Below are 113,815 nucleotides of genomic sequence, written 5' to 3'. Positions count from 1 at the left end.
CTGTTGTACCCGACACGGAGTACTCCCCTCTCCCGGATCTGCCGGATCTCATCTTTTCTGTCGGAGGCCGCGGGAACGATGGCCGGGACATCCTCCCGGTGCAGGTAGACCGTCGTGTTCACGATACGGTCCAGCCTGTTTCCCTCAGGATCAGGGGGCAGCTCCATCCCGGTGATCCGGTCGCTCCCATGATAGGTACCGGCCAGCAGGTACGTGAAGCCCGCATGCAGCCCGGCAATCAGGAGGGCTGCCAGCAGGAGGACGACCAGGATTGACATGATCGCCCGCTTCCACCGGAACCGGGCCCGGTTCGTGGTGAGGGCGATGGTGATGGTGGAGAACGAGAAGATCGATATGACGCTTAAGGGTGCCACGAAGGCCTGGCGCAGGATCCCCGAGCTGATGTACAGGTTGTACGCGTCTGCAGGGAGGTGCATCAGGTCCAGGAGCGATATAACCGAGAGCTTGGATGAGCCAAAGAAACTGGGGATCCCCACCACGACAAGCTTGAGCTGCTCCACGAGGCTCAGCGGATTCTGGTACAGCCAGGCCACGAAGAGGATAAAGAGAAAGGGGACAAGGCCGCCCAGCAGCGGGAAGGTATAGGCGACAGGCACCAGGATCTCGCTGTACGACCGGACATCGCCCCGTCCCGGGTCCTGTTCCTGGTCACCAACCGGGTCCATAACGCTCGCGTTGCCGGTATCAGGAGTATGGACCCGGCCGGAGAAAAGATTCTCCACCCCGTCTGTGATCAGCGGCAGGGTGATGAATTCCGTGCCGGTCGAGAATGCGAGGAGCATGGCTCTCGAGGATGCGGCAATGATGTCCCGGTAGTGGAACGTGGTGAAACAGGTGACCAGCAGGGGCATGACAACGAGACCGAGCAGGATGGCGGCAGCGGCGAGGGTGATCAGGAATACCTGGAGATCCAGGAACCCCTCGAAGGTCAGGGTCCCGGCCGTCACGGCCGTGATGACGAAGATGCCGACCGGAAAGGTCCGGGAGATGATGTGCGTCATGCGGTCGAGCGCCCGCAGCAGGGACCGGAGAATGTTCAGGATCGGCCCGTTCCCGTCATCCAGCATCAGGGCAAAGCCCAGGAACAGGCAGAAGAGTACGGTGGCGGGAATGATCCCGTCCGACAGGGACAGGAAGGGATTGGACGGAATGAACTGGTCGATGAGGTTGAGATCGCCTTTCACGGCCAGGTCCTGGGTACTGAAGAACGAGGCCTCCATCCGGGGGGGAAATGCCAGCTGGAACGAGAAATATCCTACTACACAGATCACCCAGAGCAGCAGGAGGATCAGGAACGCCTTGAGGGCGATTGCTTTTGCCGTGTTGCGCTTCAGGCTCCCGATGCCGACAATAAGGGAGAGGGCGACGGAAGGCAGGATCGTGATCTGCCAGATCTTGATGAATGCCTCGCTGAACGGTTTCATGACCGAGCAGAGATCGCCAAAGAACAGCCCGGTGACGATCCCGAGGATGAAACCCACCAGTATCCAGCTCGTGAGGTTCAGTCGGAGCAGTCTCATGGTGGTTTTTTTCTCCCTGGTAACAGGTGCCCGATCGATTGGATCTTCCTGTACCGGAACGACAATAAATGTCGGCAGGAACGGGTACGTTACCGTGCACTCAGTGACCCGGTCCGGCGCCGGTCAGGGGCCGGGTTGTTTACGGGTAACCGGATATTACTTTCATCATTATTTAACAGTACCGGGGGAGACTGGGGTCCGCCCGGGGAATTTCCGGGCCCGGTTATTCTCCTCCGGCATTTACGGCCATCAATGCCCGGAAGGGCAGGGGAGTGTTTGTCCGGTGGTTCTGGTTTTGGGAATTTTCTTACAGGGTGGCTGGTATCCGGAACGCGGGGGGCCGTGGGGGTGCCGGGCCGGCGATCGCGTGCAAGGCCCGGGGACCGGTGCCGGGGCGGACGGGCTTTGGGCTTGCATATATGAGAGGCAGCAGATACCGGGCGATCGCCTGCCATTTGGTTCCGCCATACGTCCAGCTGCTTCAACAAAGATTTTAGGATAAGAGGACCTAATGAGATTTGAGTGAGATTATGTCAACATTTACCGCCGTACTTCACAAAGAAGATGAGATGTATGTGGCAGAATGCCCCGAGGTAGGTACGGTCAGCCAGGGATCTACCGTGGAAGAGGCGGTCAATAACCTGAAAGAAGCGACTGAACTTTACCTGGAAGAGTTTCCATTAACCAAGAAGAAGCGGGCAATCCTCACAACCTTTGAGGTGTCATCGGTTGCCTCATCATAAGCCTGTCTCCGGCGAACTCACGATCAAAATTTTATGCAATGCATTCGGTTTTTCTGTTTCCGGAAGAACGGGAAGTCACGTAAGGCTCTCGAAGATCACTCCTGCCGGGAAGATCGGTACTGTCGTTCCCCTTCATGACGAGCTGAAGCCGGGAACGCTCCGGGGCGTGCTCCGTCTGGCAAAAGTCGATGTCGATGAATTTTACCGGAATCTTTGAGAGAGTGATCATGCACAATTTCCCTATCGTCATCGAAAAAGCGGGAAAGAACTACTCGGCATATTCACCGAATCTCCCTGGTTGTGTCGCGACCGGAAAGACCCGCGAGGAAACAGAAGAGCGGATGCATGAGGCGATAGTGATGCATAAATGTGGACTTATTGACGCCAAACGTTCGGCTATCGTTCGCAGAGCTAAAGTGGCGAAAGGAAATGCGCGAAAAAATAAATGCCAGTGCGGAACTGCAAAAGATCTTCTGACGGATTTTAAAGAAGAGCAGTAGATCTCACAGGATCCGTTTAACTTTTCTCAACCAGACCCTGCTGAAAAATTTTTGAGCACGGGTCGATTGAAAATTTTCGATCGCGAAAACGATCGCGTTTGAAAAATTTCAAACGCGAAAATGATCGCGATGAAAAAAATTTGATCGCGATCATTCCATAAATCCGGAGGATGCTCACGTCTGGCAGACCTTTGTTTCCCGTGGAGATTTTTCACGCTCGTCATCGCGATCATGATCGCGGTTGAAAAATTCTGAATGCGATCGGTTGCATCGATTTGATTTTGCTGAGGGCCGGGGCGTGAGGAATAGTAAATAAAATTTGGTTAACCGGATATGTTTAACGGAAATACACAGTCAACCGTGATTTGAACGAAATTTTTTATTTAGAATTTTAAAAAAATTTCATGTGGTCTTACTTGTGTAATGATATCCATTAGGATAATAAATTTGAATTGTTCCATTATCTTGGAAAAAGGATCCACCGGGGTAATTTGCCTGCCAATCAAGGTTTAACCAATATTCGGTATTACCTTGCGGATCGAGATACATATGATAATTTATTGTCTTGCAGTTATACCGTGAACAAATGTAATTAGCCGCCTTTTGGAGTTCACTTGGTGAGCTGTCCAGATAAACTTCAGCATAGGCGTGGCACTGGCCCGTATCTGGGGGACATGCAGTAACGACTCTGGAGGATCCGCCAATCGATTCTATTACTGCCGCATTTAAGATTGCATAGTCGACGCAATTTCCTTTTAAGCCGTTATTAATTGAGTCACTTGCAGATGTAAAATAATTAAAATCGGGAGGATCGCTGACATATGTCCATTGGTTGTATATTGACTGCCAGACGTCACATATCTGCGCAGTATTATATGTGCCGCTACTGGATTGCTGGATTTGCCGGTTTGCGAAATTCTTCACGGTCGGGGTCAAATAATCAATAGCTCGGGAAATTTGATCTGCTTTTGTACTCGTTGCTTGATTTGTTTGGATTGGAGTAATTGATTGAACTTGATTTAATGAGGGCACCGTTGAAATAGGCGTGGGATTTGGTTGAGTTGATATTTCCGGTTGAACATTCGTGGGAATAATCGTTGGATCGGGTTGTAAAATGGTGATTTGTGACGATTGATTCGTCTGATTTGAGTTTAAACTGCTTCCCGTTCCACCGGGTATTAATGTCACTAATAGAGCCAGCGCGAAGGTTATAATTATGGAGGTACCGATTAATGCAAAAATCCATGAAATAATTCCCCAATTTTGACTTTTTGGATATACCCTTGTTATGGCCCAATATGTTACAAATATAATGACACAAAAAATAGCATACCAGAAAATAAAGATCAAAAATGTTGTTAAATACGGAGAAGATGAACCAATTTCAACGGGTCTCGAAAAGGTTGCAATAAGGGCGATTATGGCTGATAGAATTGATATAACCCAGTGATTAGTTGTTTTTTTAACCATACTTTCATCTCTTTATTGAATCAAATAACATTTTTAGGCGCTGTAGAAATCATTTCTCAGAGAGATGTATTAAGGAATTGCACATAGTGGTATGATCCAAAGAGAATCCCCGAAGAGTTCCTACCCTCCACTCATACACAGATGGGCAATTATCTCACAAATCTTCATCCTGTGGGCTTCATTTGATCCACTTTAGATGCATTGGCCGACGCGGGGGCCGGGCCGGCGATCGCCTAGCAGATAAATCAACGATGGATTCAGAATCTTGGATATTGCCGGGGAGATCGGTTCAATAAATCAACTAACCTGTTTATCATATCCCCGGACAACTGCCCTCTTCTTGACGTGATATATGCGCACAACTGATGCGGCGCCACGATGTCGACAAATTTATCCGGTTTTCTTCCGGTCGGAGAGCCTTTCATCGAGACGATCACGTTCTGGATTTTGGGGCTGCTCCCCCTCTGATAATAATCCTTGAGATAATACCATAGCGCCAGGCTCGCACGCCGGACCTGATGTGTCAGATTATCAGATTTCAATTCGATATCGGAAGCTTTCCAGTTCTTGGTTTCTACAAGGATAATACCGGTCGGGCCTACCACAATATGGTCGATCTGGCAATTCTTGATGTATTCATTTCTCTCCCGCCAGTGAATCGCCTTCTGGAAATAAAGATTCACATCATTTATCACGTGGTATTCATCGGGCAACTGGGAGAGGATATTCATAACATATTCTTCACCGTCAGCTCCAATCAGGAAGGATTCATTATTTTTCAAAAATTCATATGACCGGACGATGTTATTACATTCGTGTGTTATAACGGATGGTTTGTTTTCGATCTGCTTTCTCTTATTATACTGGATATTGTGTAATACCCTGACCTTGCGTGAAAAGGGATGGTGTATGTTGTGGTTCCTGAACGAAACCGCAATCCAGCAATGTATCCTGCATACCGTTTTGGTAACAAAATTGCCTGCGGTATTGACCTTATCATTCAGTTCGTTGATGCCCCGGTCCACTTCCTGGGTGCGCTGTACTATTCCAATCTGTAATTCCTGCTCAAGCTGCGATTCGGAATTACTCAACTCAAGAATTTTTTCATCCTGTTGCCGGGTAATAATAATCCTGGTCTCGACTAGGATCTCTTCGTGATGAGAATGGAGGTGATGCAACTCCTCGAGGGTTGCCGGTTTTTTGCCGTTGATGGGTTTGATCCCGTTCAGCAGGTATTTGGTGCTGCCGGAAATTCTGTGAATGCGGGCCATGGTTCTCCAGATATGATGCTCGATTTTACTTCATTGACAATTCTTACACGTTGTTTTCTTCTTTAACAAGCCTGAAACCGTAACACAGGAAGAACAGACAACCGATCCACAAACATCGCATTTCACCAAATGATTCTTGCCAATCTCTTTTCCGCAGATCTTGCAGGTCTGGATACAGTCATTACACACTTTACCGCCACAGATCCCACATTGTCGGGAGATATGTTCCTCGCAGAATGCCTTTTTGCATGAACTGCAGATCACCGCGTGTTTCTCGCAAAGATGGAGTTTACAGACTTCACATATTCTGCCGTGAGCATTACAAAAAGCTGCTCCGCATTTTTCACAGACTGCTGAATTTTTCTGATGGACTTCAAGGACACCAAGCTTGAAATGGTTGGGGCAGTAGGCGATTGTGTCTTCCAGTTTTTTACCGGAACAAGCCAGAACCTCACGGGAATAGATCGTTCCGAATGCGTTGAAGTGGATCAACCATTTCGGGATATAAACAACTTCTCCGGTGTCAATTGAGATATCTTTCCGGTCCGGGACAAAATCGATACTCCTCATCTCGGGAAACGCCGATCTTGATTCAACAGAATAGGAGATCCGCTGGGAATTTTTATCGATAATGTATTCTAATGCTGTGCGGTTTACATCTCGTTTCGAATAATCAACCGCCAATTTAGTAACACGATAGTCCTGACCAATTGTCACGGTGATCTCACTCAGCGGAGTGTAATCTAGAACCTCATGAAGGATCAGTTTCCTCCGAGTATTCTCCTGTTTTCCTTTTGAGGTGAATGTCTGAGTAAGAGCCTGGGCAAGACCTCCTGCACTTTTTGCAACCGGACTGTTAACAATCTCATTATCCAGAAGGTCGATAACAACGGTTCCCCGGTCATCAAATGTATGTTGTTCTTTTAACGGATCCCGGAAAATTCGCATGAAATGGTATTTATAGCGAATATATGGATGAAATATCAGTTTCACATCAGAGACAATTACTTTTTCTGCATTTATGAGATCGAGATGAGTTGCCTTGAGAAAATCAGTACTTAACGGGAGAGCCTGTTCAATTGTAATTTTCTCTCCTTGTTTCCCTGATCTTCCAACTGATACTGCAAACCATTTTTCCATCACTTCGTCATGTCCGAGAGTCTCGATATTCCTGCACTCGGCAAACTGCGACGCATCCTCACTGAAATCGCTGTACCCTACGAAAATGCCACGCCATTCCGGGCCGAGATCGAGAATCTTCTCTGCAAAATCCCGGACCTGGGAGATTCCGACGGGGCTTGAGAAATTTTTGCATTCTATCGCGATCTTCTCATTCCCCCGGATCGCAATGATATCGATCTCGTTGGTGTACCCTTTAACCACGCCATGCACACGCTGACGTCTTTGGGTAGCATAGCCGTCCGCCTTGTAGATTGATTCAACAACTTCTTCGAGTTTGATCCCCAGTTCATGCCGGTTGATTGCTGGTTGGGATGTGGTACGGGGGACTGATGGGGCAGACTCCACCGGAGATATCTGTACTCCCTTTTCTTCAGGGGTTTGTGTAAATTTAGTGCCGCATTCGGGACAGAACTTTGGTGAGCCCTCAAGTTTGCTTCCGCATTCAGGGCAAAATTTCATAGTGAGGGATTATTGAGTGGGACGAAAAAGGTTGTGATTTTATTTCGCAGGAAGAATTTTTCACGAATACTTATTCGATAATTCCCCGCTTCCGTAATTCAAAATAACATCGTGCACAGGCTTCCACATCAGCACCTGCATTATGGCTGTCAGTGAATTCTTTCTGGAACAACTGAAGATACAGCTCGGGCAGGGTGGGCCATTTGTATCCCCTTCCCGTGGATTTGGGAAGTTTGCACCAGGATATAATTGTCTGGGTTTTCATGGTGCAGAAAGTTTGTTTCTTCGCGAGATTTGTCTCCAGTTTGCATCGCACAAATTCAGTATGTACAATCGGCAGGTCGAAATCAAGATTATGGGCAATGACGGTTGTCGCCTTCTCCACATCGGCGTTGAAGTGCGGGAGCACTGTATGCAATGATGTCCCTTCATGTTTTGCCCGCTCGGTTGTGATCCCATGAATACTGGCAGAGGCCATTGGTACGGTGAAATCCGTTGGATAAATGATATAGCTCTCCTGGTTTTCGCGGTTGCCGTCATTATCGTATAATGACCAGGCCAGCTGGACGACTCTTGGCCACTTTTCGATATCGTTTGTTGCAGAGTATTTGGGGAGGCCGGTGGTTTCTGTATCGAAAAAGAGAAGCATGATTGTCATTCAATGATAATCGTATTTGGTTTTGCCTATAGTGTTTCCAGTACCTGAAATACATTTCAAAATTATTATCTCGCAGAAGCCCAAGGTTCACGTATTCAGGCCCTGAATCAGGTGCTCCCGTGCAACCGATTACCAAGAATATTTTCATAAATACGGCATTTTGCAGTACATTGGGATGGAGACTTCGGAATGGAAGAATCCGGCCCGAATTCTCTCCGGCGAAGGTATTCCGGATGGAACAGGGAAAAGAGATCGGCAGTCTCGCCCGCAGCTTATATCCTGACGGGATTTTTGTAAATGAATTAAGTTCCCGGGCCGCAGCCGAACGGACACAGGATCTTCTCAAAAATCCGAAGACCCGGGTCATCTTCGAAGCAACCTTTCCTGCCGGAAATTACATCGCTAAGGCAGATATCCTCGTCCGGGATGAGGAATCCTGGGAGCTCATAGAAGTAAAATCCAGCGTTGGTGCAAAGGAGGAATTTATCGATGACATGGCATACACCACGCTGGTCGCACAGGCTGCCGGTTTTCAACCATCTGCGATAGGGCTCATGCTCATCGATAAAAATTATCGTTATGGGATGCCCGTCGGGAAACTGTTCGTAAAAATTGATTGTACAGAACAGGTTCTTGAAAAAGTTAAAACATTCAAACCATTTTTTGCATCCATCGATGCCGTGACCAGCACGCCGGAAGAACCTGTACCGGAACTGACGTATAATTGCAAACAATGCGAGGAATTCGGAGAATGCCTTGGAAAGGATATCGAAGCACACATATTTGAAATTCCAGGAATCCAGCAGAAGGCCATTGAAAAACTCCTTGCCTCTGGTATCACCTCTATCCGGGAAATTCCTGATAGTTTTTCCCTGACCGATAATCAGAAACGTGTTGTTGGGTGTGTAAAATCCGGAAAGACGTACATAGATCCTGATCTTCATAAAAAACTGGAAATTATCCGCTGGCCTGCATGTTATCTTGATTTTGAGACGATGATGACGGCGATCCCGCTCTGGCCGGATAGTGCACCGTATGATCAGATCCCGGTCCAGTATTCCCTCCATATCTGCGAGAGTTCCGGAACGATCATCTGCCACCGGGAATATCTTGCAGACCCGCACCGTGACTGTCGCCGTGAACTTGCCGAGCGGCTTATCGGCGACCTTGAAGGTGAAGGATCTATCATCACGTACAGCAGCTTTGAAAAAACCACCATCACAAAACTGAGTAAGACATTTCCCGATCTTTCGGATGATTTGCAATCCCTGATTGACCGTATCGTTGACCTCGAACAGTGCATCAGATGCGTCAACCATCCCGAATTCTGCGGGAGGACGTCCATTAAAATCGTTCTTCCCGTGCTCGTTCCCGGACTTTCCTATGAGGGACTGGAGATTGGAAACGGCGATGCGGCACTCGTGACATTTGCGATGATGGCACAAGGGAAGATGGGTGCAGACGAGATGGAACGGAAACGTGCGGCATTATTGGAATATTGCAAGATGGATACGCTGGCGATGGTCAGATTGCATGAAGTGTTGCAGGGGTTTGTAAGTCGCAGATGATCGGACCGTGGGCGATTGCATGCCAGGCCCGGGGCCCGGTGCCGGGACGGACGGGCCTCATCCGTGTAATTGTACAAAGGGCAGCAAACACCGGGCGATCGCATGGCGTTTGGGAAGAGCCGGCGATCGCTTAAGTAGGAACCGGGAGAACTATAAGGAAAAATTTTGTCCAGAGTATTTCAGTTCCATCAAAATGCCTTTGTAGAGCAAGAGCGATTATGGTACAGGGGCATCTTATGGGAAGCGAAGCAGTATCCCTCAATACGGTTCTGGAATATGTCGATAAGTTCGTTCGAAGAACTTCGTTCTTCTCAAATCTCATCACTTCGTGATTCAATTTATGGAAGACCAGCAATATATCCAGGAGATTATCCAGCGCAGGCTTGTCGATGCAAAACGTTCGGCCGTTGTACGCCGTGCAAAAGAAGCGAAGGATAATGTCCGGAAAAATAAGAGCCGGAGCGGGACGGCAAATGATCTTCTGGCGGATCTGAATGGTTGAACTCATCTGGGATGATAATTCGAAGACCTTTTTGTCTTCTCATATCGTGAGAATCGCACGATAGTTCAGAAAGATCTACCGGAAGTGGTCCCACCAGTATCCTGAACTGAAAGCACAGTTCGCAAAAAAAATTATCCAGTTCGAAGAAGATCCTTTTCATCCTTCCCTGAAAACCCATACACTGAGCGGAGTCCTGAAAGGGCTCTGGTCATTCAGGATCACCTACGAGCACCGTCTTGTCTTTGATTTTACTGATGAAAGCCGGACCAGGGTTGTGCTTATCGATATAGGTTCGCACGAAGAAGTGTATTAGATCAGGTTTCAGCCCATGTGGGGGGGTGTGCCGGGCCGGTGATCGCGAGCCAGGCCCGGGAGCTGGTGCCGGGGCGTACGGGCCTGGGATTTGTACTCGCAAGGGGCAGCAGACACCGGACGATCGCGTAGCGTTTGGCAACCGCCGGCGATCGAGAAGGTTCACCCCTCCCTCCGTCGGAGACACCCTTCATTTTTGAGCTATGCCCATTCCAGCCCATTTCAGCCTCCGTTTACCTTACCCGGTGCCATCTTTCGGTCGTATTCGCCAAAAAATCGGTCGCATGTTTTGCGGGGAGCGCAAAACGGGCTCCGAATGCCGGCAATCGGCCCTCCCGCGTGCCAAAAATCGGCCGCAATAGGCCAATTACAGGTGGAAAAGCCGACCCTGAACGTGCTTCAGCCCGCTATCTGAAGGAAACCCCTGTTTTGGGGGGAGCGGGATTACGTCGGCAATGGGGTTTTCTACGTCAGCTGGATTTTGCATTCTGGGGCACCCCAGCGCCGGTGAGGGAGGCTAGGGCCGGGTTATGGGATTGTTAAATTTGTTTTTTTTAACCGGATCGCATTTGAAAATTTTTTTGTAAGGTTCGAAAAAAAATAATAGCTCTGTAGAAAACATCGTTTCACGTGAAATAATTCCTCCCTCTTGCGCCACTAGTTCCCCCTTGGCGAAGGGGCACATTGTGATGACCCGAGTTGGTAGCAGGTAATATGCCGTCATCGCAATGGAGAAATGCACTAGCGGCAGGGAGGGAGCCTCCGAGAGCGTCAGAAATAATAGAGAGAAGTTCTACAGAGTAAAAATAATATTTGCGATTGTTCGTCTGATTTATTTTATTAATGTAGGGAATTGTACCGAAGAGTTAAGGAAATTTTGTATTTTCATGCAAGTTGGAAATTTTGTAAAATCTTGAATATTTTTTTATGAGTGAAAAATTTCGATTTTTAATTAATTTATTGTCTTTTAGAGTTATAAAGAAATTATTATACACTAAAAAGAGCTTATTTTGGTTATGAGTATTAAAGAAAATTTACTTAAAATTAAAAAAATATATGAAGACAATAAAGATTCAATTTTCCGCGAAATTGTAGTTCCAATTTTAATAATGTTAGCTATACGAATTTTTTTGCTAATTGAATATCCTTTTAAACCAATTTTCGAAGAGATTCCGATAGATTTTCTTGGGGTCGTTATCATCGCAATTGTTCTGAGAATAATTTCGTTGTTCAAAATTCGAGGGCCAATTAAAGAATTATTAAATGTGACAAAAAGTCTTGATAAAAAAATCACGGCACCATTACTAAAGGCAATTGAAAAGGATATCGATGAATTTCAGATCATTTTTAAGGATACATTAAGCGAAAATGGAAAGATACTTTCATTTGAGGAAGTCACAGATTTAACTCATATTTTTTTTGAAATTGGCCGAGGGATTTATCTCGGTACTGATAGTCATATTCCCTCTGAATTTTATAGATATTATCCAACATACCTTGAAGCTCAAGGAAAAAATATAAAAACGCGAGAAGATTCAATTCAAACTGATCTCTCTGATACAAGAATTTTAATTATAAAGGAAAATGATCTTAAAAGCGATTTTTTCTATCATTACGAAGACGTATTAAGATTCATAACTTGGCATCAAGATCACAAAGTTCATTTAAAACTTATTGAACCCGATCAAGCAAATTTGCTTATTGATGATACACCTTTAAAAGACAATATTAAAGATTTTGGTCTTTGGGGAAATTATGGTTTACTGTTTAAACCAGATAAAAATGATGATGATTCTTATGAAAACGTTCAGCTTTTTATGAGGCTTGATTCTGAACCGGACTATAAAAACGCAAAAAAATATTTTCTGGCTTTGAATGAAAAATCAAAGGATATCAATGAAAAATGGATCGCTAATTTCTTTAGAGAACAAAGCCTGAAAACCCAAGTAGCTCTTACCACTGAACATTCGAAAAATCTTTTTGATAACTATAAATTAGCAAGATATTGGAATGAATTCGTTTGTTGCGAAAAGAGATTAAATAAAGAAGGTTCTTTCTTAATAAATCTAATTAATCATTATTTTACTGAATCAGATTATACAATATTTGATGCTGCATTGGGAATTGGATGTGAAAGTATATTCCTTATTAGACATTTTAAAGAAAAAAATATTCGAGTTATATCCAATGAAATTAGTCTCTTGTTACGCTATATCGCAATAGAATCCGCAAAAAAAGATGGTGTAGAACTTGAGGTTTATTCTTGGGATTGGAGAAAATTGAATCAAGAATTCCCGAAAAAATTTGGAACTTTAAAAGTAGATATGGTATTAGTTTTAGGTAATTCGTTATGTCTTCTTCCTAATAAGAATGATATGATTAAAAGCCTTGAGAATTTTAAATCAGTGTTAATTCCGGGTGGATTGTTAGTTATTGATGAACGTAATTTCGTATTTATGCAAAAAGATAAAAAAAATATAGAGAAAGATCCTATTAAAAAATTTAAATATCATGGTGATACGCTCTATTGTGGAACAGATGTTATTGGTGTTCCAACAAAAATTGCGAAAGAACGCATTATTTTCACATATTTTAAAAAAAGAGAATCTCAAAAAGAAAAAAGTATTGAGAATTTAGAGGAGATAGGATCATTAGATATGTATTCTTTCAAAAAAAATGAATTAACTGACTTGTTGAAACAAACCGGCTTTGAACTAATAAATACGTTTAATGATTTTGATAGACCCACAAGCGAAAGATGTGATTTTTATATTCATGTTGCTAGAGCACCCATGTAAATCTCAGAAAAATAATACTCAAGGTAGTTTTGAAGTGCCCTGATATGGATTTCCTGGGGGCTGCCGCTTTTTTCCCGCACCGGGGGTAGAAGTTTTGTTATCCAGCAGCGGGGTCCCGCACTCCGTGCAGAAGTGCATGGGAGTGGATCGTTTGCGTGGGGGATAGGTTGGGGTTTTTTGTGCGGGTGGGTACTTTCCCCTCATTGATTATTTTTCCGGAGGGGGCCTCAATCATAACATTTGATAATTGGCCTACAAACGCCTTCCTCAATACCGCCTGAGTCAGCCGCTCGCACCGCCGGCCCGCCGCCACCACGCTCAGTAACAGCCGCACGCCGGATAGGAGCGGAATGGGGGTGGACGATACTCATGTTAGATAATTAATGTCTGTTATGTAAGACGTTGTTAAAATTCTCGCGGTTTGTATAGTTCACCCGGATAAGGAAGTCGATCGTTTATGTAATGTAGAAATTGCAGATATCTTCGCACATCACTGTAGAATTCGTCGAAATTACCTATGTCCCTGTTTTTAAAGGCATGAACTGCATTCCGTCTCTGTTGAATTTTCAGGATCCATGAGTCCCAATCTTCATCTCCTTTTAGCCAGATACTTTTTTTAAAATATTGTCGCATTTGTTCTAATTGCAAACTATCAGGATTTATCAAATCTCCTTTCTTTTTGATTGCCTCAATATCGTGTTTATAGGACGTGTAATAGACCGACAAAAATAATTTCATCGTTCCCTCGACGAGACTTCCGAGAAGGGCCCAAGCAAGGATTAACTGACCGCTCTCATCATTCGGAGTAGGGTTTGCGATCCAGATTTTCAAACATCTTGATAGCGAAACCTGCTAATCAAGTCGAGATTTGCTTAATAATTGTGCAGCTTCAATAGGAGCCCATCCATGTGCTTGGATCCAGAATTGTCTCAAGCCTTCATTCAGGATTACAATGTTGTTTATTTCTCTGCGCATTCTTTCCTGTTCGGAAATGAGATCACCTTCATTTGATCGAGTTAATACAAGGGCCTGTAATTTTACGGCTAAAGATTTAATCAGCTCAAGAGAATAAAAAAGTAATATGGGCCTATGGATAACTTTGAGACAAGACAGAGAGACGAGTTTTTTTCGTCAGCATTTACTGAATATGATTTCCGAGTCTATCAAAGGTGATTGTCTAGTTTTAGCATCTGGATATTTTTCAGAAGATATGGAATTTTCACCCCCACCACAAGGGTACTCTATTTCAGAGGATAAACTAGCAGAGGAGATTCAAAAAAATAAAAAAATTCAGGAAATTTGGGTTATCGGGGCAAAGGATTCGTCAAAGAAGTTCCATAATTTTTGCAATTATCTCGATATAAAATGGGGAAAAAATGTCCAGAGATTCGAAATAGAAAAGAAAAACTGGCATGCAAAAATTGCAATGAAACTAATAACAAGCCCCGAAAACGGCGAAAAAATTCCGGTTTGTGCAATTATTGGAAGCAGTAATTTAACCCGTCCTGCATATGGAATCGCCAGTGAGAAACCCCGAAAAGAGATCCCCAATTTTTATAATTTTAATCATGAATGTGATGTATTGATTTTTGTAAATGATGGATTCATTCAAAACGATTCTATCAATTCTCTCTCACCATTTTTCCCAGGATTTGAAAAGCAAGCCATTGGATCAATTTATTTTAAGGATATACCAGAGGGAACAAGTGAATTAGACCAACTGAATGACCTTTGGCACAAGATAAAAGAGGGTGTGTTGCTGATAAGAAAGTAATTTAATCATTTTTTTATTTTTTAAGTAGCTCTTTTGACGGGTTAAGATGTGTAATAAGATTTAGATTTGCAGTTTCATCGATCAACGCATCATCGATGGATTCAATGAATGCATCTTTCTTCTGCTTAATTGTCATGCTCACATGACGGAATGGGATACTGTTTTCTTTTCCCCCCTCCCCCCTTCTCCTTATATCCCATAAAATTCCATACAAAAGTATACGATGAAACTCATCCACATCGCCGACACCCACCTGGGCCTCGCTGCATTCTCACGGCTAGACCCGGAGTCCGGGATGAATCTGAGGGAAAAACAAATCTATGAGAATTTCCTCAGGGCGATCAATGACATCATAAACCAGAAACCCGGGCTCCCTCGTCCACGCAGGTGACTACCGCCGGCAAAAATCTCCCGCCCGCGCAATCGTGTCAGGTTATAACCCATCACAATCCCCGGAACATGTCGGGTTATAACCCATCACAACCAAACATTTATGATGGGTTATAACCCTACACAATACTGTGACAACCCTCTTCGAACTGCTCGCGGCACAGAACCCGTGGTGGAGCGGCCGGCCGTTCGATACCGGCAGGGAACGGCAGAAGTACGTATCGACCATCCGGCGTTTCCTCAGGACCGGCGAGATCATCGTGCTCAGCGGGGTCCGGCGCTCGGGAAAGACCACGCTGCTCTACCAGACCATCCGGCTGCTCATCACCAGCCAGAAGGTACCGGCAAAAAATATCCTCTTTGTCACCTGTGACGAGCCGGCAATCGCCGGGCTCAAAAACCCGCTGCTTGAAACCGTGGACACCTACCGCAGGGAGATTGCAGCAAAGGGTACCATCTATCTTGTCTTTGATGAGGTGCAGGCCGTGGAGAACTGGGAGCGCGAGGTCAAATCGCTCTACGACCGAAAACAGGGTAACATCATCCTGTCCGGCTCCTCTTCATACCTCCTGGACCCGCAGCTCTCCACCCTGCTCTCGGGGAGGTACCTTGCCGTACCGGTCTTCCCGCTGGATTTTTCCGAATACCTCCGCTTCCATGACCTCGTCCCCCCAAAAGATGCAGCGTCGCGTGCAGCACGGAAATACGAGATCACGACCCATCTCCGGCAATACCTCCGGGAAGGCGGTTTTCCCATTGTCGTCCTTCAGCAGGATGAACGGACAAAGCAGGATTATCTCAGGGCGTATTACGACAGCATCGTGTACCGCGATATCGTCCGGACGAACGTGGTACGGAACCAGAAAGCGCTTGCCGGGCTCCTCCTGTATCTCTTGACAAACATCGCCTCGCCGTACTCGTACCGGAGGCTGAAGGAGATGCTCGGGACCGACATCGACACGGTCCGGGACTATATCCACTTCGCCGGCCTCGCAAAGATCCTCTTTGAGGTACAGGCATTCGCCTACTCGCTTCCGGCGCAGGCGCGGCAGAACAAGAAGATCTACTGTATCGATAACGGCCTGCGCAACGCGGTCTCGTTCCGGTTCTCTGAAGACGAGGGGAAACTTGCCGAGAACCTCGTCTTTCTGGAACTGATGCGGTCCGGCGCTGCCCCGTATTACTGGAAAGGAACCCGGGAGGTTGATTTTGTCGTACGATCCACCGACAACACGCTCACCGCAATCAATGTCTGTTACAGCGATGCGATCCCGGACCGCGAGTACGAAGGCCTGCGGGAATTTGCCGGGGAATGCAAGGGGAAGATCCATGACCTGCTCGTCCTGACAAAAGATTATGAAGCAAAGGACGGGAAGATCCACTGCATCCCGCTCTGGAAGTGGCTCCTTGACCATGAAAGCCGTTGATCTTTGCAGGTGCAGGACACCGGTCATCATTCCCTGGTGGACAGGGAGACTGTTTTTATTTTCACTCCATCCCCCCTCCTCTTATATTCCTTGAAATTCCATTAAGGATCAACGATGAAACTCATCCACATCGCTGATACTCATCTCGGGCTTGCCGCTTTTTCACGGCTTGATCCCGAGTCCGGCATGAATCTCAGGGAAAAACAAATCTACGAGAATTTCCTTGCTGGTGTGGATATCATAGTAAAACAAAAACCCGACGTCCTCGTCCACGCGGGCGATCTTTTCGACACGGTCAAACCGAAGACGAAAGCCTACACAACAGTTTTGGAAGCACTCGAACGGCTCCACGCAGCCGGCATACCATTAGTAATAATAGCCGGCAACCACAGCATGGTGAAGACACGGTACACGACCTCGCCGTTCGAGGTGCTGACGTACCACAAGTCGCAGATCACAGCAGCATACAAATTCCGGTACGAAAAGATAGAACTCGGCGACACGGTCTTTCACCTGATCCCGAACATGCTCCGCGTGGAGGACTACCGCACAGCATTTGACGAGATCGAACTCTCCTCCTCCTGCAACAACGTCCTCGTGACCCACGGCCTCGCGACACAAATAAAAGACAAACGATTAGCAACAGTCGCGGAGCACGAGCTGGACGGCACGATCCTCTCCGAGAACTTCGATTACATCGCGCTCGGCCACTACCACCGCCAGTGCCAGGTGACGGACAATGCGTGGTACTCGGGCTCCACGGAGTTCCTCACGTACGGCGAGATCGCGGACGAGAAAGGCGGCCTTGTCGTGGACCCGGGCCGGCACGAGATCCGATACCTTGCGCTCCCGAAGACGCCGATGGTGGACCTCGGGACGATCAAATGCCAGGGCGTGCACCCCGGGGATATCACGGAGGAGATCATCGGCCGCGTGACGCAGAAGTGCCTGCCGCAGTACGCTATGGCGCAGGTGACGCTCGACGGGCTCTCGCGGGAGCACGGGAAGGGGATCGATATGAAAGACCTCGCCGGTGTCCGCGAGCAGCTCCTCGACCTGAAGATCCGGGTGAAGTCGGAGGACGAGGACCGGCCGGTCCCGCTCCAGCAGGACATCCGGATGATCGATTACCTGCAGGAGTACGGGGAGTTCATCGGGAAGCAGCAGCTCAGTGCGAAGCAGAAGGAGTTCGTCCTCACCCGGGGGCGGGACGTGCTCCGGTCCGTGATGGACGAGCACCGGGGGACCGCGGAATGATCCCCCAAAGCGGTTTTTCTGAAATGGTAGAAATACGAGGGCTCCCCGCCTCAGGACCTCTCCGGGGATTGAGTGGTTCATCAGAACCACGAAATCGAGAAGAACCATCAGGTTCTTCGAAGCACGGCGGGGCAAGTCCGGTTTCCGGAAAAACTGGTAACGAAACCTCCACGAGAATGTACTGCGATGGACATGGCAGGAGTACAGGTAATACGTTGTTATCGCAATCGGGGGATGCCCACGCAGCGGGGGCAACGCCCCCAAGAGCGTCAATAAAAAACCGTTCCGGAGTGATTGCATGATCCTCGACCGGCTCGTGCTGAAGAACTTCAAGCGGTTCCGGCACGCGGAGATCCGGTTCAAGGACGGCATCACCGGCATCCTCGGGAACAACGGCACGGGCAAGTCGAGCCTCGTGCAGGCGATTTTCTTTGCCCTCTACGGCGTGCAGGCAACCGGGATTTCTGCCGACTACATCGTCTCCTCGTTTGTCGGCCCCCGGGAGAAGTGCGAGGTCCGACTCGACTTCCGGATCGGGGGCGACGAGTACACGATCCTCCGCACGTTCAAAAAAGGGAAGACCGTCTCCCACGACGCCACGTTCCACCACGGGGGAAAACTGGTGGCCACGGGCGTCAGCCAGGTGGAGGAGGAGGTGAAGCGGACGCTCGGGATGGGCCCGGTGGACTTCCGGAACACCATCTACGCAGGGCAGAAAGACCTCCTCACCCTCCTCGAGAACACGCCCGGCAGGCGGAAGGAGTGGTTCCTCAGGGCGCTCGGGATCGATTACCTGAACACCGAGAGCCAGAAATGCCTGAAAGAACAGATCGATGCAAAAGACAGCGAGCTGCGGTCTCTCGAAGGCGAGCTCAAGGCACTGGCCGGGCGGCAGGACGCAGAAGAGTTCGCCGCGCTCCAGGCATCGGTCGCGGAGTTTGGAAAAACCCTGCAGTCCCTCGCGGCGCAGCACGCCGGGGCTTCGGAGAAAAAGAGATTACTCGATGAAGAGCTCCGCGAGCAGGACCGCAAGAAGACCGAGCACACACAGCTCCGCGAGCGGCTTGCATCGGGCGAAAGAGAAGCCCGGGCACTGGCCGGCCAGAAAGTGCAGCTATCGGCAAAGCTCGACAGCCTTGCACAGATGGAGCCGGAGTTCCGCGCTCTGGAGAAGCAGATCGCCCTTATCCCGGAGAAGAAGAAGCAGTTCGAGCTCTTCCGGAAGCAGAAAGCCGAAGCCGACAACCTCAGAACCGAAGAGCGTTTCGCCCTCCAGAAGGCAGCCGAGCTCAAGGCAACCGAAGACAAAGCCCGGGCAAAACTCCTCGGCCTCGACCGGGACGCTATAAAATTACAGTCTCTCATTGCGGAGATCGCAACGACCCTTGCCCTCGGCCCCGGTATCTCCCAAGCTGCTCTCGAACCCGCTGTCGCCGCCTGCGGGGAGAAAATCCAGCACGCGTCCGCCACGCTCTCCGCACGGCAGAACCAGCTGGAAACAGAACACACAAAGATCCTCGCTGATTTCGAGACCATCAAAACCGCCGGCCCCGAGGGCACCTGCCCCCTCTGCCGGCAGAAGCTCGGCACCCATTTCACGGAGATTGAACAGGAGTTCGGAGCGAGGATCCGAAAGATCGATGAAGAGGCAGTGGAAGTCTTTCGGGGAGTGGAGAAGGTCATTGGCGAGAAAAGACGTCTTATGTCCGTGAAGCCGGCGCTTGTCGAAGTCCGCACGCTCGAAGCGAAGCTGAAGCAGCGGCCGGAGGTCGAGGCGGATCTCGCAGGGGTCCGGGAGCAGATCGCCGCCCAGCTCAACGCACAGCAGGCTCTCACAAAAAAGATCGCTGAGCTCGCCTTTGACGGTGCAGCGTTTGCTGCCGCAGAGAAAGAGATCGAGGAACTCGAAAAAACCGAACGGAAGTACAACGACATCCGCCCAAAGCTCGCAGAGGTCACGCACGTAAAAGAGCAGTCAGCAGACCTCGATACCCGGATCCGGGAAAAAACACAAGAACTTGAAAAACTCAGGAGCGGGATCGCCGAATCGCCTTATGACGAGAAGAAGGGCACCGCCCTCGAACAGAAGCGGCGTGAGATCGAAACCGCTCTCCGCTCGACAGACACCGAGTCCGCCCGGACCGCCGAACGCCTCCGGCACACGGAAGAGAAGATCGCACAGTACAAAAAAGCCGAGACCGAGATCGCCGGCCTGAAGAGGCAGGGAGACGCACTTAACGAAGAACTCGGACTGCTGAAACTGACCCGGGCGCTCATCGCCGAGTACGTCGTCTACCTTATGCAGGTGGTCCGGAGCCGTCTCGAGGGCGAGGTGAGCCGGATCATCAGCGAGATCACCGGCGGGCGGTACGAGCAGGTGCTCCTTGACGAGGACTTCAACCTCCTCGTCCGCGACGTGGACAACGACTACGCGATCGACCGGTTCAGTGGCGGCGAGCAGGACGATATCGCGGTCGCACTCCGGATCGCGCTCTCCCGCTACCTTGCCGAGCTCCACCAGGTGCACGAGAGCACGTTTTTGATCTTCGACGAGATCTTCGGGAGCCAGGACGAGGAGCGGAGGAACAACCTCCTCACCGCCCTCCGGACGCAGGAGTCCCGCTTCCCCCAGATCCTCCTCATCTCCCATATCGCTGAGATGCAGGGCGAGTTTGCGAACACCCTCGTGATCGAGATGGGGACCGACCAGTCGAGCCGGGTGAGGGAGGTGGCGTGATGGGGTTTAGGGGCAGCCATGCTTTCCGGACCGGAGAACACGAGAATCCTGATAATCCCCCGGGAACTCAAAAAAAGAGCAGGGATTTGTGAAACGACGTTTCTCCCGGGAAACTGATTAAAAAAATATGAAATCCGGAACACGGGAAAAAAGACCAAAATTCTCCGTTACTCACCAGGACGAGTCGATGATAAAGCTTGTGAGAGAGACCGACCATAAAACACTGGCCGTCTGGGCAATTGATTGTGCCGGGCGTGTCCTGCCCTCCTTTGAGGAAAAATATCCGGATGACCCCCGTCCCCGGAACGCCATCGAAGCATGCCGGGCATGGATAAATACAGGGGTCTTTAAAATGGCTGACATACGGGGGGCTGCGCTTGCAGCCCATGCTGCTGCCCGTGAAGTGGGTGAAGATACTGCCGCCCGCTCTGCTGCCCGTGCCGCAGGCCAGGAGGTGGCAACTGCACATGTTCCCACTCATTCTCTTGGTGCTGCAAATTATGCCTTACAGGCTGTCTGGAGATCCACAGAACCCTCTGAAGCCGACGCGACCGTAGCCAGAGAGCGGGACTGGCAATACCACCACCTGCTCGTACTGCGAGAAAGATCAGCTTCGGAGAAAAAAGGGTAAAAGAATTTTTCACAAAAAAAGTAAGATTTTGTCAGTCTCGCAGAGCGGGACGAAAAACGTGAAATGGATCCTTCCCGCTTCAGCTTCCATGCCCCATGCTCATTTTCCCCACGCGCCCCCACGCCCTTATATCCCATTACATGCCAAACCAGTATTCAACGGATGAATGACGAATACTCCGGTGCAGTGAAGGAAGCGGCCGGCCGGATCCGGGCCACCATCCCGGCAGACCTCGTGGAGAAGTTCTCGAAGACGAGCGGGATCACACCTGCGGATTTCATCCCCTGCACATCAGCCCCGTGCGGCGAGGTCTGCGCCGTGGACGGATCCAATGTCACACTCCTGGAGTCCGGCAGCATGGCGCTGGCCGTGGTCCGGGCAGTCCAGACCACGTTTGACGGCATGGAGCGGGTGCGGCGCTCGGTCACCCCTATGACCTTTGCCCTGATCGGGCCGGAAGAGGAGAACCAGGATTTTCCCCTCCTCTATGCCGACTGCTTCGGCCAGCCTCCGGGAAAACCGCTCACAAACGAGGACATCACCCGGGCTGCCGGCATCCTCCGGGACACGCTCGAGTACTGGGTGACGGAGACGATGGCAAACGAACTCGGGACCGGCGCCCTCCTCCTCCGGGACGGCCCCCTGCGGGTCTCGCACGAGAGCCACAACCCGGTCCTCACTCGCATCGCGCTCGCATGCAGGGACAGGGAGATCGGCCTTGCCGGCATCAGCAAACGATCGGCCGCAACGTGGGGAGGCGGCCACCCGCTCCTCCCCTCGGTCTTCGGACTTGCGAAGGCTCACGGGATCAAAGCCCCGTGGTGGTGCAGGATCGATCCCGCCATCCTCGACCATGCCGCGTTCCCGCAGTGGCAGCACGGCGAGATGTACGTGGCCTGCCTCCACCATCGCTCGAAAGGGCCGCTCAAGATCGAGCTCCCCCGGGGCACAACGAACGCGGGCGGGATCATGGACCGGCTCGCCGGCTGTTCCGCGGACGGGAGGATCCCCGGTTACCCGTACCCACTCTTCGATGCCCACCGCACCGTCGCCCTCACGGAAGAGATCGCGGCGCAGCTGAAGGGCGACCTGCTCGGCCGGCTCGCGGAGGCCGGCATCGATCGGCAGACCTATGAGATCCTGTTCGGAGATTACCATGATGAATTTGCGCGATACTGAAACCACCGACGCATCGAAGTACCGGCTCATCGGCAGGAGCGTGCTATTCTACCGCTTCATCGCCCCCCACAGCGAGACCCTCTACATCGGCGACATCAAGAAGATCGTCGACACAACAAAAGGCTCAACCTTCTTTGCCAAGATCACCGACCTCTCGCACGATTCCAACTTCGCCGACCCGAAGTGGGACACCCGGGCCTATGCCGAGCAGTTCTACGGCCTCGGCGAGGACGTCTTCATCACGGTCGATGCCGTACCCCTCGGTTTTGTCGACAGGGAAGGAAAATTCCACAAGCCGCGCACCATCCCCTCCAAGTTCTCCACCGTGGAAGACCCGACCGCCGAGGACTTCCGCTTCCTCACCGAGCAGATGGGCGAGATCGAGGTCGGGCTCATGCGGAGCGGCCAGGACGTGATCAGGGACGTCCCGGTCCGGATCCCGGCCCGCGTCCTCCCCCAGCACATGGGCATCTTCGCGACGACCGGCATGGGCAAGTCCAACTTCATGAAGACCTTCTGCGCCTCCTGCATGAAGGAGCAGAAGTTCGGCCTCCTGATCGTGGACCCGCACGGCGAGTACGTGAGCGGGGGCAAGTCCTCCACCGGCGAGCCCACGAAAGGGCTCGTCCACTACACGAACGGCAGGGACGGCCTTGCGATCTTCACGATCCGGGGCGAGGCGGACCGGAAGAAGTACGCGATGAACCGGCTCTGGCTCGAGTACGACGACTTCCGCCTCTCCGACCTCTCCATCCTCTACGAGCTCACCTCCGCACAGTACGACATCATCGAGGCATTTTCACGGGTAGGCGGAAAGGAGGTCATACAGTTCTTCGAGACCGTCGACCCCGAGATCTTCCCGGTCAAGGACCCGGCAGCCGCCGGGATCAGGGAGGGGAGCCTTGCGTACCAGATCCGGAACTCGATGGCAGGCCCGGTCCGGGTGATCCAGCGGCACATCGAGAACCTGGTCAATGGCAACAAGGCCTTCTTCCGCGAGCAGGGCTCGTCGGTGCAGGAGATCATCAGCAGCCTCCACGCCAACCGCGTTGTCCTCATCGACATCCCGGACATGGGAGAGCGAAGCGAGCTTTTCGTCTTGTCGGTCATCACACGCATGATCATGGAGAAGCACCGCTCCGAGGCCCGGGGCTACGGGATCGATGAGAAGCAGGAGTCCTCCCACCAGGTGCTGATCACGATCGAGGAGGCGCAAAGGGTCCTCTCCGCGGGGGGGGCCTCCACCCAGATGTTCCGCGAGTGCGCGATGGAGGGGAGAAAATTCGGCGTCGGCCTCTGCGTGATCACCCAGCAGCCGAAGAACGTGGACCCCAAGGTGCTCGCCCAGATCAACACCTTCATCGTCATGGGCCTCGGCGACCGGGGCGACCGCGAGATCCTCATGGGCAGCGCCAAGCAGGACCTGAGCAAAATGGAGATCGAGATCCAGACCCTCGACCGGGGCGAGGCGATCATCTCCACGATCGGCATCCCCTTCCCGGTCAGCACCCGCATCCACCGGTACGAGGACTACATCGCCGGCCTCAATAAGGAGAAGAAGCCATCCATCAGGGACGGGCTTCAGGCAGGGTTCTGAAAAATCTTACACCTGCCACTTCTTCGAAATCTTTTACACCACCATCGTCCCATAGCAGATGGTATGAAACTCCCTGTCCTTGTCCTTGTCGCGCTCCTCGTTGCCGGGTGCTGGTGTGCCGGGTGCACGTCTGCATCCACGCATGCCCCGGCAAAGACACCAACAGAACCTCCTCTGGGCCCGGTGATGACAACACCGGCCGTACCGGTCTTCACCACGCCGGTAATTGGCGGTCATGCGGAAGTGGGGATCACCGTTATGCGTGAAACGGAATCCCCCAACAGCACGAGCCGTCCGGCACCGGTTATTACCGGTAACCCGTAAGCTCCCATCCGCTGCCCGGAGTGAGTGGAAAGTGACTGCAAAAAAGTGCCCGGCGCACTGACCGCCGCGGACCCGTTTTTCCCTTCTTCGCGATCCTTTCACCACCCGGCCACCGGCATATCGCTTCCGGACGGATCGGCGGGCACGGCTGGTAATTAACAGGCATGGAAGCCCTGGTACCGGCCATCGCGGCCCAAAAAAGGATGAAAAAGGTTAGTGTTTGGTAAATGGGTTGAAGACGTTCTCGTAGATCATGTCGCTGCCGGTGTTGTGCAGGCGTTCGCGCTCCGTTTTCTCCTCGACATATGCCATGAGCGGGAGTTCCATGTTGACACCGGGCACGTGGCCGAACATCTTCTCGAGTTCGACCTGCTGGGCGTGCATGAAGAGCGTGTTCGGGATCTCTGCCGGGCAGACTTCCTCGCACTGGCCGCAGTTCACGCAGGAGTCCGCGATATGGGCGTACCGGATCAGGTGGAACATGAAGTTGACCGGCAGCTCGCCGGGTGGGACATACGCCGGGTTCCTGGTCGTGCAGTCCACGCAGTAGCAGATCGGGCACTGGTCGATACACTGGTAGCACTTGATGCAGCGGGAAGTCTCGGCCATAATCTTCTTGAGCCGGTCCCTGCCTTCCCCGAGTCCCTCGAAGTCCTTCTTGCGCCACTTGTCGCCGAGCTTGAACATCGCGCCCTCGACCTTTCCGCGGATATCGAGGCCCTTCGGGTTTGCCGGCTCGGTGGCCAGGATGCCCTTCTTGATTGCGCCGTCCATGAGGTTTGCACCCTTCTCAGAGCAGACCTCGACAAAGGTCGCCTTGCCGGCCCTGGGGCCGATAACGCCCCAGTTCCCGCAGGCAAGGTCTGCCTGCCGGGGGACCTTCATCTTGCAGCGGCGGCAGTTTGTCCTGCGGCCGTAGCCGGCCTCTTCGAGTTCATCGATGGAGATACCCTTGTGGCCTCCCTCGTACTCGATGATGAACTGGCCCTTGTCGATCTCTTCCTTGTGCACCTTCTCGGGATCGACCGCAAACTTGTCGGCGATCATCTTCCGGGCGAGCACCGGGCTGACCGATCCTCCGCAGTTGACACCGATCATAATGATGTTGTCGAGGTTGATCTGCTTGCGCTTGGCCAGTTCGTAGAACGCCATCGCGTCACAGCCCTTGACCGTGACACCGATCTTCATGTCCCTGGCCCCGTCAAGGTATTTCTTGATAAGCTTCGGGATAAGCAACGTCCCGCAGTGGAGCGATCCGGCAGTGCTGGCAAGGTCCTTGGGGTCGGTGATCAGGACCGGCTTGGCATCATAGAGGTCCACGCCCCTGGTTACCACGAGGACTGCATCGACCGCCTTGGACTCGAGCGCATACTTCCACAGGCTGGTAACGGCACCGCCGAGTTCCGCCTTCTTCTGGATTTCGGCGTCGTTGGTCCACGCATAGAGCATATCGCCTTTCTTGGTCATGGTACTCAGGCCTCCTTGATCTTCTCAACCTTGACAGCACAGTGCTTGAGCTCCGGCATCTTGGAGAGCGGGTCGAGCGCCGTGTTGGTGAGGTTGTTTGCACCATTGGCGAAGTGCATCGGCATGTACAGCACTTTCGGGGCCACATCGTCAGACACCCGTGCAACGGCGATGGATTCGCCACGGCGGCTTGTCACCTTGATCTTCTCGTGCTGCCTGATGCCAAGCTCCTTTGCGTCCTGTGTGTTGATCTGGACGTAGTTTTCGGGTACCTCGTAGTGCAGCACTGCGCAGCGGTCCGTCTGGGTCCTCGTGTGGTAGTGGAAGATACAACGCCCGGTCATGAGCGTGTACGGGTACTCCGCGTCCGCTACTTCCGCCGGCGGTTTGTATTCGAGGCCGAACATGGTGCCAAGACCGTCAGCAGCCGCGAACTTCTCCTTGTGCAGGATAGGTGTTCCCGGGTGCTCGATAGTCGGGCAGGGCCAGTGGATCGCCTCGGGCTTCTCGATCTTCTCGTAGGTCACACCGAACTGTCCGGGAGTTACCGCACGCATGTCGTCCCAGACATCCTTCGCTGTCTTCCAGTCAAAGCCCTTGAGGTCCATCTTCTTTGCGAGCATAGCGATGATCTCCCAGTCGTATTTTGACTCGCCGGGACCGTCGACAGCTTTCCTTACACGGTTGACACGCCGCTCGCCGCTGGTGAAGGTGCCGTCCTTCTCGGCAAAGCAGGTACCGGGCAGGACCACATCGGCATATTCGCAGCTCTCGTTCCAGTAGATATCCTGCATAACGAGGAAATCGAGTTTGTCGAACGATGCCCTGACGTGGTTGGAGTCGGGATAGGAGACGACCGGGTTCAGGCCAAGGACGTACATCGCCTTGATCGGGTCGCCGCACTGGTTGATCTGTTCGGTCAGGGTCACCCCATACCAGTCAGGCAGGGAACCTTCCTTCAGGAACCAGAGTTTCTCCATCTTTGCACGGTTCTCGGGGACGGCGACAGCCTGGTAACCGGAGAAGACGTTCGGGTACGCGCCCATATCACAGGCGCCCTGCACGTTGTTCTGGCCACGGAGCGGGTTGACACCGACACCCGGGCGTCCGATGTTGCCGGTGAGCAGCGCAAGGTTGCCCATCGAACGGACATTGTCGGTACCGGTGGTCAACTCGGTGATGCCGAGGCAGTAGATGATGACCGCGTTCTTTGCATTCGCATACTCGCGGGCAAACGCCTTGACCTTCTCGAGCGGGACACCGTGGATCTTCTCGGCATCGGCATACTTCTCGACGGTCTTCTTGAGGTCCTCAAAGCCCTTGGTACGCTTCGCGATGAACTCCTTGTCCTCGAGGCCTTCCTTGATGATCCAGTACATCATCGAGTTGGCGAGCGCAATGTGGGTCGAGGGGTTGAACCGGATCCATTCATCGGCAATCCGCGCCGTTGCACTCAACCGCGGGTCAACGACAACGATCTTGATCCCCTTCTTCTTGGCCTGCATGACGCGGCGCCCGGCAAGCGGGTGGGCCTCGACGGCATTCGAACCCCACATGACGATCAGGTCGGAGTTCAGGACATCCTCGAACGGGTTGGTGGCTGCACCGGACCCGAAAGAGAGGGAAAGACCGGCAACCGACGGCCCGTGGCAGATACGCGCACAGTTGTCGACGTTGTTGGTCTTGAAGGCACACCGTGCCCACTTCTGAAAGGCGTAGCAGTCCTCGTTGACGGTACGGCACGAGGTCTGGAAACCGAGGGCCCTGGGGCCGAACTTGTCGGAGATCTCCTTAAACTTTTTCGTAATCAGGTCAATGGCTTCGTCCCACGAGGCTTCCTCGAACTTGTCGCCCTTCTTGATCAGGGGTTTGGTCAGCCGGCCCGGCTTCTGGACCGATTCCCAGCAGGTCGCACCCTTGGGGCAGAGCTTGCCTTCGTTGATCGGGGACCGCTTGTACGGTTCGACGCCAACGAGCTCATTCCCCTTGGACACGAGGTTCAGGCCACAGCCCACCCCGCAATAGGGACACGTCGTCGCTGTATACTTCAATGGTGTAATTTCTTCACTCATTCATGATCACCAACTCACGCCTGAAACCCATTATAAAACAGGTTTCAATAACCAGTTTGTTAACAGAATATGGTTATAGCCTGTAGTTTGCATAAATCCCATATAAGGGTTTTGAAATTTTCACAAAAAATGGTGAACAGAAGTGGGTTTATAAATTCAAACGGTAATGTATTGAGTGTTACGTTCGTGGCAAATAAAGACAAGAAACAGGTAACGAACTGCCAAACCTGAATGAGAGGCGAACATCAGCTTGAAAAAACGCCGCATACCTCCGTTGTTTTCCGCCCTTTTGCAGACAACGCTCACGTTATGTGACGGGGTTCTGTTTGATGAGTGCGGGGCCTGTCCGCACTGCGGCGGGGAACTTTCCGGGTATGATGTCAAAAAAAAGCAGTTTGCCATTGTTATGGAAGGAGAACAGAAGAAGGTAGTCTATGTACTGGTGAAGCGTTTCCTCTGTCACGGGTGCGGGCAGGTCTCTCTTGCCAACCAGCCTTTTTACCCGGACACCCGGATCGGGTCTCCGGTTGTGGATCTCTGTGTGACACTCGGCGAGACCATGCCGTACTCCCGGGTTTCTTCCTGCCTTGCAGAGATGGGAATTGTTGTGGACCGCTGGAGTGCGCGCAACTATATACGAGACAACCACCGTTCGGTTCCCTCAGTAGACATGTTCGGTATCAGGGTCCCCCTGTCAATTGGTTCCCTGTCTACCCTTGCAATGGGAATATCCGGGGGAGGCAGGATTGATGGACCAGCATTGCTCGCTGCATGCAATTATCCGGCCATCACTCAGCTGTCCCGGACACGGCCTGCCGGTGAGAGCGGAACCGGGATATAACTGCACGCAGTTACCAATCGTAAAAAGTTTATCAGATGTAATGCCAACGGTGTATAATGACAAAAGGACACCATGATTATTCTCCTGAAGCTCTCGCCGCCAGCATGAATATCCCTGGTGTCAGCCCGGAACTGAGGGACCGGGTACAGCAGTGCGTGGCCTTTCATACCTACCCGGCCCCGGGCGTCCTCATCGGGGCATTCATGGTGGACTATGCGCTGGAGCTGCTCGGTGCAAACCCGGAGCAGAAGCTCTACGCGGTCTGCGAGACGCCCAAGTGCCTTCCCGATGCGGTCCAGGTGATTGCCCGGTGCACGACCGGCAACCAGCGGCTGCGCGTTGTACCGATCGGGAAGTTCGCGATCACCCTCAACGGGGTTTCTGACCAGAAAACGACCGATGCGATACGGGTCTACGTGGACCTGGAGAAACTCAAAAAATTCCCCACCATCGATACCTGGTATGCAAACAGTCCTGCCTACGACAAGGCAACGATGAAAGGCGCCCTGCAGGACGAGATCTTCAGGGCGGGACGGGCGATCCTGTCCTTTGAGCGGGTGCAGGTGGGTGTCAGGTCCAAACGGAAATGGAAATCGGTCACCTGTCCCTCCTGCGGCGAGACCGTCCCCGATTACATGATCGAAGGGGATCACTGCGGTGCCTGCGGCTCGATGAAATATTATAAGCGGTTGTCCTGATAACGGATCGGGAGATGCAAAACCATCTTTTTTAACATCGCGGTTCTTCTCCGGGCCGGAGAGAGCCTGCGCATGTTTCTCATGCTGATAACAGGACGCAACACCGTTGCCCGGAAGAACGGGTAACCCATACAACGGGGTGCAGACCGGGTTACGTGACCCGGGTCAGCGCGCCGGTGGCAAGATCGTAATAGAGCCCGTGGACTGCCACCCGTTTCTCAGCGAGCGCCTTTTTGAGGAGCGGGTAGCTATGCAGGTGCTCGATCTGGAGCCGGACGTTCTCCTGCTCGATGAGGCGGTACCGCTCCTCCTTCTCAGGTACGGTCTCCGGGACGGAAATTTTCTTATCAACCCGCGACTGTGCCTCGCGGGCATTGTTCAGCCAGAGCGGGATGTAGGCATCGTTGCTCTCCTGGTCAAGGGCACGGATGGCTCCGCAGTTCGAGTGCCCGCAGATGACCACGTCATTCACTTTAAGGTGGACAACGGCATATTCCAGCACGGTGGCAAAGTTCCAGTCATGGATCGGCACGATGTTGCCGATGTTGCGCTGGATGAAGAGTTCACCGGCCCGGGCCTGCGTGATATGCCCGGACTGGAGCCGTGAGTCCGAACAGGCGATCCAGAGCGTACTCGGGTGCTGGCTCCCCGCCAGTTCCTTGTAATAGTCAATGTTCGGGGTAAAATCCGTCTTCTGAAACCTCAGGTTACCGAGTAAGAGATTATCGATCATGCCACAAACCTCTAACGTACATATACCGGTTTCGAGCCAGTTTATGAGTATACTGATACTGGCAGGAAAAGAGAAAGAATGTTTCGGAATGATGCCATGCAGGGCTGCGTGATCGTCCGAGACGCCGGGAACCGGGCACACAGGATCCGGCAGCTGTTCATGAATAGGTCTGCCGGGCTGCATTTCTCTGGATATTCAATCAGTTTCAACCCAATTACAGGATAATGGATAGAACCTGAAACAGAGAGATTGATCGATTTTTATCAAGCATAACCAGTTGTCCTGTCGCAGTTTCTCGCGTGGTCCGTATATTACGGCGCGAAAAGTTTCAGAGCGAAACCCTGTCCGGTGAGCAGGAGAGGTTGATCCTTTGCTGATGCATTCCATGCTACGGCATACAGGAGGAGCAGGGCATTGTCCAGTGACACCTCGAAACGGGTAGTGTATTTGCCTTCCGGTAGCAGGGACTTCGCCAGAAGACCGGCATCCGGTGCGGAAAAATCAATGAACTGGTCCGGTTGATCCAATGAGTCTTCAAGCAGCAGTCCCTGTTCCCGGATAATAGAAAACGCCGTTACAAGAAGCGGCCAGGGGTTTGTGTACTCCAGCTCTGCCATTGCCGCCTCAGCCACGCGTGCCGCTTCCCGGTAATCTCCCTCGGCAAACCGGGCAAACCCCACAGCCGCATAATGTGCTGCTTCAGGACTCACATCGGCCATCTGTTCACGGACGGTTTCGCAGTAGGTTTTGAGCGGTTCTTCAAGGGCTTTCCCCGCCCCCCTGCCGGACTCCGGAGCAGCGCCGAACCGGAATTTCAGCCGCACGAGCAGTATCGTAAGGCTCGCTGCATACAGCAGTTCGAGAATAATATTGACCGCAAAATCCGAGGGCAAGACAAAGAAGAGAAAGGAATAGATCGGCGTTGTCAGCGCAACAATATCTTTCTGGGGCCGTATCCACGCCAGGTACGCCAGAATGAAGGATCCTATGACACAACCGGCGGCATAATACCGGACATCGACGCTGCTTCCCCTACCGGAAAAAAACAGGGCAAGCAATGCACCGCCAAAGGAGAATACCGGTACTGCCAGCTCCAGGAGCAGGACCATGGAACCGGTTATCCGGAAAGTTTGGGAATTTTTTTTACCTGACATCTGCATCATCATCTCCGGTGTAAATTCTGGTATCTTGTTACAGGAAGATCTCAAAAATCCCGATACGGGTACTCAACATCAGGTCTTGGATTTTTTTACTTTCCTGATGGACACGCAGTTGATTACCGGCTCGCCGACAAGGATGTACCGGCGGATTACCTGTCCGAGCACCTCAACGATATCGTTCACTTTCACGTCCTCTTCCGGGCTGGTGAACATCTTGACCGATATTGCACCGGACCGGTCTGCGACGAGGTACTGGGGGCGGTTCAGGAACTGAAAATACACCCGTTCCACAACGCCCTCAATCCGCACCGGTTTCCCGACCATGTTCTCGTTGATCAGCCTGACCCGCACCGTCTTTGCCTCGGCTTCATACTGGGGAGCAATATCCGCATACTGGCTCCGGCTCATGTAATTGAGCGCAATAGGGATGACCAGCAGCATGAACAGACAGGGGATAAGCCAGATGAGCTGCGACCTCACCTCGGGACTGATCACAGATGCACCAAGTAAAAGAATGGTAAAGATCACAAACACCACGATGGTGATAGTGGAGACCCTCACTTCGATATTTCCGATCTTCATCAGAACAATTGTTTGCCGTTTATCTACTTCAGTCCTGCGATTGCGTTGCGGGATGCCGTAAAGTGAGGGTAACCGGGCGATGCCACAATAGCAAGTATAAAAAACGAAATCCGTGTTTATCCGGATGAGATGAACGCGGGCCGCAGGGCTGAAAGGTGAGGCGACGACAGACGGGACTGCGTTAAACAACCCCTGCTGTTGCGGTTACGGATACCCTGAGACGGGTATCCTCCGTTTATCATAAAAAAATATGATTGTAGTGGAACATTACTTCAGCGCTGCAATCTCTTTCCGGAATGCGACCCAGTACAGGACACCGACAAAGAACAGTCCGCCGACGATGTTACCAATTGTCACCGGTATGAGGTTTACGGTCCACATGTTGATCCAGTTTACCGTCGTCGCTGTATTGGTTACACCAGCGGTCAGGATACCCGCCGGAATAAAGTACATGTTTGCAACACTGTGTTCGAACCCGCTGGACACGAAGGCCATGATCGGGAACCAGATACCGAAGAATTTCCCTGCCGCATCATCTGCACAGATACCGAGCAGGATAGCGAGGTTGACGAGCCAGTTGCAGGCAATACCCTTGAGGAACGCAGACCACATGCCCATCATTCCGACATAGCTGGTCTTTGCCACAGCAATGGCAATCGCACGGGTACCGAAGGCAGTGATCGTCGCCGTGCCATCGGCACCGAAGGAAACAAACGGTCCATTTGCCATGATATAGGCAAATACGATGGATCCGATCAGGTTGCCGATGTAGACGAAGATCCACAGGTTGATGACCTGCATCCAGCTGACCTTGTGGATAAACGCTGCCATCGGGGCGAGCATAGCGTCACCGGTGAAGAGTTCTGCACCGGTAAGGACGATGATAATAAGCCCAACAGGGAACGTCGCTCCCAGGATCAGCTGTGCCATACCGGCTGATGCGAAGCCGCCGGCAACGGCCCCGGCTTTAATTGCATCTGCAGAATAAGCGATTCCTGTACTGCAGACCGTTGCGAGAGCAGCACCCATAGCGATATAGGCACCAGCCATGAATCCGCGAAGGAGCATGTTCCATGCGGGCAGGCCTACCTTGTATTTTCCGGCATCTCCTGCCTTTGCAGTAATTGCTACCGGAGGATGAAACACCATTTTTTTACACACCTCTGAAATCTTCACCTATACCAGCAACATACAATACGAATCTTGTATAGGTCAAAGAGAAATTCTCTTATGTTGTTATTAATAATTTTCGAATTGTTCGCCGTTCCGGGCCAGATTTCCGGGTATTCCCCGGCCGGATGCAGATCGAACAAGGATATCGTTCATTCACTTTTTTGCCATGTTAAGTATTTTATTTCACGACGTCAGAAGGCAGGAAGATCACGCTGCTGATCTCATCATGGATTTTGCATACTTTTCCCTGACGCGCATTTTAAACCCACAAAAACATCCCGGAAATGAAAAAATTTTCACATTTTATGAAATTTTTTATCACATTACAGAAAATTTCATGTAAATTCACAACATTCATCCATGAAAAAGGAATAATTACTCATCGGACTTCCGGGAATATTCTCATGAAATGTTCAGCGATAACCGGCAACGTATTCGGCAACCATGACTGCAAGGGGCATAAGGAATGCCATGACCGGCTGGTCTCCATACTCCCCAGACTGCCGGACACCCTCAAAATCCATGAGCCGGTTCCCGCTTCCGTTGAAGATCTCGAGCGCGTCCATGTTCCGGGATACCTCACGTGGCTCGAGAACCAATGCGTGAAACATGTCGACTTTTGCATGCTCGACGATTATGTCTATACCGGCGGATACCTGGAGCAGAACCAGATCGTACCGGGTTTCCTGGATCCGAATACCTATATCAATCCCTGTTCCTACGAGGTGGCGACCTATGCGGCGGGGTCAGCCATCGATGCCGTGAACCGGTCCCTTGACGGGGAATGCTGTTTTGCGCTGGTACGCCCGCCGGGCCACCATGCGGAGGCAGACCGCGCCATGGGGTTCTGCCTCCTGAACAATGCCGCCGTTGGAGCAGCGCATGCCCTCAACCATGTCGATCGCGTGGCCATCATCGACTGGGACGCCCATCACGGGAACGGGACGCAGAATATCTTTTATGACAGTAACCGGGTGCTTTACTGTTCGGTACACCAGAAAGACATCTTCCCCCATACCGGGTTCACCGAAGAGACCGGCAGGCATGAAGGGGAGGGGTATACGATCAATGCCCCGCTTGCCCAGAACTCGGGGATTGCTGACTATGCCTGCGTATTTTCGGAGATATTCATTCCGGCTCTTGAGCGGTTCAGACCGGACCTCGTCATCATATCCGCGGGCCAGGACGTTCTTTCCGATGACCCCCTGGAATGCATGAACCTGAGTCCCGCAGACATCGGCAGCCTTACGGCATGGGTCCGTGATGCAGGAGAGAGCGCCCTTGCACTCGTACTTGAAGGGGGATATGGCCCTTCCCATCCGGAAGCAATCTGCCGTATCTTTGACACGCTCGAGAAACAGCTCCCTGCCGGAGTACCCGCAGGTACGCCCGGAAAAGCAACAACAGAGACGGTCCGTCTCTTAAAAAAACTGCACCGGCTTTCTTAAAAAAATCCTCCGGATCCCTGCCGACCGATGAACGGTTTATCAGCACCACACGCTGCCCGGTGTATCCTGCTCCTGTTGTCTGCCAGCATAAAACCGTTAAACACAATACCAACGGGGCACTATTGGTCTGTATGGACCGGAAGATACAGATCCTGCTGGTGTCGGGGATCGTTATCACCCTCATTGTATCTCTCATCAATATCTATGCTGCCGGCATTGTCTTCGTCATCCTTATTGCTCTCCTGATGTCGGTCGCGATCATGCAGGACAGCATGCTCCTGCCGGATGTCACGGCTGAACTCAGAGAGGATGCAAAGGCAGTGGTCATCCGGAACACCGGCACTGCGACAGCGGTGAAGATACACGTAGCGCTTGTCCCCATGAATATCGAGTTCGATCTCCCGGCCCTTGATGCGGACCAGGCACACGAGTACCCGCTTGAGAAGATGATCGAAGAGGTCAAGGCAGTCGTGACCTTCGAGAACACGAAGGGGGATATCTTCTCCCACTCGTACAAATTGTCTGCCTGTGGCAGCGAGTACGATCCCCTCAAACCCATGATCCCCCTCTTTCAGTGGAAGTGAGCGGCAGCTCTGCCGGCCGACACACCCGGAACTTTATCGGGCCATTGTGGGATAGGCGTGCTGCAGCACCGGGCAGGGCGCTCATCGGGACCACCGGGATCCGTCTTCCATGCATGGTGATCGTACCGGTTTCCCACGGGAAGGCATCGGTTTTTTATCAGCCGTATCCTCCGGAACAGAGGGGAAGTCTCCGAAAGCGGGATTGCACCGTGGATTTCCTCACCTGAAAAGAGCAGCAGCTGGACTATGAGGGATCTCCCGTTGGTTTTGCAGGAATGCTGATGCGAAAAAAGGTAAGGAATGCAAGGGTAGTGCTGATACGATAATCTGCACATTATCTGTTTTTTAACGTCCGAAAAGAGGTAACGGAGGTCATACTGCCTTCGGTATAACAGGCAACGTTCCTGCAATCGTTATCAATGCACTTATATAGGAAAATTGGTCATATTATGAATCTGAAAACAATTTTTCAAAAAAGAGGTGTGTATTCAATCATGAAACCAGAAGATGCAAAGAAAATTATAGCAATGGCAATCGACAGGGAAGTCGAGTCATACACGTTTTACCGTGGTGTTGCTGATAAGGTAAAGGCCCCGGCGTTAAAATCGCTTTTCGCAGAACTTGCCGGAGAAGAGAAGAAGCACCGCGTGTTCCTGGAGGGAATGCTCACGAAGGATGTATCGAAGCTGAAGTTTGATCCCTCGCATGACTACAAGGTGGCAGATACACTCCCCTCGCCACCCCTGAGCGTTGACATGAAACCTCTCGAAGGTATTGTCGTCGCGATCAAGAAGGAACTGGAAGCCATGCAGATGTACACCCAGCTCGCAAACCTGGCCAAGGACAACGAAACGCAGCTGCTCTTTTCCCAGCTGGCAAACATGGAAAGAGGCCACAAGGCCCGTCTTGAAGATATCTACACAAACATGGCCTTCCCGGAAGTCTGGTAAACGAACCGGATGTGCGTGCGGGGATTATATCCCCCATTTTCTTTTTACATACCCTACAAAACGACGATAGCTCGCCGCATCTGTTCTGGAATTAACCGTTGATAAAACGAGGAATTCGGGAGAACGAAGGTATTCCAAACGCCCCGGAGGCGTGTTTGCGCCACGTCTCTCCGGATTTCATCATTGCACCTCTTTGTTTTTTAGTCCTTTCCCTCTCCGGTCCTGCCGTCGGGAACTTCAAGGGGAGTTGCATCCCAGGGACAGAAGCGCTCGCTGCCGGTGGTTTCCCATACGCACGCAGGGCAGCGCCGGATATGCCGGTCCCATCGGAAGAACGGGATGATCGGGATAAAAAGGAACAGAAAGAAAAACGGTAATCCCAGGTACCACATCAGGGCCGTGGCGGCGATTGATACAGCCAGCAGTATAAGGCTCGTTCTCCACGCGTTCATCGTACACCTTTTGGAAAATTAACGGGAAAATACCCGGTCCCGCAGGGCAATTTCCCTGACTGCAAAGGCCGGCAGGGCATCAGCCGCAGGCCCCAGTTCACGTGCAAGATCCACACCGCCAAGTTCCCGGGTAAAGAGCGGGGCTCCGATACCGGCGACAATGATCTCAGCCGCGGAGCAGGCTGCCGCACAGTTCCTTACCGCATCGCAGACCATATTCCGCTGCTTTTCCCAAAACTGCCAGGCGATCTGCACCGCACCGTCCTCCCCGATCTCTTCAAGGTCTGCACAGACAACACGGGCCAGCCGTCGCAGGGATGCTGCCCGGGTCTTCTCCCTGTGGTCCGGGGTATCACAGGTATATTGTCCTGGTGTGATATTCCCGAGAACGAGATGGGCATCGGCACTCGTGGCAAAATATTCCGTGCTCACCGGGGTCCGGACACCTCCAAGTTCCACCGATTGCAGGAGCGTCGCGATGTTCGTCCGCAGCATCCCCGTGTAGAGCAGGAATCCCTTCTGGAGCCGGGCAAGGTCGGTCAGGCCCGGCAGCTCGGGAAACCGCGCGAGGGGGATGATATCTGCCGTGGTACTGCCGATATCCAGCAGGACTGCCCGGGGATGGTTCGTTCTGAGGCAATCAGCCGAGGCCAGCCAGTTGGCGGCAGCCAGCTGCGGCACGGCATCCCTGTGGAACGCAGCATCCGTACCGTAAAACCGGGCCCGGGGGAAAGCCTCCCTTACCGCATCCACGATAAATGCAACCCCCTGCATCTTGTTGTCGAAACAATCAGCGAGTTCCCCGCTCATGACAACGGCCACCGGCTCCTCCCGGTCGGTCACGTACCGCTCCAGGAGTGCGGTGATCGGCGCCTTCTCCCAGAGCGGGCAGTAGTGGATATGGACCCCCTCGTCATCCACCACTTTCAGGTTTGCCCCGCCAACGTCAATGCCGATCATGCACGGGTTACCTTCCCGTTGGTATCGAACCGGACATGCCCGCTGAGATGAACGTCCTTTGGCCCTTCGCCCTTTGACGCGGCGATGAGGAGTGACGCGATCTCTTCCTTCATACAGGCAGCGATACCCACGAGACTTGTCGTGATCCGCGGGTTGACATCCACCACGTACACCTTGTCGGCAACCACCACGTCCACGCCGCAATATCCCTGGCAGCCGAGGACCGCAACCGCTTTTTGTGCGGTCTCTGCGATCTCAGTTTCGCGGACCGGATGGACCGGGGTTTCGCCGCCACGGTAATGGAACGATCCGTCAGGAGCAATCTCGATCTCCTGCCGGTTCACCGCGAGAATGACCGGGGAATTGCCGGAAAAGTAGAGGCAGGCATCGCCGATGACCCGGTTCGCGATGAGGCTCACTGAATAATGTTCACCCTCGATATATTCCTGTGCAAACTCGCCATCGGACGGCTGGCCTGCGGACAGCCGGACTCCCTGTGCCCCGCAGCCCTTTACCGGCTTTATCACACGCTTCCCGGTCCCTGCCTCTCCCGGGACCGGGATGCCGTTGTCCCGGAGGATCTTTCCGGTCTGCACCTTGTTTGCACAGAGCGCCGCGGTCATGAACCCGCAGCCGAGGTTATGCGTGGACTGCTCCAGGAGAAACGTGTAGTTCGAGAGGAGGTGATCCGGGGCGATCACGAGCCCCATGTCGCAGCTCGGGGCGAGCCTTGTTATCTCCTCGCCAAAGTCGCCGGGGCCGGGCGTCACGACTTCGTAACCGCAGCGTTCGAAACTTGCCCTGAGCACGGACAGCATCGCGGCCCCTTCGTGGGCAAGGGAGGGATCGTGCGCAACCGTATATTCGGCGAGGAGGACGTTCATCCCTCTTCTTTACGCTCTGCAATGAAATTACCCTATCCGATCGGTGAGTTATTTGTACCACGCCAGCTATAGAACAATGCACATGAGACCATCGATCCTGCTGACCAATGATGACGGCGTGACCTCCATCGGGCTCTGGGCCGCATACGAAGCACTCAAACCCATCGCAGACGTCACGGTGGTCGCCCCCGCCACCCAGCAGAGTGCGGTCGGCCGATCGATCTCGATCTTCGAGCCCCTGCGGGCGAACCAGGTGATCATAAACGGCGAGTCTGCGTGGTCGGTGGCCGGCAAGCCCACCGATGCGGTGATCATCGGCCTCTATGCCCTGAAACTCAACCCCACGCTGGTCGTGAGCGGGATCAATATCGGTGAGAACCTCTCGTTTGAATCGATCATGACCTCAGGAACGGTCGGTGCTGCACTTGAGGCGTCCAACCAGGGCACAAAAGCGATTGCCTTCTCGCTCCAGGTGGAAGACCAGGGGGACAAATTTGACGATCCGAGCACGCACGGCCGGAGTTTTGCGGAGTCAAAGAAGATTGTGCGGGACGTGGTCTCCCGCGTGCTGGAGAAAGGGTTCTGCCCGCATGCTGACGTGATAAACGTCAACATCCCCTCCCATGTCAGAGGCGGGTATGAGGTGACACGGCTTGCCCACAAGCTCTTCCATACGGGGGTCGAGAAGCGGCTCGACCCGCGGGGGAGACCGTATTTCTGGATCAACGGCCCGCTCTTTGAGGATGCAGAGGAAGGGACGGATGTCCATGCGGTCCGGAAGGGAAATGTATCGGTAACCCCGATCACCCTCGACTGCACCGCCCACGATGCAAATGAGGAGATAAAAAAGGTTTTTTTCCCATAATTCCTGCCTGCCGGCCGCCGCTTGTATATCACCAGTTTTAATTATTCCCGCACTGATACCTATCACGAGCATGGACGAGAAGGCACGTGCCCAGACGGCATCAAAGAGTGCGGCCGGGTTCCGGGCTGCTGACATGGTGGAAGACGAAATGGTAGTCGGGCTTGGCACCGGTTCGACCGTATTCTATATGATCGAACGGCTCTCTGCCCGCATCCGTGAGGGGCTGAAAGTTTCCGGCATACCGACGTCATACCAGACGGCTATACGAGCGAGGGAATATGGCATACCGCTCACTACGCTCGATGATTATCCAATCATTGATATAGCCATTGACGGGGCCGATGAGGTCGATCCCCACCTGAACCTGATCAAAGGAAGGGGTGCTGCCCATACACGGGAAAAATGCGTCGCATCTGCAGCATTCCGGTTTGTTGTCGTCGTGGACGAGCAGAAGGTCGTCCCCCGCCTGAGTGCCCCGGTTCCCGTTGAAGTGATCCCGTTTGCCGTGCGCCCGGCCATGAGCCAGCTCCGGGAATTCGGCTGCCTGCCGGTGATCCGCGAGGGCGTCAAAAAGGACGGCCCGGTGATTACGGACAATGGCAATTTCATTGTTGACTGCACATTTTCGGAGATAGCACGGCCTGCAGAACTCGAAGATGCAATCGCCCGTATCCCCGGGGTCGTGGAGAGCGGGTTATTCTGCGGTTTTGCGGAAAAGACCACGCTCATCGTGGGCAATGAAAAAAAATGTAGGATAATTACATCAGCGGATATAGTCCCGTAACTTCTGTACAAGAGCCAGCTGGTTGTTTGCTTCTTTCTTCTTCTCTTTCTCAATGCTGTCCATGATCTCATGGATCGGTTTTGCCAGCTCGTAGATCTTGACCGGGCGGCCCTTGCTCTCTGCCTTGCTCTCCCTGCTGGAGATCCAGTTCTGTTCAATCAGGTAGCGCATGGCAATGCTGACTTCCGGTTGCCGGAGATCCGTCCCACGCTCAATGGCGCGTGAGGTTGCTTCCGGTGTATTCGCAAGAAATACCAGGACTTTTGCCACATTCCGCTTCGTTCCAATCTCGATGAGAAGGTTGGCAAACTCTTCCTCCTTCTCGGTAAAGTACATCACGTTTTCAGTTCTCATGCATCACATCCATCTGTTTTTCACAATGTATAGAGTATAATTATCTAAATTAGGATATATAGGCTCTGTTATTGGCATGCAACCAACGCGAAATTTATATATTAAAAGAACGGGGCAGGGTATAAAATACTGCATACACGTTATAAAAATGAGAATAAATTTAATTTATTCTGCAGGCAAAAAGGAGAATTACAGGAGGCCCAGGCTCCGCAGGTCCGACAGAATCTTGACAACCGCTTTCTTTGCATCTTCCGGTACCTTGCCACCGGTAATAATCAGTTTGCCGGATCCGAAAAGCAGGACCACAACTTTCGGGTTATCAAGGCGGTAGACAAGCCCCGGGAATTGTTCAGGTTCATATTCGATCTTGTCGAGGTTGAAACCAACGGCAATTTTATTGAGGTTGATGGGCGTTGCAAGATCTGCAGAGGTTACAATATTCTGGATCTTGTAGTCCAGTTTCTTGGGGATATCGATCCCCTGTTTGCGCAGGAGTCCCCCGAGAATGTTAAGGCCTTTGCTCAGGCTGTCGATGCTCTTGGCACCGGTAAGGACGACCTTGCCCGATCCAAAGACGAGCGCGGCGATCTTCGGGTCCTGCATCCGGAGGACCACGCCCGGGAACCGCTTCTTGTTATATTCGGCATCCTTGATCTTGGATGCAAGAGCGGGAAGATCCAGATAATCGCACACCTTCGCGGAGGCAACGATGTTTTCGATCTTGAGGGAGTCTTCTGGTCTGACCTTCATATTTATAAATGCCACAAAACAGTATTTAAAAAGTTGGGTTCATATTCCGGACTTTTATTCTTCCAGGGTCGATATGTCGCCCGGGTCCAGACCCATCTCTTTTGCCTTGAGCACACGCCGCATGATCTTGCCGCTCCGGGTCTTGGGCAGGGAGTCCGCAAACTCGATCTCGGAGGGCATCGCGATAGGCCCGAGGGTAATCCGGACATGGTAGATGAGTTCTTTTTTGAGCTTGTCGCTGGGGGTGTGGCCGACCCTCAGGGTTACGAATGCTTTTATGGTGTTGCCCTTCAGGGGATCCGGTTTCCCGATGACTGCCGCTTCCGCCACTGCCTTGTGGGAAACAAGCGCGCTTTCGACCTCGGCAGTCCCGATGTTATGCCCGGCTACCACAATCAGGTCGTCGGACCGCCCGATCACCATGATATACCCGTCCTTGTTTTTAACCGCGAGGTCTCCGACCGCATAGCAGCCCGGGATCGTATTCCAGTATTTCTTGTACCGTTCCTCATCATGGTATACCGTGCGCAGCATGGAAGGCCAGGGTTCCCGGATTGCAAGGAACCCGCCGGTCCCCGGGGGAAGGGATTTGCCATCTTTGTCGACAACATCCGCTACTACACCGGGGATGGGTTTTCCGGCAAATCCGGGCATCATCGGCTCGCCGATGACCGTCGTAATCATGTGCATACCGGTCTCGGTCTGCCACCACGTGTCGACGATCGGGCACTGGCTTTTTCCGATGACCCGGTAGAACCACTCGAACGCCTCCGGGTTGAGCGGTTCGCCCACCGAGCCAAGAATACGCAGGGTGCTCAGGTTGGACTTGTTGGGCCATTCCTCGCCCAGCTTCATGAACATGCGGATTGCCGTGGGGGCGGTGTAGAGAATAGTGACCCCGAATTCCTCGACCATGCGCCAGTAGACACCGGGATCAGGATGATCCGGTGTACTTTCGGTAACCATAATTGTCGCACCCATTAACAGCGGACCGTAGACAACGTAGGAGTGGCCGGTGATCCAGCCCGGGTCTGCAGTGCACCAGTAGACGTCGTTGTCCTTGATGTCAAAGACATTTTTGGTGGTATAATATGCACCGACCATGTACCCCCCACAGGTATGCACGATTCCTTTCGGTGCACCGGTCGACCCGCTTGTGTACAGGATAAATAACGGGTCTTCCGCGTCCATGACCTCCGGCTCGCAATCAGATTTGACATCCTTGATCAGGTCGTAGAAATCCACTTCCATCTCGCGGTGGATCTCGACGGGCTGGCGGAGCCCGCGCCGGAGGACGACGATATGCTCAACACTGGGTGCGTTGATGATGGCTTCCTCGATGATCTGCTTCAGGGGGATTGACTTGCCACGCCGGAACGTGACATCCGCCGTGATGACAACCTTTGCCCCGGCCCCGACAATCCGGCTGTTGAGGGCTGTCGCCCCAAAGCCGCCGAAAACCACGCTGTGGATGGCGCCGATCCGGGCACAGGCCAGCATCGATATGATCTGTTCAGGGACCATCGGCATATAGATGCAGACACGGTCACCTTTCACGACACCCAGGTTTTTCAACCCGTTTGCAACCTTCATCACTTCGCGGTAAAGCTGGCGGTACGTGTAGATCCGCTCGGAATCATCCTCTCCTTTCCATATGAGGGCTACCTTGTTTCTGCGGGAGCTCATCACATGGCGGTCAAGACAGTTGTACGTGATGTTGGTCTTGCCGCCAGTAAACCAGCGTGCATACGGGTAATTCCATTCCTTCACCTTTGTATAGGGAGTAAACCAGTGCAGCTCTTGCGCGGCACGATCCCAGAAACCGTCAGGATCGTTTCGGAATTCAGCATACGCCTCCTGGTAATCCCCCATCCAGCTGTTTTTCCGGTAGGATGGGTCGGGCGTGTAATACTTGTCGGTCAGTTTGACATCAAAGTCTTCAGCCATGAACAACACCGATTTAACACTATTAATAATGAGTGATTCAAAAAAAAGGTTGTCGTTTTCGGTCGGGAAAAAACCGGATATTTCCGGTTTCCCTTGTAAAAATTACGAGATTATTTTATTCGCGAGAATAGTATTTGCGAGAATAGGGAACATCGGAATGATGATGATCTTGATCCGGATAAAAATGGATTGTTCACGTATTTTTTTACCTAGTCATATTGGCGCCATGTGTGGCCGCATTCCGTGCAGCGGAAGAACCTCACTTCGCTCTCATCGGCAGCCCGGAGCTGGCGCAGCCACCAGATTGCAAGGTTATTCTCGCACTTGGGGCACTTGATCTGGATCGTGGGCATGGTATTGATCTTGTCATCTTCATCATCCACGATCGTAATTTCGTTTTCCGTGCGTTTCCTCTCTTTTTTCATGATATCATTGCCATCGATCTTCCTGATATATCCGCACTTGCGGCATTTGAGCTGCCCTCCGGACGACATCATTAAGGTTTTACATTCAGGACAAAACATCGGTATACTATGCGTGATGATAGGAGATTAACCCTCTTATAACGGCGAAGACGCGTGCCGGAGTGGGTATTATAACTGATGCGATCTCCGGGAGGCCTGGCATGCGCCCCGGATACTACCCGTACATGATAGGGCATTTCAGAATCCTTTTTTTGGTATTGCGTGGATAATTTAACAATGATCGAGTATCTGGTCCTGCTGTCCTGTGCCGGATTTCTGGCATTCCTGATACCCGGTCGTCATCGGAAATATGCAGCCATCATCGGCTGGACGTTCATTGTCCTGACCCTTTTTGCCATGCTTCCGGAATTTTTCCAGGAATACAATTTTATGTATCCCCTGATCGCAGCGATGTCCGTGCCATTCCTGGTGATCACGGTGAAGTACCTTCTTGCCGAAGATGACCGGGCAATCCACCTTACACGGGCGGCAGCGGTATCATTCCTCATCTATGCACCGTTCGGGTTTACGGAAGTGCCGCTCTTTGCCTGGCTCGGGAACCAGCTCATCACCCTTGTTGTCAGCCAGATCCTCTGGATACTGGGTGCATTCAGTTTCCCGGTATCACTGACCTGCATGAACTCTGCCACGCAGATGGCGATGGATCCTTCAGCCTGTGCCGACCTGATCCGCGATACCATTACCCGCAACGGGTACAGCGTCCAGATCATCCTGGGGTGCACGGGTATCCAGAGCATTGCCATCATGCTGGGGGTGGCCGCTGCTGTCCCGACAGACCTGCGACAGAAGATCCTCGCATTCCTCATCATCGTGCCAACGATTTATATCCTCAACCTCTTCCGCAATGTCTTTGTCATTATGGCGTATACCCAACAATGGTTCCCGTACTATCCGGATATAGCAAGCAACGGGGAACTGGGGTATGAGAGTTTCTTCTGGGCACACAATGTCATTGCAGAACTCCTCGCCCTCGTCTGCCTGATTATAATCGCGTACGGGCTCTTTTCCCTTATCCCCCGTCTCGGGGAGTTTGCCGACGACCTTTACCAGATGTATACCGGCGAGGTCAAGAAAGCGTTCGGTAAAGGTAAATAATCCGCTGCAGTGCTGAAAGGTTTGTGCAGACGGCAATAATGATGACCGATGCCCAGATAACGCCAAAAATGCCCCCGAGGATCAGGACCACGAACGTCTCCGGCCTCCCGAAGAACCCGACACCCTCAAGGGGATCGTCTATCTTGCCTTCGACTTTTTCCCGGTAGCCGATCTCTGCGTATGTCACCGGTTTGATGAACGTATTCATCAGCGAGCCGATGATTGCAAGCGCAACGACACCGAAATCGGCAACCGGGGGCAGGGAAAAAAACTGGCTGAGAATCGGGATCCCGGCAAGCCCGATACCAAGGATGGCCAGGGCATCCACATACTTGTCGACAATCCAGTCAAAGACCGCACCGAAATTTGTGTGTGCACTGGTTTTCCGGGCAACACTGCCATCCACAAGGTCAAAAACTGCCGAGAGCAACAGGGCAAGCGCACCCGGGAGGAACTGGCGCTGGAAGAAAAGGACAGCGCACAGGATACCTGCAGCAAGCGAGAGCAGCGAGATCTGGTTGGGTGTGATCCGGAGCCGGATAAATATGTCTGCGACCGGTTCAAGGTACCTGATGAACCTTGGCCGGAGTGCAGTAATGTTCATAACTCAATTCATGGGTACATAAACCATTAATAGTTGCCCATCCGGCGTCAGTCCGGGATCAGCCGGAATGCCGGATCGCCGCTATCGTCACGTTATTTATATCCGCCGGCCCAATTATTCCGGAGAGACGAGGTGCAATGACCGGAACTACAGACCGTCCGCATGTTCTCATGATGTCAGAGATCACGGCTGACGGCAAACTCACGCTCAAAAAAGGGGCATCCTCAAAGATCCTGATGAAATACATGGCGCCTGAGACCGAGATCCTGCTCCACACGACACGGGCGGAATACGATGCGATCATGGTCGGTGCCAACACCATCCGGATCGATAACTCGTTCCTTACGGTCAGGCTGGTGCCGGGTAAAAGCCCGCTCCGGGTGATTCCCTGCAGTATGGCAGACATCCCGCTTGATGCGAATGTGCTGGGGCCCGATGCGCCCACTGCCATCGCTGTCGCGGAAGCTGCACCAAAAGACCGGGTTGACGCAATAAAAAAGAAAGGTGTGCATGTCATCGTAGCCGGGAAAAACCATGTCGAACTCCCGCTGCTCATGAAGATCCTCAAGGAAAAGTTTGGCGTGAACAAGCTCATGATTGAGGGAGGACCGACCCTGAACTGGCACATGCTGCACGACCGGCTCGTGGACGAGATCCGGCTCATCCACCTCCCTTTCATTGTCGGCGGTTCCGACACCCCGTCCCTTGTCGGCGGCATGCATATCAATAACGAGAATGAGATGATACGGCTCAACCTGAAAAAATATTACATGTGCGGGAGCAATCTCGTCTCAGAATTCGATGTCCTCTATACCGGGGCATGATTATGGACGAGACTCCGTCGCAGGACCATACCGTCATCGTGCATCCCAGACCCCGATCCGGCCTGAAATGGCTCCTCATCATCCTTTTCGCCCTGATTATCATCTCGGGGGTCATCATTGCGGTGTATTTCCTCACGCATTCGGATAATACCCGCGGCGTTACGGTAGTCCGGATGGAGGGCTCGATGCAGACCGGTGATATCAACGATGGCGAGACGATTGGCAGCGAAGTTGTCGGGAAACAGCTGCGCGACGCGGCCGATGATCCAATGGTCGAAGCCATCGTGCTCAGGGTGGACAGTCCCGGGGGAACTCCTGCGGCAGCACAGGAAATAATCGGCGATCTCGAATACGCGAAGACCAAAAAACCGGTCGTCGTCTCCATGGGGGACATGGCTACGTCTGCGGCCTACTATGTGAGCGCCCATGCCAACAGGATATACGCGGACCCGGATACGTTCACTGCCGGCGTGGGAGTTATCTGGAAATTCTCGGACATCAGTGGCTGGATGAAAAATGAGGGCTATAATATCAGCGTGGTGAAATCCGGCAGCAAGAAGGACATGGGCTCAACATCCCGCCCGATGACCGATGAGGAAGAGGCATATGCCGCGAAGATCGTCCACGACAGCTTTGAGCATTTCATCACCGATGTGACCACCCAGCGGGCGATCGCCCGCTCCGATATTGAAGACGGGAGAGTGATCCGCGGTGCCGACGCGGTCAAACTGAATATTGTCGACGAGCTCGGGAACCTCAACGACGCGATAGATGGCGCAAAAAAGATGGCAGAGTCCCGGTCTAAATCATCCTGACCGGGTCTGCCTTCATGAACTCGCGGCATACGGTCGTCGCATAGTGGCCTGGCGGCAGGGTGAACTCCAGGTGCACACTCTTTTCCGCAATGGATGATTCAATTGCTGCCTTCAGGGAGATCGGGCGGAAAGCGCCCTCGAATTTTGTATCGACAAAGTGCGATGCCCTGCCGAAATCTTCCGGGGTTATCGCATGTTCAGCCAGCAGGGCATCGATTGCGGGCGCGGATGTCGCCGTCCCGCCGGCCTTTTCTTTTCCGGGCATAAAGAGAGCAATACTGCACCGTCCCCTTCGGATATGCATGGCCGCGGCGCCGGCGTTTCCCGAAGTCACCGTATCAGTCCGGCCGTTAGCAAAGACCAGGTGGTCGCCCGGGACCGGCCCGGTGAGCTGGTGGCCATCGTCAAACCGCTGGCTCAGTGCGCAGTTGAAGAGATATGACTGGAACGCGGAGACAAACATGGACAACAATTTTGGCGGCAGTTCGTGGAGGGCCCCGGGATAATCGCCCGGATGGTTGTAGAGATGCTGCAGCATGGCCCGCTCATAGTTCATCTGGACGGGGAACTCTTTGAGGGCCGGACCGGGATCACGGGTGGTAAAAAATGTCCCGCGGATTGCCCTGACCGTAGCGGATTCGGAGGGAAAAGCAAGCCCGACGTACGTGAGGACTGCCTGCTCATAGTCTCCCCGCAGGATCCATTCCCCGACCGCGTGCGTTACCGGGCGGATTGCCCCGAACCGCTGGAGGCCGAAATAATTGGGTACACCTTCGCGGACCGTTTCCGTGATTGCCTGTACGCGCGATGCAAGGTCAGGTACTTCGCTATCCCGGATAACAATCCCGAACCGGTTCCCCAGCAGGTCGCCAAGGGATAACGCCTCGTTTGCGTTCCGTACCGGCTCAAGGACGATATCCTTCAGATGGACCGCGGCCACCCGTTCCGGCGTGACATCATAGATGGAGATCCACTGTTCCGTAATGGCGTTCCGGTCCTTGGTACCGGCCCAGCCGATCCTCCGGTGGCTGATGCCAAGCCGTTTTGCGATCTCTTTTACTGCATGCTGGAGTTCCCAGTTCGTTTTTTTCAGGGTGCAGATGAGATAGGGACCGGTTGTACCCCCTTTGCTCTCCAGGGGAATCTCCCCGACAATGAAATCTTCGGGAGTCGCCCTGAGCCTGCCACCGATCCCTTCGGCATCGCTTGCGTAATACCGCATACCGAGTTCGCGCTCAAGAGGGTAGGTGCTCTGTTTCATAGGAGGGTGAGCGAACCGGTGATCTTATCGAGTTCCTCGCTCTTTGCCGGGCCGAGGCCGAGCGCGGTGATCGTGCCCGGCGGGATCTCGGTCATGCCTGCATCCTGGATCAGGGACGTGGAGATGCCGATACGTTCTGCAAGAACCTTGAGCTCAAACAGGGTCCGCTCGTCATTCGCCTTCAGGACGACCTTTTTCTGCCCCTCGGAAAGCCATGCCTTCTGCAATGACTTGTCTGCGCCGTTGTAGGCACCGATTGCTGCGTGTCCGGCCTGTGCGCACCGCTTGCCGCAGCTCATCTTGACATCGTTACGTATGATAAGACATTGCTTGTACCGGAATTCGGGCTCGGGTTTGAGATTAGTTTGTTTTTCGGGAGGTTTCGGCATCTTGAAATCTCTTTATTTTATGCTTGGATTAACCTTATCATACCTTATAAAAATGAGTTAAAACCGGCTAGTTTTTCGTTAAGGGGATACAATCCAACCCATCACTTATGAGAAACGCAGGGCGACATCTCTCTCTATTCCGCGGAGTGTCTGATGGTGAGAGGCTGTGTATGCCTGTAAATTTGCCGGCGTAACTGGCGCAGAAATTATCAGACTGTCGCATTTGCCCTGGCAAGATCCGCCGCTGCTAGGTTTTGGTCGGTTTTTAATGTCGCTTCATCGGCGGCTTTGAGCTCATTATATTCAATTGTAAGGCTTCGCATCTCCGATACATCCCCACCAGCGGCCTGCATTTCTGTGAGATAATTGGCCTTAAGTGTGCTGAGAGCCGTTTGATCATATGCAATATTCTTGAGATCAATCTGGTAATCTTCGTAAGCGGCGGTATTTTTGTTGATTGTTGGTATTGGTGTTGGTGTTGGTGTGACGGTTGTAGGGGGTGCGGTAACCGGTTGATCGGAGCATACCCCTTTCGTAGAGTCCCAATAACAATGAGTGGGTGTCGGTATCGGAGTGACAATGACAGTCACGTAAACGATCTGTGGTGTTGGTGTTGCCACTGGCGCCGGGGCGGAACTTGCGCACCCGGCTAAAAGAATAGCACTTATGACTAGGACAATAAAAACAGCAGCATATTTTAATTTCATATGTTCACAATTGAATTTTGATCAGATAATTATTGCCTTTTACTAATCTCGAAATGAATATGATTTGATGCTGCATTACCGGGAATAAAAAAATTTATGCGGGGGTAATATCTATGGACCATGGGCCATTTGCAGTCACTTCGGCATAATATGTATCGGCTTCCAATTTTACCATTTTTGATCCTTGATATGAACCAATTGCATTAGCCGCTAATCCAACCTCATTTCCACTACTATCTTTAATCCAAACGATAAAATTTCCGCTTCCTGAATATGTGCTTGAAAAAATGTATGCTCCTGATTGGTAAGTGTCAAATTTCTTAAGATCGCTACCGCTTCCGCTTAAATGGATTGGTGCAGACGAGGGGACAGAAGGTAAATTATCTGGATTTGCGGTGCCAGTCTTATAAGGATCTTCCGTCTCAACTTTTGTTCTGCTCCATTCTTCATCCGGACCAAAAATGTTTGGATCTGTTCCATGATACCAAGTTCCGTCATTGCTTTCTTGGACCCATGTTATTAGATAAGAATCTGTTGATGGATCGTAATTCTTAATAAGAAGTCCTCCTCCGGGATTATCATTTGAAACCGTAACCACATCCCCTTTATGGAATATCGGATTTGCATGGGGTACTATCGGAGTAACCGTGACCGTCACGTAAACGATCTGAGGAGTTGGTGTGGCTGCTGTGCTCGTTGATCCGGTAAGGCTCATGCACCCTGACGTTAAAACCACTATAATGCAAACAACCAGAATAGAGATAATTATTCTTTTCTGCATGATCTTCTAATAATATTTCGACACGTTAATTATAGCCTAATATCTCCGGGCAGAACAACCCTGCTTCGATGGCTGTGGATTTATACAACAACGTAAAACCGGATGAGAGAATGAGGATATGATCCATCTGTTTTTTTAAGGCTGCCCTGCTAACATTCCGGGGATCAGCATGACCGGCGAAAAGAGGGACTTCGATGCCGTAAACGGGGAGAAGCGCAACTTCGACACAGCGGCAAAGACCTGGGACGAGAACCCGGGCCGGGTGAAGATGGCGCACGATGTAGCACGGGCGATCCGGGCCACGGTCCCCCTCAGGCCAGACATGGACGTGCTGGACTTCGGGTGCGGGACCGGCCTGCTGACGCTCCAGCTCCAGCCGTCCGTACGTTCAATCACGGGCGTTGACAGCTCGCAGGGAATGATCGATATCCTCCTGGCGAAAGTACGGGAGCAGGGACTGAAGAACGTGACCGCCCGGCACGTGGATCTCGATAAGGGTGGTGTGCTGAAGGGACAGTACGATCTCGTGGTCAGCAGCATGACGCTCCACCACGTTCCGGAGATCCAGCCACTGATCGACCGTTTCGCTGCGATCCTGAAGCCATCAGGCATGCTCGCTATCGCTGACCTCGACTGCGATGAGGGGAAGTTCCACGATTCGCCCGAGGGCGTGTTCCATCACGGGTTCGACCGGTGCATCATGCAGAAGCATTTCGAGAGAGCCGGGTTTGAAGAGGTCCGGAACCGGACTGCGGTGATTGTGGCAAAGCCGGCACCGGAAGGAGGGAGCCGGACGTTTACGGTGTTTCTGATGACCGGGCGAACGCGGGCGGAGGGGTAATAATTTTTAAAAAATATGGTTTTATGCACTTTTTCAGAAGTTAATACAAAAAGACAAAATTTAGAGACTTTTACTTTGTGTTTCTTTAAAAAAACGGATTTCTTTTTTTTTCGTGATGCTTCAAGCTCATCTAGATAAACCTAATAACTCTTCAGAATGATTAGCCTATAAAAAAAAGGTGAGAAAATGGGATCAATGGATCGTGATTATATGAAACCAAATTACAACAAAAAATCACCATCACCGAAGAAAAATCTATTGAACAAACTCTTCAGAAAAATTACGAAAATCTTTAAAAAAACCTAAAACGGATGTTCTTTCAAAAGCAACGGATGTAGTGGTGTTAACTGATTATTTCATTATCGTATGCATCCCATCATTCCAAAAAATTTCAACTTTAGTTATGATGTCGTCTTCTGAAACTTCTGATAAGATGGCCGAATACCGACGCCCGATCACTACATCCTCTTCATTGGCACTCTGTGGTTCAAAAAATTTTAATCCGTAATCGGTTTCAAAAGCAACAATCGCATGCCCAGTCGGACTTCTATGAAACCCGATTATTACGACTCCGCATCTTATTCCACGTTTCGTGGCAGCATCCTGTACATCTTTAGAGAACTTAAAACAATTATTTTTGTCGAGGACATAATATCCCTTTATTATAAAGGGTATTTCGGCCAAAAACATTTTAACGCCAAGTAATAAGGGATTCCTCACTTTCAACGTCTCTACCAATAATTTTTCATCTGTTTTCTGTCTTCTCGCGTATGTATTTAGCGGATCTGGCACCCATTTTATTACTCTTAATATTTCGTAATTTTCTTCGTTTATTTTCTGGCGTTTCTCGTTATTTCTCCGATTAATTGGATTCTTTTCAGATTCTTTTTCTTTAACTTTTCGGAGATTCTCTTTTAGTGCCTTCAAATCAAAATCCGAATTTTCCTGTTTATCTTCACCTCCGAAAATAAAGTGATAGACCTTCTCCAGAATACCCATGTTTGGGTTAATATCGCTAGAGATAATAAAAAGACTTTTACTTGGTTCGGTAGAACCTATAATTTACAAAAAAGTCCCAGAGTTTTTGATTGAATAGTCTGGGCTCATATAGAATAAGTCATAGTAGCGGAGGGGATTAAAAGTAATACATTGTTGAGTGTGAGCACCAATTTACTTATCCACGATTAAATGGGTTTAGATTGCTAAGGTGTTCTGCGGTTATATTGGTCTTGCCCAATATGTCTTTGCGGATGGCAAGGAAGATGAGATTTACTAGCTCGGTTTCTTTGATGAAATCGTGTTTTTGAGTGTCTGATTTTTCGGTGTCGTCAAATCTAATCCATGCATCGTATGCCTTTATGACTTCATCACTGGCATAAAGCAAAAGTTGAGATCTAGCCAGCATCCGTTTTCGGTCTTCATCCTTTCCCGATACATCATCTCCGTGCATGATAGCAACCGAGGTCTCAGTGAAGTTATTCAGAAAATTACTGTATGCCTCACGTTTTCGTTCCGCTATTTTGAGTTTTAATTCTTTGTTCCTCTGAAATAGGTAAGGAATTACCGCACCGAAAACAGCGATGAGTGCAACAATGATTTCCGTATAACCGAACATGAACAAACCACTAGTTTGTGATGGATGTGGGTCAAGAATAAATTATCCGATAGGGATTGCTCACATGTGTTTTTCAGACGTTGACGCAAAAAGAGTAAGATTGAGGGATTTTACTTTGCGTCTCTTTAAAAAAATTCAGTGATAGCGATGCCTTACGCGCAAAACGCCTGTCGGGTTTTGCGCTACTCACTTACCTGTTTCTGGAAATGAAACGTCCCTGATCCGCCGCGGGGGCGCCCCGCCGGGGGCGGCGGCGTGTATCGCTTCTTGGACTGCGCCGCGCATTCATCAAAACCACAAAAGAAGAGGGCAAGCAGGCTTGGAGCGCGATCCCATGGGAATTTTGCCCGGTATGCCGGGTCATGCTGCCGGATTAATCAAAGTCCCGGTTGGCGCATACTACCTTGATGTTCAAGGCGCTGCGTTTTTTTTAAAGTTCTATTCTCCATAACAGCACTTTAACACCGACGGTACAATGCTCTTTTTTAAGAACAGACCTTCTGCTTCGTTAGGATAGGTATGGGCAGTAGATCCTATTTTTCAGCCACCGAATTTTTAGCCATCGACATGCCTCAATAGGATCGCTCTGCATCGCTTCTGGATGATTAGCACGAGCTGCGGCCTCATCACTATCCATGCACAATCTAGCATGACATTTTCTTGTCCCAGCATACCAGCAACGGGGTTTCCAGTCGGTGCGCATATAGTGTATTACCTTTTCTTTTGCCACTTGGATCGGGCTCTAGGTCTGGATTTGGGTTTTGCTCGGGGTACCGGTAATTGAGGCCTTTCCTCACCTGCCGCCCAGCGTTGAGGCACGTCATTAATGGTACTCATCCACTTGATTGTATCCAGATCGAGGGAAATAATCCAGTCGAGATCCACAGGGCGATAATTGACAAGCTCTGCAACGACGTTTATGCGCTTATTAATCCCGTCGATAAATGGGTATAAATTGCCATCTTTATCACGTCCCCCGTGATGGTGCCCATGAATAATCCATCCCGAATAATTTGAAGGGATAATGTAATTATCATCATCAGGGTCATGGACTAGAATGAAAGAATGTTCGCCTCTTCGGAGAATGGCATATGGCTTCATCCATCTCGAATGAGTGTCGTGATTACCTCGAATGAATAGTGCTTTACCATGCAATTTATGGATCCAGAATTTCGGATGTTGAGTCCAATTAAGATCACCGAGATGCCAGATAACGTCACCCGATTTGACAGTATCATTCCAATTCTTAATTAGGGCAACATTCATATCGTGAGTGCTTTCAAACGGTCGTGGGACGAATAAAAGGGTCAACTCATGTCCGAAATGGAGGTCACTGATTAGGAATGTCTTTTTCTTTATTCGAAAGAGTTTATCCAGAACACCCATGTTTGGGTTAATATCGTTAGAGATTATAAAAAGACTTTTACTTGGTCCGGTAGAACCTGTCGTTTGCAAAAAAGTCCCAGAGTTTTTGATTGAATAGTCTGGGCTCATATAGAATAACTCACAGCATCTCAATTGAGATGTAAAAACTAAATCGCATCATTAATTGTATATTAACATTTATTTACACACATGACCGAAAAATCAAATCTTTCGGGGAAGCCTATGGTGTGGTATGGCATTATTTTGATAATTGTTGGCTTGCTATTGCTCACTTTTGTGAATTTTCCCATTTTATTCCTTCAACTTGGGATTGTTCTTTTTCCAGTGATATTAGCAGTAGGTGCAGGATATGTAATGTATAAAAAGAACTCTCATAAGGTTGGTGAAGCCTTTTTGTATTCTTCTGGTGCTCTCGTTCTAGCGGCATCAGTCGAACTTATCGTCTTATTTTTTATCTTACAATCTGATGTTTATTCCAAACTTATATCCAATTTCCAAGGACTTGAATTTCCAATCGCAGTTTTTGCATTAGCAGTTTCAATTGTAACGGGCATTGAATCAACTGTATCAATTCGTAATAACCTCGCAGAAATTAACGAACGTCTTAAAATAAATGATGTTGAATAACCGACCAACATTTTTCATTAAATCACACTTAACAGTATGTTATTTAAAAAAAATATTTGACCGCAGCGATGCCTTACGCGCAAAACGTCTGTCGGGTTTTGCGCTACTCACTTACCTGTATCCGGAAATAAAACGTCTCTGATCCGCCGCGGGGCGCCCTTTTAGGCGGCGGCGTGCATTGCAATTTTTGAGAAAACATAGGAAAAAATTTTGGTAAAAATTTCCGGCACTGATTGCAATCTCAAAATTATCACTGATTTTTCCAGCCGTCCCTCAAATCCACGGGCACCGGAACATCCCCTTGCCAGGTCTCCCCGGACCATGTCCACTGGGGTAAACCGGTGGAGACCTACCTTCCTTCAGGGAAACTGACCGTTTCGTCGGAGACCTGGAAATACCAGGACCTTGGGAGAGATACACTCCCGGTACAGTAACTCTCCGTCGGAGACATCCCACCAGGTATGCCGAAACCCCCTCCCAAGACACGGTAATTCCCGGAAATGCCACGGTAATTCACCGTTTTCAGCTCATTTTAACGCCGGATAATGACCCACGCTATTTAGCAGTATTCCAGCGGCCGATCTCCCCCCGGGACGGATTTTATCCTGTCCCGCCACCCGAACCGGGGTCCGGAGTGGTCCTGTGGCCCGCTACCAGGCTGATCGGATTTCACGTCGGAAAGGGGGCATTCCACGTCGGATAAAATGAGTGATCCTAAATTATCTCCGTCGGAGAGTGGCAGGTGCCGATCAGGTTAGAGATATGAACCTGAGGGTTATATCTCTACCAGTGGGGATCTGGCTTGGGGAGTCCAAACCGCACCTGCTCACAAGATCTGTTTAACTTTTTACAGCCAGACCCTGCTTGAAAATTTTTGAACAAGGGTCGTTTAAAAAATTTCGATCGCGAAAAAGATCGCGTTTGAAAAATTTAAACTCGAAAACGATCGCGATTAAAAAAATTCGATCGCAATCAATCCGGAAATCAGAAGGGCCCTCACGTCTGGCAGACCTTTGTTTCTCATGGAAATTTTTCACACTCGCAACCGCGATCAGCGGGTCGATTGAAAATTTTTGATTGCGATCATGATCGCGATCGTAAAAAGTTAAACATGTTTGAATCGGAAAAAGTTAAACCAATTCTCTGTTATCCCTTAGCAATACATTCATCAGCTATATTCCTGAAAAATATTCGCAGGATCGATCCGGAACGGTCACGATCATCGGGTTCAAGTAATCCGGAACCGGAACACTTCTCTATGGCAGAGACCGCCCCGCATCGCGATGATGCGATAATCGTTGTCGAGAACCTCGAACATTCCTATGGCAGTTTCAGGGCAGTCGACGGGATCAGTTTCACCGTGAAAAAAGGCGAGATCTTCTCGTTCCTCGGGCCGAACGGTGCGGGCAAGAGCACGGTCATCAATATCCTGATCACCCTGCTCTCACTCCAGAAAGGAAAGGCCATCGTTGCCGGCTATGATGTGACCGGTGACGCGCAGAAGGTCCGGGAGTCCATCGGGATCGTTTTCCAGGACATCACGCTCGACCGGGACATGACCGTCTGGGAGCTGCTGGAATTCCACGGCAGGCTGTACGATATGCCGGTGAAGGAGCGCCGTGACAGGATCGATGAGTTACTGAAACTCGTCCAGCTCGAGGCGAAACGGGACGAGCTTTCAAAGAGGCTGAGCGGGGGCATGAAACGCCGGCTGGAGATCGCACGCGGGCTGATGACCCGGCCACAAGTCCTGTTCCTTGATGAGCCGACCATCGGCCTCGACCCGCAGACACGCATGCGGATGTGGGAGTACATCAAGGGGGTCAACCGGGAAGGCACCACGATCTTCCTGACCACCCATTACATGGACGAAGCCGACCAGCTCTCGGACCGGATCAGCATCATCGACTACGGGAAAATTATCATCACGGGGACCTCGTGGGAACTGAAAAACACGCTCGGCCGTGACCTGATCTACCTCAAGACCGACAACAACGCAAACGCCCTCCGGCTGCTTGAACACCTTCCGGCCGTCCGGGAGATCACGGAAAAGAGCAAAGGGATCGTACTCATGGTGAACGAAGACGGGACAAAAGTGCTGCCCGGCATCATCGACACGCTGCGGAACGATGGCATCGAGATCTCTACCATCAACCTGAAAAAGCCCACCATGGACGATGTCTTTGTCTTCTACACCGGCAGAGAGCTCCGTGACGAAGGGCAGGCGCCGGCACGGGCGATGTTCCTGCGGGCAGGAAGGAGATAATATGGCGTATGGTTTTTTGACGATTTACTGGAGGGACATGATCCGGTTCGTCCGGTTCAAGACGCTGCTCGTCTCGTCGCTCCTCCAGCCGGCGCTCTGGCTCGCGTTCTTCGGCATTGCCATGTCAAGCAACTTCGACCGGCTGATGGCGGGCATGCCGGTCCCTGCCGGAGCACATGCGGTCGGATACCTCACGTTCATGGGCGCGGGGATCATCGCGATGACGACACTCTTCACCAGCCTGTTCGGCGGGATCGTGATCCTGTTTGATAAGAACTGGGGGCTGATGCGGGAGATCCTCGCAAGCCCGGTGAGCCGGAACCACATCATCTTCGGCATCGCGCTGTCCGGGGTGACAAAATCCTTCATCCAGGCCATCATCATCATGGTTTTTGGCATCCTGATCGGTACCGCGTTCTTTGCCGGGTACACACCCGTGCAGGTCGTGATCGGCGTCCTTGGTATCCTCGCGTTTGTCGCCATGTTTGCCCTCGGGTTCCTCTTCCTCTCCGCCGCGATCGCAATATCCATGGAGAGTCCCGAGGGGCTCCAGGGCGTGATCACGCTCCTGACCATGCCGATCTTCTTTGCGAGTAATGCGCTCTACCCGACCGATACGTTCCCGGAGATCCTGAAGGTGATATCCGTCTACAACCCGATGACGATGCTCATCAACGGCATACGATACTTTGCGATCGGCCCTGATTTCTATGCCCTTGGCAAGCATTATGTCTTCACACAGGCAGACATCCTTCTCTCATTCCTGGGTCTCGTCATCTTTTCCGGTATCATGTTCGTCCTCGCATGGTGGAGGTTCCGGAGAGCGGTGGTGACCTAAACGGTCTATCCCTGTTTTTCTTTGCATCGGGTCCGACAGCATCATTCAATACGGTTGCCGCAGTATTCTGATCATATCATGGGGAGCACGGCATGGCGCATGTACTGGTCTCGCCGCTGAACTGGGGGCTGGGTCATGCTACCCGCGATATCCCGATCATCCGCACACTCCTTGCACACGGGCATGACGTGACGATCGCGGGATGTGGGAATGCCCGCTCCGTACTGGAACAGGAATTCCCGACATGTACCTGCCGGGATTTCCCGGATTATTCCGTTCCGCTGAGTGCGAACAACTTCTTCCTTGCCCGGTTTGTTGCATCATCTCCGCTCCTCCTCAAAGGTATTGCTGAGGAACGCAGGAACCTTGCCGTGATGCTTGAAGATGACCAGTACGACCTCATCATCAGCGACAACCGGCTCGGGGTGTATTCCGACAAGATCCCCTCCCTCTTCATCACCCACCAGCTCCATTACCACCTCCCCCTTATTGCATGGCCCCTGGAACTTGCCAGCGCCCGGCTTAACGGATATCTCCATGAAAAATTCGACCGGATCATCGTGCCGGACAACCCCCCGGGCCCGCTCTCGCTTGCCGGGAAACTGTCCCGGACAGAGACTGATCTCACCCGTTCCTATTATGCCGGCATCCTGACCAGTACCCGCAAACGGGAAGTACCCCGGGACCTCGATTACCTGATCCTCATATCCGGGCCGGAACCCCAGAGGACTGAACTGGAAAAGATCCTGATTCCGGAAGCCGCAAATCTCCCGGGATCCGTTGTCATTCTCCTTGGAAGCCCGGAGGTTGCCGGGAATACAGGGCATTCCGGCCGGTGTTGTATCCAGTCGTACGCGTCAACGGAAGAGAAGGAGATCCTGATGAACCGGGCGAAATGCATTATCTGCCGTTCAGGATACACCACCATGATGGAACTGGCTGAACTCAAGAAGCGCGATGCCCTGCTTATCCCGACACCGGGACAGCCAGAGCAGGAATACCTGGCGGGGTATTATGAACGGAACGGGTGGTTCCACGCACAGGACCAGCACCGGCTGGATCTCGCAAAGGATCTCCCGATCGTGGGTGAGTACAAGGGGTTCCCGGAAGTACCGGTGACAGAAGAGAACGTGCGCCGCCTCTATGACGATGTACTTGCAGGATATCTCGAATGAAACTGCGCGGGAAACGGATGTGGAGCGTGACGCATTATGGATGACCTCATACAATCAGGGATCGTGATCATCCTTGCCCTCTGCGCAGCGGCCGGGATTTTTCTTTACGCGATCGTTCACCTGTTCCTGCTGGAATTGCATGCACTCGCTGACGGAGATACAGGATTCATTCTTGCCAGTATTGGAAGCGTTCTGCTGCTGTGTGCCTGTTATATCGGCACCGGGCTCTGGCTGCGCAGGACCGGACGGATATGAACGGGAACTGTGTCCGACAGCCCCTTCCCGGCTTACAGGTGCTTCCCGTTGCCGGGCGCTTCCCAGCATTCGAGTCCGGACGTATTCTCATGAAGCCGGGAATGGTGCCTGCTGTAGGCAAAATACACGATGAGACCAAGGATAAGCCAGATCACGAAGCGGAGATGGGTCACCAGCGGAAGCATGAATATAAGAGCTCCGCATGAAAGGATGCACAGGGCCGGGAGAACCGGTACGAACGGGCACCGGAAGGGCCTCTCGATATCGGGACGGGTCCTTCGCAGGACGATGATACCAAGGGATACGATGATGAATGCGGCAAGGGTCCCGATGTTGACCAGCTCTGCGATTGTCTGGAGGGGCAGGAGGCTCGCGATCAGGGCCGTGACAACACCCACCAGAAGCGTCACTTTTACCGGCGTGCGATAGAGCGGGTGGAGCTCCCGGAAAACCGCGGGCAGCAGCCCGTCACGGGACATGGCAAAAAAGATACGCGTCTGGCCGAACAGCAGCACGATCAGGACGGAGGTGATCCCGCAGATCGCCCCGACCGAAACGAGCGCCGAACCCCAGCTGATCCCGATCTCCCCCAGGGCGAATGCTACCGGTGCGCTGGTATTCTGGAAACGGAAGTACGGGACAATCCCGGTGAGAACTGCAGAAACCGCGATGTAAAGGACGGTGGCAACAATCAGCGACCCGATAATCCCCACCGGGAGATTCTTCTGGGGGTCTTTCACCTCCTCGGCAGCTGTCGAGACCGCATCAAACCCGATGTATGCGAAGAAGACGATCGCTGCCCCGGTGAAGACACCGGACCAGCCAAACGGCATGAACGGGGTCCAGTTTGCGGGATTGATATGCGAGGACGCCAGGTAGAGGAAGAGCAGGATGACGCTGATCTTGATGAGGACGATCACGTTGTTGACCCGGGCGCTCTCCTTCACGCCAATGATAAGCAGCCCGGTGATGGCAAGGATTATGATGATCGACGGCAGGTTGATCATGCCACCGTTCAGGCCGGGCGGGTTGACCAGTTCCGGGGGCAGGACGATACCGGCACCGGACAGGAGGCTCGTCATGTACCCGGACCATCCTACGGCAACTGCTGCAATGGAGACCGAGTACTCAAGGATAAGATCCCAGCCAATGATCCAGGCCCAGATCTCGCCGAGCGAGGCATACCCGTAGGTATAGGCACTCCCTGCTACCGGCACCATCGCTGCGAATTCGGCATAGCACAGGGCCGCAAAGGCGCAGACAATACCTGAAATGATGAAGGATACCACCAGTGCGGGGCCGGAATAGTTCGCGGCCACGACACCGGTGATGACAAAAATACCGGTCCCGATGATCGCCCCGATCCCAAGAAGCGTGAGCTCGAACGGGGAGAGAACCTTCTTTAACCCGTTTGCACCCCCGGTGCATTCCATCAGTTTGCTGATGGATTTGGTCTCGGTTATGGAAGCATACCGGCCCAGGAAGGATCGAAAATCCATGGTTCTGAACGAAGAATAATGGTTGTAAGGAATTAAAAGTGATGATGTTTCACCGGCCACGATCTTCCTGAACGCGTTTTCGGCATGTGACGGGGGATCGTTCTTTGATAACTATACTCTTTTACATGAACCACGCCAATATACATGACCATCACAGATGAGAATCCCCCCATGAAAGAAGACCCGCTGCTCCCGCTCGATAAGCTGAAGGAGATCGCCGGCACGTCCGGCCTTGCATCAGACCGTGTCGGGGAGATGCGCACACAATACGGCGCCAACATCGTGACGCCCCCGTTGAAGGAATCTCTCTGGAAGCAGTACCTGGATAAATTCAACGACCCCATCATCAGGATCCTGCTCCTTGCGGTGGCAATATCCACTATTGTCTCCGTCATCAAGGGCAGCGGCCTTCTGGATACACTCGGGATCATCGCTGCTATACTTCTCTCCACCGGAATCACTTTTTTTAATGAATACCGCAGCAGCGGGGAGTTCGATATCCTGAATGCGCACCGGGACGAGATGGCAATCAAGGTGGTCCGCGACGGTCATCCCATGAACGTGCCCTCGCGGGATATCGTGGTCGGCGACCTGATCCTCCTTGAGGCCGGGGATGCCGTTCCGGCCGACGGCTGGGTCCTCTCTTCGGACGGACTCGTTGCGGACGAATCGACCTTTACCGGCGAGAGCGAGCCGGTTAATAAAAGCGATCGCGGGCGTCTCCTGAAAGGCACCTACATTACTGCCGGGAAAGGCCGTATGCTCGCCGTTGCCGTAGGTGATTCCGCTCAGATGGGCCTGATCACCGCTTCCCTCGGCATCGATCACACGACGCAGACACCGCTTGAGAAGAAACTCGAAGAACTGGCGGGAGTGATCAGCAGGTTCGGCTATGCAATGGCCATCCTCATCTGCAGCACCCTGCTCATCCGCGGTATCCTGACAGGAGACGTGAGCGGCCTCAATCTCGATACCGCGAACAATATCCTTCACTATTTCATGCTCGCGGTCGTGATCGTGGTCGCGGCCGTTCCCGAAGGACTGCCGATGAGTGTCGCCCTGTCGCTTTCCCTTGCCATGCGGAAGATGACCCGGGCGAACTGCCTTGTCCGCAGGCTGATTGCATGCGAGACGATCGGGTCTGCCACCACCATCTGCACCGACAAGACCGGCACGCTCACCAAGAACCAGATGCTCGTGGCTTCATCGTCGGCCGGCAACCCGGTCATGGCAGATTCCGTTCCCCAAACCCCTATCGAGTGGATCACCCTCAACGCAGCGGTGAATGGCACTGCCCATCTTGACAGCCGCGCGGGAAAGACCACGGTGATCGGGAACTCTACCGAGGGGGCGCTCCTCCGCTGGCTTGCAGAGTACGGGCTGGACTATGCGAAGATCAGGTCAGAGATACAGGTGAGCAGGCAGTTCCTCTTTGACGGGAAACGGAAACGGATGTCCACGGTCGTACAGATTGAGGGGAGATCGTGGCTCCTTGTGAAAGGGGCGCCGGAGATTCTCGCTGCGCTCTGTACCACCAGGCCGGCACTTGACGGAATCACGGCGCTTGCCTCACGTGCAATGCGAACCCTTGCCTTTGCCCACAAGGAGATCGCGAGCGGCGACGAGACTGAGACGCTGCTTGTGTGGGACGGGTATATCGGCATCCGCGACCAGCTCAGAGACCATATCGGCGACCCGGTCGCTGCCTGCCAGCAGGCGGGCATCCGCGTGCGGATGGTGACCGGGGACAACCCGGAGACCGCCCGCGCAATCGCACAGGAATCAGGGATTTACAAAGCAGGTACGGTTGTCCCGGGCCCGGTCTTCCGCGCAATGTCACCGGAGGAGCAGGTGACCTCGGCACGGGACCTGGACATCATGGCCCGCGCCGAGCCCATGGACAAACTGCTCCTCGTTCAGGCGCTCCAGAAGTCCGGGGACGTAGTCGCAGTGACCGGGGATGGGACCAACGATGCCCTGGCCCTCAGGCACGCCGATGTGGGTTTTGCCATGGGCATTGCCGGGACGGAAGTTGCGCGTGAAGCAAGCGATATCATCCTGCTCGATGACTCGTTTGCATCCATCACGCAGGCGGTCTGGTGGGGCAGGTCGCTGTGTGAGAACATCCAGCGGTTCCTCCTCTTCCAGCTGACGATCAACTTCTCTGCCTGTATTCTCGTCTTTATCGCGCCGCTCCTCGGATATCCCGAACCATTCACCATCATCCAGATCCTCTGGATCAACATCATCATGGACACCCTCGCCGCCTTTGCACTCTGCTCTGAAGCCCCCCACGCGGGACTCCTGAAACGGCCGCCGATCCCCCGGAATGCTGCCATCATCACACCGTTCATGTGGCTTTCGATCGTAGTAACAGGAGCATTTCTCATTATCGCCGGCATACTCCAGATGGCAACCGGTTTCCTTGGCGGGACAACACCGGAAGAGATCAGCACGGTGTTTTTCTCCGCGTTCATCATCGCCGCGGTCTGGAACGGGGTCAACTGCCGGGCCCTTGACGGGAAGATGCCACCGTTTTTCAAGGGCAACCCGATGTTTTTTGTTATTATGGGATTGGTGGTCGCCGTCCAGATGGTACTGGTTCAGTATGCCGGCGAAATTTTTGCCACGGTCCCTCTTTCGCCGCTTCAGTGGGTAAAGATCATCATAGTTTCAGCATCCGTCCTTGTGATCGGGTTCATGCTCCGGGTGTCATTCCGGTATCATGCGGGAAGAAAGGGTATTCCTCCATCATGATTTCGGCGAAACCATTTTTTATCCGCAATGCCATTATGCATCTATGCCATACTTCTCCGGCTCTCTGATCTGTCTCGTATGTTCGGTAATACTCGTATCGGCAGTGATGGTCGCTGGGTGCTCTTCAGGTCAGGCACCGGTGCATGCTGTCGGAACACCTGTTACCCCTGACGCCGGAACGGATGCAATTCTCATCAAGGGTTTTGCGTTCAGTCCCGCTACGATTACCGTCAGTACGGGAACTGCGATCACATGGACGAACCAGGATGGAGCTTCCCATGCCATTGTCTCGGATACCGGTGCACCGGAAGCATTCAGCTCGGACCCGCTCGGGCAGAACGGGGTATTCCGGTTCACCTTCACGCATCCGGGAACGTATAATTATCACTGTTCGATCCACCCGTCCATGAAAGGCACAGTCATCGTGACCGCCTGATTAACACAGATCCAATGACAGTGAAGAGGTGTTCCGGACCTGTGAAGGTGGATGTACCCGTCAGGTCATTGGAGTACCTGATCGATAATAACCAGTTCCTGCTAAGAGGGTGTTGTGAAAAGAATTGCACCGAGGATGATGAGCGCGAGAATCACCGCCCCGCCAAGGACAATGAAAAAGGAATAATCTGAGACCGTTCTTTTTTCACCACTGCTCTTCCTGCCCGGTCCCCTTTTTTTTCGATTCGGATTCATCCATACACCAGATTCACAGACCATGGAAGGATGGGTACCGCACATCCATAAATATACCCGATACGGTGAACGTCCCCCCGGAAAAATGACCTCCTGCAATACCCTGCAGGATCAAAAAAGATGCATTTCAGGTAAACCGGTAACCCTGTGCCTGGACGAGAGTGATCATCTCTTTTACCTGTTCTTCCTGTTTATGGGTGAGCTTCCTGCCTTTCTGGATCAACCGTCCCATCCGCACGATCTGCATCCTCTGTTCCTGGGAGAGGGTCCCGGAATGGTGTGCCCATTTCAGGAGGTCGAACCATTGTGCCCTGTTGAACGCAATTCCCTGAGGGGTACCGTCACCGGATCCGCTGGCAGAGAGGGACTGCCCGTCTTCAGATGCAATCTCCCCATCTGTTCCTTCATCGTCGTCCGGATCGTCCTGTTCATTTTCAGAGTCCGAAAGAGTGGTACTGAATTCAGTATCGGTATCGACGGGTTTGTTGTCATCCCCCCCATCCACTGACGCTTCATGGATGATGGAAACGGAGGGCATATCACCTGGTTCAACATCTTTGTGACCATCATCCTCTTCGAAAAGGTCTTCAACATTCGTGATACGCGGTTCTGGAGATGCTGATGGGGGTGCGGCCGGAACAGCGGTAAGGGATTGCGGCCGCTTCCCGACATCCATGGGGAAATCCGGTCCTTTTACAATAAGAGCCCTCTTTTTTGATTTGTCAGATCCCAGATCTCCTGATTGTTGCAATGATTGTTCCAGTTGCTGTTTTTCATTGACTGCGGCAACAAGGCGCTCCTGGGCATTCATATGATCTTCCCATTCATCCGCAAGTGCCGTTCTCGCCTGGTCGATCTCTGCTGAGAGATTGGAGGATTTCTCTTCAGCCAGATGCTTTTCACGTGCAAGGAGGGCTATCTGCTCTTCAAGTTCCCTCCGGAGAGTTTGGGAAGATTCAAGCTCGGAAGTAAGTTTTCGGATAGTCGCTGATAATGCGGTCTCCTGGTCTTTTCCCTCCGTTTCAGCTGAGGTAAGCAGGAGACGGAGACGCTCCCGTTCGGATTCAGATTCACTGCGTAACTGTTGCTCCTTTGCAAGGATTGATTGTAATGAGTCCCGTTCCCGGGACAAGTTCTGTAAATCGGATGAAATCCGTTCCTTTTCCAGTTTTTCCCCAGCCAGCGATTCTTCGATTCCGTGGCGCTGTCTCCGGTTGTTTTCAAGTTCGGCCTTTACGTGTTCCAGCTCATCAGTAAGGGCGCGTACCTGCTGTCCTGCCTGGGAACCGGTTGCTGATGCGGTGTGCAGTTCCGATTCGAGCTCGCCTATTCTCGCGGCCGCAGTATCCAGACTGCTTTCAAGAGCCGAACGCGTGGCAATGGCAGACTCGAGATCAGCATTCACCCGGGTAAGAGTGCTCTTGTGGTCGTCGAGATCGGTCTGAACAGACTGGTGCTCTCCGTGCAAAGATTGCAGGAGGGCATCACGTTCACGGAGTTCTTGTTTCAGGTTTTCTTCTGCTGTGCGGTGCTGATCTCTTTCATCGGCAAGGGAAGTTCTCAGTGTGCTGAGTTCATCGGAAAGAACCTGCAGATCCCGGGTTGTTTTATCCCGGGCATCCTGGATTTCCCGGATACTGGTTTTCAGGGACTCGTTCTCATGCTCCTGTTCTTCCAGGGATACCCGCGTACGGTCAAGCGTTGCCTGGAGATCGCCCTGGTTCTTTACGTACGAGTCGGCACTGGCGCGCATTTCCGTTTCTGCACGTTCTTTTTCCGCTTTGAGGTTGGCCAGCTGGATTTCCAGGCTGATACTATAATTTTTCCCATTGTCCAGTTCCTTGTTTTGCCGGCTGATGTCCGCTGCCTGCTGTTTTGCAGTATCCTTGAGTTCGCTGATAATGCGCGTCAGTTCCTGTTCGGACTCGGTTTTTGCCTGGAGCAGAGATTTTATTTCATATTCCACAGATTGTGCACGGTTTTTTTCTGCGGCAAGGGAAACCCGCATCTGTTCACAGTCAAGAGTAAGCGCCCGTACAGATTTTTCTGCCTGCTCTTTCTGAACCATAGTATCCGCTAGACGGGCCTCTGCATCAGCCCGTTGCGTAGTTTCAATAGCAAGGGAGTCTTTTGCCGCCAGGATCTCCGTTTTTAATGAGGCGAGGTTTTCTGCCATGGACGACAGCTGTTGCTTAAGGTCCCCTGTTTCAACGGTATACCGGCTTGCAAGATCTTCCGCTTCCCGGGTGAGACTGCGAAGCTGTTCCTCGGTTGTGGAAAGAAGGGATTTGCCTGATTCAAGCTCTGTTTTAAGCTGTTGAATTTCTTCGGTATTTTCAGAGATCTGCTGGTCCTTGTCTCTTGCGTTCGCGACAAGGGTGCTGATCATCTGCTCTTTCTGCTGGAGAGTGCCGTTCAGTATCTCAATAGACCGGGCCTGATCCCGGGTGAGTTCTTCTGATTGTTTTAAGAATCCGGAAAGGTTTTCATTTTCACGTTGTACGCGGGATATATCGCCGGACCTGTTGACAGCGATCTCGAACGAGGAGAGGAGAAATTCCAGCAATTTGCGGCGGTCCGCGGTGACAACAAACACATGTTCGTCGTGCTGGATCTTGAACTGGGTTTTTATCTGTTCCGGGGTCTGCCGCTCGACAGGTGTTGAAAGCATTCCTTCGACCAGGGCCGTGAGGTACGAGGGATCATAGGGGTACGAGATAAAATTGTCAGCATTGCAGTCAAGTACATGGAGAAGATCGGCCAGATTCGATGCCTCGGTCACGATCAGGACGGGGACGACCCAGAGATCATTGTCTGCCTTAATGAGGCGGCAGAGATCATAGGCGTCTTCCTGAAGCGCCACGGTGTCACAGATCAGCAGGTTCGGCTTTCCGGTTCGAAGGGATTCGAGAAGTTGTTTGCCGTCGGTAAAAAGAGTGATCCGGTAACCCATCTGCTCCAGGTGACCGGCCTGTACAGCAGATTCGGTTGTACTGTTACTCAGAACGAAAATATCAATGGTACTCTCGTTCCCATCTGACAGGGGGTTATTCATTACAATCTCTCACATGTGACTGAAATCTCATCCATTGGGATGCCTATTGATATAATTTTATATACTGGATTATAGCATTTCTGGTCGGATACGACTCCCCCCAGCCAAAAATAACAAAAAAGGGCTGATGGGCCGATTTGAGAGCTTTGCACTATCTATTATCATGACCCGGTTTTCTGCATTCCACCACCCGTACACAGGAGGAGAGGCGTTAATAGTATTCTGCCGTTACCGGGTTCGGGAACAGAACTGAATCATTTTTTTCCATTGTTTCCCTTCTCGATCCACCAGTCGATGAGTGCCCGTGAAATACTCATCGTTGAGGGAAGAAGGGGAAGATGATCGCGGTCAAACCACCCGGCAGAGATAATCTCATGGTTATCGATCACGATCTCCCCCCCGGCATAATCCGCGACAAACCCGATCATGAGGGAACTCGGGAATGGCCAGGGTTCGCTGCCGAAATACCGGAGGTTGGCAATTTCAATGCCGGTTTCTTCCCGGACCTCGCGATGGATCGCTTCCTCAAGGGTCTCTCCCGGTTCCACAAACCCGGCAATGATGCTGTGAAACCCGGGGGGAAACCGGGGGGACCGTGCGAGAAGGATCGTGTCATCTTTCCGGATAAGGACAATGATCGCCGGGGATGTGCGCGGGTACGTGATCAGGCCGCAGGTGTCACAGTTTTTTGCGCGTTCCAGACGGGATTGCCGTGTCCGGGCACCACACTGCGCGCAGAACCGGGTTGATCGATCGAAATCGATGAGACGGACCGCGAGTGCCGCAACCGCAAGCTCTTCATCGGAAAGTATGCCAAACAGGTCACGGACATTGGGATAATACGTCCATCCGGGGAGATCTGATTCCGATGATACATCATCGGCATAATATGCAATGGAATCACGGTGCCCCAGGTATTGGGTGCGCTGGATTTCCAGATTGTAGTCTTTCAGGTCCCCGGAAAAGAAAAGCTCCGGATGATTTCCTGAGGAGACAAACACACCATTCTCCTTCACGATCACCCGGTTCACGTTGTCAGGCACCGTGTCCGGCTCCGGATAGCGGGACATGAGGAACGCTGCCGAGAATTTCGCCATATGGTTCATGGGTTTCCCCGTATCTTTGATCGCCATCTCTCCTGTGTTTAGTGTTTATCCTGATAACAAAAAAAGAGATCATCGCGGAGAGGCCCCTGCTCCTCAACGGATGCAGTATGTTTTTCATGGGGATAATAATCGGGCAGGATCCCGACGGGAATCTCCGGCACGTGCCGACAGGAACAGGCTGGTCATGTCCCGTCCCGGTAAATTCTGTAATGAACGGGGGTTTTACAAGGCCATATCCATATTTTCACGTTATAGCAACGTTCCGGTCCAGCACGGGAACCATGAAACCGCGAGATTATTAAAAGACCTCTGCGGATAGCTGATCAGGGCCATCACCGGCCGCGGGTTCACCATGACCTATAGCATTTCCCTCATCACCCCGGATGAAAAAGAGCGCCTGACTGGGCACTACATGCCTGCGGTCCGGTACGAGATCAAATCCGAGATATACGGCTGCTGCATCAAACTCCTGTCGGATGACCACGCGCTCAGGGATACATGGCAGGAGAATTTTTACTCCATGTCCCAGAATATCCGTTCGCACGGGAGAATGTTCGTGTTCAGGGACCAGGGCTATCAGCCCGACACGGTCCTGTACGATCCCCAGTCCAAGACCGCATTCCTGTTCAATTTCAGTTATTACGGGTGGATAAAGTCGCTGGCCCTCAGTCTTGCCGGTGATATTCTCGAGGACGAGCACGATATCTTCTCCGTGCACGGCGCCTGTATCGACATCGGGGGCAGCGGGCTTTGTCTTGTCGGTACTTCGGGAGCCGGAAAAACAACCCATACATACGGGCTGCTCAAGGACCCCCATACCCGCATTGTTTCGGACGACTGGTTCTTTTCCCGGGTCTTCGGCCCGGAGATCCTTGCCTATGGTTCAGAGAAGAATTTCTACATCCGCCAGGACCTTGAAAAGATCTGGAAGGAATTCGGCGGGCTCGTCAAGGAGGGGGATTTTGACGGGGATGGCCGGGCGGTGGCAGATATCCGGTGGGTGATCGGGAAGGGGAGGCTTCTTCCCCTGACGACGCTGAAGATGGTGATCGTGCTCAAGCGGGATCCGTCCGATCCCGATACGGTACAGTCACTCAACCCGGAGACAGCCCTTGCATTGTTCTCCCGGAATAATTACTTCAACCCGCATCTCCTCGTCAGCAATCCCTATAAAACGATGATACGGACGCAGTATCTTGCAGATCTCCTTAAGCGCACGACCATTTACGAGATCAATACTACCGGGACACCGGAAGAAACCCAGAGGATGATACGGTCACTTGCCGGGATCCCGCAGGATGATTGAACGTAGGCCTTGCCAAGCAGACCACGGAGACTTGTCTTAATTTTGTGTTTTCCCGGCTGTTGTCATAAATACATGCACGGGAGATCGCCCGCTGGTGATAAAGAGGATTTTATGGGGCAACGGGTTTTGCAAGACGTTGCTCACTGAACCCGGAGTAGCGTCGGTAAAACCAGCGTTTCACCAGTTCGACAATAACAAGATACCCTGCAATCAGTCCCACCAATACCACAAAGAACGAGGCCGGGAGGTGGACGAAACCAAACAGGCTCCCGAGTATTGTGAACGGCAGAATACAGGCAACAAACACGACAAGGATCGTACTGGCAAGGAGAAGCCTGCTCGGCCTGCTCCGGTAAAAGGGAAAGACCCGGGTCCTGATCAGAAAGATCACCAGGGTCTGCGTGCAGATGGATTCAACAAACCAGGCGGTCTGGAAGAATGCGGCATCGGCGCTGAATACAACCAGCAGGAGAATGAAGGTAATAACGTCAAAAACCGAGCTGATGGGACCAAAGACAAAGACGAATTTCCGGATGAATTCCATATCCCATTTCTTGGGGGTGCGGGTATAGGATTCATCCACGTTGTCAGTCGGGATGGCGGCCTCAGAGAGGTCGTAGAGCAGGTTGTTGAGGAGGATCTGGACCGGCAGCATCGGGAGGAACCGCAGGAACACCGACGCCAGGGCAACGGAAAACATGTTCCCGAAATTGGAACTCGTGCCCATCAAAATATATTTCATGGTGTTCCCAAACGTCTTCCTCCCTTCGAGCACTCCGTCGTTGAGGATTCTCAGGTCGTTCTTTAAGAGGATGATATCGGCGGATTCCTTTGCAATATCTACAGCATTCTCTACGGAAATGCCCACATCCGCCTCCCGGATAGAAGGAGCATCGTTGATGCCATCACCCATGAACCCGACAACATGACCATTATGCTTCAGGGCTCTCATGACCCGGTTCTTCTGTACTGGCGTCATGCGGGAGAATATAGTGACATTACCGACGACACGTGACAAGGTCTGCTCGTCCATGACCTCGATCTCTGCACCTGTCAGTACCCCTTTTACTTCAAGCCCGATCAGCTCGCAGGTCTTTCTGGTGACCAGTTCATTGTCGCCGGTCAGGATCTTGAGTTCGATCCCGGACCGGGCGAGCATCTGGATGGATTCACGGGCACTCTCCTTGGGGGGATCGATAAACGTGATCAACCCGACGAGAACCATCTCCTTTTCGTCATCGATGGAAAACCTTGCCTGCCCGGGATTCACCGACCGGTAACATACCGCCAGGGTCCGGAAACCCTCGGAACTCTGGGCATAGTAGAGAGCATTGATCTGTTCACGCCGGGAGTCCGTCAGCGGCTCGACAGCCCCCCCGATCTCAACGGACGAACAGACACGGAGGATCTCCTCCGGCGCTCCTTTCGAAACGAGAATCATACCGGATGTCCGTGACGTGATGACGGATACCCGCCTGCGTATGAAATCAAACGGGATTTCATCAATCTTGGTGTAATCGTCGATATCGATATGACGGAACCTGACAACCGCCTCGTCAAGCGGGCTTTTCAGGCCGGTATGGAAGGAACTGTTGATGTAGGAATACAGCAGGACATTCTCGCTGTCGTTTCCCTGCACGTCGAGATGCCTCACAAGGTCAATCTGGTTCTCGGTGAGCGTGCCGGTTTTATCCGTACAGAGAATATCCATGCTGCCGAAGTTCTGGATCGACTCAGGGTGTTTGACTATCGCACCCTTGCCGGACATGGCGAGCGCACCTTTCGAAAGGTTCAGCGAAAGGATCATCGGCAGTAATTCCGGAGTCATTCCGACAGCAAGTGCAACCGAGAAGAGGAGCGATTCCAGGATCCCGTGCCGGTACAATGCATTGATGAAGAAGACAATGATGACGAGGAAAAAAACAAATTTCGACATCAGGTAGCTGAACTGTTTGAGTCCGCGCTCGAACTCCGTTTCAGGAGGTCGTTCAACAAGGGACTTTGCAATCTTGCCAAATTCCGTTGATGCGCCGGTTTTGGTGATCATCGCCGTCGCGGTACCGCTGACTACGGATGTGCCAAGGAAGAGATAATTCGCTGCCTCCGTCAGCGGTTTTTTACCGTCCGCAAGCCCGGCGGACTTCGGGACCGGAAACGCTTCACCGGTAAGGGCGGACTGGTTGACATAACAGTCCTTCGAGACGATGACCCGCGCATCGGCGGGAACAATATCCCCGGCGGCAAGTGAGACGAGATCGCCGGGCACGAGTTCGGTGACCGGCAGTTCCACTGGTATCCCGTCCCGGAAAACCGTGGTTTTTGTCAGGATTTTCTGTTTGAGAAGCTCTGCCGCATTTCCTGCCTTGTATTCCTGGAAGAAATCCAGCGTCACGCTCGCAAGAACGATAATAAAAATGATGGCGGCATCGACCACGTCTCCAACAACCAGCGATACTCCCGCCGCAAGAAGCAGGATGATGACAAGGGGGTTTTTCAGATGGTCGAGGAACTGCAGGATCGCCGGTCGTTTCCGGAGGTGAGAGATATCATTTGCTCCGTAGCGTTCCCGTTGTGCCAGTACCTGCTGCGAGGTGAGCCCCTGTGCGGTTGAGGCAAGGGCAGCATACAGGTCCTGTTCGGGTATGGCATGATACAGGATGTCCTGTTCCGGCCTTTTCTCTCCTTCATGGCGTGTCATCATCATCCCCGGCCATTACAACCTTCTGAATGGATTGATTATTGGTTGAAGGTAAAGAGCGCTTCGATCCGGGTATGCAACCGGATAATGCGATCGGATTACCATTTTGGCCGGCATTATTACAGAATGAACATCCAATTCCTGCGCAGGTTGAATGAAAGGGAGGCAATGGTGGAGAAAAACGAGGGCTGAATCCCCAATTCTTATAAGAGTGAGACAGCATAAAGTGTACAAGCAAAATAATACGTGAAGTGACAGAGAAATGAATTTCGGAAACTTAAGTGGAATGGGGGGGGCGGTTGCAGGCTATATCTCGTCCCCCGAAGGACAGGACGCGGTCAAGAAATTCCTCGCATCTCCTGAAGGTATTGCACTGCTGCAGAATTTTGCCGGTACACCGGAAGGCCAGAAGACGATGCTGAGCGTCCTCCCGAATGTCATCGCGGGCCTCAATCTTCCCGCGGGCACTGCCGATATGATCAAAGGCGCCCTGGGCAACCAGCAGTAAATATCCAGCACTTTTTCTCTTTTTCTGTATCATCCCTTGACGAGCGGGATTGTTGACGGGCGTCCGCTTTCTGCGTCGTAGAGAGAGACCTGCGAACTCGGTTTTACCTTTTATAAAAAATTATATACATTTTTCACCGTTTTTTTAAAAATAATCAAACCAAATAATTAAATAGTAACATTATTAACTATACAAGTGCTACTAAAAATTAAATTGGTATTACTCGGTGACAGCATGCACATTCCTGACGCATTCATGCCGATCTGGCAGGGCGCATTCTACTGGATCATAACACTCATATTCGTAGCTCTCGCCCTACGCTGGGCTAAAAATGAGATGACTGAAGAGAGAATCCCCATGGTTGCGGTTCTTGCTGCGGCTGTCTTTGCACTTATGTCCTTCAACCTTCCCGTCTCAATGGGGACGAGCGGGCATCTTGTGGGTGGCGCACTCGTGGCAATCGTGCTCGGGTCGCCGTTCGCCGCGGTCTTTATCCTCACCCTGGTGCTGATCGTGCAGGGCGTATTGTTCGGCGACGGCGGGATTACGACCATGGGTGCCAACATCATCAACATGGGTGTCATCGGGGGGTTTGTCGGATACTACACATTCCACGGCCTGATGCCCATCACAAAGAACCTCAGCCTCTCGGCATTTCCCGCAGCATGGCTCGCGTGTTTTATACCGGCCGAGGCGTGCGCAGTTGAGATGTATTTTGCCGGAACATTCCCGCTCCGGGAAGGATTGATCGCAATGGGTCTCTACCATGCCCTCATAGGTATCATCGAGGCAGTTATCACGGTACTTGCTCTCAAATTAATCCTGAATGTCCGGCCGGATCTGATGGACGATAAAGTAAAAGTGAACGGTTCCAAAGGAGGGACTTCCTGATGGATGAGAAGAACAAAAAATTCCTGGTCGCCGGAGTTCTTATTGCCCTTGCCATTGCGATTATTGCGGTATTCTTCGCGTCCAGCGACCCCGACGGGCTTGACAGCACGGCCCTGATCGTAAGCGGGCAGAAAAGCCTCACCGCCCCGGCCACGGGCGAGGATGTGAAGGTCGAGGCACCGGGACACTTCTCCTACTCGTCGCCAATGCAGGACTATACCCTCGGCGAAAATTGGGGGCCGCTGGGTGGAATCATTGCAATGGTCATCGGGACGATCCTGACGTTCATGATCGGTATCGGCCTTGCTTATCTGCTTAAAAAACAGAAAGCAGACGGATCGAAGAAACAGGCTTTATAAAAAACACAAACCAACAGGACTTTAATTTTTTTCATCAAAAAGGATACGGACATGCACCTCATTGAGACACGAAACCTCTGTTATTCGTATCCCGGCAGCGTGAAGGCGCTGGAAGGGATCAACTTCATTGCCCCGAGGAATTCGCGGATAGCGGTCATGGGATCCAACGGTGCCGGGAAGAGTACCCTCTTTAAGCATTTCAACGGCATCTTCAAACCCACGGCAGGGACCGTCCATATCCGGGGAGAGCCGATAACCAAGGCAAACATCCGTGAGGTGCGTAAGTTTGTCGGCATCGTCTTCCAGAATCCTGATGACCAGATCTTTGCACCCACGGTTGCACTGGATGTTGCATTCGGCCCCACGAACCTTGGACTGGATGAAGAAACCATCCATCACCGGGTGGAAGAAGCATTGCGGATCACCGGTATTGAGCATATTGCCGACCGGGTCCCCCACCACCTGAGCGGCGGGGAGAAGAAGCGGGTCGCCATTGCCGGTGCTATCGCGATGGAGCCCGAAGTACTCGTGCTCGATGAACCTACTGCCGGTCTCGATCCTAAAGGTGTGCACGATCTCCTCGGCTTCATCAACGACCTGAAGAAGAAGTCCGGGATGACCGTGATCTTCTCCACACACGATGTCAGCCTTATTCCTGAGATCGCTGATTATATTTACGTCATGGATAAGGGCAGAATTGTGGCACAGGGAAGCGTGGCGGAAGTGTTCGTCCAGACCGAGCTGCTCAGGTCCGTCCGGCTTGATGTCCCGCTTTACCCTAAACTGATCCAGTCACTCCAGGAGAAGGGAATACCCGTGGAGATGGCCTTCACGTTCGAAGAGGCAGAGACGGCATTCCTTGAGGCATTCAAAGGCCGATCATGATAGAAGAGCTCTTCCAGATCGAGAAGCATGCATACAAGGATAGTTACATCCACCGGCTGGATGCCCGGGTTAAGATTATCCTTGCATTTGCCGTGATCATCGCCATCGTATCCGTCCCTTATTCTACGATGGTGTACACGGTCGGAGGTATTTTCTTTGCATTTTTCATTATCCTGTGGGCACTCACCAAACTGTCTCCGGTTATCTACCTCCAGCGCCTCATCGAGATTGTCCCCCTCTGGGGGATTGTGATATTCTTCCAGATCTTTCTCAAGAACAAGTATTACACTGATTACCACGCGATCCTGACGCTCCCCCTCGGGATTGCCATCTACTCTGAATCCGTGACGTTTGCCTTCATCCTCCTCGTAAAATTCATCATATCAATCTCATTCATCATCCTGCTCTCGTCGACTACGAAACTCCAGGATATGCTCGAAGGAGGTACCCGGCTCGGGCTTCCCGCAGATTTTGCGCTGGTGCTTGGCATGATGATCCGGTACCTGTTTGTGTTCGGCTACATCTTCCGGAAGGTAAATGAGTCCCTGGCGACCCGATGCTTTAGTGCTTTTGATACCTCTTTACCCTGGAAATACCGCATGCGACAACTGGGATACACGATCGGATCCATGTTCATCCGGGCTTACGAGCAGGGAGAGAGGGTGTATACCAGCATGCTCTGCCGGGGCTATGGCCGGAACAGCTTCCTTTTCGTCAGCAAAAAACCTCTTCGCAGGGGCGAGATTGCATTCCTTTCCATTTCCCTAGTATTCGTCATTGTTGTCCCGGTGACGGTCTGGCTGACCGCAGTCCGTTTGTTTTAAAAAATGCGGGTGATCCGGCAACAGTACCTTTGTTTAATCCCGCTACCATCATCTCCCCAGGGAACACCCGTTCAGCCATGGGTTTGTAACCAGCATCACGCTGATCGCCATGCATTTTGCCCTGCCACCGGAACAGCCCTGGCATGGTACGGGCGATCACGTCGAAGGACTGGTATTGCCGGAGAAATTCCGGGGAACGGAAGTCGAAGAACTCACGACCCTGCTGCGGAAGAAAGTGATCTGGCACCAGCCGGGCTCCATGGACAAAGAGGATGCCCGGGAAGTGCTTTTTACCCTGAAACGACTGGTCGTGGCAATCGACCAGGAACTTGGTCTCAAAGATGCCGGTGTGGGTGAGTTCAAGTGAGCCGGGCACATCTCATACTTCTTTGGAACTGATATTCAATCGCTGGAGAATATCATATAAAAAAAAGACGCTACCCTGTTCAACACCCGGTTCTGAGTTCTTGGGAATGTTTCCTCCCCTTAAAACAATTAAATTATATTTAATGGATAATCATCAGAAAAACACGTTTTTTCACGTAAAACATTCCCGCACATTTTACGCCTGAAATCGAGCATCATGCTTATATGGTCAAGACACCAACATTCTATGTGAAAATTCTGCGTAATTTTATTATTTTTTTAAAGGAGGTTTTTCTTGACTGACACGTACGATGCATCACACATCACGGTTCTCGAAGGACTCACCCCGGTCCGCGAGCGTCCGGCGATGTATATCGGCAGTACCGACACCCGCGGCCTGCACCACCTCGTTTACGAAGTCGTGGACAATTCGATAGATGAAGCCCTTGCCGGGTACTGCAGCCGTATTACGGTGGTCATCAACCGGGACGGCTCCCTCATGGTTGAGGATAACGGCCGGGGTATCCCGGTCGACCGGATGGAGAAGAACGGCAAGAGCGCCCTCGAGGTCGTCCTCACGGTCCTGCACGCCGGCGGGAAATTCGACAAGGAGACCTACCAGGTCTCGGGCGGTCTCCATGGTGTCGGTGTCTCGGTCGTCAATGCCCTCTCCAACTGGCTCTCCGCACACGTGTACCGTGACGGCAATATCTACGAGATGCGGTTTAGTCAGGGAAAAATGACCTCCCCACTCTCGACGCGGGAGGAGACCCTGAGCGAAATGATCGCGCGGTACCAGCAGTGGTACGGGGAACCAGCGCCGTTCAACCGCACGGCAGTCCCGGTGGCCACGCACACAGCCGGCCAGCAGGACCTCACCAAGGCACCGGCAATCGATCCTGTCGCCTCGGAGCAGGAAAACCGGCGCGTCTTCCTCGCACAGTTCGGTGCAAAGATGACCGGCACCCGGATCCACTTCGTCCCGGATGCCACCATCTTCGAGACCACCACCTTCGATTACGATATTCTGGCCCACCGCCTGCGGGAACTCGCGTTCCTGAACGCGGGGCTCACGATCATCATCACCGATGAGCGCTCCGGTGACACGGCAACTTACTGCTATGCCGGGGGACTTACCGAGTTTGTCAAGTACCTCAATGAAGGCGCGGAATGCCTTCACCCGCTCCCGATCGATATTTCCAAAAAGGATGCAGAAAACAAGCTCGAACTCGAAGTGGCGATGCAATACACCACAGCGTATGACGAGAAGATCTACTCGTACGTTAACTCGGTCAATACAAAGGAAGGCGGGACGCATCTCGAAGGGTTCCGCAGTGCGATCACCCGCACGATCAATACGGTCGCAAAACGCAACGGCCTCATCAAGGAGAACGCCACGATCACCCTCAGGGGTGAGGATGTGCGGGAAGGTCTCACCTCCGTGGTCTCCGTCAAGATGGCGAACCCCCAGTTTGACGGGCAGACCAAGATGCGCCTTGGCAACAGCAGTGTCAAAGGCGTTGTCGATTCACTGGTCTACGCAGCGCTCACCGAGTATTTCGACGAGAACCCGAACGTGCTGAAGACCATCATCGAGAAAGCGCTCTCCGCGGCAAAGGCCCGCGAGGCAGCACGGAACGCCCGGGACCTTGCCCGTCGCAAGAGTTCCCTCGAGAGTTCCGGCCTCCCGGGAAAGCTCTCCGATTGTTCCGAGCGGGACCCGGCCAAATCCGAGATCTATATCGTGGAAGGAGACTCGGCAGGCGGTTCCGCCAAGCAGGGCCGGGACCGGAAGTTCCAGGCCATCCTCCCGCTCCGGGGAAAGATCCTGAACGTGGAAAAGGCCGGCGAGCACCAGATCTTAAAGAACGCAGAAATCCAGACGCTCCTTTCTGCCATCGGGACCGGCGTCGGGGAGAAGTTCGATATCGAGCGGGCACGCTACCACCACATCGTGATCATGACCGATGCCGATGTGGATGGCGCCCATATCCGGACGCTGCTCCTCACGTTCTTCTACCGTTACATGCTCAAGCTTGTCGAAGCGGGGTATGTGTACATCGCCCAGCCCCCCCTCTTCCGCATTGCAAAGGGAAAGGAGGAGAAATACGTGTACAAGGAGGAGGAGATGCAGAAGGTCTCCGCGGCCATGGGAGAGAAAGGCGTCTCCGTCCAGCGGTACAAGGGTCTCGGTGAGATGAACGCCCAGCAGCTCTGGGACACAACCATGGACCCCGCCCACCGCATCTTCCTGAAAGTCACCATCGAAGACGCCCTCGAGGCGAACGAGGTCTTCAAGACCCTGATGGGAAAGGATGTTGAGATCAGGAAGAATTTCATTATGCGTCATGCCAAGGAGGTGACCAACCTTGACATCTGATAAGAGATCCCCGGCAGGAACTCCGGAGACCCACCGGGTCGAGCCGATCAGCATCGAGCACGAGATGAAGACCTCGTATATCAACTATGCGATGTCGGTCATTATCGGCCGTGCGATCCCCGATGTAAGGGACGGCCTCAAGCCGGTTCACCGCCGTTCGCTCTATGGTATGTGGGACATGGGCAACACGAGCGACAAGCCCACCCGGAAGAGCGCGAGGGTAGTCGGTGACGTGATGGGTAAATACCACCCGCACGGCGACTCGTCCATCTACGATACCATCGTCAAGATGGCCCAGCCCTTCTCGTACCGCCACATGCTGGTGCAGGGGCAGGGGAACTTTGGGTCCATTGACGGCGATGCTGCAGCAGCGAGCAGGTACACCGAAGTGCGGCTTTTCCCGTACGCGGAAGCGCTCCTCGAGGATCTCGACAAGGAGACCGTGGACTTCATCCCGAACTACGATGAGTCACTGCAGGAGCCCACCGTGCTCCCGGCGAAGATCCCGAACCTGCTCGTCAACGGGACGGACGGTATCGCGGTCGGTATGGCAACGAAGATGCCGCCGCACAACCTCAAGGAGGTCTGCACGGCAGTCTCGGCTTATGTCGACAACCCGGAGATCGCTGTCGAAGATCTCTTAAGGATCATGCCGGGCCCGGACTTCCCCACGGGCGGCATCCTGATGGGCGTCGAAGGTGTCAAGAACATCTATACCACCGGCCAGGGTCGCGTGGTCGTCCGCGGTGTTGCAGAGATCGAGGAGTCCGAGGGCGGAAACAGGGGCGACCGGATCATCGTCACCGAACTCCCGTACCAGGTGAACAAGGCGCAGTGGATCACGACCATCGCCGAGATGGTGAAAGACAAGAAGATCGACGGCATCAGCGATATCCGTGATGAGTCCGACAAGGAGGGCATACGTGTCGTCTTCGAACTCCGCAAGGGAACGATGTCACCGGTCATCTTAAACAACCTGTACAAGAACACAGCGCTCGAATCCAGTTTCTGGGCCTCCAACCTTGCCATCGTCGATGGTCAGCCGAAGATCCTGAACCTGCATGCCCTGCTCGGGCACTTCGTCCACCACCGGATAGAGGTGATCCGGCGCAGGTCCGAGTTCGACCTCAAGAAGGCGCAGGAGAAGGTCCACATCCTCAACGGGCTGCTCATCGCGCTCTCGAAGATCGACCAGATTATCAAGGCCATACGCGCATCCGATACCGTCGATAATGCCCGCAACGCCCTGATCGCCCAGTTCAGGCTTGACGAGCCGCAGGCCAATGCGATCCTCCAGATGCAGCTGCGCCGTCTCGCTGCTCTCGAACAGCAGAAGATCATGGACGAGAAGAAGGGGCTCGAAGCGGAGATCACACGGCTCGAGACGATCCTTTCGAGCGAGGCAAACATTAAGGACGAGATCCGGCGCGAGACGAGCGAGATTGCGGCGAAGTTCGGCGACAAGCGCCGCACCCAGATCGCGCTCGACACGAGCGAACTCTCCACCGAGGACCTCATCGAGGACAAGACGGTGCTCGTTTCCATCACTTCGGCAAACTACATCAAGCGCATGGACATCGACACGTACCGCAAACAACGCCGTGGCGGTCACGGGATCACCGGCATGACAACGAAAGAGGAGGACTTTGTCGAGTCGGTCTTTGTTGCCGACATGAAGGACTATCTCCTCTGCTTCACCAACATCGGCCGGGTCTACTGGCTGAAAGTCTACCAGATCCCCGAGAGCTCGCGGATTGCGAAGGGGAAACCGCTCGTCAACCTCCTCAACTTAAAGGACGAGGTCGTCACCACCGTCCTCCCGATTAAGGAATTCCGGGAAGACCAGTTCCTCCTGTTCGCCACAAAGTTCGGTCAGGCAATCAAGATTCATCTCGACGAATTCTCCAACCCGCGCTCCACCGGGACCAACGCGATCAAGCTCAAGGAGAACGACCGGCTTGTCGATGTGATCCTGACCAACGGCAACAACGAGCTCATCCTGACCACCCGGTTCGGCCAGAGCCTGCGGTTCCACGAGGAGACTGTGAGGACGGTGGGACGGAATGCACAGGGTGTGCGGGGTATGAAGCTCAAGAGCGATGACACGATCGTCGCCGTCACGCTCCTTGCAAAGGACCACCTGCTCACCATCTCCGATGTCGGGTTTGGGAAGCGGAGCGAGTTCGACGAGTTCCGGGGGCATGGCCGGGGCACCATGGGGGTCCGGAACATGCAGCTCGAACGTGATGCGGTAGTCATCGAATCACGTGCGGTCTCCGACAGCGACGAGATCATCGCGATGACCGCATCGGGCGTAGTCATCCGGACACCGGTCAGCGAGTTCCGGATCATCGGCAGGGGCACGAAAGGTGTCCGGGTCATGCGCCTTGACGAGAAGGACAAGGTCGTGGGCGTTGCCATCCTCCCGGCGGATATGGATAATGGTACAGAAACCCCCGGTCCGGAAAAACCTGAAGGATAACAATACAGAGCACTTTTTCTTTTTTTATGCTCGAACTAGTCTTTAAGATGAGTGGGGAGCGGGGGACAGTCTGTATATTTACAAGAGCGGCAGTTTGTACGTGTATGCTGATGACGTGTCATCCGTGACCGCCGGGAACCTGAACCCGGGAACATATACCGTAAAATCATCGACAACAGGGTGAACGTGCTTCTCAATGAGTTGCCGGTAACGATCCGGTGATCCACCGGTCTCTTTTTCTTCCTGATCCGGTAGTGCCGTCTCCTTTATCTGCCCGGCACTCAATCTCCCTGATCGGGATTGTATATGTACCGTAAAGAGCTTCATGTGACCTCGCACCGTGAAGGGGAGATCATCGACATGACGGAAGATGTCAGAACTGCCATACGGGAGAGCGGGGTAAAGGAGGGCCTTGTCCACCTCTTCGTACAGCACTCGACCGCAGCACTTACGACCATCGAATACGAGCCGGGGGTCCTTTCGGATATGCAGCGGGCATTGTCCGTACTCGCCCCTGACAATATCCCCTATGCCCATAACACCCGGTGGGGCGACGGGAATGGCAGGTCCCATGTCAAGGCTGCTCTTGTGGGACCGTCCCTGACGATACCGGTGGCGGACAGGGCGCTGATGTGCGGGACATGGCAGCAGGTCGTACTGCTCGAACTGGACACGAATGCAGGGCGCACAAGAACCGTCATATGCAGCGTCACCGGAGAATGAGACCATGAACGATCACAATCCCCTGCCCGCATATACCGGTCTTCAACGCCCTGCGTATCGCTGCCGCACGAGGTTATTCTGATGACGGATACGCTGAAGCAGCAGATCACCCGGAAATGTGCAGAACTGGACATACCTCTTGCAGGTTTCGCTTCAGCCGACCGGTGGGAGGTTCCGTTGTTCGAACCCTGGGTACCTGAAGAGTTCCGGCCGGGTTCGATCTTCCCGGAAGTCAAAACCGTGATCGTCATCGGAATGCCGGTCAGCCTGCCGATCGTGGATACGTCCCCATCGATTTATTACCATGAACTGTACCGTACGGTCAATGCCCTGCTGGACCAGAACGGGTACCGGATCGCATCCTTCCTCACCGAACGGGGATTCCCTTCGGTCTGGGTCCCCCGGGACGGGTATGGTTCAATAGAGGTCCTGAAGGAAAAGCCGGTCGCATTCTTCTCCCATCGCCATGCCGCGTATCTCGCCGGTCTGGGAAATTTCGGCATAAACAATACTCTCCTCACACCGGAATTCGGCCCCAGGGTCCGCTTTGCCTCAATCTTTACGGAGGCAGACATTCCTTCCGACACGATCCTTGAAAAACCGTTATGTATCCGCTGTATGCGATGCGTGAATGCCTGTCCGGTCAACGCCATTGACGGTAAAGACTATCCTTCAGGCCTGACAGCTAAAAAGGCCTGTGCAACCCGCTCAGAAGGCTTGAGCAAACGGTTCATCTCTCCCTGCGGGATCTGTATCAGGGTTTGCCCGGTGGGTCGCGACAGGGCCCAGTATCACCGGGAAGATATGGGGATATACGATGAGGGGGATGCACGTTTTTCCCCGTATCATCGTGCCTGGAAGCACGTAAGGTCGTATGGCGGCCGGTAAGGTCCGGGTGGGTTGACATGAAAATCCTGCCCGACTGATACCTTTTTTAATGATGCATCCGGAAAAAATCAGCGGCTCCTGTCGCTTTTGGATCGGGCAGGTTTTGGAATCGCTTTTATTGATTTTGCAAAGAAGAATCCCACGATGCCAAAGGTGATCAGGGGGGACACCCAGAACGGGATATCGAACCCGAAACTGTCCATGATCATGATGGCGCCCAGGAAGAAAATGGAATACATGGCGCCGTTCTTGAGATAGAGGTATTTTTTGATATTGTCGACATTCCTGATCGTCAGTTCCCTCACAATGAAAGCCCCAAGACCGTTACCGATCAGGATAAGAGGTACTGCCATCGTGAATGCAAACGCCCCAACGACACCATCGATCGAGAAGGTGGCATCGATCACTTCAAGGTAGAAGATCTTGCTCACGTCCGACATCTCATTATGCAGCATCTTCTGCTCGGCCTGCTCGGCATTCTGCCGGAACCCGTGGACAATGAAAAAGGCCGTGGACCCGATGACCGCCCCGAACGCAACCAGGGTGTTGTAGTCAAGGGCAACCCAGACAAGGGCTGCAAGGATGATGGAAACGACGGCGAAGAACCAGACCCCTTTCGATGAGAAGAACCGCTCGCCCCGCAGACCGAAATTCTTGTCTTCCAGAAACAGCCAGTGGAAGAAGAGAAACATGAGAAACGTCCCCCCACCCATCAGGAGGATGGGCGCGGACTGTCCGATGGCAGCAATCACAACCGGATCACTCGAGAACGTTGCCGTGAACGCCCCGGCCGGGCCAAGGGAAGGGGAGGACAGCCAGACAATCAGCCATGGGAAGAGCCCCCGGATCGCAAAGACCGCAAAGAGCAGCCCCCAGGTCAGGAACCACCGTTTCGCCCGTTCGCTCATCGTAAAGAGCACTTCGGCATTGATGATGGCGTTGTCTATGCTGGTGACCGTTTCGAACAGGCACAGTCCGGCGATGATGAAGACAATGGAGAGGAGGTCCATAAACCAGACACATATGGACCCGCAGGTTGCATTAACCTTATTATGAGGGGCCGTCTGGAGTGGATTTCAAAAAACGATTCTTCCATTACCCGCCCTTTTACTGAAAGAAGAGGAGAGGACAATCTGGGAATGGGAACGTAACGGGAGAGAAGCAAATTTCTATTTCTGGAGAAGGCAAACACAAGTGTAACGGATTCTTGTCATGGCTGCTGAAAAGACAACCGGTACAACGGATGGATCATCCGGGGACAGCCCCCGGGTATACGACGAAATCAGCAGCATCGCACAGCTGATGTATTCAGTCCGGACCAAAGGGGAACTGGGCACGATCCTTGCCCGGGAAGTGCAGAAGTACTCCCCGTTCGATCTCCAGATCATCGGCGGGAGGCTGAATGCAGAGATCGAGAAACTGCCATCCCCCTACCGGGAGGCCATACGTCCCTGTTTCCGCGAACAACTGTTCGGAAAACATCATCTCCTGCTCGCCATGCATCACAGCAGGGCATTCGAACGGCTTGAAACCCCGGTCCGCGACAGGGAACGGTTCGAAAAATTCTGCCGGATGCTCCCCGAAGGAAGTCTTGCCTGGAACGATTCCAGCGAGCGGAACCCGTATTTCCGCCACCCGAAGAACCGTCTTTTCTATTACTTGATCGCCGCGTTCACCATGTTCGTCCTTGACGAGCCGGGGCACCCGGTGGGTATGCCGTTCCCCGGTGGATTCAAAGTGGAGCGGCGGGGAAGGGATTACTATTGCCTGATACGGGATAAGGAAAAAGAGATTTTTTATTCCATCTGTAACTTTTGCCCGGCGCTGCAGAGCGAAGAGCCCGGGCAGGCAAGGTAATACCCTGCATGTTCTCTGGCAGCACCAGAAAAGCCGGCAAGAGTCGCTGGCGATCCTAAAGAGAGATCTGCTGGCGCCGCTGGCAATAATATAAAAACAAAAAGGTCTTCGTAAGCGTGTCAGTCCAGCGGGATGGTCTCCAGCTGCGACACGAGCTCCCAGATCCGTGTCCGCGCATGAATGGGCATATTGGGATCATTGGAGATTTCATCGATCTTTGAGATGGCTTCCGCGGCGCGCAGCCCCATTGCCTTGGAATTGTTCGTGAGCAGCGTCCGGGTCTCGTCGGCGACACGCCGGATATTTCTGGGTATAGAGCTGTCTTCCTGGATGTGCTGCAGCATCAGGATACAGTTTTCCATGGTTTTTTCAGGGATTGGCATGGTATCACCTACCTGTGTACCTGTAGTTAATATGCGGAACCGGCATATATAGTTTAAATATTGACCCGACGGTGATCCCATGTCCTCACGAAAAGAAGACGAAATCATGGCTGAATACCTCCTCAAAGGGGGTAAAATGCTCGAAAAGAGCTGCACGACCTGCGGCTGCCCGCTCTTTGAAGTCAAGGGCAAGACACTCTGCGTAGTGTGCGCCGAGAACGAGAACACGAAGAAGACAACCGAGCCCCAGAAAGCCCCGGCTGCGCAACCGGCTGAAACGCCCCATACCCACAATCACGATCACGACGCCGGTTGTACCTGCGGCGTGGATCATGACGAGGATTCGTGCACCTGTGAAGAGGAAGGAGGGCTGCTGGCAGAAGAACTCGCAATGACGATCCATGCTCTCTGCGAGCGGATCCAGAACGAGAAGGATCCGGGCCATGTCCTGACGCTGATGAATGCAGTGAAAACCGGGACCGAAGCGCTCGAGATCCTGTGCCGGTTGTAAATTTCTGATAATCCTATCTTCTCTCATTTTTCCGGTCTGGTCGTTTTCTGTACAATGCAATTGCCCTATGCGCAAACGGCTCAAAGGTAAACAGGGGTAACCCCCCCTCGACTCTTGAAACGGGTGGGGGGGAGCCCCTCCCAAAAACCAAAGAAGAGGGGGGGGTCTCCTGCATACCCCCCTTCTCAAAAATGAGAAATGTGCATTATTGCACGCGTCCCGGGGCGGTGAACCGCAAGGGATCTCTGACGGAGATGTCGTTCCCAGGGGCTACTCAATAATGATCAGGGGAGGTCTGATCCAGCCACAGGGGGGGAGGGGTATGCCGGATACCTCCCCCCCATGCGGGTGGGGGGGTCTGTTCGTTTTGAAAATCAGATGGAGGGGGGGTATACCGGATACCCCCCCATGGGAAACTTGGATTCCTGTTTCTTTTTGCATCGAAAATATCGCCATTACAATGATGCCCTACGCGCAAAACACCTGACGGGTTTTGCGCTACTCACTTACCTGTTCGAACTCTCGACGGGGCATTGAACAGAGGCGGGAGCGCCCCCCGGATGGGCGGCAGGGTTCATCGCTATTTCCTTAAATGAAAAACTTCTTTTGTCACACATTTTGTTGTTAATTACTGCTCTAGTCGGCTAATCATGCTCGTAACCGGGGTTCGAATCCCACTAACCGCACTTTTATACAGGGTTATAGTTATCTGCAATTTTGCCACCCGTCACATCTGCGGTCGTTTCTGATATCACTATTCTAAAAGAGCGGTGCAAGGGTTTAGATTTTAGTAATAAATTTATTTAAAATACCAGGTATATTGTCTTTTAAGTAATCCAACTAAAATTCAATAAAGGGACATCATACAATGAGTCTTACAGGTTTTTTACAAGTTCGAGAGGTAAAAGATAGATTTCGTACCCAATTTAAAAAGCCTGCCGTGACAAGGAAAATGATTCTTCAGGCCAAGCCATTGACCAATAATTATAGCCTCGTGGGAAGCGCGTTTGATTATTTACTTCGATTTTATCTCGAAAACAACAACCCTTCAATTAAAAAGAGTGATCTTTGGTTGGCAGAAATCTCTCTACATCTTCTCGAAACTTGGACAAAACGGGGTCAAATATCAGAAAGCAAGTTTCAATCAATAAAAAAAATTGTTGAAACCGCCAAGGAGCGGCACAAAAAATATCTAATGATCGGGGTGATGACTGATGAATTAATCAGTTCTTCAATTCAATTAGCTCGGCTTGAAATGGTGTATCGCATTGGGTTGTTATCGGATTATATTGAAAGCGTAAGGAGTGAGGATGTCGAAGATCTCAAAAAAATGATAAGTCTGATAAATCCAGATCATTTTAAAGTTACTTCTCTCTGCGTACTCAATCCAACTTTTGGTGTTGCATCAATAGCGATCGGAGGTGCAGATGCAGATCTCATTCTTGATGATGCTTTGATTGAGATTAAAACAACCATCAATCCAAAATTTGAGAGAGATTATTTTAACCAATTAATCGGGTATTTAGTTTTAAAACGAATTTCTGAATTGAAAATACTCGTTTTATCCCAAGATGCAGAAAAAAATAACAACACCTTACCGAAAGAAGAGGCATACGATTTTTCCTCTCTAGCCGGTCATAGAATAAACAAAATTGGTGTCTATTTCTCCCGATATGGGGTTATACAAACAATCGATATACGATCCATTACGAATAATGGAGAATTTGATGAGGAATTTATCGATTGGTTCCTCACTATGGGTGGAATTCCTGATGCAGACGCCGAATAATGATTTCTCCCAATTTTCATCTCTATCCATTCATCCTCCACTTAGTACCCCAATTAATTCCCATCCACACCGCATCGCATTGCCTCATCCCACTGATCCAACCGCTCCCTGACATGCTTATTCAACATAAACGGCTGATCACCCTCTGCATTCTTCTTCATGTAATGTAACGACCCTTTGGAAAATCCGCGTTTCTTCCATTCGGCATAAGGGATACTCAATATCTTTTTGCGGATATCATCCGCATCCTTACTCTATTTTCTGTTCATCATTTCGGAAAGCACAAAATAGATTACTTACCCATACTTCCTCCGGCACAGTTCGAAGATCTTCCCCGCCGTCTTCTCCCCGATCCCCCGTACCGCTATAAGTTCCTCCAGCGACGCATTCACGATCGCCTGCACCGACCCGAAGTGCGCCAGCAGGAGACGTGCATTCTTCATCCCAATCTCGGGGAATGACGAAATGATATACTCCTGCTCTTCCTTCAGGGAGCGGTACGACTTGTGCGGGTGCACCTTGCGCTCTCCGCGTTCGCTGTCCTCGCGTTTTGCAATGACGAACAGCATCTGGGCGGTATCCTGCTCATCTTTCGTATAAATGAGCGAGATCCCCATGTCAACTGTGATTGCTGCAAGCACCCCCCGGATCGCATTGGGATGGATATCCCGCTGGGTATAGAGATCCCCTCCTTCAATAATCAGGACCGGCCGCGGGACCGCGTCGGCCATCTCTTTGAGCTGCCCGAGCAGGTCGCGGTTGATGAGCGTATCGACAAAGTCCCGTGCCGTCTTGCGTTCAACAAGTATCCGGTCGCCAATTGCATAGTCACCATGCGCCAGCCGCTCAAGCCGGATCACTGCTCCCATGCCGGAGAGGACTTCAACAACTTTTGATGACGTCTCGCGGTCATCGATGACAATCTTCGGTCCCAGGGGTGTGAACTCGTCGATGCTCACCTGTTCGACAGCAACGGGCTTTTGCAGAGGGATCATCGTACTCCCGAGTGTTCGCATACTTTTGTGCATCATCTTCTCTTTCGCGGTACTGACATGGCGGAACACTTCATCGGAGGTTCCTTTCGTGACGAGCACAACCACCCTGCCGGCCCCGGTCCTCCCCGTACGGCCCTTGCGCTGGATGGAACGGATCTCGGAAGGGACTGCTTCGTAAAAGATCACCAGATCCGTGGAGGGGACGTCCAGCCCCTCCTCACCCACGGACGTGGCGATAAGCACTTTGAACTCCCCCTCCCGGAACCGGGTGAGGGCTGCGATCTGTTTCTTCTGGGAGAGGCCTTTCTCCGCATCCTTCGTTGCCTGTCCGACAAAACGCTCGCAGGCAATCCCGTTGCGGGTCAGGAAATCGACAAGGAGCTGCACGGTATCCCGGTACGTGGCGAAGAGGATGATCCGGCTGTCAGGAGATGCCTCCAGCTGTTCCCGGACAAGGCCAAGTGCAATCGCGGGTTTCGGGTGGAGTTCGTGGGTCCACTCAACGGATCGCTCGAAGAGTTCACGGAACGAACGGTCCTGTGCAAGACGCTGGCTTGCCTTGCTGCCTCCCGCACCCTTACCCTCGGCAACAAGTTTGGCAAGGTATCCCTTGAGCACCTCGCTTCCCTGCGACTCGGCGAGGGTCACCGCGTGCCTGAGTTTCATGCACTCGGCATAGACGGATGCTGCCGAGTACCCCGTTGGATCGCGGTTGGCAATCCGCTGCTGGATCTGCGCATTGATCGCATTGAGAGCCTTCATGCTGAGTTTTTCCCGCTTCGGCACGGTAAAGTGCAGGGATGCGAGCAGGGCAAGGCGTTCCTCGATGAGTGCGTTTATGGTCTGGATTGCCGCCTTGAGATCGGGCGGAAGATCGATAGTGATATACTCGAGGTCGCGCTCGAACACATACGGCCGCACATCCGGATCATTCTCCGTGCGGGTCTCGATATGTTCGATCCCAAGGTTTGCACAGACTTCCTGGACTTTTTCCTGCACTCCTCCCGGTGATGCGGTCATCGCGAGGAGGAGCGGCTTGTTTGCTGTAGCAAGGTACCGCTGGGCAAGGAAGACATACGCATAGTTGCCGACCGCACGGTGGCACTCGTCAACAATGAGAAGGGACACATCCGCGAGCGTGTACCGCCCTGCGATGAGATCATTCTTGATGACCTGCGGGGTTGCCAGTATGACGGTCGCCCGGTTCCAGTCAGCGGTCCGCTCATCGGGCGGGGCCTCTCCGGTGAACATGACAAACGGCGAGGCATCTGATCCTGCAGGGCTTTTTGCAAGGAGGTAACGTTCGAAATAACGGAGGTGTTGCTCCACAAGAGGTTTGGTGGGGGCGAGCATCAGCACCCTGCCCCCCTCGTTGTAAAGCCGGGAGGCAGCGACGAGCAGCGCAACGGCAGTCTTGCCCAGACCGGTCGGCAGGATCACCATCGTGTTCCCATCAAGCGCCCGCATCGCGACCGAGAGCTGGTACTCCCGCGACTCGATAGAGTCCGGTTTCACCATGGGGTGGCTGATGAAGGTCATGTGGTTGGTGAGAAGTTAGGTGTCCTTGGGTAATATAGGAAATTGTGGGAGTGAGACACCAATTGAAGGTTTTGCATTCAGAAAATATTTATCAATTACAATTTAAAATGGAAAATATGGGTAAGGTTTGTACTAGTTGCGGTAAGCAGCTCTCTTTTTTCTTTGGTCTTTTTAATTCCGTATGCGATGAATGCAGTCACAAGATAGATGTTAAAATGAATGTTGATAATAAGTCGGATAAAACGAATTCTCAAAATTATGGCACAAAAATTGGTGGTGAAATTGCATATTTTGGTCTTCAAGATTGGTGGTTCAACGAGCTAACAAAGGAAGAACGAGATACAATATTATCAATCTATCAACCATTCGGGTTTTCAAAAAATTCCCTGATTGAAGGAAAAATTTCTTATACGGATCAGACTGCCATAGGCTTATTGACAGGATTGCTGAGTTGGTTTAAAAAACCGGAATATCAAAAAATTAGCTCAAAAATCATCAAAAAAGTTGACAGCATGTCATCAAAAACTGGTTCTGTGATGGACAAACATTTTTTCTTATCAACCAAGATTCAAACCCTTTATCGAAATCGGGACGCAAATGATTCAGACTTATCAGCCGCGATTGAAGCCTGTAAAGAGCAGATCAGTATATCAGCGAATGCGAAAAGAGCATTCTTGAAGGAATATCCCGGCAGTCCTTTACCGTCTCATGTTGGGTACAATCAGTTATGCATTATTTTGGAAAAACAGAAAAATTATGAGGAAGTAATCCGACTTTCAAAGAAAGCCAAAGAACAAGGTTGGATGGGAGATTGGGATAAACGGATTGAGCGTTGTATGAAAAAACAAAAGAGTAAGTAAGCATTCATCAAAGTGAATTTAAAATCGCTCTATTTATTATGACAATTCCCACCCCCGTCGGGGGTCGCTCGGCCGCCTCATCGGGGCCTCGCTGGGCAAATTACCGGTTTTCTTTTCTCGTAGAGGAATTATGGCCGCCGCGGGGGCGCCCCGTCGGGGGCGGCGGCGTCTATCGCAAAGAGGATATGGGGGCATCAGCCCCCCATCATCATTGTAATAAAATTATTATTAGTATAAATTAATGAAATCCTTAAGGATCATTTTGCATTATGGAATCACTTGAATTATTTTTATCCGCCGAAAACGAATGTGAAGAAAAAACAAATAAAATACTGAGAGAGTCGTTTGCCCTGAACGATGAATTGCTAGATTTAAACTTGAGAATATATGATCAAAACTTCAGTAAAGAACCGCCACTGACAGGGGAATATCCATTTGCGGTAATTGTTCTTCAGAATGAAAAATTAAAATCGTTACGTTGCTTGTCGATTTTATTGAAAAAGGGGTACTATTCGGAATTTCATTCAATTTTGAGAGATGTATTAGATATTAGTCGAAGAAGTCAATTTTTTTTAAAACATCCAGAAAAATCGATCGATTGGATAAACGGAGAAGAAATAAAATTTGGGAAAATCAATCCAGAATTATCAGATTCAGAGAACTGGGGAAGTCTTTATGGAAATTTGTGTGATTTCACTCACCGACACATTCGAAGTACATTCTGGGAAACTACACTGTATAAAGAAAGTCATGAATTGAGTCTTAGTAAAAAACCAACTTTTCAAAAACCTGTTGCGTATTCTTTAATTTCGGATCTTTTAGCGTTCAATTTTCTTACCTTTTTAATTTTTGAAGACTTTTTGAAGACATATCACAATGATTTGGATCAAGAAGACATTGAAGAATTCAAAGATCTTCTAAAAAGGTGGTTCAAACACTCGAAAAAAGTTGAGAAATTTCAGTCAGATCCCAAGAACATCGCATGGAGAGATTCCATAAAAAGTGAATAATGATAATATTTTTCAAGGCACTAGCTGGGCGAACGTAACGCTCCCGTCAACCAGCGCCCCGACCGTCTCCGGCAGCTTCTCTATCGCGATCCGCACCTGCTTCATGCTGTCCCGGTCCCGCAGCGTGACGGTGTTGTTCTCTTTTGTGTCATAATCAACCGTGACGGCAAAGGGGGTGCCGATCTCGTCCTGCCGTCGGTACCTCCGGCCGATCGCCCCGCTGTCGTCATATTCCGCGAGAATGCCCCGCTTGTGGAGGGTCCGGGTGATCTCATCCGCGATGATATCGAGGCCGTCACGGGTCATGAGCGGGAAGACCGCAACCTGAACGGGTGCCACCCTGGGGGACAGGCGCATGACCGTACGCGTCTCACCATCGGCTGTATCCTCGTCATAGGCCTGTTCGAGCACCGCATAGCACATGCGGTCGATACCATAAGAGGGCTCGATAACGTGCGGGACAATGTCCTCGCCCCGCACATCTATAACCTCGTCACGGATCTCAAAGAGGTCGGCAGGAATATGGATCTTCTCGCCTTCGACTTCCACATCTGCGCCGTCCTTTGTCGGGGTCGCCTGCCCGAGTGCCGCAAAGATTGCCTTTGCCTTGTTCCGGTACTGCTTCCCGAGGACCCCCATGTTGGGGATGATGCGCCGGCGTTTCACCTTGCGGGGCTCCGGGTACTGGATGAAAACGGTCATCGGGGTACCGCTCTGCTTTGCATGGGCGTTGAGATCGTAGTCCGTGCGGTCGGCGATACCAACGGTCTCGACCCACCCGAACCTGCCGGAGAAGATCTCGGCATCCCAGCAGTCGTTCGCATAGTGGGCCAGCTCATCGGGCAGGTGCTGGCGGAACCGGAGCCGGTCCGGTTTTATCCCGATCGTGATGAGGAGCTCGTGGGTGAGCGCCACGTAATAGGCCACGTACTCGTTTGCAATCACGCCTTTGTCCACGGCTTCCCGCATGGAGAGGACAATGGGAGCCTCGTCCTTCTGCTGCCGGTCAGAGGTGAGGAGGGGCATCCGGTAGTCTGCGTAGCGGCTGAACTTCGGGTGACGGTTCTTCTCATCCGGGTGGACGAAGATCTCTGCCTCTGCCTGGGTGAACTCCCGGAGCCGGATCATCCCCTGCCGGGGGGAGATCTCGTTCCGGTAGGATTTGCCGATCTGGACTGCCCCGAAGGGGAGCTTGTCCCGGTAGAACCGGAGCAGCCGGGCAAAATCCACGAACATGCCCTGCGCCGTCTCCGGGCGGAGGTAGCCGGTCCGCTGGGCTCCCGGGCCGATCCTAGTCTTGAACATCAGGTTGAACTGGAAGACCTCGACATTCCCGAGCACCTCTTCGCAGGCAAGGCATTTGCAGCTGGCGAGGGCTGCGGCAAGCTCCTCGTTTTTCATGGTGGACGCATTCCGGATCCCCCCGCCCTCGGCAACATGGTCTGCCCGCAGGTATTCCTTGCAATGCGGGCACTGGCACATCTTATCGGCAAACCCGGCAACATGGCCGGAGGCGATAAAGACGGCCTCCTGCGCGATTGTCGGGCATTCAATCTCATAATAGCCCTCCCGGATCACGTAAAAATCCCGCCAGATATTCTCGATCCGCCGCTTCATCATCGCGCCAAGCGGACCGTAATCGATAAAACCCGCCACCGCACCGTAACATTCCGACGTAGGCCAGATGAAACCCCGGCGTTTGGCAAGTTCCATCACGTTCTCAAAGACATCGCTCATGGTGATCACGAAATACTCGTCTCTCATACTGTTGAACGACTGGCGACAAAAAGACTCTGATGGTTTTTTGTCCGTGCAGATGCTGCCTGACGCAGGATGAAATTCCCCGCACCGGAAAATGAGGGGCCGACTACTGCATCAATTGAGCCAGTGAAAAGAACACCGATGCGGGCAATCTGCACAGGAAATCATGCATCAATCACTGGATAATTTAATCGCAATTTATACGTCTTTTGGTCAAACAAAGCGTAAGGATAGCATTAAATAGTAGACGAAGTATTGTATATCCTAATCCCAATACGGGGTATGCAATGACCGAAGACAAACGCAAGGTACACCTTTTGAAACTCTTCAGTACCATGTCGGGCAAGACCAAGATTGTCGAACCGATGAAAAACATCCATGGCACATTGAGAGACAGTGACGCGATCGAACGCGAGGTCGCTCTCGTCATGAGAGAGATCACGGAACAGGGAATCTTCAAGACCTCATTAAGACCGATCCAGCTTGCAAAGCTTGTCACGTCATTCTATGCAGAAAAGAATGACACCGAGATTGCCCGCGAACTTGGGGACGAGAAACTGAGCAAGACGGTGGCACGGGCCCGGGTACGGCTCAAGCTCTTCCGGGAACTTGACTTCAAGATGCCCTTTGACAAGGAGAAGATGGAGGAACTGATCGATTCCGGCAAGACGATGAAAGAAGTTTCCGAGGAGCTCGGCGTAAGCCCCTCGACCCTCCGCGAATACCGGCATGTGATCGAAGAACAGGAAGACCCGACCATCGATCCCTATATCGACCGGATCCGCGACGTGATGGAAGACCGGGATCTCTCCGAACAGATGACCCGGAGCGCCACTGCTGACAGTCTCGGTGACTCGATCGATATCACTGAAGCCGAATTGATCGATGTGACATAAGGGTTCAGTTCCCCGATCCGGAACTCCTTTTTTTACCGGGGGGTCGCTCTCGTTTTTATTCATTTTTTTCATTCAACATCCGGAGGGTAAATTTCATTCGGGAGTAATCTGATCTGCATATATGCAACTGACCTGGCTCGGACATTCCTGCGTGCTCCTCTCCGGAACAAAAAAAGTACTGGTTGACCCGTTCATCGAAGGAGGCAGTGTCACCGACACCAACCCGGATATTGTTGCCATCACCCATGGACACAGTGACCATATGGGTGAGGCCGTATCGATGGCCAAAAAAACTGTTGCCATTTCCGAAATCGCAAAGTACCTGAAAAATAAGGGAGTGCCGGTCGAGAGCATGAATATCGGCGGCACACTGGTGGTTGACGGCATCTCGTTCACCATGACGACCGGAGTGCATTCAACGTCCATAGAAGAGGCAGGGCTGGGTTTTTCCGGGGGCACCGCGGCAGGTTTTGTCATCGGCATGGACGGGATCAGGGTATACCATGCAGGGGACACTGCCCTTTTTTCCGATATGAAACTGATCGGCGAACTCTACCATCCCGATGTGGCACTCCTCCCCATAGGGGGAAGGTACACGATGGGTGTTACCGAGGCAATGATGGCAGCAAACTTCATCGGTGCAAAGACGATCATCCCGATCCATTACAATACATGGGATCGGATTGCTGCTGATCCGCAGGTCCTGAAAAAAGCGGTCGAAAGGACCACGGATCTCAAGGTCACGGTGCTCCAGCCGGGCGAGAGCCTTGAGCTCCTCCCGTGATCCTTTTTATCCCCCACAGGTTCTTCGCTGTCATCATAAACGTGTTTTAATGATACCAGCGCCAACTGTTTTGTCCACCATTCCGGACCCGGGAGAATCAATTCGAACTGTACGAAAGGTGGATCAAAGAAGAACGAATGAACTGACTGCAAAACGGTCAACAAGAAGACCGTCGGGATCTGTGTCTGTTTTGATTGAGGCCATACGTGGGAGCAGCCGCTCTGGTCCCGGCACACGGCGTTCCAGCGCTGACAGAAATTCTTTTAAAACCGTCTTCCCCAGTTCAATAGGGAAAGATCATGGCACTGGAATGGGATCCGATCCTGTTTGTCAACCTGGTATTGTGCATAGCGATTGTCATTCTCGGATATCTCTGTTTCCGGAAGAGCGGCAAGATGCTGCCGGCCATTATCGGGGCGGCATTTGGTCTCTTTGGTCTCTCGCATGCGGCCACCCTTGCGGGGTTCAAAGATACCCTGACAATCCCCCTGATTATCATCAGGACGCTTGCTTATGGGCTCGTGATTGTTGCTCTCTGGCTCTCCCTGAAGATCAGCATGATGCAGAAAGAGACCCGCCAGGTATAGGTTGATTATTTCAGGAGCAAGACCAGGCAGGCAAGAGAGAAGTAGCCGGATTCCCGTCATCTTATCTCTCCCGGCCTGGGTCATAGGCAACTGAAAGGATTAAAGGGATCCGGGATGATAACAGAGGTGTAGTACGTATGCCCCGTTTCCACAGAACAATCGTCATTATCATACTCCTGCTCGCCTTCCTGCTCCTTAGCGGCACTGCTTCAGCTGCTGGTATCCAGGCATATATGGGCGATACGATCCCGCTCTCTGGATATTCCCCGAGCAGCCCCTCGGTCTACCTCTTCCTGACCGGGCCCAATCTCCCGGTAAACGGGGTTGCCCTCAACGATATAACAAAACGTGCAGACGAAGGGGGGTTCACGGTCGTATCGGTAGCCGGGGAGGATGACCGCTGGAGTTACAACTGGCACACTTCCGCAATTAACGGGCGCCTCGATGAAGGAACCTACACGGTCTGGGTCGTCAACGGCCCGAACGACCGTTCAAATCTGCAGAATGCTGAATACGGTACCATCTCTGTCACTTTCAGCAGTCCAACGATCTCGATCACGACACAGGCCCAGCCCGGCTCCCTTGTCATCAGTTCTCTACCAAATAATGCTTCCATTGTCGTCAACGGCCAGTACCGTGGAAAAACGCCGCTTACGCTGGACAACCTCGATCCGGGAACCTATACCGTCAATATCTCAAAATTCGGGTTCTCCCCTTCCACTGCAACAACGAATCTTCAATCCGGTGAGCGCCAGGAGATCACTGCGACCCTCCCTGCGGAAACCGGCTCGCTGATCATCAATACCACCCCGCCCGGTGCGAGGGTCATGTTTGATAACAGGGATGCCGGTCTCTCTCCGGCCACTCTGGCAGATCTCGCGCCGGGCAACCACACGATCACCATTACCAAAGACGGATATACTCCCTCAACTCAGCAGGTGAAAATCACCGCAGGCACTGCCATTCCCGTGAATGTCGTTCTTTCACCATCATCCCCCTTTTCGGCACTCCCGATGAAGACACCGGGGCTGACGCAGGTCACCCTGCTGGCACTCTGTGCAGCCGCCGCAACCGTAGGTCACATCCGGTCACGGTCACGATGACCGGTATCCCCTTTTAAAAAGTCCTGTTCCTCCGGCATATCCGGTTGTGGCACTGCACAGACAGGGATTTATATCCGAATACGGGCAACCGGATTGAAGACACCATGGATCTGTTCGATATTCTTATGATCATCGCGCTAGGCACCCTTGCCGGAACCATGATCGGCCTGTTGATCGGGTATGCGGCAAAGTGCCAGGGATACCGGTGGTCTCTGATGACACATAAGGAAAAGATGATCAAAAGTGGTCTTGTGCTCTTCTTTTCAGCTGCATGCATTGCCGGTCTTGTATGGTACGAGCTGATGTGAACAGGGGATTCGTGAAACCTGATCCGCATCTCCGGTGAAAAAAAAAAAAGTTACTCCAGCCACCGCGTCACTTCATCGACCGGGGGTCGTATGGATGGGGAGAGTTCGTCTTCGGAATGCCCGATCGCACAGCCCATCAGCTCCCACGTCCCGGGTGGGATCCCGAGGATCGCACAGAATGCAGGATCTGTTGACATCTGCGAAGTAACCGAGACCAGCTGGAACCCCAGACCCAGAGCGGTTGCCTTGAGCCACATGTTCTCCATGCAGTGGGCAAGTGACTGGAGCTCCACCGGAGGGAACCCTTTCCGCTCGGCTGCCACAATATAGTACGGGGCGGTCCCGACTCCGGGCACGATACCGGATTTCCGGATCATCGAAAGCCGCTGTGCAAACATACCGGCTTTTGCCCGGAGTGCGGGGTTTTTCTCCATATCCTTCTCCAGGCCCTCCGCCATGCGTATTACCTGGTCTTTCACCAGGGGCATGGCAGCGTTCAGGCTCTGAGAGCCGCGTTTCATGACGAAGAACCTGCGGAAATAGTCCTTTGAGTTCCCTACCGCTGCCGCAGCAAAGGGGGCAAGCAGGCCGGCGTTGAGGACAGGCCGGATTTCATCCTCCGCGGGAAACTCCTGCCGGAACACACGGTGGGAACGGCGCTCCGCAAGGATCTGGTCGAGGCATACATTTCTCTGTTCGAACACTTCTGTGCACATGGTTGTTCCAGCACTGCATTGGAGGAGCGGGTTCTTCAAGATGATCCATGAGGTAAAACAGAGAGAGGCTGGTTGCAACGCGTGTATTCATTGGCGGGCGTCCGGGCGAAGTCATCCCCAGTTATTCGCGGCGCTCTGCATGGAGTACGCCCATGACTCCCATCACGTCATGACTGGGTGTCCGTGCGATGCTGAAATCAAAATGACACCCGATGTAATCGAGAAGCGCCGGGTTCGGTCGGCCGCCGATAGGGGGGATGTGCAGTTCCATCTCAATCCTGCGGATACCCCCGAGCTCTTCCGGCCGGATCAGCCACTCGGCACCTTCGCAGTCGCATTTCAGGAAATCGCATCCCCCGGCCATATCGATGATCGCTGCGAGAGTGTATGTCGCGACGGTGACCGTGCTGCCGTCCCAGCTGCATGCGCAGGGTTTCCCGTTTCCCAGTCCAGCCCTGATGATGCGAACCGGTGCCTTGTTGGCGCGGATATTTTCCTCAAGGAGGTCGGTCGTCACCGGTTCAACGGCAGTGACGTGGCACGACATCCGGGAGGCACGAATGCAGAATGCCCCGACATTAGCCCCGATATCAATGACCCGGTCTTCGGGCCGTATATCCCCTGCGAAGTATTCCCGTACATCATAGATCTGGCGGTACGGTGTCTCCGTTCGGATAAAGGTAACATCATCGGGGGTAACAAAACGGGGAGGGGACATTATTCCAACACCATCCAGACAAGCAGAGAGGGGATTATGCTTTCTTTTTGATAAACGTGCCTTCTTCGTATTCCCGGAAGGCCTCGCGCAACTCCTCGCGGGTATTCATCACGATGGGCCCTCTCCACGCCACCGGTTCACCGATCGGCTTTCCCGACAGGAAGAGAAAGCGCACGCCCTTTTCAAACGATCTGGCCCATATGGAAGAACCGTTACCGAAGAGGACTGCATCCCGGTTATACACGTGGTGCCCTTCTTCAGGATCGAATGCCCCCTCACTGCCAATGATGTATGCCACAGCGGTGTATCCCCCCTTGACCGGATGGGTGAAATGGGTGTCAGGTCCCCGCGAAGGGGCCATAGATCAGAAAAGAGAAGATTAACCGGCAGGTGCCGGGGGCACACCGGTGTCATAGACCAGCGAGAGGAAGCGTGCGCTCAGTACTGTCATAAGAGGCGATATGATCAGAACGAGGACCCAGCCGATGAACGGTACCAGCCCCAGGATCCCGGAAACAATCGCGAAAACGAGGGCGATCACCATGAGGACGATACCGGCAATAATATAGTCCCACCAGCCGATCCGACGGATCGTGGCGAGGATCTCATGATAGTTCACACCTTCCATGACACTGCCCGTCCGGGCAAACCGGATTGCACCGATTGTCCCGAGGACGACCGCCACCACCACCATAATCAGGGCGGCAAGCAGCAGGATCAGCATCAGCCCAAGAAGACCAAGTCCTGCAGGAGAGTGCCCTCCGGCAGCTGTTGCGCCGAAAAGGGAGATGCAGGCGACCAGCATGAGGATGAGTGCCGGAAGCATCCAGATCAGCCACACAACACACATTTTTATCCCGTCAAGGAACATCCCGCCCCACGCGTCGAACACCGGGGGTGTCGCACCTCCCCGGTAAATCCTGACGATATACCCGGACAGGAAGAAGGAGGCAAGGAGCATCAGGATCGCCAGTGCTGCCACCTGGTCCCAGTGAACCAGTTCCCAGTGGAAGGAGGTCTTGTCAGTCATGTTCCCGATACCAAGGGCAAAAGGAAGGAGCGCTCCCGGCAGGCCAAGAAGGGTCAGTACAAGCCAGCGTGTCCATTTCCCCGGCAGCGTATCCCGGGTGAAATTAACGGAGTTGTTGAGAATAGTTTCAAAATTCATTGTTCACCAGTAGTGCAGAAAATTTCATTTCTCAATTATAATAAATCTCTGTTATGGATCAGAAAAGGTACGTTGTATCATGCATGCCGGTACACAGGGGCTATAAAAAATTCCGGTGGCAGAAAACCAGCAGTGTTTTTGTCCCGGGAGGATCTATCGTATATTCTCTGAACGATGCTACTCAAAGACCTCCTCAGGGGTTCCATTCCGGACGATGCCCTTGAACGTTTCTCCGGCCATTTCGATGTGATCGGGAATATTGCCATCGTCTCGATACCACGTGGACTTGAGGATTATAAAAAAACCATCGCAGAAACGATTCTCGCCAGCAGGAAGAATATCTCTACCGTCCTCAACAAGGTGCACAAAGTCAGCTCGGAGGCAAGGACTGCATCCTACGAAATCCTTATCGGTGACACCACCATCACCCGGTACCGTGAGTTCGGTTTCCAGTACTGTTTCGATGTTACGAAGGTCTTTTTCAATGTCCACATGGCCCACGAGCGCATGCGGGTCACTAACCAGGTAGAACCCGGAGAGCACGTTCTTGTACCCTTCTGCGGTGTCGGGCCTTTTGCCATCCCGGCAGCGGCACGGGGAGCGCAGGTCGTTGCGATCGAACAGAATCCCAACGCGTATACCTGGCTTCAGGAGAATATTGCGCTGAATCACGTCCGGAAAAATATCACGACCATCAACGGCAATGCAAAGGATACAAGGCTGCTACCGGATACCCGGTTTGACCGGATCATCATACCAACACCCTACGGCATGGACTCCATTCTTGACGTGCTCGCCCCTTTCACGGCCAGGGACGGCATGATCCATTTTTACACCTTCAGGGCCCGTAACGAGATAACTGCACTCGTGGAGGACTATGCCGGGAAAGGATTTGATCTCACCTACCAGAACTCCTGCGGCAACGTGGCACCGGGTATAAGCCGCTGGGTATTTGATCTCATAAAAAAAGGCTTAACCGGGTACTCTTTTCTGCCGCAATGCAGGCCGAAGGGCATCATGCACCCGTCATCACAGCAGGACGGGTCCGGGAGTAGATCCCCACGGTCACGAACCCTGATCCGCTGGCATCCACCCGATGGAGGAGGTCCACAGGAGATTGGCAGAGATCGGGTACTGGCTCCCTGAGTCCTGCCGGGGCCGGAGAATCGCAACCAATGTCGTGCGCTTGCTTGTCCCTGTCGCTTCCCGGCAATTTGATATTGTCCGGCTCCAGGCAGGAATATTTTCGAACAATCCTGTTTCCATGAGGGTGCTTGAGAAATGCGGTCTATCCGTGAAGCAGTTCTCAGGAACACCGTCACGAAAAACGGCGTGACGATGGACAAAATTATGTATGTGTATAAGCGATAAAAAAAAGTTGGCTGACCGTCACTCGTTTCTCAGTGCATCGATCGGGTCCATGTTCGATGCCATCCATGCCGGGTATAATCCCGATACAACACAGACAACGACCCCGATGATCATCCCGTACGGGATGAAGATCAGGCTCTCCGTGCGGAAGAAATAGGTGGTACTGCCGATCATCGCATTGACAACGGTATACCCGATGATGAAACTCATGATCCCACCGACAATCGCTCCGATCAGGCCGAGGATGAGGGCTTCGTAGAGGAACATCCTGCGGACCTCGCCCTTTTCCGTACCGATAGAGAGGAGGATACCGATCTCCTGAATCCTTTCCTTGACTGACATCATCATCACGTTGAAGATGCTGACCGCAGCGACAACGAGCGAGATGCCGCCAATCGCCATAATAAACGTCGTAATGGTCCCGAGGGTGCTTGTAATCGTGCCGAGACGGGAACTCGCATCGCTGATACGGATCACATTGGTGTTCCGGTTGACCTTCCGGTCAATGTTGTTCTCGGTCTGGTTGATAGTACTCACGTCCTGCAGGACAACATTGACCTGGTCGTACACATCCTTGTCACCGAAATGATCGGTATACCACTGGTCCGAGACGATGATCGCATTGTCCGCATTGACGTTATCGGAAGTAATCCCCCGTGCCGTCAGGACACCCGCGACCCGGACTACCGGCCGGACGATCGATTGACAGTTCTGCCCGATCTTGATGCTGCTGCCGACACCGATATTGAAATTGCTCGCGATCGTTGCCCCGACCAGCGCATCGTTCCCTCCCTTGATATTGGTCCCCTGGTCGATGGTCATGAATTTCTGGATATCGTTCGGGTCCAGGCCATAGATCGAACCCCGGCCGTTCGTGCTGCCGATCGTAAACTGCGTGCTGGACCGGTGGATCGGTATCACTACGTTCTGCCCTGCCGATGACTTGATATCGTTGAGCTCGCTCTTGTCAATCCCGTTCTGGGCGGAACCCCCGGTAGTGCTCACCTTCACCACGTCAGAGGTAAGGATGACGGTGTTTACGTTGGACGAGAGCTGGTCCTTGACCGAGAGCTGCATGTTGGTACCGAGCATGCCCATGGATGAGATTGCTACTACACCGATGACAATCCCGATCGAGGCAAGGAGCGAGCGCAGGAAATTCAGCCGCACGCTGCGCACGGAGAGCTCAAAGAAGATGTCGCTCATGATTCCACGACCCTGCCATCTTCTAGGTTTATCGTGCTGTGTGCGTATTCAGCAATCTTCGGGTCGTGGGTCACGATGATAACCGTCTTTCCTTTCCGGTTCAGGTCACAGAGGATATCCATGATCTGGAGGCCGGTCTTCCGGTCAAGGTTACCTGTTGGTTCATCGCAGAGAAGGATCTTCGGATCGTTGACCAGCGCACGTGCAATTGCGACCCGCTGCTGCTGCCCGCCCGAGAGCTGGTTGGGCCGGTGGGCACCCATGTCATGCTCGATCCCGACGGCATGGAGCATCTCCGCGGCCCTGCCGCTCGTATCCCTCTTCTTGTACTTCAGGATGAGCGGGTACTCGACATTCTCGTAGGCCGAGAGGAGGGGGATCAGGTAGAATTTCTGGAAGATGTACCCGATGCTGTCACGACGTAAATGGGTCCGTTCGAGGTTCGACATCTTGGCCACATCCTTTCCTTCGATGAGGAGCCGCCCGGTGGTGGGAACATCCAGGATACCCAGCTGGTTCATTATCGTGGACTTCCCGGAACCGGACGGGCCCATGATCGCGACGAAATCATTTTCCCCGATTTCGAGCGAGACGTGGTCGAGTGCGGTAAAGTCACCGCTCTCCAGGTGGTAGATCTTCGACACGTCCACGAGCTGTATCAGGGGAGGAGTACCCATGGAACTGCTCCGTTACTGTTTCCTGAATTTTGCCTTGATCCATTTCCTCTTCATCCAGAGGATGATTGCGATGATGAGGATGCCCGCCCCAGCAATGAGGGGATAGAATGCACTCAGGCCGCCGCCACGGCTGCCGCCGAAACTGAAGAGACCGCCGCCGCCTCCCGGACCTCCTGCGCCGGCCCTGGAGGATGCACTGCTGGTTGTCGTACTGCCGGTCCCGCTGGAACTTCCCCCGGAACTGCCAGACCGCGAACTGCCGCTCCCGGATCCTGACAATGACTGGAGGTCAAGGGTCTTTGTTGTCGTGAATGTGTTCCCTACAGAATCCTTCCACTGGATGATAACCGGGACTGCCGAAAGATCGCTCGCCGTAAAGGTAAGGGTGAAACTCGAGAAGTCATTGGAGGCGAGGGCCCCGATAGCATAACTCGAATACGGCTCAACGGCATGAGCGGGTGCACCGACACTCAGGATCATGCCGGTTGCATCGGTAACGCCCGCATTCGTCACATCGCCGGTCATCGTATAGGACCCGCTGCTGCTGACCAGGGCAACGTTATTAATGACCGGAACTGCCGCAGACTTGTCCTCACCGATATTCAGCGGCAGGACTACACTCGTTGCATGTTCGTTATCACCATTACGGAAACTGACATTGAAGGTCACATCAGACTGCTGGTGCGGCGTTATATCGAACGGGACTTCCACCGAATCACCGGCAGCGATGGATCCTACATACTTCTCTGACGGAGCTATTTCACTGCCATTGCCGGATGCCACGATTAAAACATCCGTAATGTCACCTTCCCGTGGGTTGACAACGCTCACATTCACGGTATCCTTTTTAGAGATGGAAAACGTGTCAGGTTTTTTGGAGATACTGGACCGGACATCGGTCGAATCGACCTTGAGAGTCAGCGTGGAATGAACGGCATTTTCTTCACCGTAAATATCGGGAGACACCGTGAAAAGCGGGTAATAGGTTCCATCAGTGGCGTCAACAGATACCATAAAAGAATATGATACTGTGGCACCGGGACCGATGACAGTCTTGGTGTTGAATGTATCCTTATTCAGAACATAGACCTTGGGATCCAAAAGGGTTGGCATGGCCACTGGGACAGATGCATTCGCTGCATTGGTTACATCGACGGTAATTGTCCCGGTCTCATACGGATAAAAAACACTGGGATTGAGTTCATAGCCGGAAACATAAACAAGCCGAGCGGCATCCAGCGGGTTGGTTGCAGCAACGGTATTTATCGCTGCACCAGCGGGCGCAATACATATGAGCACAAATAAGATGCCCAGAATAATCCATAGTCTCTTCATAGATTCTCCTTCTTTAATGTATGAGGTTGTGTGGCGTTTGACGTCTGGTATGATGGTACCAAGCCGCTTTGCACTCTCAAATTGTAATGTATATTTTACATTTTGTTAATTAAATACTTTTTCTTCAGGTACGTTGAGGGAAGTGGCAATTCTGCCAATGTTCATTCCTTCCGGCTTGAACGCGCGTGCGAATGAATAATAATACTCAGGTTCCGGCATGTTAATATTTCCTGAAATCGCAAATAAAAAAGATTTTTGGTAATTACCAGGGAGGGTATCTGAAAAGTTTCGCCTTATGAGGAGGCTTTTGCTCTTCCACCATGGCCCTGAGCAGTGCGGGTGTGAGATGCAAAGTACGCTTCAAACCAGGACTTCACTGCGGCTGTATCGCCATTCTGGAATACTGCCTTGAGTGCACTGGTATCCACACCCTGCTTATCAAGCCGGTCCAGGACCTTCTGCTGGACCGTTGTATTGGTATAATCGGGAACTTTCCCAAACGATCCCTTCGCACCTCCCGGCGCTGCCGGGCGGTGTGCTTCCATCCAGGATTTCATGTCTGTCATATTACCTGACTGGAATGCTGCTGCAAGTCCGGTTGTATCAACTCCCTGTTTCGCATACCGGGCCAGGACCTCCTGCTGGACCGTTGTATTGGTATAATCGGGAACTTTCCCAAACGATCCCTTCGCACCTCCCAGAGCTGCCGGGCGGTGTGCTTCCATCCAGGATTTCACGTCTGTCATATTACCTGACTGGAATGCTGCTGCAAGTCCGGTTGTATCAACTCCCTGTTTCGCATACCGGGCCAGGACCTCCTGCTGGACAGTTGTATTAATCAGATCAAATGCTGGGTGCACGATGCCCTTTCCATGAGTGCTGGTGTGGGTGGCCTGCGTAATATCTGCCGCACTGGCATAGCCGATGCAGAGTGCAATAACGCAGAACACGGCAAGAGCACCGTAATACATTCTGGGCGTTTTCATATTGGCGTTCTCCTGTAAGTTGTTGGTATGGTGGCATGCACGAGGTTCCGTGCCTGTCATGTAAAGTATATTTAACATTTTGTAATATAAACTTTTTGTTTTTTCCAGTTCAGGTTACCCATTTCAAAGAATGCTGGATATTCCCGCGAGCTTCCTGCATTGACAATTCCCAATTTTTTTACGAGGTATATCAGAACAACCGCATAGGCAGTTAATAATACCTATAATTTTAGACTCCCCGAAAAAAGGATCACTCTCCATACGTTCACTCCATCCTTCCATTATTGATCACGTTATGCTGCCATCGCATGTACACACAACGTGACATTCTCACCCTGCTGTCAACATATTTAATTCAAGAAAAACACCAAAAAAATCAAACATGGTTAAGCCGTACTTCTTCTCCCTGACATTACAAAACATATCCGGAAGTCCAGCGAAACCACGGCCATCGCTCGCCAGGCACCGGTGAATACTCCCCTAGGGTTCAGGCCTCAACACGCATGCATCTGCCGACAGGTATTTTGGTTCCATCGAACATTTTACAAATTGTACCGTGTATTGTATCAAGGGAAATGTTTATATTACAAAATGTAATATATACTTTACAAAGAAGCGATCCTGAAAGACCGGGCTGCCGGGAAAATCCGGAAGCCTTGTATCCGGACCGGTTCCCCTTAGTGAATGTGATGAACCATGAAGATCCAGAAACCAGAGTATCTTAAAAAATGTAGCTGCATTGGCATCCTTGCATCGATATTTCTTGTCATGAGCCTTGTTGTGGCAGGGTGTGTCCAAAACTCTACCGGCAATTCCGATCAGCCGGCAGCCGTTTCGACCCCGGCAAGTGGATCCGGAAACAGCGCACCCGCTGAGGGTGCCGGCTCCGTGGCACCAGCAGGTACTGTCCAGCAGGGTACCGGTATTTCACCGTCAGGAACATATTCGAACAGTCAGCACGCCGGCGGAAATTTCCTGACAAACGAAACCCGCCTTGCGGCGGCAGCACAGACTCTCGGGGTATCAGAAAGCGATCTTAAAAATGCCCTGACCCCTCCAGCCCAGGGACGGGTCAACCTCACGACCGCAGCAGAACAGCTCGGTGTTACGCAGGATCAGCTGACGGGAGCACTCGGGATGCATGCCGGTGGACCGGGGAATGGTACCTGGCAGCGGGGTGGCTATAATGCCACGAACGGCAGGAATCCAACCGGGCAGTGAGACACAGGTATATCCTTGGAGGCGGAGGGTATGAACACCGACACCTTTTTTTTGGTTTTCTGCCTTACTATCGTGATCCTCGGCATCGTCATTGCACCTGCCGCCGCGGATAATACAACAGTGACAGCTGCACCAAACGCTACAGCAACACCGACTGGTACAGTTACACCAACCGCCACGGCAACAACGGCAGTCACTGCGACCACTGCCGCAACCACGACCGTGACCACGGTTGCAACAACATCGCCAACAACAGTCCCGACTACCGCAGTGGCGGCCGTGGCCCCGGTTGCCGCTTTTTCAGCGAGCCCGGCATCGGGCACCGCACCTCTTATCGTGCAGTTTACCGATGCATCCACCAACACACCGACCGGATGGATCTGGTCGTTTGGCGATGGGATGGGCAACTCCACGTTACAGAACCCTTCATACACCTACGCGAATGCCGGGACATATACAGTGACCCTCACGGCGATAAATTCAGCGGGGAGTAGTGTTACAACCAATTCGATCACGGTAAGCAGCGCCGCAGCAACGGTTACAGCAACGACCGTCCCGGTACCTGCCTTTTACGGTACCCCGACATCCGGAACTGTGCCCCTGACCGTGCAGTTCACGGACACATCTACCGGGTCCCCGGCAAACTGGACCTGGGATTTCGGGGATGGCAATACCAGCACCCTGGAAGATCCCAGTTATACGTACGTAAGTAACGGAACATACGACGTCCAACTGATAGCAACGAACGCGGCCGGCAGCAACGTAACAACCCAGACCGGATACATCGTTGTCGGGGATACGGTACCGGTCACAGGTTTTTCCGCGAGTCCTACCACCGGAACGGCCCCGCTGATCGTCGGGTTCACTGATACTTCGAGCGGTACCCCTACATCCTGGACCTGGGATTTCGGGGACGGAACAACAGGTTCGGATGAGAACCCCTCCCATACCTACAGCAGTGAGGGCACGTACAGCGTCTCCCTTATCGCCTCAAATACTGCAGGCAGCAATACCTCCGTACAATCGGATTACATCAAGGTCTCCGCGGCAACAGACGTCACAACAACCGTGACAACCGAAGTCACGTCTACTGATAGTGATACACCGGCTCCAGTCAGCACGTATGTAGTACCGGTCCCGGCGCAACAGGTTTCAGTAAGCAGTCCTGCTTCCAGTGGGAAATCTGCTACAAGCACCGACGCCTGGCTGACAGAGGAGAACCAGAAGATGGCAGCAATGGATGCTGAAACCACGGCTACCCCTCAGCAGACCGATATTGTATCATCGATCGTTGGTTTTTTCGAATCGCTATTTTCGTGGATATAATCCCCTAATTTTCTAAACTTTGGCAGCTCACTTGAATACCGGAAACGGCGGGAAACGGGAGGATTTATCCGGCACACCGCATCTTTTCTGGTCGCCAAAAATCACCGAATCGTGTTTCTCATTCACGCGATCTCAGGGACCAGTCTGTTTTTTTGGGAGGATCGGTATAAGAAATCCATCTGTTTACCCGGGGCCGGTGGGGGATGACAGCAGAAAAGTGCCCGGGGTTTTTCCCTTGCGGGAAAAACGCTTAATCCCTATCGATCGTCATGGGCTCTTCATCATACGTGAACACTTCTTCGATGTTCACGTGGAAGTGACGCGAGATCCTGAATGCCAGATCAAGGGAAGGTACATATTTTCCCTTCTCGATGGCGAGGATCGTCTGTCGCGTGACGCCGATTGCCTCTGCGAGATCCTCCTGCGTGAGATCATGCATGGCCCTGAAAACCTTGATCTTATTCTTCATCGGTCTCCCAGTCCCCATATTTTCGGGCGTAATATATCCTGAACCCGACATACAGGAAGATCATCAGGCAGAGAAGGCCGAGCTGGAAATACCCCATCATCCGCGGGGAGATGAGCCCCGGGGGGCGTCCCAGGAAACGTTCCCGGGAAAATTCCGGCAGATACAGGAGATCCATAACGGCCCCGATCGAAACCGCGCAGAATGCGACCCAGAAGACCTGGAACGTCCGCAGCATCGCCTGTTCGGTGATCTTCGCACTGCGTTCATCCTCAATGAGGTCGGTAACCTTTTTCCGGGCATAATAGGTGATCACGATCCCGATAATAAAAGCGAGCTCGATGAAAAGGGGATTGTGGATCTCAACGGAATACCAGAAAATTGTGAGCAACGCAACGGCAATGCACCCGATAAAAAGATAAAACGTGTTCTTTTTCATACGTTCCCTTTGTTATTGAAATTTAACATTAAGTATTATAAATGTGACTGCCATTCGATTGGTTTACCTGGGATCTCCAGGAATTCCGGTTACGGAAAATCTCACATCAGATTTTCCGGGAGGTCTTTTTGTTTGACAACAGGCAGATAAAAGGGAGATCGAACCTGATGGTAAGGGAGGCAAGACAGGTCCCTGCAACCATCAGCAGGAAAATAGGCAATATATGGATATCCTGATATCCCATAAAGAAAAATCCGTATACCACAAGGTGTATGAAACTGGGAGACGTAACGGTCGGGCTCATCCAGATTGCGATGGCCTCCGACACGGATAAAAATATCGAAAATGCCCGTCGGAAGGTTGTGGAGGCGGCACGGGCAGGTGCAAAGATCATCTGCCTCCCGGAACTCTACTCTACGCGTTACTTCCCGCAGCATCCCGGTACAGATGTATCGTCGTTTGCCGAGACCATCCCGGGGCGATCCACCGGCATTTTCTCTGCGATCGCCCGCGAACACCAGGTCGTCATCATCGTCCCGGTCTTCGAGAAAACCGCTGACGGCAGGTTCTGCAACGCAGCCGTGGTCATCGATGCGGATGGAAGTGTCTCCGAGCCGTACCGGAAAGTCCATATTCCTCAGGACCCTAGCTTCTTCGAAAAAGGCTATTTCTATCCCGGCAACACGTACCGGGTTTTTCCCACACGCTTCGGGCGGATCGCCGTCCTCATCTGTTTTGACCAGTGGTTCCCGGAAGCAGCCCGGTGTGTTGCGCTGGAAGGAGCAGACATCATCTTCTATCCAACGGCTATCGGGCACCCCGGGCCCCGTGAGCCAACGGAAGGCAACTGGCAGGATGCATGGGAACTGATCCAGCGGAGCCATGCCGTGGCAAACAGTGTCCATATCGTGGCAGTGAACCGGGTCGGGATTGAAGGGAGGATACAGTTCTTCGGGGGTTCATTTGTCGCGGATGCCTTCGGAAAGGTCATAGCCCGGGCGGGGGATGGGGAAGAGACCCTGATCGTCCCGGTCGATCCTGCAATGAATGCGGAGGTGCAGAATTCATGGGGATTCTTCCGCAACCGGCGCCCGGAGACGTATCAGCGGATCGTGGTGCCGTTCCCGGGCACAGATGGGGCATCCCCGGCCTTGCGTAACGGTGATACTCCCCGCAACCGGGGGTTCCACATGCCGGCTGAATGGGAGCCGCATGAGGCGGTCTGGATCTCGTGGCCCCACAACGCCCGGACATTCCCGGATATCCCCGGTGTGGAACAGGCCTGCTACGAATTCATTAAACATACCCACACATCGGAGCGGGTCGAAGTGTTTGTGCCGACGGCGGTGATCTACCGGAAAGTGAGAGGCACGCTTCGGGATATGGGTATCGACCTTGAACGGGTGACGCTTCACACAAACGACTATTCCGATATCTGGATCCGTGACTACGGCCCGACATTTGTTGTCAACCGTGCCCTTAAGAAAATCGCGATGGTGCGCTGGAACTTCAATGCCTGGGGCGGCAAATACGACGACCAGGTGCAGGACGGGAAGATCCCGCTGATGATGAACCGGAGGCTCAACCTGCCGCTCTTCGAACCCGGGATCGTTCTGGAAGGCGGATCGATTGACACGAATGGCCGGGGGACCGTTCTGACGACCCGGGCCTGCCTCCTTAACGCCAACCGCAACCCCACCCTCTCCGCAGATGAGATCGAAGACCGACTCCGGGAGTACCTGGGAGTCGAGAACGTGATCTGGCTCAACGAGGGGATCGTCGGCGATGACACGGACGGGCATGTCGATGATATTGCCCGGTTCGTTGGCCCGTCAACCGTGGTATGTGCGTACGAGGATGATATCTCAGATGCAAATTATCCTACCCTTCACGACAATTACGAGATTCTCCGCCAGTCGAGCGACCAGGACGGCAGGCCCCTTACCGTCGTTAAACTGCCAATGCCGGGAAAAGTCGAAGATGCTGATCAGCGCTATCCTGCGAGTTATACGAATTTCTATATCGGGAATAAGGTCGTGATTGTCCCGGTCTTCAAGGACCCTCACGACACCGTGGCACTGCAGATTCTCCAGGATCAGTTCCCAGACCGCAATATCATCGGGATCAATGCGCACGCCATGATCGAGGGTTTTGGCACATTCCATTGTGCAACCCAGCAGCAGCCCGGCTTATAAAAAAGAGAAGTTCACCCGAATAACCACCCGAACCCGTACACAACCTGGACTTCTTCACCGGGAAAAACCGCATGCCGCGAATCTCTTCAGATCACGCGAATCACAACAAGGGTGATATCATCCGACTGCGGGGCAGTGCCGCAGAACTGCCGGATATCCTCAAGAAGTCCTGAAATGATTTCCTGTACAGCGTGGAAGCCAGGCGGTGCGGCATTCATCGCCAAAGCGTTGCCGATGCCCGGTAATAGTATTTGTTATAGTATGCAGGGGCAGCGGGCAGGACCGGCCCCGTAAAAAGGGTAATTGCCCTTCCCCGCTTCAGACACTGACATTGAGGAAAACCCGTATCGCAAGACCGATGACAAAGGAGATCGCGGCGATCCCAAAACTGATGGCGAGCATCTCCACAAAACGCGAACGGAAGGGGAGATCCTTTGCCACCGAGATGTAATACGTGAAAAAGAAGATCACGGCGACTGCACCAAGCAGCGTAAACACAAGGGCATAATAGGGGCTCGGGAGAAGGAGATACGGGGAGACGAGCAGGACGACGACGATCATATAGGCAAAACCGGTGTAGAATGCAGCCCGGATGGGATCAGGTGCCGTGGGCTCGGATTTCTGGGAGAGATATTCAGAAGATCCCATCGAAAGGGCCGCTGCAACACCGGTGATCAGGGCCGCAACCGCGATGATCCGGGAGTTCTGGAGGGCGAAGGTAAGCCCGGCCAGCATACCGGTAAATTCGACGATGGCGTCGTTGAGTCCCAGCACAACAGAGCCCATGTACCGCAGCCGTTCCTCATCGATCAGGGCGATGAGTTCCCGTTCGTGCTCGTCCTCCCGGGCAAGTATTGCCGGAATCTCCGGGATTGCAGCGATGAGCAACGGATCCGGCGCCTGTGCCCGCCGTTCCACGCCCTCCATCATCTTGAGGGTAAACGTAATGCCGAGCAGCCGGGCGGCAAGGTAATAAAACAAGAGTCTGAGGTTATCCGGCGCCACATCCCTCCGGGTATACTGTTTCCAGGTACGGTAGTGTTCCAACTCCTCTGTTCCGATCCGTTCCAGAGCGCTCCGGTTATGGGGATCCTGGGTTACGGAAGCGAGTCTTGTATAGATATGGTGCTCCGTGATCTCGGCCCTCTGCGATGAGAGCATGACCTTCATAATGTGCGGATCAACCGATACCTGCGCCATAGAATTGCTCCGTTCCCGAAAAGATCACGTGTTTCATGATGGTTCTGAGATCTGCCGGGATGTTTTTAAGGATTGGGTTCCGGCATTGCAGGAACCTGCGGTGCCCGAAAAGGGATTTCTCCGTCAGCTGCCGGAGAGCCGGATACAGATAACCCCCATCCGCCCCAGCCGGAGGATTCAGGCAAGAAACGTAAATCGTTACCTTTATTGATTCACTGGTCTTTTTAAAATCTGGATGAGTTTTCAGCAGGACCTTTTCCGTATCAGCCTCCTTACGCTCGGCATACTGTTCATCGTGCCGTATGCGTCGGCATGGACATTTTCAGGCTGGTCCGGTCCCGCCAGCACGGCAGCGCTCAGTCCCGGTGACCCCGTGAGTGCCGGTTATACGGTCAGTTTCGATTCGTTTGATACCGGTTCTACGTTCCCATCGGACGACTCGCTGGTCATGTATACCGACCTCTCGGACCCGCTATGGGTCGTGACCGAGACCGAGACGATGAGTGACGCACCGGTCACGACCGAACTGGCCTCCCGTCAGGCTGCACAGCTGAGGCTTGACGGGTGGAGTCTCAGTTTCTCCCGGAAACAGTTCTCTATCACCGTCAAACTCACCGGCACGGTTCCCCTGCTGAACCAGTCACAGCAGATCACGCTCCTCCGGCTGCAGGAGATGGATCCGAATGCGAAGCTGGTGTCGGGGACCCAGACAAAGAGGATGGGCCAGGTCTCTGTCCCGACAAACGAGCCAACCCCGCAGCCTGTAGTAATACCGGTGGATACCATCCTCGTGATCACGCCCGAACCTACGATTGAACCTACGACTGAACCCACAACCGTTGCACCGACCCGGAAGCAGACCTACTCCCCGGGGCCGGACCCCCTGGTGGTCTGTGGGATGCTGGCCGGGCTGGTCATGGTCGCGGGTTGTGCACGACGCAGAAGATAACATTCTTTTTATAGACCTTTTTCACAGAACCATGGATTACTCCGCTAGTGACAGGGCACGACAGACCTTCAGCAGGACAACACGAAAATGGACTGCATAACCAGAATGGGTATCCATCCCCGGTTTACAAAAAAGGATTGAAGGACCGGATCGACTGGAGTGGCCGGGGCCTGATGAAAGAAAGATATTTACATCCGGAAGGAGTTGTGCAACAATCCGGGAGAATCTGTAGGGGTTGGACAATAAAAGAAAATTTTCACTCATTTTTGAAAGAATACATGAGAATTTTGTCAGGATAGAAAAAGATAAGTTTATATAGAGAATTGGATGAATAGAGATATATCCAGAATAAGGGAGCGTGAGCGTGAGAAGAACGTGGATAAAATTGCTTTCTGAACTTGCGACGCAGGTATGGTCGCCTGATAACAGACAACTTCCGGGGATTTGTTCCTGTCGTCGTGGAATGGTTGTATAGATGCCGCGCAGATCAAAAACAACACGGGTGAATTGAGTGAAAAAGAGATCTTTCGTTATTATCGGACTCGTTCTAGCCTGCATCATCAGCATTTCAATACCGGTGGAAACGGCAGTGAAATATGTTCAGGAACGGGAAAATAATACCACTCCAAGGGAAGAAAAACCATATTCCGAAAAATTATCTTCAGAACCAGACGGCAACTAGACTCATACCCAGCAACAAGCCGGCCTGGCATTGTTTTCTTTTTACCGTTACGCGGACGAGCTGAGTGTCCGGGCATTGATTGAACTTTTTATCGGGCTCAACGGTTGATATATCAGTGTGCCCTGCCTGCGGAAGGCCAACGGGCCATGCATGTCTCAGGATAGCAAAACGTTCTGGCAGGACGTGCCCGATCCTCCACAGGTCCGGGTTTTGGATTGTCACCACCGGTACTTCCGCCGCTTCTTCTCCTTCTCTTCGAAAGGAACGATAAAGTAGCTGTGGATGCAGCGGTCGTCATCCAGCTCGATCTCCAGATAGAGTTCCATGAAGACGTGCTCGAACGCCACTGCCACTTGGTCGGCCCCGAGCTCG

General features: G+C 52.5%; 111 protein-coding genes (2 of these 111 only partly in view). 61 read left to right on the top strand and 50 right to left on the bottom strand.

Annotated elements, in window-relative coordinates:
* Positions 1-1,541, bottom strand: the 5' portion of a protein-coding gene (locus tag ABSG49_RS05645; protein WP_424025132.1) for a cation:dicarboxylate symporter family transporter. 718 nt of this gene lie to the left of the window's left edge; 1,541 of the gene's 2,259 nt are visible here — the first part of the coding sequence; it begins with the start codon at positions 1,539-1,541; the stop codon falls past the left edge of the window.
* A 530-nt stretch (positions 1,542-2,071) separates the two neighbouring features.
* On the opposite strand from ABSG49_RS05645, the gene ABSG49_RS05640 reads away from it, so the two are divergent.
* The 3 genes from ABSG49_RS05640 to ABSG49_RS05630 are packed head-to-tail and all read left to right on the top strand — an operon-like array spanning position 2,072 to position 2,784.
* Positions 2,072-2,284 carry a type II toxin-antitoxin system HicB family antitoxin gene (locus tag ABSG49_RS05640; protein ID WP_424025131.1) on the top strand — a complete coding sequence of 71 codons (213 nt, stop codon included), beginning with the start codon at positions 2,072-2,074 and terminating at the stop codon, positions 2,282-2,284.
* On the top strand, positions 2,271-2,501 hold the full coding sequence (locus ABSG49_RS05635) for a type II toxin-antitoxin system HicA family toxin (protein ID WP_424025130.1): 231 nt from the start codon (positions 2,271-2,273) through the stop codon (positions 2,499-2,501). The genes ABSG49_RS05640 and ABSG49_RS05635 overlap by 14 nt, the downstream gene beginning before the upstream one ends.
* Before the next feature lie 10 nt (positions 2,502-2,511).
* On the top strand, positions 2,512-2,784 hold the full coding sequence (locus ABSG49_RS05630) for a type II toxin-antitoxin system HicB family antitoxin (protein WP_424025129.1): 273 nt from the start codon (positions 2,512-2,514) through the stop codon (positions 2,782-2,784).
* 402 nt (positions 2,785-3,186) lie between these two features.
* Here ABSG49_RS05630 and ABSG49_RS05625 read toward each other — a convergent pair whose 3' ends face one another.
* From ABSG49_RS05625 to ABSG49_RS05610, 4 genes are all read right to left on the bottom strand, one after another.
* Positions 3,187-4,254 carry a transglutaminase-like domain-containing protein gene (locus tag ABSG49_RS05625; protein ID WP_424025128.1) on the bottom strand — a complete coding sequence of 356 codons (1,068 nt, stop codon included), beginning with the start codon at positions 4,252-4,254 and terminating at the stop codon, positions 3,187-3,189.
* A 257-nt stretch (positions 4,255-4,511) separates the two neighbouring features.
* A complete protein-coding gene (locus ABSG49_RS05620; RefSeq protein WP_424025127.1) occupies positions 4,512-5,525 on the bottom strand; it encodes a nuclease-related domain-containing protein in 1,014 nt (337 codons plus the stop codon).
* Positions 5,526-5,555: 30 nt separating this feature from the next.
* Entirely contained in the window at positions 5,556-7,166 is a 1,611-nt protein-coding gene (locus ABSG49_RS05615) for a restriction endonuclease (RefSeq protein ID WP_424025126.1), read from the bottom strand.
* Between the two features lie 70 nt (positions 7,167-7,236).
* The gene (locus ABSG49_RS05610) at positions 7,237-7,824 is read right to left on the bottom strand and encodes a 3'-5' exonuclease (protein ID WP_424025125.1); all 588 of its coding nucleotides are present in this window, start codon (positions 7,822-7,824) and stop codon (positions 7,237-7,239) included.
* 233 nt (positions 7,825-8,057) lie between these two features.
* On the opposite strand from ABSG49_RS05610, the gene ABSG49_RS05605 reads away from it, so the two are divergent.
* The 5 genes from ABSG49_RS05605 to ABSG49_RS05585 all read left to right on the top strand — a co-directional run bounded on the left by ABSG49_RS05605 (position 8,058) and on the right by ABSG49_RS05585 (position 14,778).
* Complete coding sequence (locus ABSG49_RS05605) at positions 8,058-9,392, top strand: DUF2779 domain-containing protein (RefSeq protein WP_424025124.1); 1,335 nt, start codon at positions 8,058-8,060, stop codon at positions 9,390-9,392.
* Between the two features lie 340 nt (positions 9,393-9,732).
* Entirely contained in the window at positions 9,733-9,894 is a 162-nt protein-coding gene (locus tag ABSG49_RS05600) for a hypothetical protein (RefSeq protein WP_424025123.1), read from the top strand.
* 73 nt (positions 9,895-9,967) lie between these two features.
* The gene (locus ABSG49_RS05595; RefSeq protein WP_424025149.1) at positions 9,968-10,207 is read left to right on the top strand and encodes a type II toxin-antitoxin system RelE/ParE family toxin; all 240 of its coding nucleotides are present in this window, start codon (positions 9,968-9,970) and stop codon (positions 10,205-10,207) included.
* 1,015 nt (positions 10,208-11,222) lie between these two features.
* Positions 11,223-13,004, top strand: coding sequence for a class I SAM-dependent methyltransferase (locus ABSG49_RS05590; RefSeq protein WP_424025122.1), 1,782 nt, complete (start codon positions 11,223-11,225; stop codon positions 13,002-13,004).
* Positions 13,005-14,214: 1,210 nt separating this feature from the next.
* Positions 14,215-14,778 (top strand): hypothetical protein, encoded by a 564-nt coding sequence (locus ABSG49_RS05585; RefSeq protein WP_424025121.1) that lies wholly within the window; start codon positions 14,215-14,217, stop codon positions 14,776-14,778.
* Positions 14,779-14,791: 13 nt separating this feature from the next.
* Here the strand turns inward: ABSG49_RS05585 and ABSG49_RS05580 are convergent, their stop codons facing one another.
* The gene (locus ABSG49_RS05580) at positions 14,792-15,016 is read right to left on the bottom strand and encodes a hypothetical protein (RefSeq protein ID WP_424025120.1); all 225 of its coding nucleotides are present in this window, start codon (positions 15,014-15,016) and stop codon (positions 14,792-14,794) included.
* Here ABSG49_RS05580 and ABSG49_RS05575 point away from each other — a divergent pair.
* From ABSG49_RS05575 to ABSG49_RS05540, 8 genes are all read left to right on the top strand, one after another.
* Positions 15,002-15,169, top strand: a complete 168-nt coding sequence (locus tag ABSG49_RS05575) for a hypothetical protein (RefSeq protein ID WP_424025119.1) — start codon at positions 15,002-15,004, stop codon at positions 15,167-15,169. The genes ABSG49_RS05580 and ABSG49_RS05575 overlap by 15 nt on opposite strands.
* A gap of 130 nt (positions 15,170-15,299) precedes the next feature.
* Positions 15,300-16,595, top strand: a complete 1,296-nt coding sequence (locus tag ABSG49_RS05570; RefSeq protein WP_424025118.1) for an ATP-binding protein — start codon at positions 15,300-15,302, stop codon at positions 16,593-16,595.
* Between the two features lie 114 nt (positions 16,596-16,709).
* A complete protein-coding gene (locus tag ABSG49_RS05565; RefSeq protein WP_424025117.1) occupies positions 16,710-17,852 on the top strand; it encodes a metallophosphoesterase family protein in 1,143 nt (380 codons plus the stop codon).
* A 298-nt stretch (positions 17,853-18,150) separates the two neighbouring features.
* Positions 18,151-20,589: an AAA family ATPase gene (locus ABSG49_RS05560; protein WP_424025116.1), complete on the top strand. Its 2,439-nt coding sequence runs from the start codon at positions 18,151-18,153 to the stop codon at positions 20,587-20,589.
* A 187-nt stretch (positions 20,590-20,776) separates the two neighbouring features.
* Positions 20,777-21,220, top strand: a complete 444-nt coding sequence (locus tag ABSG49_RS05555) for a putative immunity protein (protein ID WP_424025115.1) — start codon at positions 20,777-20,779, stop codon at positions 21,218-21,220.
* 162 nt (positions 21,221-21,382) lie between these two features.
* Positions 21,383-22,399, top strand: coding sequence for a DNA double-strand break repair nuclease NurA (locus ABSG49_RS05550; protein WP_424025114.1), 1,017 nt, complete (start codon positions 21,383-21,385; stop codon positions 22,397-22,399).
* Complete coding sequence (locus ABSG49_RS05545) at positions 22,377-23,996, top strand: ATP-binding protein (protein ID WP_424025113.1); 1,620 nt, start codon at positions 22,377-22,379, stop codon at positions 23,994-23,996. The genes ABSG49_RS05550 and ABSG49_RS05545 overlap by 23 nt, the downstream gene beginning before the upstream one ends.
* A 63-nt stretch (positions 23,997-24,059) precedes the next feature.
* Positions 24,060-24,320 (top strand): hypothetical protein, encoded by a 261-nt coding sequence (locus tag ABSG49_RS05540; protein WP_424025112.1) that lies wholly within the window; start codon positions 24,060-24,062, stop codon positions 24,318-24,320.
* 213 nt (positions 24,321-24,533) lie between these two features.
* Here ABSG49_RS05540 and ABSG49_RS05535 read toward each other — a convergent pair whose 3' ends face one another.
* A complete protein-coding gene (locus ABSG49_RS05535) occupies positions 24,534-25,787 on the bottom strand; it encodes a Coenzyme F420 hydrogenase/dehydrogenase, beta subunit C-terminal domain (RefSeq protein WP_424025111.1) in 1,254 nt (417 codons plus the stop codon).
* Between the two features lie 5 nt (positions 25,788-25,792).
* Positions 25,793-27,859, bottom strand: a complete 2,067-nt coding sequence (gene fdhF / locus ABSG49_RS05530; protein WP_424025110.1) for a formate dehydrogenase subunit alpha — start codon at positions 27,857-27,859, stop codon at positions 25,793-25,795.
* Between the two features lie 289 nt (positions 27,860-28,148).
* Between fdhF and ABSG49_RS05525 the strand changes: the two genes are divergently transcribed.
* Both ABSG49_RS05525 and ABSG49_RS05520 read left to right on the top strand, forming a co-directional pair.
* Positions 28,149-28,700, top strand: coding sequence for a hypothetical protein (locus ABSG49_RS05525; RefSeq protein ID WP_424025109.1), 552 nt, complete (start codon positions 28,149-28,151; stop codon positions 28,698-28,700).
* A gap of 56 nt (positions 28,701-28,756) precedes the next feature.
* The gene (locus tag ABSG49_RS05520; protein ID WP_424025108.1) at positions 28,757-29,398 is read left to right on the top strand and encodes an FmdE family protein; all 642 of its coding nucleotides are present in this window, start codon (positions 28,757-28,759) and stop codon (positions 29,396-29,398) included.
* A 151-nt stretch (positions 29,399-29,549) separates the two neighbouring features.
* On the opposite strand, the gene ABSG49_RS05515 is transcribed toward ABSG49_RS05520, so the two are convergent.
* The 4 genes from ABSG49_RS05515 to ABSG49_RS05500 form a co-directional block, all read right to left on the bottom strand.
* The gene (locus ABSG49_RS05515) at positions 29,550-30,131 is read right to left on the bottom strand and encodes a carbonic anhydrase (protein WP_424025107.1); all 582 of its coding nucleotides are present in this window, start codon (positions 30,129-30,131) and stop codon (positions 29,550-29,552) included.
* 311 nt (positions 30,132-30,442) lie between these two features.
* Entirely contained in the window at positions 30,443-31,240 is a 798-nt protein-coding gene (locus tag ABSG49_RS05510) for a hypothetical protein (RefSeq protein WP_424025106.1), read from the bottom strand.
* 123 nt (positions 31,241-31,363) lie between these two features.
* On the bottom strand, positions 31,364-31,873 hold the full coding sequence (locus ABSG49_RS05505) for a nucleotide-binding protein (protein WP_424025105.1): 510 nt from the start codon (positions 31,871-31,873) through the stop codon (positions 31,364-31,366).
* Between the two features lie 267 nt (positions 31,874-32,140).
* Entirely contained in the window at positions 32,141-33,022 is an 882-nt protein-coding gene (locus ABSG49_RS05500) for a formate/nitrite transporter family protein (protein ID WP_424025104.1), read from the bottom strand.
* Between the two features lie 428 nt (positions 33,023-33,450).
* Here ABSG49_RS05500 and ABSG49_RS05495 point away from each other — a divergent pair, with 428 nt between their 5' ends.
* The 3 genes from ABSG49_RS05495 to ABSG49_RS05485 all read left to right on the top strand — a co-directional run bounded on the left by ABSG49_RS05495 (position 33,451) and on the right by ABSG49_RS05485 (position 36,028).
* Positions 33,451-34,494 (top strand): histone deacetylase family protein, encoded by a 1,044-nt coding sequence (locus tag ABSG49_RS05495; protein WP_424025103.1) that lies wholly within the window; start codon positions 33,451-33,453, stop codon positions 34,492-34,494.
* A gap of 131 nt (positions 34,495-34,625) precedes the next feature.
* Positions 34,626-35,078 carry a hypothetical protein gene (locus ABSG49_RS05490; protein WP_424025102.1) on the top strand — a complete coding sequence of 151 codons (453 nt, stop codon included), beginning with the start codon at positions 34,626-34,628 and terminating at the stop codon, positions 35,076-35,078.
* A gap of 494 nt (positions 35,079-35,572) precedes the next feature.
* Complete coding sequence (locus tag ABSG49_RS05485) at positions 35,573-36,028, top strand: ferritin-like domain-containing protein (RefSeq protein WP_424025101.1); 456 nt, start codon at positions 35,573-35,575, stop codon at positions 36,026-36,028.
* Between the two features lie 200 nt (positions 36,029-36,228).
* On the opposite strand, the gene ABSG49_RS05480 is transcribed toward ABSG49_RS05485, so the two are convergent.
* From ABSG49_RS05480 to ABSG49_RS05470, 3 genes are read right to left on the bottom strand one after another with little or no spacing between them, the layout of a single operon-like run.
* The gene (locus tag ABSG49_RS05480; RefSeq protein WP_424025100.1) at positions 36,229-36,480 is read right to left on the bottom strand and encodes a hypothetical protein; all 252 of its coding nucleotides are present in this window, start codon (positions 36,478-36,480) and stop codon (positions 36,229-36,231) included.
* An 18-nt stretch (positions 36,481-36,498) separates the two neighbouring features.
* Complete coding sequence (locus ABSG49_RS05475; protein WP_424025099.1) at positions 36,499-37,440, bottom strand: hydantoinase/oxoprolinase family protein; 942 nt, start codon at positions 37,438-37,440, stop codon at positions 36,499-36,501.
* Positions 37,437-38,324 carry an ATP-grasp domain-containing protein gene (locus tag ABSG49_RS05470; RefSeq protein ID WP_424025098.1) on the bottom strand — a complete coding sequence of 296 codons (888 nt, stop codon included), beginning with the start codon at positions 38,322-38,324 and terminating at the stop codon, positions 37,437-37,439. Before ABSG49_RS05470 ends, ABSG49_RS05475 begins: the two co-directional genes overlap by 4 nt.
* A gap of 82 nt (positions 38,325-38,406) precedes the next feature.
* Here ABSG49_RS05470 and surE point away from each other — a divergent pair, with 82 nt between their 5' ends.
* Positions 38,407-39,189 carry a 5'/3'-nucleotidase SurE gene (gene surE, locus ABSG49_RS05465; RefSeq protein ID WP_424025097.1) on the top strand — a complete coding sequence of 261 codons (783 nt, stop codon included), beginning with the start codon at positions 38,407-38,409 and terminating at the stop codon, positions 39,187-39,189.
* A gap of 70 nt (positions 39,190-39,259) precedes the next feature.
* Positions 39,260-39,973, top strand: coding sequence for a ribose-5-phosphate isomerase RpiA (rpiA, locus tag ABSG49_RS05460; protein ID WP_424025096.1), 714 nt, complete (start codon positions 39,260-39,262; stop codon positions 39,971-39,973).
* Here rpiA and mreA read toward each other — a convergent pair.
* The 4 genes from mreA to ABSG49_RS05440 all read right to left on the bottom strand — a co-directional run bounded on the left by mreA (position 39,953) and on the right by ABSG49_RS05440 (position 43,548).
* Complete coding sequence (mreA, locus tag ABSG49_RS05455) at positions 39,953-40,327, bottom strand: MreA family transcriptional regulator (RefSeq protein ID WP_424025095.1); 375 nt, start codon at positions 40,325-40,327, stop codon at positions 39,953-39,955. The two genes, rpiA and mreA, sit on opposite strands and share 21 nt — an antisense overlap.
* A gap of 189 nt (positions 40,328-40,516) precedes the next feature.
* Positions 40,517-41,077, bottom strand: a complete 561-nt coding sequence (locus ABSG49_RS05450; RefSeq protein WP_424025094.1) for a TATA-box-binding protein — start codon at positions 41,075-41,077, stop codon at positions 40,517-40,519.
* 54 nt (positions 41,078-41,131) lie between these two features.
* Positions 41,132-43,024, bottom strand: coding sequence for an acetate--CoA ligase (acs, locus tag ABSG49_RS05445; RefSeq protein WP_424025093.1), 1,893 nt, complete (start codon positions 43,022-43,024; stop codon positions 41,132-41,134).
* A 209-nt stretch (positions 43,025-43,233) separates the two neighbouring features.
* The gene (locus ABSG49_RS05440; protein ID WP_424025092.1) at positions 43,234-43,548 is read right to left on the bottom strand and encodes a transcription factor S; all 315 of its coding nucleotides are present in this window, start codon (positions 43,546-43,548) and stop codon (positions 43,234-43,236) included.
* Positions 43,549-43,725: 177 nt separating this feature from the next.
* Between ABSG49_RS05440 and artA the strand changes: the two genes are divergently transcribed.
* Positions 43,726-44,604, top strand: a complete 879-nt coding sequence (artA, locus tag ABSG49_RS05435) for an archaeosortase A (RefSeq protein ID WP_424025091.1) — start codon at positions 43,726-43,728, stop codon at positions 44,602-44,604.
* Here artA and ABSG49_RS05430 read toward each other — a convergent pair.
* A complete protein-coding gene (locus ABSG49_RS05430) occupies positions 44,576-45,208 on the bottom strand; it encodes a CDP-alcohol phosphatidyltransferase family protein (RefSeq protein ID WP_424025090.1) in 633 nt (210 codons plus the stop codon). The genes artA and ABSG49_RS05430 overlap by 29 nt on opposite strands.
* A gap of 137 nt (positions 45,209-45,345) precedes the next feature.
* Here ABSG49_RS05430 and ABSG49_RS05425 point away from each other — a divergent pair, with 137 nt between their 5' ends.
* Positions 45,346-46,032, top strand: a complete 687-nt coding sequence (locus tag ABSG49_RS05425; protein ID WP_424025089.1) for a dihydrofolate reductase family protein — start codon at positions 45,346-45,348, stop codon at positions 46,030-46,032.
* A 2-nt stretch (positions 46,033-46,034) separates the two neighbouring features.
* Positions 46,035-46,847: a signal peptide peptidase SppA gene (sppA, locus tag ABSG49_RS05420; RefSeq protein ID WP_424025088.1), complete on the top strand. Its 813-nt coding sequence runs from the start codon at positions 46,035-46,037 to the stop codon at positions 46,845-46,847.
* Here the strand turns inward: sppA and truD are convergent.
* From truD to ABSG49_RS05400, 4 genes are all read right to left on the bottom strand, one after another.
* The gene (gene truD / locus ABSG49_RS05415) at positions 46,834-48,108 is read right to left on the bottom strand and encodes a tRNA pseudouridine(13) synthase TruD (RefSeq protein WP_424025087.1); all 1,275 of its coding nucleotides are present in this window, start codon (positions 48,106-48,108) and stop codon (positions 46,834-46,836) included. The genes sppA and truD overlap by 14 nt on opposite strands.
* Positions 48,105-48,497, bottom strand: coding sequence for a peptidyl-tRNA hydrolase Pth2 (pth2, locus tag ABSG49_RS05410; RefSeq protein ID WP_424025086.1), 393 nt, complete (start codon positions 48,495-48,497; stop codon positions 48,105-48,107). The genes truD and pth2 overlap by 4 nt, the downstream gene beginning before the upstream one ends.
* Positions 48,498-48,706: 209 nt before the next feature.
* Positions 48,707-49,204 (bottom strand): hypothetical protein, encoded by a 498-nt coding sequence (locus tag ABSG49_RS05405; protein WP_424025085.1) that lies wholly within the window; start codon positions 49,202-49,204, stop codon positions 48,707-48,709.
* A gap of 94 nt (positions 49,205-49,298) precedes the next feature.
* Positions 49,299-49,985 carry a hypothetical protein gene (locus ABSG49_RS05400; protein WP_424025084.1) on the bottom strand — a complete coding sequence of 229 codons (687 nt, stop codon included), beginning with the start codon at positions 49,983-49,985 and terminating at the stop codon, positions 49,299-49,301.
* Positions 49,986-50,154: 169 nt separating this feature from the next.
* On the opposite strand from ABSG49_RS05400, the gene ABSG49_RS05395 reads away from it, so the two are divergent.
* A complete protein-coding gene (locus tag ABSG49_RS05395; protein ID WP_424025083.1) occupies positions 50,155-50,826 on the top strand; it encodes a class I SAM-dependent methyltransferase in 672 nt (223 codons plus the stop codon).
* A 351-nt stretch (positions 50,827-51,177) separates the two neighbouring features.
* On the opposite strand, the gene ABSG49_RS05390 is transcribed toward ABSG49_RS05395, so the two are convergent.
* The 3 genes from ABSG49_RS05390 to ABSG49_RS05380 form a co-directional block, all read right to left on the bottom strand.
* Positions 51,178-51,825 (bottom strand): hypothetical protein, encoded by a 648-nt coding sequence (locus tag ABSG49_RS05390; RefSeq protein WP_424025082.1) that lies wholly within the window; start codon positions 51,823-51,825, stop codon positions 51,178-51,180.
* A 175-nt stretch (positions 51,826-52,000) separates the two neighbouring features.
* On the bottom strand, positions 52,001-52,441 hold the full coding sequence (locus ABSG49_RS05385; protein ID WP_424025080.1) for a hypothetical protein: 441 nt from the start codon (positions 52,439-52,441) through the stop codon (positions 52,001-52,003).
* A 711-nt stretch (positions 52,442-53,152) separates the two neighbouring features.
* Positions 53,153-53,827 (bottom strand): metallophosphoesterase family protein, encoded by a 675-nt coding sequence (locus ABSG49_RS05380; protein WP_424025079.1) that lies wholly within the window; start codon positions 53,825-53,827, stop codon positions 53,153-53,155.
* A 189-nt stretch (positions 53,828-54,016) separates the two neighbouring features.
* Between ABSG49_RS05380 and ABSG49_RS05375 the strand changes: the two genes are divergently transcribed.
* From ABSG49_RS05375 to ABSG49_RS05355, 5 genes are all read left to right on the top strand, one after another.
* Positions 54,017-54,454: a hypothetical protein gene (locus ABSG49_RS05375; RefSeq protein WP_424025078.1), complete on the top strand. Its 438-nt coding sequence runs from the start codon at positions 54,017-54,019 to the stop codon at positions 54,452-54,454.
* 1,258 nt (positions 54,455-55,712) lie between these two features.
* On the top strand, positions 55,713-56,720 hold the full coding sequence (locus ABSG49_RS05370) for an ATP-binding cassette domain-containing protein (protein WP_424025077.1): 1,008 nt from the start codon (positions 55,713-55,715) through the stop codon (positions 56,718-56,720).
* Between the two features lies 1 nt (position 56,721).
* Positions 56,722-57,558, top strand: coding sequence for an ABC transporter permease (locus tag ABSG49_RS05365; RefSeq protein ID WP_424025076.1), 837 nt, complete (start codon positions 56,722-56,724; stop codon positions 57,556-57,558).
* Between the two features lie 92 nt (positions 57,559-57,650).
* Positions 57,651-58,733 carry a hypothetical protein gene (locus ABSG49_RS05360; protein ID WP_424025075.1) on the top strand — a complete coding sequence of 361 codons (1,083 nt, stop codon included), beginning with the start codon at positions 57,651-57,653 and terminating at the stop codon, positions 58,731-58,733.
* Between the two features lie 36 nt (positions 58,734-58,769).
* The gene (locus ABSG49_RS05355; RefSeq protein ID WP_424025074.1) at positions 58,770-58,988 is read left to right on the top strand and encodes a hypothetical protein; all 219 of its coding nucleotides are present in this window, start codon (positions 58,770-58,772) and stop codon (positions 58,986-58,988) included.
* A 32-nt stretch (positions 58,989-59,020) separates the two neighbouring features.
* Here ABSG49_RS05355 and bcaP read toward each other — a convergent pair whose 3' ends face one another.
* On the bottom strand, positions 59,021-60,487 hold the full coding sequence (bcaP, locus tag ABSG49_RS05350) for a branched-chain amino acid transporter BcaP (RefSeq protein WP_424025073.1): 1,467 nt from the start codon (positions 60,485-60,487) through the stop codon (positions 59,021-59,023).
* Positions 60,488-60,658: 171 nt separating this feature from the next.
* Here bcaP and ABSG49_RS05345 point away from each other — a divergent pair, with 171 nt between their 5' ends.
* Positions 60,659-63,244 (top strand): calcium-translocating P-type ATPase, PMCA-type, encoded by a 2,586-nt coding sequence (locus tag ABSG49_RS05345; RefSeq protein WP_424025072.1) that lies wholly within the window; start codon positions 60,659-60,661, stop codon positions 63,242-63,244.
* 43 nt (positions 63,245-63,287) lie between these two features.
* Entirely contained in the window at positions 63,288-63,680 is a 393-nt protein-coding gene (locus ABSG49_RS05340; RefSeq protein WP_424025071.1) for a cupredoxin domain-containing protein, read from the top strand.
* A 381-nt stretch (positions 63,681-64,061) separates the two neighbouring features.
* Here the strand turns inward: ABSG49_RS05340 and ABSG49_RS05335 are convergent, their stop codons facing one another.
* The gene (locus ABSG49_RS05335; RefSeq protein ID WP_424025070.1) at positions 64,062-66,989 is read right to left on the bottom strand and encodes a response regulator; all 2,928 of its coding nucleotides are present in this window, start codon (positions 66,987-66,989) and stop codon (positions 64,062-64,064) included.
* A 254-nt stretch (positions 66,990-67,243) separates the two neighbouring features.
* Positions 67,244-68,122, bottom strand: coding sequence for an NAD(+) diphosphatase (nudC, locus tag ABSG49_RS05330; RefSeq protein ID WP_424025069.1), 879 nt, complete (start codon positions 68,120-68,122; stop codon positions 67,244-67,246).
* A 325-nt stretch (positions 68,123-68,447) separates the two neighbouring features.
* Here nudC and ABSG49_RS05325 point away from each other — a divergent pair, with 325 nt between their 5' ends.
* Positions 68,448-69,401 (top strand): HPr kinase/phosphorylase, encoded by a 954-nt coding sequence (locus ABSG49_RS05325; protein WP_424025068.1) that lies wholly within the window; start codon positions 68,448-68,450, stop codon positions 69,399-69,401.
* A 109-nt stretch (positions 69,402-69,510) separates the two neighbouring features.
* On the opposite strand, the gene mgtA is transcribed toward ABSG49_RS05325, so the two are convergent.
* On the bottom strand, positions 69,511-72,105 hold the full coding sequence (mgtA, locus tag ABSG49_RS05320) for a magnesium-translocating P-type ATPase (RefSeq protein ID WP_424025067.1): 2,595 nt from the start codon (positions 72,103-72,105) through the stop codon (positions 69,511-69,513).
* 256 nt (positions 72,106-72,361) lie between these two features.
* Here mgtA and ABSG49_RS05315 point away from each other — a divergent pair, with 256 nt between their 5' ends.
* The 8 genes from ABSG49_RS05315 (at position 72,362) to gyrA (ending at position 80,794) form a co-directional block, all read left to right on the top strand.
* Positions 72,362-72,607, top strand: coding sequence for a hypothetical protein (locus ABSG49_RS05315; RefSeq protein WP_424025066.1), 246 nt, complete (start codon positions 72,362-72,364; stop codon positions 72,605-72,607).
* Positions 72,608-72,841: 234 nt separating this feature from the next.
* Positions 72,842-73,498 carry a cobalt transporter CbiM gene (gene cbiM / locus ABSG49_RS05310; protein WP_424025065.1) on the top strand — a complete coding sequence of 219 codons (657 nt, stop codon included), beginning with the start codon at positions 72,842-72,844 and terminating at the stop codon, positions 73,496-73,498.
* Entirely contained in the window at positions 73,498-73,857 is a 360-nt protein-coding gene (locus ABSG49_RS05305; protein WP_424025064.1) for a PDGLE domain-containing protein, read from the top strand. Before cbiM ends, ABSG49_RS05305 begins: the two co-directional genes overlap by 1 nt.
* A gap of 51 nt (positions 73,858-73,908) precedes the next feature.
* On the top strand, positions 73,909-74,742 hold the full coding sequence (locus tag ABSG49_RS05300) for an ATP-binding cassette domain-containing protein (RefSeq protein ID WP_424025063.1): 834 nt from the start codon (positions 73,909-73,911) through the stop codon (positions 74,740-74,742).
* Complete coding sequence (gene cbiQ, locus ABSG49_RS05295) at positions 74,739-75,566, top strand: cobalt ECF transporter T component CbiQ (RefSeq protein ID WP_424025062.1); 828 nt, start codon at positions 74,739-74,741, stop codon at positions 75,564-75,566. Before ABSG49_RS05300 ends, cbiQ begins: the two co-directional genes overlap by 4 nt.
* A gap of 109 nt (positions 75,567-75,675) precedes the next feature.
* Positions 75,676-75,933 (top strand): hypothetical protein, encoded by a 258-nt coding sequence (locus ABSG49_RS05290; protein ID WP_424025061.1) that lies wholly within the window; start codon positions 75,676-75,678, stop codon positions 75,931-75,933.
* A 294-nt stretch (positions 75,934-76,227) separates the two neighbouring features.
* A complete protein-coding gene (locus tag ABSG49_RS05285) occupies positions 76,228-78,312 on the top strand; it encodes a DNA topoisomerase subunit B (RefSeq protein WP_424025060.1) in 2,085 nt (694 codons plus the stop codon).
* Positions 78,302-80,794 carry a DNA gyrase subunit A gene (gyrA, locus tag ABSG49_RS05280; RefSeq protein ID WP_424025059.1) on the top strand — a complete coding sequence of 831 codons (2,493 nt, stop codon included), beginning with the start codon at positions 78,302-78,304 and terminating at the stop codon, positions 80,792-80,794. The genes ABSG49_RS05285 and gyrA overlap by 11 nt, the downstream gene beginning before the upstream one ends.
* A gap of 78 nt (positions 80,795-80,872) precedes the next feature.
* Here the strand turns inward: gyrA and ABSG49_RS05275 are convergent, their stop codons facing one another.
* Positions 80,873-81,079 carry a hypothetical protein gene (locus ABSG49_RS05275; RefSeq protein ID WP_424025058.1) on the bottom strand — a complete coding sequence of 69 codons (207 nt, stop codon included), beginning with the start codon at positions 81,077-81,079 and terminating at the stop codon, positions 80,873-80,875.
* 21 nt (positions 81,080-81,100) lie between these two features.
* On the opposite strand from ABSG49_RS05275, the gene ABSG49_RS05270 reads away from it, so the two are divergent.
* Positions 81,101-81,517 (top strand): secondary thiamine-phosphate synthase enzyme YjbQ, encoded by a 417-nt coding sequence (locus tag ABSG49_RS05270; protein WP_424025057.1) that lies wholly within the window; start codon positions 81,101-81,103, stop codon positions 81,515-81,517.
* Between the two features lie 81 nt (positions 81,518-81,598).
* Positions 81,599-82,405, top strand: a complete 807-nt coding sequence (locus tag ABSG49_RS05265) for a 4Fe-4S binding protein (protein WP_424025056.1) — start codon at positions 81,599-81,601, stop codon at positions 82,403-82,405.
* Positions 82,406-82,473: 68 nt separating this feature from the next.
* Here the strand turns inward: ABSG49_RS05265 and ABSG49_RS05260 are convergent, their stop codons facing one another.
* Positions 82,474-83,415, bottom strand: coding sequence for a DUF475 domain-containing protein (locus ABSG49_RS05260; RefSeq protein ID WP_424025055.1), 942 nt, complete (start codon positions 83,413-83,415; stop codon positions 82,474-82,476).
* A 202-nt stretch (positions 83,416-83,617) separates the two neighbouring features.
* On the opposite strand from ABSG49_RS05260, the gene ABSG49_RS05255 reads away from it, so the two are divergent.
* Complete coding sequence (locus tag ABSG49_RS05255; RefSeq protein ID WP_424025054.1) at positions 83,618-84,262, top strand: DUF2115 domain-containing protein; 645 nt, start codon at positions 83,618-83,620, stop codon at positions 84,260-84,262.
* A gap of 119 nt (positions 84,263-84,381) precedes the next feature.
* Here the strand turns inward: ABSG49_RS05255 and ABSG49_RS05250 are convergent, their stop codons facing one another.
* Entirely contained in the window at positions 84,382-84,645 is a 264-nt protein-coding gene (locus ABSG49_RS05250) for a stationary phase-response protein (protein WP_424025053.1), read from the bottom strand.
* Positions 84,646-84,724: 79 nt separating this feature from the next.
* Between ABSG49_RS05250 and ABSG49_RS05245 the strand changes: the two genes are divergently transcribed.
* Positions 84,725-85,156, top strand: a complete 432-nt coding sequence (locus tag ABSG49_RS05245) for an Sjogren's syndrome/scleroderma autoantigen 1 family protein (RefSeq protein WP_424025052.1) — start codon at positions 84,725-84,727, stop codon at positions 85,154-85,156.
* Positions 85,157-86,024: 868 nt separating this feature from the next.
* The gene (locus tag ABSG49_RS05240; RefSeq protein WP_424025051.1) at positions 86,025-86,945 is read left to right on the top strand and encodes a hypothetical protein; all 921 of its coding nucleotides are present in this window, start codon (positions 86,025-86,027) and stop codon (positions 86,943-86,945) included.
* A 296-nt stretch (positions 86,946-87,241) separates the two neighbouring features.
* On the opposite strand, the gene ABSG49_RS05235 is transcribed toward ABSG49_RS05240, so the two are convergent.
* Positions 87,242-89,479: a DEAD/DEAH box helicase gene (locus ABSG49_RS05235; protein ID WP_424025050.1), complete on the bottom strand. Its 2,238-nt coding sequence runs from the start codon at positions 89,477-89,479 to the stop codon at positions 87,242-87,244.
* 44 nt (positions 89,480-89,523) lie between these two features.
* On the opposite strand from ABSG49_RS05235, the gene ABSG49_RS05230 reads away from it, so the two are divergent.
* A complete protein-coding gene (locus ABSG49_RS05230) occupies positions 89,524-90,339 on the top strand; it encodes a hypothetical protein (RefSeq protein ID WP_424025049.1) in 816 nt (271 codons plus the stop codon).
* Positions 90,340-90,608: 269 nt separating this feature from the next.
* Complete coding sequence (locus ABSG49_RS05225) at positions 90,609-91,349, top strand: hypothetical protein (protein ID WP_424025048.1); 741 nt, start codon at positions 90,609-90,611, stop codon at positions 91,347-91,349.
* A 12-nt stretch (positions 91,350-91,361) separates the two neighbouring features.
* On the opposite strand, the gene glyS is transcribed toward ABSG49_RS05225, so the two are convergent.
* Complete coding sequence (gene glyS / locus ABSG49_RS05220; RefSeq protein WP_424025148.1) at positions 91,362-93,086, bottom strand: glycine--tRNA ligase; 1,725 nt, start codon at positions 93,084-93,086, stop codon at positions 91,362-91,364.
* Between the two features lie 311 nt (positions 93,087-93,397).
* On the opposite strand from glyS, the gene ABSG49_RS05215 reads away from it, so the two are divergent.
* The 5 genes from ABSG49_RS05215 to ABSG49_RS05195 all read left to right on the top strand — a co-directional run bounded on the left by ABSG49_RS05215 (position 93,398) and on the right by ABSG49_RS05195 (position 96,788).
* On the top strand, positions 93,398-94,006 hold the full coding sequence (locus tag ABSG49_RS05215) for a response regulator receiver protein (protein WP_424025047.1): 609 nt from the start codon (positions 93,398-93,400) through the stop codon (positions 94,004-94,006).
* A 121-nt stretch (positions 94,007-94,127) separates the two neighbouring features.
* Positions 94,128-94,790, top strand: a complete 663-nt coding sequence (locus tag ABSG49_RS05210) for a metal-dependent hydrolase (RefSeq protein ID WP_424025046.1) — start codon at positions 94,128-94,130, stop codon at positions 94,788-94,790.
* Between the two features lie 299 nt (positions 94,791-95,089).
* Complete coding sequence (locus tag ABSG49_RS05205; RefSeq protein ID WP_424025045.1) at positions 95,090-95,377, top strand: hypothetical protein; 288 nt, start codon at positions 95,090-95,092, stop codon at positions 95,375-95,377.
* Positions 95,378-95,514: 137 nt separating this feature from the next.
* On the top strand, positions 95,515-96,480 hold the full coding sequence (locus ABSG49_RS05200; RefSeq protein ID WP_424025044.1) for a PEGA domain-containing protein: 966 nt from the start codon (positions 95,515-95,517) through the stop codon (positions 96,478-96,480).
* 104 nt (positions 96,481-96,584) lie between these two features.
* Complete coding sequence (locus ABSG49_RS05195) at positions 96,585-96,788, top strand: hypothetical protein (RefSeq protein WP_424025043.1); 204 nt, start codon at positions 96,585-96,587, stop codon at positions 96,786-96,788.
* A 50-nt stretch (positions 96,789-96,838) separates the two neighbouring features.
* On the opposite strand, the gene ABSG49_RS05190 is transcribed toward ABSG49_RS05195, so the two are convergent.
* The 4 genes from ABSG49_RS05190 to ABSG49_RS05175 all read right to left on the bottom strand — a co-directional run bounded on the left by ABSG49_RS05190 (position 96,839) and on the right by ABSG49_RS05175 (position 99,390).
* Positions 96,839-97,504 (bottom strand): nitroreductase family protein, encoded by a 666-nt coding sequence (locus ABSG49_RS05190; protein ID WP_424025042.1) that lies wholly within the window; start codon positions 97,502-97,504, stop codon positions 96,839-96,841.
* Positions 97,505-97,625: 121 nt separating this feature from the next.
* Complete coding sequence (locus ABSG49_RS05185) at positions 97,626-98,222, bottom strand: FkbM family methyltransferase (RefSeq protein WP_424025041.1); 597 nt, start codon at positions 98,220-98,222, stop codon at positions 97,626-97,628.
* Positions 98,223-98,256: 34 nt separating this feature from the next.
* Entirely contained in the window at positions 98,257-98,583 is a 327-nt protein-coding gene (locus ABSG49_RS05180; protein WP_424025040.1) for a pirin-like C-terminal cupin domain-containing protein, read from the bottom strand.
* 18 nt (positions 98,584-98,601) lie between these two features.
* The gene (locus ABSG49_RS05175; RefSeq protein ID WP_424025039.1) at positions 98,602-99,390 is read right to left on the bottom strand and encodes a DUF4013 domain-containing protein; all 789 of its coding nucleotides are present in this window, start codon (positions 99,388-99,390) and stop codon (positions 98,602-98,604) included.
* Positions 99,391-99,564: 174 nt separating this feature from the next.
* Here ABSG49_RS05175 and ABSG49_RS05170 point away from each other — a divergent pair, with 174 nt between their 5' ends.
* Entirely contained in the window at positions 99,565-100,536 is a 972-nt protein-coding gene (locus tag ABSG49_RS05170; RefSeq protein ID WP_424025038.1) for a class I SAM-dependent methyltransferase, read from the top strand.
* Complete coding sequence (locus ABSG49_RS05165) at positions 100,487-100,726, top strand: GNAT family N-acetyltransferase (RefSeq protein WP_424025037.1); 240 nt, start codon at positions 100,487-100,489, stop codon at positions 100,724-100,726. Before ABSG49_RS05170 ends, ABSG49_RS05165 begins: the two co-directional genes overlap by 50 nt.
* 53 nt (positions 100,727-100,779) lie before the next feature.
* On the opposite strand, the gene ABSG49_RS05160 is transcribed toward ABSG49_RS05165, so the two are convergent.
* The 4 genes from ABSG49_RS05160 to ABSG49_RS05145 all read right to left on the bottom strand — a co-directional run bounded on the left by ABSG49_RS05160 (position 100,780) and on the right by ABSG49_RS05145 (position 104,965).
* Positions 100,780-101,967 carry an ABC transporter permease gene (locus ABSG49_RS05160; protein ID WP_424025036.1) on the bottom strand — a complete coding sequence of 396 codons (1,188 nt, stop codon included), beginning with the start codon at positions 101,965-101,967 and terminating at the stop codon, positions 100,780-100,782.
* Positions 101,964-102,644 (bottom strand): ABC transporter ATP-binding protein, encoded by a 681-nt coding sequence (locus tag ABSG49_RS05155; protein ID WP_424025035.1) that lies wholly within the window; start codon positions 102,642-102,644, stop codon positions 101,964-101,966. Before ABSG49_RS05155 ends, ABSG49_RS05160 begins: the two co-directional genes overlap by 4 nt.
* 12 nt (positions 102,645-102,656) lie before the next feature.
* The gene (locus ABSG49_RS05150) at positions 102,657-103,979 is read right to left on the bottom strand and encodes a COG1361 family protein (protein ID WP_424025034.1); all 1,323 of its coding nucleotides are present in this window, start codon (positions 103,977-103,979) and stop codon (positions 102,657-102,659) included.
* A 293-nt stretch (positions 103,980-104,272) separates the two neighbouring features.
* A complete protein-coding gene (locus tag ABSG49_RS05145; RefSeq protein WP_424025033.1) occupies positions 104,273-104,965 on the bottom strand; it encodes a hypothetical protein in 693 nt (230 codons plus the stop codon).
* Positions 104,966-105,661: 696 nt separating this feature from the next.
* Between ABSG49_RS05145 and ABSG49_RS05140 the strand changes: the two genes are divergently transcribed.
* Entirely contained in the window at positions 105,662-106,186 is a 525-nt protein-coding gene (locus tag ABSG49_RS05140; RefSeq protein WP_424025032.1) for a hypothetical protein, read from the top strand.
* Between the two features lie 30 nt (positions 106,187-106,216).
* A complete protein-coding gene (locus ABSG49_RS05135; protein ID WP_424025031.1) occupies positions 106,217-107,512 on the top strand; it encodes a PKD domain-containing protein in 1,296 nt (431 codons plus the stop codon).
* A gap of 250 nt (positions 107,513-107,762) precedes the next feature.
* Here the strand turns inward: ABSG49_RS05135 and ABSG49_RS05130 are convergent, their stop codons facing one another.
* Together ABSG49_RS05130 and ABSG49_RS05125 are read right to left on the bottom strand one after the other, a co-directional pair.
* Positions 107,763-107,981: a helix-turn-helix transcriptional regulator gene (locus tag ABSG49_RS05130; protein ID WP_424025030.1), complete on the bottom strand. Its 219-nt coding sequence runs from the start codon at positions 107,979-107,981 to the stop codon at positions 107,763-107,765.
* Positions 107,971-108,417 carry a DUF2178 domain-containing protein gene (locus ABSG49_RS05125; protein WP_424025029.1) on the bottom strand — a complete coding sequence of 149 codons (447 nt, stop codon included), beginning with the start codon at positions 108,415-108,417 and terminating at the stop codon, positions 107,971-107,973. Before ABSG49_RS05125 ends, ABSG49_RS05130 begins: the two co-directional genes overlap by 11 nt.
* A 272-nt stretch (positions 108,418-108,689) precedes the next feature.
* Between ABSG49_RS05125 and ABSG49_RS05120 the strand changes: the two genes are divergently transcribed.
* Positions 108,690-110,612, top strand: a complete 1,923-nt coding sequence (locus ABSG49_RS05120) for an agmatine deiminase family protein (protein WP_424025028.1) — start codon at positions 108,690-108,692, stop codon at positions 110,610-110,612.
* Between the two features lie 86 nt (positions 110,613-110,698).
* Here the strand turns inward: ABSG49_RS05120 and ABSG49_RS05115 are convergent, their stop codons facing one another.
* Positions 110,699-110,830 carry a hypothetical protein gene (locus ABSG49_RS05115; RefSeq protein WP_424025027.1) on the bottom strand — a complete coding sequence of 44 codons (132 nt, stop codon included), beginning with the start codon at positions 110,828-110,830 and terminating at the stop codon, positions 110,699-110,701.
* Between the two features lie 100 nt (positions 110,831-110,930).
* On the bottom strand, positions 110,931-111,812 hold the full coding sequence (locus ABSG49_RS05110) for a VIT1/CCC1 transporter family protein (protein WP_424025026.1): 882 nt from the start codon (positions 111,810-111,812) through the stop codon (positions 110,931-110,933).
* A gap of 235 nt (positions 111,813-112,047) precedes the next feature.
* Between ABSG49_RS05110 and ABSG49_RS05105 the strand changes: the two genes are divergently transcribed.
* Positions 112,048-112,761, top strand: a complete 714-nt coding sequence (locus tag ABSG49_RS05105; RefSeq protein ID WP_424025025.1) for a hypothetical protein — start codon at positions 112,048-112,050, stop codon at positions 112,759-112,761.
* 36 nt (positions 112,762-112,797) lie between these two features.
* On the opposite strand, the gene ABSG49_RS05100 is transcribed toward ABSG49_RS05105, so the two are convergent.
* Positions 112,798-113,328, bottom strand: coding sequence for a hypothetical protein (locus tag ABSG49_RS05100; protein WP_424025024.1), 531 nt, complete (start codon positions 113,326-113,328; stop codon positions 112,798-112,800).
* Between the two features lie 333 nt (positions 113,329-113,661).
* Positions 113,662-113,815, bottom strand: the 3' portion of a protein-coding gene (locus tag ABSG49_RS05095) for a hypothetical protein (RefSeq protein WP_424025023.1). It continues 116 nt past the right edge of the window; 154 of the gene's 270 nt are visible here — the last part of the coding sequence; its start codon lies off the right edge, out of view; the stop codon is at positions 113,662-113,664.

The organism is Methanoregula sp., from assembly GCF_049510175.1.
Lineage (GTDB): Archaea > Halobacteriota > Methanomicrobia > Methanomicrobiales > Methanospirillaceae > Methanoregula.
Note: the sequence above shows the minus strand (reverse complement) of the source record. Positions and strands in the feature narration are given on the sequence as shown.

What these genes read in the sequence shown, in the direction of transcription:
- ABSG49_RS05370 (WP_424025077.1), top strand. Translation starts at nt 55,713, where the DNA reads ATGGCAGAGACCGCCCCGCATCGCGATGATGCGATAATCGTTGTCGAG.
- ABSG49_RS05395 (WP_424025083.1), top strand. Translation starts at nt 50,155, where the DNA reads ATGACCGGCGAAAAGAGGGACTTCGATGCCGTAAACGGGGAGAAGCGC.
- rpiA (WP_424025096.1), top strand. Translation starts at nt 39,260, where the DNA reads ATGGACGAGAAGGCACGTGCCCAGACGGCATCAAAGAGTGCGGCCGGG.
- ABSG49_RS05225 (WP_424025048.1), top strand. Translation starts at nt 90,609, where the DNA reads ATGGAATCACTTGAATTATTTTTATCCGCCGAAAACGAATGTGAAGAA.
- ABSG49_RS05115 (WP_424025027.1), bottom strand. Translation starts at nt 110,830, where the DNA reads ATGAATGCCGCACCGCCTGGCTTCCACGCTGTACAGGAAATCATTTCA.
- ABSG49_RS05265 (WP_424025056.1), top strand. Translation starts at nt 81,599, where the DNA reads ATGACGGATACGCTGAAGCAGCAGATCACCCGGAAATGTGCAGAACTG.
- ABSG49_RS05490 (WP_424025102.1), top strand. Translation starts at nt 34,626, where the DNA reads ATGGACCGGAAGATACAGATCCTGCTGGTGTCGGGGATCGTTATCACC.
- glyS (WP_424025148.1), bottom strand. Translation starts at nt 93,086, where the DNA reads ATGAGCGATGTCTTTGAGAACGTGATGGAACTTGCCAAACGCCGGGGT.
- bcaP (WP_424025073.1), bottom strand. Translation starts at nt 60,487, where the DNA reads ATGGATTTTCGATCCTTCCTGGGCCGGTATGCTTCCATAACCGAGACC.
- ABSG49_RS05590 (WP_424025122.1), top strand. Translation starts at nt 11,223, where the DNA reads ATGAGTATTAAAGAAAATTTACTTAAAATTAAAAAAATATATGAAGAC.
- ABSG49_RS05535 (WP_424025111.1), bottom strand. Translation starts at nt 25,787, where the DNA reads ATGACCAAGAAAGGCGATATGCTCTATGCGTGGACCAACGACGCCGAA.
- ABSG49_RS05340 (WP_424025071.1), top strand. Translation starts at nt 63,288, where the DNA reads ATGCCATACTTCTCCGGCTCTCTGATCTGTCTCGTATGTTCGGTAATA.
- ABSG49_RS05560 (WP_424025116.1), top strand. Translation starts at nt 18,151, where the DNA reads ATGATCCTCGACCGGCTCGTGCTGAAGAACTTCAAGCGGTTCCGGCAC.
- ABSG49_RS05175 (WP_424025039.1), bottom strand. Translation starts at nt 99,390, where the DNA reads ATGAATTTTGAAACTATTCTCAACAACTCCGTTAATTTCACCCGGGAT.
- ABSG49_RS05375 (WP_424025078.1), top strand. Translation starts at nt 54,017, where the DNA reads ATGACCGAAAAATCAAATCTTTCGGGGAAGCCTATGGTGTGGTATGGC.
- ABSG49_RS05495 (WP_424025103.1), top strand. Translation starts at nt 33,451, where the DNA reads ATGAAATGTTCAGCGATAACCGGCAACGTATTCGGCAACCATGACTGC.
- ABSG49_RS05190 (WP_424025042.1), bottom strand. Translation starts at nt 97,504, where the DNA reads ATGTGCACAGAAGTGTTCGAACAGAGAAATGTATGCCTCGACCAGATC.
- ABSG49_RS05300 (WP_424025063.1), top strand. Translation starts at nt 73,909, where the DNA reads ATGCACCTCATTGAGACACGAAACCTCTGTTATTCGTATCCCGGCAGC.
- fdhF (WP_424025110.1), bottom strand. Translation starts at nt 27,859, where the DNA reads ATGAGTGAAGAAATTACACCATTGAAGTATACAGCGACGACGTGTCCC.
- ABSG49_RS05305 (WP_424025064.1), top strand. Translation starts at nt 73,498, where the DNA reads ATGGATGAGAAGAACAAAAAATTCCTGGTCGCCGGAGTTCTTATTGCC.
- ABSG49_RS05195 (WP_424025043.1), top strand. Translation starts at nt 96,585, where the DNA reads ATGGATCTGTTCGATATTCTTATGATCATCGCGCTAGGCACCCTTGCC.
- ABSG49_RS05610 (WP_424025125.1), bottom strand. Translation starts at nt 7,824, where the DNA reads ATGACAATCATGCTTCTCTTTTTCGATACAGAAACCACCGGCCTCCCC.
- ABSG49_RS05235 (WP_424025050.1), bottom strand. Translation starts at nt 89,479, where the DNA reads ATGACCTTCATCAGCCACCCCATGGTGAAACCGGACTCTATCGAGTCG.
- cbiM (WP_424025065.1), top strand. Translation starts at nt 72,842, where the DNA reads ATGCACATTCCTGACGCATTCATGCCGATCTGGCAGGGCGCATTCTAC.
- ABSG49_RS05200 (WP_424025044.1), top strand. Translation starts at nt 95,515, where the DNA reads ATGCCCCGTTTCCACAGAACAATCGTCATTATCATACTCCTGCTCGCC.
- ABSG49_RS05125 (WP_424025029.1), bottom strand. Translation starts at nt 108,417, where the DNA reads ATGAAAAAGAACACGTTTTATCTTTTTATCGGGTGCATTGCCGTTGCG.
- ABSG49_RS05600 (WP_424025123.1), top strand. Translation starts at nt 9,733, where the DNA reads ATGGAAGACCAGCAATATATCCAGGAGATTATCCAGCGCAGGCTTGTC.
- ABSG49_RS05510 (WP_424025106.1), bottom strand. Translation starts at nt 31,240, where the DNA reads ATGGTCCTGCTCCTGGAGCTGGCAGTACCGGTATTCTCCTTTGGCGGT.
- ABSG49_RS05135 (WP_424025031.1), top strand. Translation starts at nt 106,217, where the DNA reads ATGAACACCGACACCTTTTTTTTGGTTTTCTGCCTTACTATCGTGATC.
- ABSG49_RS05250 (WP_424025053.1), bottom strand. Translation starts at nt 84,645, where the DNA reads ATGCCAATCCCTGAAAAAACCATGGAAAACTGTATCCTGATGCTGCAG.
- ABSG49_RS05290 (WP_424025061.1), top strand. Translation starts at nt 75,676, where the DNA reads ATGCATTTTGCCCTGCCACCGGAACAGCCCTGGCATGGTACGGGCGAT.
- ABSG49_RS05380 (WP_424025079.1), bottom strand. Translation starts at nt 53,827, where the DNA reads ATGGGTGTTCTGGATAAACTCTTTCGAATAAAGAAAAAGACATTCCTA.
- ABSG49_RS05210 (WP_424025046.1), top strand. Translation starts at nt 94,128, where the DNA reads ATGCAACTGACCTGGCTCGGACATTCCTGCGTGCTCCTCTCCGGAACA.
- ABSG49_RS05545 (WP_424025113.1), top strand. Translation starts at nt 22,377, where the DNA reads ATGATGAATTTGCGCGATACTGAAACCACCGACGCATCGAAGTACCGG.
- surE (WP_424025097.1), top strand. Translation starts at nt 38,407, where the DNA reads ATGAGACCATCGATCCTGCTGACCAATGATGACGGCGTGACCTCCATC.
- ABSG49_RS05555 (WP_424025115.1), top strand. Translation starts at nt 20,777, where the DNA reads ATGATAAAGCTTGTGAGAGAGACCGACCATAAAACACTGGCCGTCTGG.
- ABSG49_RS05575 (WP_424025119.1), top strand. Translation starts at nt 15,002, where the DNA reads ATGAAACTCATCCACATCGCCGACACCCACCTGGGCCTCGCTGCATTC.
- ABSG49_RS05425 (WP_424025089.1), top strand. Translation starts at nt 45,346, where the DNA reads ATGACCGGAACTACAGACCGTCCGCATGTTCTCATGATGTCAGAGATC.
- ABSG49_RS05105 (WP_424025025.1), top strand. Translation starts at nt 112,048, where the DNA reads ATGAGTTTTCAGCAGGACCTTTTCCGTATCAGCCTCCTTACGCTCGGC.
- ABSG49_RS05615 (WP_424025126.1), bottom strand. Translation starts at nt 7,166, where the DNA reads ATGAAATTTTGCCCTGAATGCGGAAGCAAACTTGAGGGCTCACCAAAG.
- ABSG49_RS05180 (WP_424025040.1), bottom strand. Translation starts at nt 98,583, where the DNA reads ATGGCCCCTTCGCGGGGACCTGACACCCATTTCACCCATCCGGTCAAG.
- ABSG49_RS05440 (WP_424025092.1), bottom strand. Translation starts at nt 43,548, where the DNA reads ATGTTTTGTCCTGAATGTAAAACCTTAATGATGTCGTCCGGAGGGCAG.
- ABSG49_RS05540 (WP_424025112.1), top strand. Translation starts at nt 24,060, where the DNA reads ATGAAACTCCCTGTCCTTGTCCTTGTCGCGCTCCTCGTTGCCGGGTGC.
- ABSG49_RS05550 (WP_424025114.1), top strand. Translation starts at nt 21,383, where the DNA reads ATGAATGACGAATACTCCGGTGCAGTGAAGGAAGCGGCCGGCCGGATC.
- ABSG49_RS05385 (WP_424025080.1), bottom strand. Translation starts at nt 52,441, where the DNA reads ATGTTCGGTTATACGGAAATCATTGTTGCACTCATCGCTGTTTTCGGT.
- ABSG49_RS05215 (WP_424025047.1), top strand. Translation starts at nt 93,398, where the DNA reads ATGACCGAAGACAAACGCAAGGTACACCTTTTGAAACTCTTCAGTACC.
- ABSG49_RS05360 (WP_424025075.1), top strand. Translation starts at nt 57,651, where the DNA reads ATGGCGCATGTACTGGTCTCGCCGCTGAACTGGGGGCTGGGTCATGCT.
- ABSG49_RS05185 (WP_424025041.1), bottom strand. Translation starts at nt 98,222, where the DNA reads ATGTCCCCTCCCCGTTTTGTTACCCCCGATGATGTTACCTTTATCCGA.
- ABSG49_RS05355 (WP_424025074.1), top strand. Translation starts at nt 58,770, where the DNA reads ATGGATGACCTCATACAATCAGGGATCGTGATCATCCTTGCCCTCTGC.
- cbiQ (WP_424025062.1), top strand. Translation starts at nt 74,739, where the DNA reads ATGATAGAAGAGCTCTTCCAGATCGAGAAGCATGCATACAAGGATAGT.
- ABSG49_RS05505 (WP_424025105.1), bottom strand. Translation starts at nt 31,873, where the DNA reads ATGAAGATCGGAAATATCGAAGTGAGGGTCTCCACTATCACCATCGTG.
- ABSG49_RS05325 (WP_424025068.1), top strand. Translation starts at nt 68,448, where the DNA reads ATGACCTATAGCATTTCCCTCATCACCCCGGATGAAAAAGAGCGCCTG.
- ABSG49_RS05155 (WP_424025035.1), bottom strand. Translation starts at nt 102,644, where the DNA reads ATGGGTACTCCTCCCCTGATACAGCTCGTGGACGTGTCGAAGATCTAC.
- sppA (WP_424025088.1), top strand. Translation starts at nt 46,035, where the DNA reads ATGGACGAGACTCCGTCGCAGGACCATACCGTCATCGTGCATCCCAGA.
- ABSG49_RS05140 (WP_424025032.1), top strand. Translation starts at nt 105,662, where the DNA reads ATGAAGATCCAGAAACCAGAGTATCTTAAAAAATGTAGCTGCATTGGC.
- ABSG49_RS05400 (WP_424025084.1), bottom strand. Translation starts at nt 49,985, where the DNA reads ATGCAGAAAAGAATAATTATCTCTATTCTGGTTGTTTGCATTATAGTG.
- ABSG49_RS05480 (WP_424025100.1), bottom strand. Translation starts at nt 36,480, where the DNA reads ATGAACGCGTGGAGAACGAGCCTTATACTGCTGGCTGTATCAATCGCC.
- ABSG49_RS05240 (WP_424025051.1), top strand. Translation starts at nt 86,025, where the DNA reads ATGAGTCTTACAGGTTTTTTACAAGTTCGAGAGGTAAAAGATAGATTT.
- ABSG49_RS05640 (WP_424025131.1), top strand. Translation starts at nt 2,072, where the DNA reads ATGTCAACATTTACCGCCGTACTTCACAAAGAAGATGAGATGTATGTG.
- ABSG49_RS05520 (WP_424025108.1), top strand. Translation starts at nt 28,757, where the DNA reads ATGACAAAAGGACACCATGATTATTCTCCTGAAGCTCTCGCCGCCAGC.
- ABSG49_RS05605 (WP_424025124.1), top strand. Translation starts at nt 8,058, where the DNA reads ATGGAACAGGGAAAAGAGATCGGCAGTCTCGCCCGCAGCTTATATCCT.
- ABSG49_RS05150 (WP_424025034.1), bottom strand. Translation starts at nt 103,979, where the DNA reads ATGAAGAGACTATGGATTATTCTGGGCATCTTATTTGTGCTCATATGT.
- ABSG49_RS05585 (WP_424025121.1), top strand. Translation starts at nt 14,215, where the DNA reads ATGGAATTTTCACCCCCACCACAAGGGTACTCTATTTCAGAGGATAAA.
- pth2 (WP_424025086.1), bottom strand. Translation starts at nt 48,497, where the DNA reads ATGCCGAAACCTCCCGAAAAACAAACTAATCTCAAACCCGAGCCCGAA.
- ABSG49_RS05620 (WP_424025127.1), bottom strand. Translation starts at nt 5,525, where the DNA reads ATGGCCCGCATTCACAGAATTTCCGGCAGCACCAAATACCTGCTGAAC.
- ABSG49_RS05625 (WP_424025128.1), bottom strand. Translation starts at nt 4,254, where the DNA reads ATGGTTAAAAAAACAACTAATCACTGGGTTATATCAATTCTATCAGCC.
- truD (WP_424025087.1), bottom strand. Translation starts at nt 48,108, where the DNA reads ATGAAACAGAGCACCTACCCTCTTGAGCGCGAACTCGGTATGCGGTAT.
- ABSG49_RS05160 (WP_424025036.1), bottom strand. Translation starts at nt 101,967, where the DNA reads ATGAGCGACATCTTCTTTGAGCTCTCCGTGCGCAGCGTGCGGCTGAAT.
- ABSG49_RS05485 (WP_424025101.1), top strand. Translation starts at nt 35,573, where the DNA reads ATGAAACCAGAAGATGCAAAGAAAATTATAGCAATGGCAATCGACAGG.
- ABSG49_RS05170 (WP_424025038.1), top strand. Translation starts at nt 99,565, where the DNA reads ATGCTACTCAAAGACCTCCTCAGGGGTTCCATTCCGGACGATGCCCTT.
- ABSG49_RS05165 (WP_424025037.1), top strand. Translation starts at nt 100,487, where the DNA reads ATGGAGGAGGTCCACAGGAGATTGGCAGAGATCGGGTACTGGCTCCCT.
- ABSG49_RS05565 (WP_424025117.1), top strand. Translation starts at nt 16,710, where the DNA reads ATGAAACTCATCCACATCGCTGATACTCATCTCGGGCTTGCCGCTTTT.
- ABSG49_RS05630 (WP_424025129.1), top strand. Translation starts at nt 2,512, where the DNA reads ATGCACAATTTCCCTATCGTCATCGAAAAAGCGGGAAAGAACTACTCG.
- mreA (WP_424025095.1), bottom strand. Translation starts at nt 40,327, where the DNA reads ATGAGAACTGAAAACGTGATGTACTTTACCGAGAAGGAGGAAGAGTTT.
- ABSG49_RS05100 (WP_424025024.1), bottom strand. Translation starts at nt 113,328, where the DNA reads ATGCTGATGATGCAGGCTAGAACGAGTCCGATAATAACGAAAGATCTC.
- acs (WP_424025093.1), bottom strand. Translation starts at nt 43,024, where the DNA reads ATGGCTGAAGACTTTGATGTCAAACTGACCGACAAGTATTACACGCCC.
- ABSG49_RS05430 (WP_424025090.1), bottom strand. Translation starts at nt 45,208, where the DNA reads ATGAACATTACTGCACTCCGGCCAAGGTTCATCAGGTACCTTGAACCG.
- ABSG49_RS05405 (WP_424025085.1), bottom strand. Translation starts at nt 49,204, where the DNA reads ATGAAATTAAAATATGCTGCTGTTTTTATTGTCCTAGTCATAAGTGCT.
- ABSG49_RS05515 (WP_424025107.1), bottom strand. Translation starts at nt 30,131, where the DNA reads ATGATCGATAATCTCTTACTCGGTAACCTGAGGTTTCAGAAGACGGAT.
- ABSG49_RS05450 (WP_424025094.1), bottom strand. Translation starts at nt 41,077, where the DNA reads ATGAAGGTCAGACCAGAAGACTCCCTCAAGATCGAAAACATCGTTGCC.
- ABSG49_RS05245 (WP_424025052.1), top strand. Translation starts at nt 84,725, where the DNA reads ATGTCCTCACGAAAAGAAGACGAAATCATGGCTGAATACCTCCTCAAA.
- ABSG49_RS05365 (WP_424025076.1), top strand. Translation starts at nt 56,722, where the DNA reads ATGGCGTATGGTTTTTTGACGATTTACTGGAGGGACATGATCCGGTTC.
- nudC (WP_424025069.1), bottom strand. Translation starts at nt 68,122, where the DNA reads ATGGCGATCAAAGATACGGGGAAACCCATGAACCATATGGCGAAATTC.
- ABSG49_RS05315 (WP_424025066.1), top strand. Translation starts at nt 72,362, where the DNA reads ATGAATTTCGGAAACTTAAGTGGAATGGGGGGGGCGGTTGCAGGCTAT.
- ABSG49_RS05270 (WP_424025057.1), top strand. Translation starts at nt 81,101, where the DNA reads ATGTACCGTAAAGAGCTTCATGTGACCTCGCACCGTGAAGGGGAGATC.
- artA (WP_424025091.1), top strand. Translation starts at nt 43,726, where the DNA reads ATGATCGAGTATCTGGTCCTGCTGTCCTGTGCCGGATTTCTGGCATTC.
- ABSG49_RS05255 (WP_424025054.1), top strand. Translation starts at nt 83,618, where the DNA reads ATGGCTGCTGAAAAGACAACCGGTACAACGGATGGATCATCCGGGGAC.
- ABSG49_RS05260 (WP_424025055.1), bottom strand. Translation starts at nt 83,415, where the DNA reads ATGGACCTCCTCTCCATTGTCTTCATCATCGCCGGACTGTGCCTGTTC.
- mgtA (WP_424025067.1), bottom strand. Translation starts at nt 72,105, where the DNA reads ATGATGATGACACGCCATGAAGGAGAGAAAAGGCCGGAACAGGACATC.
- ABSG49_RS05120 (WP_424025028.1), top strand. Translation starts at nt 108,690, where the DNA reads ATGAAACTGGGAGACGTAACGGTCGGGCTCATCCAGATTGCGATGGCC.
- ABSG49_RS05390 (WP_424025082.1), bottom strand. Translation starts at nt 51,825, where the DNA reads ATGGGTATTCTGGAGAAGGTCTATCACTTTATTTTCGGAGGTGAAGAT.
- ABSG49_RS05475 (WP_424025099.1), bottom strand. Translation starts at nt 37,440, where the DNA reads ATGATCGGCATTGACGTTGGCGGGGCAAACCTGAAAGTGGTGGATGAC.
- ABSG49_RS05470 (WP_424025098.1), bottom strand. Translation starts at nt 38,324, where the DNA reads ATGAACGTCCTCCTCGCCGAATATACGGTTGCGCACGATCCCTCCCTT.
- ABSG49_RS05335 (WP_424025070.1), bottom strand. Translation starts at nt 66,989, where the DNA reads ATGAATAACCCCCTGTCAGATGGGAACGAGAGTACCATTGATATTTTC.
- ABSG49_RS05145 (WP_424025033.1), bottom strand. Translation starts at nt 104,965, where the DNA reads ATGAAAACGCCCAGAATGTATTACGGTGCTCTTGCCGTGTTCTGCGTT.
- ABSG49_RS05110 (WP_424025026.1), bottom strand. Translation starts at nt 111,812, where the DNA reads ATGGCGCAGGTATCGGTTGATCCGCACATTATGAAGGTCATGCTCTCA.
- ABSG49_RS05345 (WP_424025072.1), top strand. Translation starts at nt 60,659, where the DNA reads ATGAAAGAAGACCCGCTGCTCCCGCTCGATAAGCTGAAGGAGATCGCC.
- ABSG49_RS05205 (WP_424025045.1), top strand. Translation starts at nt 95,090, where the DNA reads ATGGCACTGGAATGGGATCCGATCCTGTTTGTCAACCTGGTATTGTGC.
- ABSG49_RS05500 (WP_424025104.1), bottom strand. Translation starts at nt 33,022, where the DNA reads ATGGTGTTTCATCCTCCGGTAGCAATTACTGCAAAGGCAGGAGATGCC.
- ABSG49_RS05130 (WP_424025030.1), bottom strand. Translation starts at nt 107,981, where the DNA reads ATGAAGAATAAGATCAAGGTTTTCAGGGCCATGCATGATCTCACGCAG.